Source organism: Janthinobacterium sp. UMAB-56 (assembly GCF_900095265.1).
In the GTDB taxonomy this organism is placed as follows: Bacteria; Pseudomonadota; Gammaproteobacteria; order Burkholderiales; family Burkholderiaceae_D; genus Janthinobacterium.
This window is the reverse complement of the sequence record NZ_LT607662.1, coordinates 39,910-155,252: the sequence shown is the minus strand read 5'-3', so window position 1 is coordinate 155,252 and position 115,343 is coordinate 39,910. Positions and strand designations below refer to the sequence as shown.

Here is a 115,343-nt window from a genome sequence, read left to right as displayed (position 1 = left end):
GCAGATTACCTAAAAGAAACATGCACACATAATCACGCATACCTCGCGTTCGCGATGCGGCGATTTCAGCGGGCGCCTTCCGCTTCCCCTGTCGGTAGCAGGAAAGCGCCCTTGCTGATGGCCTGCCTTAGAATGTCAGCTGCAAGCCCACATCGATCGACCGGCCCTCGGCCGGCAAGGCTTGCAGCGCGCCGCCATTGGCCTTCAAGCCAGACAAATACACGCCACCGAGCGGGTCCGCATAGGCGCGGTTGAACAGGTTGCTCACGCCCGCATGCAGGCTGGCCATCTTGCTCAGGGCCACGCTGCTGCGCAGGTTGACGAGGGCATAGCCTGCCGTCTCGGGTTCGAAGCGGCGGGCGTCGACCTTGTCCTTGCGGGTCACGATCTTCGTTTCGATGCGGCTGCTCCAGGCGCCCAGCTTGTGCTCGACGGCCAGCAAGGCGTTGAACGGCATCATGCGGTACAGGTCGCCGCCATCGCTGCGTTTGCCCCGCGTATAAGCGGCATTGCCCATCGCCATGAAGCGGCCCCAGCGCGCGCTGCGCACCAAAGGCAACTGCCACGCCAGATTGGCGCCGTACAGCCTGGCGTCGTGGTTGGCGAAACGCAGCAAGTTGCCATTCGCGCCCATTTTCATGTACGGGTGGAAAGACGCCAGCACATCGACATCGATGTAATTGTCGACCTTGCTGTAATAGGGATTGACGCGCAGGAACCAGCCTTCTTCGCCGCCGCCATGCCAGTCGGCCGTCAACGCCGCCGTGTAAGCCGTCTCGGGCTTGAGGTCGATATCGCCCACATAGCCGTTGCCATCGCCAAACCAGTTGGTCATGGTCATGGCCATCGAGCCGCGGCCCCAGGAGTAACGCTCGTAAAGATTCGGCGAGCGCACCTTGCGCGCCAGCGCATATGCATAGCTGCTGGCAGCGTCCGGCGTGAAAGTGGCTTGCGCTGTGGCATCGATATTCGTGTCGCGCTGGCTGCGGCTGCGCGCATTGAAGGCCCTGGCAGCCATCAGGTCAGGCATGTTCATCATGTTGCTGCCATACGATTGCACGGCGCCCGTCTCCATGCGCACGGATTCGCCGCGCAGGCCCAGCACGCTCGTCCAGCGCGCATCCTGGCCATGGCGCGTTTCGAGTTCGCCAAACAGCACGGTGCGCTCGCGCTTGCCATCGTTGATGTTCAGATAGCTGCGCGGCCCCATCATCATGGAACCGGGCACGGCCGGCCAGTAATCGTCGAGGCGGAAACCGTGCCACTCCTGGCCCAGGCGCAACTCGCCCGCCCCTGTCGGCAGACTGGCCATCAGCGCGTAGCCCGTATTGCGTCCATGCGTAAGCATCGGCATCGTACCCGTGCGCTCGGGCGAGAAAAAGCCCATTTCATGGTCCGTCTGCTGCCAGTAGGCACGCGCGTCAAGCACGCCCCAGGCAAATGTGCCCTGGTAGGCCAGGTTGGCAAACTGGCCATGGTTATCCGTCATGTCCATGTACTGGTTGGGAAAACCCTGGTACGGGATGTGCTGCACGCCGGCGCGCAGGGTCAGTTGCTGACCATCGCGCCTGGCCGCCAGCACGATGGCCTGGTTGATGCTTTCAAACAGGCTGCCCAGCACCTTGCTGCCGTGACCATCGTCATAGCTGTGGCCGCGCGTATAGGCGCCGCTGTAGCCGATGCTCAAGCTGTCGCTGGCGGCCGAGGCATGCACGCTGGTCGCCACGCTATTGTTGACGCTGCGGCCCGACACGGCAAAGCTGCCTTGCGTCAGCAGCGGTGTGCCGGCTTGGGCGAACACGGGCGCGTTCGATTCCACCTCGATGCTGCCGGCTATGCTGTCGCCGCCCGCGCTGACGGGCGTCACGCCCGCGATCAGGCCGATGCGCTGCACTTGTTGCGGATCGATATAGGACAGCGGCGCATTCATGTGATTGGCACAGGCCGACGTCAGTTCCATGCCATCGATGCGAATCTTGATGCGGTCATCGGCAAAGCCATTGACCACCGGCAAGCCGGACACGCCGCCGCCTGTCGCCACGCTGTAGCCGGGCGTGCTGCTGAGCATCAACGCCGTGTCGGCGGCAGGCCGGTAGCCGTCCTTGACGCCCATGACGATGACTTTCATCTCGGGCAGTACGGTGGTGTCCGCTTCACTGCGGGATTGCGCCACGGCGGGCATGGCGATGGCAAGGGAAATCAATAACGGTACATGTTTCATGGTGCTGCTTTCAGATTCTGTAGAGGTAAGACGAACAGGCGCAAGCGCACGATACGCTCGGCGCAAGGCAGTTCAGGGAAAGGGACAGATCAGAAAGCGGCGGGTGGCCCACGGGGCTGGACGGGCGTCCAGGCGAACAGCGGCGTGGCGGACTGGTAGAACAGTTCGGGCAACAAGCCCGTGATCAGTTCGCCGGAAGCGAGCACGAGGGAGGTGGGCGGAATCGATAAAGTGTCGGCATGCATGCTGCAGCAAGGGCAATCTCCCATGCGCATGCCCGATTTTTCAGGCGCGGAAGGTTCTTGCGCGTCGTCGCGGGCGCGCATGGCTTGCATGCCCCCGGCCACCGAACAGATTTCCAGACTGGGCACGGCCATGCCGCTGGCGACCGTCAGCGCGCGCGACAGCGTAGGGGCGAGCGTGGCCAGGAAGATGGCGATACACGCGATCCACAGGACGATGCTGGCCTTGCCTTTGCTGATAAACATGGCAACATTGTATCAGAGCAAGCCCCCTGCGCACAGGGCGCAGGTCAAACCTGACTGACAACGCCTAACAAAACCGTAGCGAGCGGACGGAAGAGGTGGCTGAGAAGCGCAACCGTGCTTGAGCACGGTGAGCATCGCAGGCCGCCTATACCGACGCGCAGTAGGTTTTGATAGGCGTTCTTACAAATCCATCTTCATCGACAGCTTAATGGCACGCGGCGCACCGGACGCCAAACGCGTGCCGGCGCCGGCCCAGTAGCGCTTGTCGGCCGCGTTTTCCACATTCAGTTGCCACACGACGGCCTTGTCCAGCACGCGGCTTGCATAGCGGGCGCCCGCACTGAACAGGCTGACGCCACCGAGGAAGGCCTGGTTCAAGTCGTTGACGGGACGGGCGCTGTAGTAATACGCGCCGCCGTTGACGGACAGGCCCGGCACGGCGTCCAACGCATAGACCAAAAAGGCGCTAGCCGTGCGTTTCGATGCATTTTCCGGCGCCTTGCCGTTGTAATCGGCATTGATGTGGGCAAACTTGGGGTCGAGAAACTGGGCCGACGTCTGCCACGACAACTGGCGCGTCAGCTTGCCCTGGGTCGACAGTTCCAGGCCACGGTAGCGTTGTTCGCCATCCGAGGTAAACACATTGCTGCTGTTGGTGTAATAGCCAGGGCGCGTGATTTCGAACAATGCGGCGGAGACCAAGGTGCCGCCCGGCGTCAGCCAGCGCGCACCCAATTCTTGCTGTTTGCTCACGCCAGGCGCCATCTTGACGCCCTGGTTGGCCGTGCCCGTCGGCCCCGTTTCACCCTCTTCCAGCCCGCGCGCCGTGGACGCGTAGATCGACAGTTCGGGCGTGGCCTTGTAAATCAATGAGGCCATCGGCGTCGTCTTGCTGACGTCGTAGTGGCTGGCGCCCTGGTCGCTCTGGTAACTGCTGCGGCGCACGCCAATGACGCTTTGCCAATGCGGGCCGAAGACCATGCGGTCGAGCGCATACACGCCCGTATCACGCGTGTCGAGCGCGGCCGTCGTGGGCGCAGTGGGCTTGGGACCGAACACGACATTCGTCACGGGCACGGGCTGGTACAGATTTTGCGAAGCAATCGTGTAATTGCTTTGGTAAATAGGGTCTTGCGACTTGTCCGTGCGCGTAGCGCCCAGGGTCAGTTCATGCGCGATGACACCAGTCTTGAAACTGCCGGCAAGTTCCGCGCGCAGCAAGTCGGACGCCGTCACGCTGTGCTGGATATTGCCCGTGATGCGGCCCGCGCCCGTGGCCAGCGCCGCCGCGTTGTTCAGGCGGAAGATCGCCAGGCGGCGGTCGCGCGCTGTTTCCGAGTGACCCGCTTCCACCGTCAGTGCCCAGCCCTCCGCGATGGCGTAGTCGGCGCGCACCTGCGCGTTTTTCGTTTGCGTCTCGAAATGCGACCAATCGGGACCGATCAACTGGCGCGGATCGACGGCGCGCGGCAAACTGATCACGCCTTTCACGGCCGTGGGCAAGGCCACGCCCGCCTGCTCCGTCACTTTGCGGCGCTCGTATTCCAGGTCCGCTTTCAGCAGCAGCTTGTTCGTCACTCTCCAGTCCAGCGCCGTGGAAATGAAACGGCGCTTGCCGTTGCCGGCCTTGTCGAGGTAAGAACCCAGGGTGCCGCCAGCGGCATTGAGACGCACGCCGAACTCTTGCTGCGCGCCAAAACGCCGGCCCACGTCCACAGTCGCCACGGCACTGCCACGGTCATCGAGACTCAAGCCCATGCTGGTGACAGGTCGACTGCCGGCCCGCTTGCTTACGAAGTTGACCACGCCGGCCGGCGACGTGAAGCCATAGTAGAGGGCCGACGCGCCCTTCAGCACTTCCACCCTCTCCTTGTTTTCCATGGGCACTTGTGAGAAGTTCATGATGGGCAAGGAGCCGTTGAGGCGGTAATTCGTGCGGTTTTCCACGGCAATGCCGCGTATCACCAACTGATCCCACGTCTCGCCGCCGTTTTGCTGGCGCGTCACGCCCGCCGTATTGCGCACGGCATCGTACAGGCCGGACACGGCTTGCTGCTCCAGCAATTCGCGCGTGATCACGTTGACGGTCGATGGTACATCCATCATGTTGGCGCCACGAAAACTGCCCGCCTCCGTGGTGAGCGGCACCAAGCCTTGCGCGCGCGCGCCGGTCACCTGCACGGCCTGCATGACTTTCACATCGCCAGCCGTCAAATCGTCCTGGCCGCTGGCGCCATCGGCTGCACTGGCCGCATGGGAAGTGAAGGCCAGCGACAAGGCGGCGGCCACTGGAAGTAGTTGCAAGGAAGGAAAAACAGCGCGCATAAAGACAGGACCTTCAACAGAAAAAAGTAATGAAAGGAAACTTCAAGTTACGCGGCATCATATCCGTAACGATAATCATTCGCAATGAATAAGTGACAATTGGAGATAATTGCGAAAAATAGGCAAGTTTCACAAGATAAACAGCTGTCCACAGCACCTGTTATCACATGAACACGTTTGGATTTTGCAGACCAGGCCGCAAAGAGGCATACTGACAGTCACGGCGCACAAGTGTGCCGCCTAACAAGATACTAAAAGGTCAGTTCGTGAACACAATCGACAACAAAAGCGTGCAGACGAAATCATTTCGCTGGAAACGCTGGCAGCGCTGGGCCGTCGGCACAGGCTGCGCCCTGGCCGCCTACAGCGCGGCCGGCTTCTGGCTGGTGCCCTACGTTATTAAAAACCAGCTACCCAAATTTGCCGAGAAAGAACTCGCGCGCCAGGCCAGCATCGCTGACGTGCGCTTCAACCCGTTTACCCTGCGCCTGGAAGCGGAGCAGATCGTTTTCAAGGAAGCGGCCAGCGCGGATGGCAAGAGCGGCGCGAGTGCGCCCCTGCTGTCCATCGGCGCCCTGGCCGTGCAACTGGAATGGAAATCCATCGTGCGCCGCGCCTGGAGCCTGGCGGAAATCCGCATCACGGCGCCGCAAGCGCAGCTGACCATCACGCCGGACGGCAAGTTCAACCTGGCCGAAGTGCTGGCCACCTGGCAAAGCCGCCACCCGGAGAAGAGCGAAGGCGGCATGCCGCGCCTCGTCATTGCCCACTTTGCGCTGGAACAAGGCAAAGTGGACTGGCACGACCAGAAGGCGGGCTATGCGGACAACTTCACGCCGATCAACTTTACGCTCGATCAGATCTCCACCCTGCCCGATGCCAACGGCAGCTACAGCCTGAGCGCCGACGCGGCGCGCGGCGGCAAGCTGCACTGGCGCGGCACGGCCTCGCTCAACCCGATTCGCGGCGAAGGCGAACTGATACTGAACGACGCGTCCCTGCCCGGCCTTGCCGCATATTTGAAAGCCTACACGCGCGCCACTGTCAGCAGCGGCAAGCTGTCGGCGCGCCTGCCCTACGCCTTTTCCTATGCCGACGGCAAGCTCGAAGCGAGCGTCAAAGGCGCCGGCCTGGCCTTGCGCGACCTGGCGCTGGTGCGAGACGAGGTAAAGGGCAAGGGAGAACCGTTTGCCTCGCTCGCCACCCTGGGCATCGCCGGCGTCAACGCCGACCTGGCGCGCCAGAGCGTCACGGTCGACAAGGTCAACCTGTATGGCGGCAAGGTGGCCGTGCGGCGCGACAGCAAAGGCGAAATCGACGTGGCGAACCTGATGCTGCCTGGCAAACCGGCGCCAGCCGACGCGCCAGCAGCAGCGGCAGCGGCAGCCAAGCCTGGCAAGTGGAAAGTGGACCTGAAGCAAGTGGCCTTGGCCAATGTGGACGTCTACGCCATCGATGAAACCGTCTCGCCTGCCCTGCAGCTGAGCGCCAGACAGCTGCAGCTGAACTTGCAACTGGCCTTGCAGCAAGCGCCAGCGGGCATGGCTACCGTCATCGACGGCGCGAATGCCAGCCTGGCCGATCTGGCCATGCAACGGGGCGCGCAAACACCGTTCAAGCTGGCCCAGTTGGGTTTTACCGATGGCAAGATCGACCTGGCGGCCCATACCGTGCACCTGGGCGCCGTGACGGCCAGCGGCGCGCAGATCGACCTGGCGCGCAACCGCCAGGGGGAGTTTGAGATTGCGCAAAAGCTGCCCGTGTTCGCCGCCGGCAAGGCCGACGCGACGGCGGATGCCCCGTCCGCGCCATGGTCTGCCACGGTAGACCAGGTGGAACTGAGCAAGTTCGCCGCCCGCGTCGACGATGCGGACACGGGCATCAAGGGTACGCTGCAGGATGCCCACCTCTCCCTGCGCAAGGTCAGCAATGATATGCAACAGGCGCTGCCGTTCGAGCTGGGCGTGGGCTTGCGCGAAGGTGGCTTGCTCACGGCCAAGGGCAAGTTCGTGCCGGGCACGGGCGCCGTCGATGCGCAACTGAATTTGAAACAGCTGACCCTGGCGCCCGTGCAAGCCTTGCTGGCGCAGCATGTGAAACTGAAACTGGCAAGCGGCTCGCTCTCCGGCAGCGGCCGCCTGACGACGGGCGGCGGCGCGCCGAAAGCACCGAAAGTACGCTATGAAGGCGGCGTGGATATCGCCGGCCTGGTGCTCAATGAAACGGATGGCAAGCGTTTTGCCTCGTGGAAAAGCGTGCGCGCCGACAAGCTGACCGCCAGCGTGGGCCCCGATTTTGTCGATATCCCCGAACTGCGCGTGGTCGAACCGAACGCCCAGCTGATCATCGAAAACGACCGCAGCCTGAACGCGCAGCGCCTGCTGGTCAAGGCGCCGGAGCCAGCTGTCGCACCAGCGACCACGGCGACGCCAACAGCAGCCGACGCCGCCTTCCCCGTGCGCGTGCGCCGCGTGCGCCTGCAAAACGCCAAGCTGGACTTTGCCGACCTCAGCTTGCGGCCCCAGTTCGCCGCCAAGATTTATGAACTCAATGGCGTCATCACGGGCCTGTCGACGCAGCGCGATGCGCGCAGCCAGATCGAACTCGACGGCCGTATCGACGAATTCGGCCTGGCCCGCGTGCGTGGCAAGCTGAACCCGTTTTCCCCGACCGACAACACGGACTTGAACGTCGTCTTCAAGAACGTCGACATGGTGTCCGCCTCGCCGTACACGATGAAGTTCGCCGGCTACAAGGTGGCCGAAGGCAAGATTTCGCTGGACTTGCAATACAAGGTGCGCAACCGCCAGCTCGACGGCACCAACCAGATCGTGCTCGACAAGCTGACCCTGGGCGAGCGCATCGACAGCCCGGACGCCCTGAAACTGCCGTTGGAACTGGCGCTGGCCATCCTCAAGGATAGCGATGGGCGCATCGACCTCGGCCTGCCCGTGTCGGGCGACATGAACGACCCGCAATTCAGCTATGGCGCCCTGATCTGGAAAGCCGTGGGCAATGTATTGACGAAGATCGTCACGGCGCCCTTCCGCGCGCTGGGCAATTTGCTGGGCATCAGCGCCGACAAGCTCGAATCCATCGACTTCGATGCGGGCAGCGCCGTGCTGCTGCCGCCCGAGCGGGAAAAGCTCAAGCAAGTGGCGCAAATTCTCGCCAAGCGCGAACAGCTGACGCTGGCCGTGCCGGGCCAGTACAGCGACACGGATGCGGCCGCCCTGCGCGCCCAGGCCGTGCGCCGCGCCGTCGCCGCCAAGGCCGGCATCAAGCTGGAAGCAGGCGAAGAACCCGGGCCGTTGAACCTGGGCGAACGCAAGATACGGGGCGCCCTGCGCGACCTGTATGGCGAGCGCTTCGGCAAGGCCGAGCTGGACAAGCAGAAGAAGGCGGCGGAGGCGGCCGTCCCAGCCACAGCGGCGGGTGCAGCGGCATCGACCGGCGCCTCGGCTACGGCGGCGGCAAAAATCCCCGTCTGGCAACGCCTGGGCAAGCTGATCGAAGGCGAACCGCAAGTGGCCGACACGGGCACGTTCTACAACGGCTTGCGCCAGCAACTGGAAGCCAGACAGCCCCTGCCTGCCGACGCCTTGAGCAAGCTGGGCGCCCAGCGCAGCGCAGCGATCCTGGCCGCCCTGCAGCAGGACGGCACGCCGGCAGCCAGGGTCAGCGCGGGCGCGCCGGAAAAAACGCAGGCCGCTCCGGGCAAGCTGGTGGGCCTGAAGCTGGGATTGGCGGCGCAGTAAACGATCGGCGTTGCCGCAACAAGTTTGCGGCAACGCCATGCAAGCGGCAGCAGCAGTGGCGGCGGATTGCTATGCGGACCGGCAAACCGGACGCGCGCAAATGGCTACCGAGTCGAGAAATACCGCAAGAAAGCTCAGTACGGCACTGAGCGCTCCACTCAATCTACCCATGGTGCCTTTCAGGTTTCCGAATACCACCATGTGCAATTCCATGCGGCACCACCCATGCTCTATTTCGCTTTCCCCGCCTCCTTCACCGCCTCATCCGGCAAGGCAAACGCCACCAGGCTATCGCCCATCTTCGTGCCCAGGGAACCGTGGCCGCCGGCCATGACGACCACATATTGCTTGCCCGTCTTGTCGGAGACATAGCTCATCGGCGTGGCCTGGCCGCCGGCCGGCAAGCGGGCTTTCCATACGGTCTTGCCGTTGCGCACGTCGTAGCCGCGGATGTAGTAGTCGAGCGTGCTGCTGAGGAAAGCCACGCCACCGCCCGTGGTGCTCATGCCGCCCAGGCTGGGCACGCCCAGCGGCAAGGCGATGGGCACGGGAGCGCTGTCGCGCGTGGTGCCGTTCTTGTGCATCCATACTTTTTTCATGGTGCGCAAGTCGACGGCGGCGATGTAGCCCCAGGGCGGCGCCTGGCATGGGAAGCCCAGCGGCGACAGGAAGGGATTGATTTCCACGGCAAACGGCACGCCCGTCTGCGGCTGCAAGCCCATTTCCGTGCCCGTGCCGCCCTTCGCGTCGGCTTGCGCGCGCGGCACCAGGCGTTCCAGAAAGCCCATGTAGTCGGGGTTGAGCAGCAGCAACTGACGCACCGGATCGACGGCCGCGCCGCCCCACTCGAAGATGCCCAGCGGACCCGGCGAGATGATGGCGCCCTTGATCTTGCCTTCCGCCACCGTTTGCGGCGTGAACGGCCCCTCATAACGGTGCTGGCGGAAGATGATGCGGCACGCCAGTTGGTCGAACGGCGTCGTGCCCCACATATCCGTTTCGCTGATGTTTTTCTCGGGCAGGAAAGTGAGGGCGGAAAACGGTTGCGTGGGCGATAAACGGTCGCCGGGTGCGGCGTTGGCGGTCGGCACGGCTTTTTCCGGCGCCGGCACCACCAGGCTGCCATCGCGGCGGTCGATCACATAGATATCGCCGCGCTTGGTGGTTGCCACCACGGACGGCACCTTGCCCTTGGGCGTGTCGATGTCGACCAGGGTCGGCTGGCCGCCGATATCCATGTCCCAGATATCGTGGTGCACGGTCTGGTAAGCCCAGCGCAGCTTGCCGCTGGCCAGGTCCAGTGCGACGATGGCGCTATTATATTTCTCGCCATGGGGATTACGGTTACCGCCCCACGTGTCAGGCGTTTCATTGCCCATCGGGATGTACACCATGCCCAGCTTTTCATCCACGCTGGAGACGCCCCAGGAATTGGGCGAATTATTGGTATAGGTCTTGCCATCGGCAATCGGCGCCGTGTCATCCGGGTTCGAGGCATCCCAGTTCCACATCAGCTTGCCGGTGACGGGATCGTAACCGCGGATCACGCCTGACGGCTCTTCCGTGGAAAAATTGTCCGTCACGCTGGCGGCCATCACCACCACGTTCTGCGCCACGGCCGGCGGCGACGTCGGCATCAAAAAGCCCCGCTTTTTCATGCCCATGCCGTGATACAGGCCGATCACGCCATTGTCGCCAAAGCTTTTGCACGCTTCGCCCGTGTCGGCATTCACGGCGATCAGGGTGGCGTCCATGGTGGGCGCAAAAATGCGGCGCGGACACTCCATGCCGGCCGCCTGCGGCGCCGGGTCGCCCTTGGCGCGGCCCGCGTTGACGTCCCAGTAGGCCACGCCGCGGCAGATCATGTGCTGGTAGCTGGAGGCGTCGCGGTTGATCTTCGGATCGTGGCGCCACAGCTCCTTGCCCGTGTCCGGGTCCAGCGCAATGACGATATTGTGCGGCGTGCACAGATACAGCATGCCATTCACTTTCAGGGGCGTGACTTCGTTGGCGATCTCGCCCGGGTCGTTCGGCCCCTTGAAGTCGCCCGTGTTGTACACCCACGCCTGCTTCAGCTGCGCAGCGTTGGCGGGCGTGATCTGCGCGGCAGGCGCGTAGCGGTCGCCATAGCCGGAGCGACCATATGCGGCCCAGTCGTTGGGCGCCACGCCGGGTGCAAAGTCGCCTTGCGGCACGGCAGCCATGTTCTCGGCCGGCACGTCGCCGTGCAAAGTATAGTAATCCTGGAACAGCGAGTACACGCCCACGACGGCCGTCAGCACCACGGCGGCGGCCAGGGCGCTCTTGCCAGCGTCGCGCGGTTTTGTCCCGGCCATCAATGGCGGATCGAGCCGCCGGTCGACGAACGGCAGCAGCAGCCAGACGGCGGCGGCGAACCAGATATCGAGGCGCGGCAGCAATTGCCACCAGTCGAACTTCACTTCGATGACGGACCAGATCAAGGTGGCGAACAGCAGCAGCGCGAGAAACAGCTGGGCGCGGCGCCGCTCCCTCCATACCAGCGCGCCGGTAAGCAGCATGCCGATGCCGGCCACGACGTAATACCAGGAACCGCCAAGGCTGATGAGCCAGGCGCCGCCGCCGGCAAGCGCCAGGCCCAGCAAGATGAAGATGACGGCAGTGATGACAAGCAAGGGTCCAGGCCGGGCAGAGGCAGTCATGATGCTCCTTCACAAGAGTCAGTCGGCGGCACGCGCCTGCGCACCGTATTTGATGGTGATCAAGGAGTCCCATTTTTTCACTAATTGGCCTGACGTGGCACACGCCAGAACGCGATATCTGCGCGGTGTTGCTTTTCATCACACCCCATCCCCCGCTCAGCTCGCCCTTCAGCGCGCCACGTCAAAAAACAAAATAAAACAAATAAATCACAAATTTCTCGAATAAATCAAATATATGGCGTAAAATAAAAATCATAAACTCTGAAAAACAATTTCCCCGATTTTCAACCTTCATCTAGACCGGCACCCATCATGACTATCGCCCAACGCCTGTACACCCTGATCCTTTCCGTCGTCCTGGGGCTGGCCGCCCTCACGGGCTTTGGCATCTACCAGATGGACCGCGTGTACACGGCAGCCAGCTATTCCACCTTCAACACCATTCCCAGCCTGCTGATCTTGAACCAGGCTTTCGTGCCGTTCGCGCAGATGCGCACGGCCGTCTGGCAGCACATGGGCAACAAGGATGCGGCCGTGCGCGACAAGCTGGAAGCGGGCATCAGGGAAGCGCGCGCGGCTGTCGGCAAGGCGCTCGACCAGTATGAAAAAGAAGCGATCACCGATGACCAGGACCGCGCGCTGCTGGCCGCCGACCGTGCCGTGCTGCTGCGCTACGATGGCGTGCGCGACAAGGTGCTGGCGCTGTCGAAGGCGGGCGAACTCGACACGGCACGCGACTTGCTGATGGCGAGCCAGCCACTCATCAAGGAGCTGGTCGACGCCCTCGCCGCCCACCACCGTTACAACGAGACCCTGGGCAACAAGGGCGCGGCCGATGCCGCCGGTGCCGCGGCCAGCGCGCGCTGGATTTCCATCGGCCTGGCCGTGGCCGTGACGGCCCTGGTGGCTGGCATGGGTCTGCTGCTGGCGCGGCGCATCGCCGCTTCGCTGGCCAGCGCCATCGATGTGGCCCGCACCATCGCGGGCGGCGACCTCAGCGTGCAAGCCGAAGCCAGCTCGAATGACGAGGTGGGCCAACTGATGACCGCCCTGGCCGAGATGAGCGAGAGCCTGGTGCGCATCGTGGCCGAAGTACGCTCCGGCACGGACACCATCAGCACGGCGTCGAGCGAGATCGCGGCGGGCAACCTGGACCTGTCGGCACGCACGGAACAGCAGGCCGGCTCGCTGGAAGAAACCGCCTCGGCCATGGAAGAACTGACGGCCACCGTGCGGCAAAACGCGGACAATGCCCGCCAGGCCCAGCAAATGGCCATCAGCGCCTCGGACAAGGCGCAGCGGGGCGGCCAGGTGATGGGCGACGTGATACGCACCATGCAAGCGATCGACAGCTCGTCCAACAAAATCGCCGACATCATCGGCGTCATCGACGGCATCGCCTTCCAAACCAATATCCTGGCCCTGAATGCGGCCGTGGAAGCGGCGCGCGCCGGGGAACAGGGACGCGGCTTTGCCGTCGTGGCAACCGAAGTGCGCAACCTGGCGCACCGTTCGGCGGCCGCCGCCAAGGAAATCAAGGTACTCATCAGCGACTCCGTGCAACAGGTGGAGCAAGGCGGCAAGCTGGTCCAGCAGGCCGGCGCGACCATGACGGAAGTGGTCGACACGGTGCGCAGCGTCACCGACATCGTCAACGAAATCTCGGCCGCCAGCGTGGAGCAAAGCACGGGCATCGAGGAAATCAACCGCGCCATCACGCAAATGGATGAAGTCACGCAGCAGAATGCGGCCCTGGTCGAAGAAGCGGCGGCGGCATCGCAATCGCTGCAAGAGCAGGCAGGCAATCTGGCCGGCGTGGTGGCCACCTTCAAGCTGGCGCAAGGCCCAGCTGGTGCGGCACCGCGCGCGCCTGCTGCCTCGCGGCCCACGCAGCCCAAGACCACGCTCAAGCTGGTCGCCACGCGCCCCGCTGCCCAGGCCAGCAGCAAGGCGCCGGCCGCCGCCGATGCCGGCGACTGGGAAGTATTTTAGGCCTGCCATCACGCAGCATCACTCGCATAGTCCGCACTGGAGCACTGCCATGAACGCCTTCCTCGCCATCCACCCCTTGCTACGCTGCGAAGATCTCTCGCTGATGCGCCCGGCGCTGGCACTGGCAGGCTTGCTCTTGCTGCTGGCCGCCCTGCTCTGGCGCCGCACCCGCTGGCGCCAGGCCGGCCGCGCCCCGGCTGCAGATGGCACGCCGTCCGATCTGCATCTGCTGCTGAAAATGCGCAAGGCGGCCCCGCCAGCCAAGGCAGCGCAGACGGCACCGCCCCAGCAAGCGCCCAAGGCGCCCGATACGCTGCCCTTCGAGCTGGCCCGCCTGGACGCCATGTTCGGCTACGACCGGCGCCTGCAGGGCGAGATCCTGGCCCTGTTCGTGTCCGAAACACGCGACCGCCTCGCCGGCATCGCCCATGCGCTGCGCTGCGAGCGGGCCGCTCCTGCGCGCGTGCTGGCGCAAGAGATCCTCGACGGCAGCCAGGCCATGGGCCTGCTTCCCTTGCAGAAGCTGGCGCGCCAGGCCGTGCTTGCGGGCTTTGCCAACGATATCGGCGCGCTGCGCCGCCTGCATGCGGAACTGCTGTTCGCGCTCGATGCGCTGTCGCAAGCCGTCACGGCGCTACAAACGGGCGCGGCGCTGGCCGATGAGCGCAGCGGCGTAGGCAGCCAGCCATGAGCGCGCACATCGACCTGGCGCGCTTGCTCGACGGCGCCAGCCTGCCGTCGCCCGCCGGCCGGAGCGACTGGCTGGCAAGCCGGTGCCAGCAGCAGGTGCCGCTCGATAAATTGGCAGAACAACTAGGCTGCGATCCGGCCCTGACCGGCAAGGTCATCGGTCTGGCGAATGCCGCCGTGCCACCAGGCGAGCGCAGGCATGCGGCAGTCAATGCGGCGATGCTGGCGGCCATCGGCTTGCCCGCATTGCAACAGGCATTCGCCACCCCGGCCCTGCCAGCGACCTCGTGTGCACACTTCGACGTGCAGCGCTACTGGTCGCATGCGCTGGCCATGGCGTGCGCTGCCCGCGTGGCAGGCGATGCGCTGCAGCTGAGGCCAGCCGATGAGCTATACACTTGCGGCTTGCTGGCCAACTGCGGCCAACTGGCCCTGGCCACCTTGCATCCGCTGGAATATGGACAACTGCTGGGGCAGTACGGCCAAGCCGCCAGGGCACGGCTGCTGTGCGCGGAGTCGCAACGCTTCGGCCACCACCGGCTGGCGCTGTCGGCCGTCCTCATGCGGGACTGGGGCATGCCGGACATCCTGTGCGACGCCGTGCGCTGCCATGCCGCGCCTCCCGGCATCGGGCGTGCCGGACGCATGACGGAACTGGCCTGGCTGCTGAAGTTGGCCAGCTGCTTCGCCAAGCTGATACTGTGCAATGGCGCAGGGCCGCGCGGGCCGGCCCTGGCCGCCGCGCGGGTGCTGGGCCTGGACGCGGAACACATGGAAACCCTGCTACGCCACAGCAACGCCGAATGGAGCGAATGGCGCGAGATACTGGAGCCGCCAGCCCGTGTCGACGCCTGGCGCACGCGCACGAGAGTCCGGCCCGCCGCTGCCCAGGTTTTTAGTGAATTCATCTAATTCGTTGAAATTGATTTTTTGAGCGCGATTGCGTATCATTCCCGTTAACTTCATCCGCGACCATAAAGCCCATCATGCACACTGCAGACGTTTGCACTACTCAAAAAGCCGCCGAAATCCTCGGCATTTCGGTGACATCGGTGCAGCAACTGGTCGAGGCGGGTGTGATCGAAGCCTGGAAGACCAAGGGCGGCCACCGGCGCATTCCCCTGGCGGCCGTCGAGGCCTACAAGGGCAATCCCGGCCATCCAGGCCAGGACCAGCGCGCGGCACGGGCCAACCGCCCTGCTGCATCGGGCCGTCCGCCCTCCATCCTGGTCATCGAAGACAATCCGATCGAACGCGCGCTGTATGAAAAGCAGATCGGCTCATGGGGCTTGCAGGCGCACTTGCGCTTTTGCGAAAACGGCTACCAGGCGCTGATAGAAATTACCCGCGACCAGCCCGACATCCTGCTGGCCGACATCATCATGGAAGGCATCGACGGCTACGAGGTGATCCGCACCATCCTGGCCGACCCGCTGCTGGCGGACATGCACATCGCCATGCTGTCGAGCCTGACGCCGGAGGAACTGGAAGAGCGCGGCGGCGTGCCGCCCGGGGTGGTGTTCTTTGCCAAGCCCGTCAATTACGACGAGCTGCGCGGCTATCTGCGCGCGTGCTGCGCCGGCCATGCGCGGCGCAACAGCCTGGCCGCCTAGCCCGCCACCCATTTTCCCTTGCCACGGAGCCGCCATGCCAGCTTATCGCCACATCGATCCTGCCGTGCTGTTCCAGGCCACCGGCCACGACCTTGAGCTGTTCCGCGCCCTGTCGCAGACCTACCTCGACACATCGCCAGCCATGTTCGCGCGCGTGCAGCAAGCCGTAAGCAGCGGTGCGGCGCAAGCCATCGTGCATAGCTGCCATACCTTGCGCGGCACCGTGGCCCTGCTGGGCGCCAGGGCCCTGGTAGCGCGCCTGGCGGAACTCGAGCAGCTGGTGCGCCACCAGGGCGTGGCGGCAGCGGGCTGGCTGGCCGAAACGGCAGCGCTGATCGACGCTGTGGAGCAGGAAGTACGCCGCAGCATGCTTGACTACACGGGCGCGCAGGCATGAACGCGCGCCGGGCCGCCCTGCGCCTGCTACACCGCTACCGGCCGCGCAGCACGGCAGCCGTGGTGGGCCTGGTGCTGGTGGGCCTGCTGGCACTGGGCATCGTCGTTTCCGGCGTGCTGCTGCACCGCGAAGCCGTCGATGACTGGCAACAGGACCTGTCCAACCTGTCGCTGCTGCTGGCGGAAAACACGGCGCAGAGCATGACGGCGGCCAGCCTGGTGCTCGACAGCGTCAGCAAGGACATCCAGGCTGCTGCCCCTGCGGACGCGGCCGCGCTGGCCACCGCCGTTGCCACCCCGGCCATGCACCAGAGGCTGCTGCACAAGATCGGCGGCGTGCCGCAAGTGGACGTGGTGTCCATCGTCGGCGCCGATGCGACCGTGCTGGCCTTCAGCCGCGCCTTTCCCGTGCCCCCCATCCGCCTCGACGAGCGCGATTACTTCGAGTATCACCGGCGGCACCCGGATGGCGGCATGCATGTCAGCGCGCCCGTGCAAAACAAGGGCAATGGCGCCTGGACCTTCTATATCAGCCGGCGTATCAGCGGGCCGGACGGCCGCTTCCTGGGCGTGGTACTGGTCGGCCTGTCGTGCGACTTCTTCAGTAAATTCTTCCAGAGCACCAGTATCGGCGAACATACGGCCTTTTCCCTGTACCGCAGCGACTACACGCTGCTGGCCCGCTGGCCGGCCGTGCCCTCCATGATGGGCAAGCGCAACCTCACTGGCAGTACCTACCGCCTGCTGGAACAGGGCAAGAGCGCTGGCGTGCTGCAGGTGGACTTGCCACGCGCGGCCGAACAGGGCCGCACGGTCGCCCGGCTGGCCGCCATACGCCTGGTGCGCGACTACCCGCTGGCCGTCAACGTGACCGTGACGGACGAGGTCTACCTGGCCGGCTGGCGGCGCATGTTGCGCACCATGGGCGGCGCGGCCTTGGTCAGCCTGCTCGTGCTGGCCGGGGCCGTCGCGCTGATCCTTTCCCTGCTGCGGCGCCAGGAGCGCGACGCGGCCATGGCGCTGGCGTTGCAGACGCGCGCGGAAGCGGCGAATGCGGCCAAGTCGCGCTTCCTGGCCATCATGAGCCACGAGATCCGCACGCCGATGGCAGGCATCGCCGGCATGGCCGAACTGCTGCAAGACACCCCGCTCGATGCGACGCAGCAGCAGCATGCACAGCGCATCGGCGATGGCGTGCAACAGCTGATGCGTATCCTGAACGACATCCTCGACCTGTCCAAGGTCGAGGCAGGCCAGATGGGCATCGAGCTGCGCGACTTCGACCCGCGCCTGCTGCTCGACGACGTGCTGGCGCTGCACCGCGCGCCAGCGGACCGGAAAGGCTTGCTGCTGGAGGCCGAGGTCGACCCCGGCGTGCCACGGTACATCTGCTCGGACCGCACGCGCCTCGCGCAAATCCTCGGCAACCTGCTCAGCAATGCGATCAAGTTTGCGCCCTTCGGCAGCGTGACCGTGCGCCTGCACCTGGCACCGGCCACGCCGGACGGCGCCAGCGCCTGCCTCGTCGCCATGGTCAGCGACCAGGGCATCGGCATGAACGCCCAACAGCTGAGCCGCATCTTCGCGCCGTTCTGCCAGGCCGACGACAGCATCAGCGGCGCCTATGGCGGCACGGGACTGGGCCTGGCCATTTGCCAGCAACTGGTGACGCTGCTGGGCGGCGAGATCACCTGCAGCAGCGCGCCCGGCGCCGGCTCCCGCTTCACCGTGCGCCTCCCCTGCCAGGCGGGCCAGGCGCCGGAGCCAGAGATAGCGGCGCCAGTGGCACCCGCATCCCTAACTGCATCCGCGCCGGCGCCGGGCGCACGCATCCTGCTGGTCGAGGATACGGCGCTGAACCGCCAACTGGTGTGTTTGCAACTGGGCGCCAGCGGCTACAGCATCGACACGGCGGAGAACGGCGCGCTGGGCCTTGAAGCCCTGGCCGCGCAACAGTACGACCTGGTCCTGATGGATTGCATGATGCCCGTCATGGACGGCTACCAGGCATGCCAGGCCCTGCGTGCCCGGGAAGCGGCCTGCGGCGGGCCGCGCCTGCCCGTCATCGCCCTCACGGCCGGCGTCACCGAGGACGACCGGCAGCGCTGCGTGGCGGCCGGCATGGACGACTACCTGTCCAAGCCCTTCACGGCGGTACAGCTGCGCGCGATGGTCGAGCGCTGGCTGGCACACAGGGCGGAAATGCGCTAGCCGCCCCGGGCCGTACTGCATACCACACCCCACAAAAAATCATTTTATTCGATAAAATCAATTATATTCACTATAATTGATAAATCAACGCGCCAGTGACGCCGCGCATACGCGCACAAAGGCAAACTGGGCAGACCTTGCGGAGACAGCATGCGGATGGACAGATACTGGAAGGCCATGACTTGGGAGCGTTGGGAGCGTTGGGAGGGTTGGGATACGCGCACCCTGCTGTCGCTCTTCGTGGCCATCCTGCTGGCGGGGCTGTGGAGCATCACCCTGCTGCAACTGCGGCACGCCTACGACGCCGCCATCACCAGCGCCGGGCGCGATGCGCGCAGCATGGCGCGCGTCTTCGACGAGCACGCGATCCGCACGATCGAGGCGGCGGACCAGGCGGCCACCTACCTGCGCAGCCGCTACCAGGCCCTGGGCAGCCGCCTCGACATCGTGGCCGACCTGCAGCAAGGCCTCAATCCCGGCCCACTGTACAACCTGTTCAGCATCATCGACGAACACGGCGACACGGTACTGTCGAGCCGCCCCTTCAAGCCGACCAAGCTGGCCGACCGCGAACACATCCGGGTCCACATGCAGCACGACAGCGGCGAACTGTATATCAGCAAGCCGGTGCTGGGCCGCGTGTCGAAAAAATGGTCGATCCAGCTGACGCGCCGCATCAACCATGACGATGGCAGCTTCAAGGGCGTGGTGGTGGTGTCGATGGACCCGTATTACTTTACGCGCCTGTACGACGAAGTCGACCTGGGCGACAACAGCTCCATCACGCTCGTCGGCAGCGATGGCGTGGTGCGCGCGCGCCGGGTCGGCGCCGTCAATACCATCGGCCAGGATATCGCCGGCAGCACGGTATTTTCCCTGATGCGCGGCGGCACGCGGGGCAGTTTCAGCGAGCGCAGTCCCGTCGATGGCACGCTGCGCTTTTATGCATTCGAAAAACTGGCCGGCTACCCGCTCTACATGCTGGTTGGCCTGAGCCGCGACAGCGTATTGGCTGACTATGTCTCGCGCCGCAACCAGGCCTTGCTGATGGCGGCCATCACGAGCGTGCTGATCGTGCTGGCGTGGGCTGCGCTGGTGCTGCTGATCGGCCGCCTGGTCGCCAGCCGCGCCAGGGCCATCGCCGCCAGCGAAGCCAAATCGCGCTTCCTGTCGAACATGTCGCATGAATTGCGCACGCCCCTGAACGGCATCCTCGGTTTCTCCGAGCTGCTGCTGGAAAAGCTGCGCGAGCCGGAACTGGCCGCCTACGCGCAAACGATACAGGGCAGCGGCCGCCAATTGCTGGCCATGATCGAGGCGGCGATGGAATTGAGCGCGCTCGAGCACGACCGGGTGCGGCTTGAATCGAGCGCCGTGCCACTCCAGCAGTTGCTGGAACTGGCGCTGGCGCCGCACCGGCCGCGCGCGGCCCACAAGGGTTTGCAACTGGCGGCGCACGTTGCGCCCGCCACACCGCGCAGCATCGATTGCGACCGCGTCCGCCTGGTGCGCGTACTCGATATCCTGCTCGACAACGCCATCGGCTACACGGCCACGGGACGGGTCGATGTGCACGTCTGGCACAGCGGCGCCGACCTGCAGATCGAGGTGCGCGATACGGGCATCGGCATCGCGCAGGCGCGGCAGGGCGATATCTTCGACAAATTCACGCAAGCGGACGACTCGCCGAGCCGCCCCCATGACGGCGCCGGCATGGGCCTGGCCATCGCGCGCCAGCTCGTCGCCCTGATGGGCGGCAGCATCGGCGTGAGCTCCGCGCCGGGCTGCGGCGCCATCTTCCGCCTGCACCTGCCGCTGGGCGGCAAATTGACCACACTATCACATGCATAGTTGTGCACAAAAGTTGTTCTCCGTGCCTATCGGGTATAGCATCGCCACATGAGCTATCACACAGATGCAGCAGCGGTGCGCAGAGAATGGATCGAATGGCTGTTTTTTCTCCTCGGGCTGCTCATCGTGGCTGCCGCCCTGGCCTACACACATCTGGCGGAAGCGGAGCGGCATGACGCGGCCGAACGCGAGCGGCTGAGCGTACTGACGGCGCTGCTGGCAAAAAATATCGAAGTCGACCTGGAGGCAACCAACCTGGTGCTCGGCGGCGTGATCCGCGACTATCTCGCCGCTGGCGCCGCGCCCGACGCAGGGCAAGCCCTGCCCCGGCGCCTGGCCGCGCTGGTCGATGCCATGCCGGGCGTACGCACCATACTGGTCATCGATGCGAAAGGCAAGCCGGTCGCCACCAACATCGCGGAACTGGCGGGCCAGGATTTTTCGCGCCGCGCCTATTTCCAGACGGCGCGCGACGCCCCTGACGCGCGCATGCTGTACATCTCGGCGCCTTTCCTGACCTTCAAGCGGGACCTGGTCATCACGGCGGCACGCATGGTACAGGACCAACAGGGCCGCTTTGCCGGCGTCGTGGTGGCCACCTTCGACCCCGAATACTTCACGGCCAAGTTCCGCACCGCCATGTATGCCGCCGATGTCTGGGCCGTGGTCTTGCATGGCGACGGCCGGCAATTCCTGAACTATCCGCCCAGGAGCGCCAATGGTGGCAATGTCGACGTCCCTGGCAGTTTCCTGCGGCGCTTCCGCGACAGCGGCTATCAGGCGGGTGTGCTGAGCGGTGTCGAGATTGCCGGCGCCGGCACGCCGCGCGTCATGGCGATGGCCAGGATCGCCCCCGCCGCACTGCATATGGACCGCGCCCTGATCATCGGCCTGAGCCGCGAGGAAGCGGCCATCGCCGCCCCGCTGCAGCGACAGGCACTGGGCTACATCCTCGCCTTTGCCACGCTGGCCCTGGCCGGGACCAGCCTGCTGTTCTGGCGGCAGCGCCGACGCCGGCAGCAAGCTGCCTGGCAGGTGAAACAGGAAAGGACGCGCCAGGCCATGCAAGCCGTGTCCGACAGCGAAACGCGCTTTCGCACCTTGATCGAAGATGCACCCGTGGCCATCGCCATCCTGCGCCACGGGCGCTTCGTGTATTCCAATCCGCGCTACCGCCACCTGCATGGCTACGCCCCCGAGGACGACCTGAGCGGCCTGCCCTGGCGCGCCATGCTCACGGCCGCCTCGCAAGTTGCGCTGGCAAGTAACGAAGCGCTGATCGAGGCCGATTCTGCCAGCGAACAGATGTTTGAAGCCGTCGGACTGGACAAGCAAGGCAGGCCAGTGCCCACCCTCAAGACCAGCACGCGCGTGATGCTCAAGGATGGACCGGCCACCTTGATCTTTGCCCAGGATATTTCCGCGCAAAAGCAGGCTGAGGCGGCCATGCTGCTGGCGCGCGATGCCGCCGAAGCGGCCAACCGCAGCAAGGCGGAATTCCTCGCCAACATGAGCCATGAAATCCGCTCGCCGCTCAACGCCATCCTCGGCATGGCCTGGCTGCTGGAAAGAGGCAGCCAGGATGAGGAAGGATTGCAGATGACGCGCAAGATCCGCGCCGCCGGGCAGTCGCTGCTGGGCATCATCAACGACGTGCTGGACGTCTCGAAAATCGAGGCGGGCCACATGCGCATCGAGCAGGCGCCGTTCCGCCTGGCCGAGGTGATCGAGAAGATTGCCGCCAGCATGGGCGTTGCCGCGCACGACAAGCCCATCGACGTGCGGATCGGACCGCTACCCGATGGCATCGACCACGTGCTGGGCGACGCGCTGCGGCTGGAACAGGTGCTGGTCAATCTGGGCAGCAATGCCATCAAGTTCACGCCGCAGGGCACAGTCGAGTTGTTGAGCACGCTGGAAAGCCGCGACGGCGACGCTGCGGTGCTGCGCTTTTGCGTGCGCGACACGGGCATCGGCATCGCCCCCGAGGTGCAGGAAACGATCTTTTCCGCCTTCGCCCAGGCCGACAGCTCCACCACGCGCCGCTTCGGCGGCACGGGCCTGGGCCTGACCATCTGCCGCCAACTGGTGCGCCTGATGGGCGGTAGCCTGCACCTGACAAGCGGCCTGGGCCAGGGCAGCGCATTCAGTTTCACGGTGCCGCTGCAACGACTGCCCGCCGGTGCCCTGTCCTCGCCCGACATGCAGGGCCTGCAGGGCCTACGTGTCTTGCTGGCCGATAGCAACGCTGGCACGCGCGAAGCGGTGGGCGCCGTGGCGCGGGGCCTGGGCTGGAGCGTGCATGCCGTGTCCGGCGGCCAGGCTGCACTCGATTATGCGCTGGCCTGCGCCGAGGACGCGCGGCCCGGCGTCGTCCTGCTGGCCGCGCGCATGCCGGAGCTGGACGGCGTAGCCACGGCGCGCGCGCTGCGCGAGTACTTGCCACCGCAGCACTGCCCCGTCGTCATTTTGGCGGCCAGCGACGTGCCAGCCACGCGGCCAGCGCGGCGCCATACTGACCTGGCCGATCCGACCGATGCCATCCTCAACGAACCGGTGACGGCTTCCAGCCTGTACAACGCCACAATGGAGGCGCGCCAGCAGCGCGCCAGGGCCGCCGGCCTGGACGCCAGCTCCGGTTCGCTGCAAGAACGCCAGCTGGCCGGCGTGCGCGTGCTGGTGGTCGACGACAGCGAGATCAACCGCGATGTGGTCAAGCATATCCTGTGCGACCAGGGTGCCCTGCCCTCGTTCGCCTGCGATGGCCAGCAAGCGCTGGACTGGCTGCTGGCCCACCCCGCCGATGTCGACATCGTGCTGATGGATGTGCAGATGCCCGTCATGGATGGATTGGCAGCGACGCGCGCGCTGCGCCAGTTGCCGCAGTTTCAGGATCTGCCCGTGGTGGCGCTGACGGCCGGCGCCTTCCAGACCCAGCGCACGGCGGCACTGGAAGCGGGCGTGAATCATTTCATCAGCAAACCGTTCGACGTGCCGCAGACCATCGCCCTGATCGCGCGCGCGCACCGGCGCCATGCACAAGGCTTGCCGGCCCTGCCACCACCCATGGACGAAGGGACGACGCGCGTGCCGCCGAACGGTGCGGCGCCCGCGATCGACCTGGCGCAAGGGATGGCGCAATGGCTCGATGAAGCGCCCTACCGTCAGCACCTGTCGCGCTTTCGCGACACCTACCGCAACACGGTCGGCGCCATGCGCGCTCTGCTGGCGGCCAATGCCCGCAGCGACGCCGCCGCGCTGGCGCACAAGCTGGCCGGCGTGGCCGGTAGCCTGGCCCTGCCCGCCACCCTGCAGGCGGCCCAGCAAGCCGAACAGCTGCTGCACGCCGGCGACGATGCCGCAGCAGCCCTCGACACACTGGAACAGGCGCTGGCGCACGCCATCGATGCCGTCAGCGCCTTCACGGCACAGACGCCGCCGCCCGGCCAGCCGGCGATGCCGGAAACGCAACATGGCCGGGCATGCCAATGATAAACTTGTCAATATAAAAATTTGGGAGACACTATGATCTGGCTCAGGGATTTGCTGCTGCGTGCCTTCATGCTGGGCATGCTGCTATTCGTCGTGGCCGAATCGCTTTCCTACTGGGCGCCGGACATCAAAAAACTGCTGGCCTGGCGTCCTTTCTGACGCCCGCCTAGCCTTCGCGGCCATCCACCCTGGCGCGCCACAGATACGGCGCATACACGTAGGCATACAGGCCAAAGGCCAGCGACCAGCAGGCACCCGCTGCCAGCAACAGCGGCATGGCCAGCGCGGCGGGGCCGACGGCGGCCAGCAGGCGCGCCAGCGCGCCCAGCTGGATCAGCCAGTACATCGCCGTTTCCGCCCTGCCGCCCTGGAGCGGGCGCCCTGTGTGTCCCAGGGTAGTACGCGTCATCATGCCGATGATCAGACCCGCCATCGAGCCCACCGTCAGCGCGTGAAACGCGGCGCTGGCCGGCAGCAGCCCCAGGCTGGCGGCCGCCAGCAGCGCAAAACCGACGCCTATCCACGCATACGACAGGTGCAAGATCCACAGCAGCGGCACGCGCAAGGTGCGCTGCGGCTGCCAGGCCAGCATATTGGACAGCGAGACGCCGGCAGCGCAGAAAGCCAGCGGCGCCGTCAGCCACGCTGGCGCGCCTGCCAGCCAGGCAATCGCAGCCGCCGCCATGCAGGCCACGGCCACGAGCGCCCGCTCAGGCTTGGCCACGGGCGTACGATTGGGATTGATATCGGGCGCCCCATTGCGCGTAAACATGGGAATCACGCGCGCGCCGATCACCGATTCGATCAGCACGATGAGGAAGATGGCCGCCTGCACTGGCACGAACAGCGACAGCGGCAGTACGCCCAGCACGGCCGCGTGAAACAGGCCATTGGCCAGCGCCAGCAGGGCCAGCAAGCCGACCAGAAACAGGTTGCGCGTATTGCCCGAGCGACGCAGCACCAGGTACAGGGGCCAGGCGGCCAGCGGCAGGAACAGCCACTCGACCAGGGCTGCCAGGAGGCCGACGCCGCACAGCATGGCCACGCGCCCCGCCAGCCACAACGCCACCAGCGCCATCAGTTGCGCGCCGTGCGGCGTGGGCAAGCCCGTCCAGTTGCGCCCCGCCGTGTACAAAAAGCCCACGACGACGGCCAGCGCGAAGCCGAATACCATCTCATGCATATGCCAGCCCAGGCCCACGTGCATGCCATCGGCCAGCAAGCCGGCATAGCTGGCCAGCCACAGGGGAATGCTGATGGCCGCAAACACGGCCGCCAACAGGTAAAACGGGCGGAAACCCAGTTGCCAGACGGCGTGGCGGGCATGCCAGGGCGCGGCGCCGCCTGTCGTGGAGGATGGGGTAGCTTCGCTGAGCGGGGTGATGGCCATGGTGAACTCGTAGTGAAAGATATAGTCGTTAAAGATATATCCAATATACTACTTTAAATGCGCAAAGCTCACCAACGGTAAAAGGAGTAAGCGGCTAGGTCGCAATGACTAGCCGACGGCGCAGTCTATTTGCCCTGGCGGTGCTCGACCGCATACACGGCCGCCTGCACGCGGCTGGTCAGCTTGAGTTTTTTCAGCACGTTCTGCACGTGGATCTTGACGGTGCTTTCGGCCAGGTCCAGGGTGCGCGCGATGCCCTTGTTGCTCTCGCCGCGCGACAGGCAGTCGATGATCTCCTTTTCGCGCGGCGTGAGCTTGTCGAGCTCCGACACCGGTTCCTCGCGCCGCGTGCCCGCCTGCAGCTGCGCCACCAGTTTGCCCGTCATGGCTTCGGCGATGACGACTTCGCCGGCCGCCGCGCGGCGGATGGCGCGCACCAGGTAATCGGCGTCGATGTTCTTGATCAGGTAGCCGCAGGCGCCCGCGCGCAGCGCCGTCGCCAGGTCTTCGGCGTCTTCGGAGACGGTGAGCATGACGATGGCCGTGTCGGGACAGTCGTGCTGCATCAGCTGCAGCGCCTCGACGCCGGACATGCCGGCCATGTTCAGGTCCAGCAGCACCACGTCGGGTTGCAGCTGGATGGCGCGCTTGATGCCTTCCACGCCATCGGCCGCCTCGCCCACGACGGAAAAGTCCGTATTGCGCTGCAACAGTGAACGTATGCCGCTGCGGAACAGCGCGTGATCGTCCACCAGCATGACGGTGATCGGTTGATCGGGAGTCTCCATTTTTTTGTACTTTCAGATAGTGGCTTAGGCAGCGCGGCGCTGCTCGCGCGACAGATGCAGTTCGACGGTCGTGCCGCCACCGGGAGCGGCGTGTACGTCGAACGTGGCATCGATGCGCTGAGCGCGCTCGCGCATGATATGGATGCCGACATGGCTGTCGCCCTTTTCCAGCACGGCGCCAGCGTCGAAGCCGACGCCATCGTCGCTGATCGTCAGCATGAAGTCCTGGTGATCGGCAAGGCGCACCTCGACGTGGCTGGCCTGGGCGTGCTTGCGAATGTTCGACAGCGCCTCTTGCACAATAAATAATAACTGCAATTGCTGCTCGCGGGGAAATGGCGCGCCGTCGACATCGGCCAGCAGCTCGGCGTCGATGCCGGTCTGGCGACGGAATTTGTCGACCGCAGCGCGCAGGGAGCCGATCAGGTCATCTTCCATCAGGCGACTGCGGAAGTTGGCCAGCAATTCGCGCACGTCTTCATAGCTTTCCTTCACGCCCGCATGCAGGGCCGGCACGATGCCCGCCACCTCGTCGAAGCGCGCATTGCGCACGGAGTCGTCGAGCATCTGCACTTGCAGGTTAAGGAAATTGAGGCTTTGCGCGATGCTGTCGTGCAAGCCCTGCGCCACCAGGTTGCGCTCTTCGGAAATGGCCATTTCGCGCTCGCGCGCCGCCAGGCGCAGGTTTTCCAGGGCAATGCCCAGCAGCTGCCCCAGGGTTTCCAGCAAGGCCAGCTCGCGCGCGGAAAACACGCGCGCATGGCGGAAATGCAGGTTGAAGAAGCCCAGGTGCTGTTCGTGCGCGTGGAGCTGGAAGACCGAGACGGTGGCAAAGCCCTCGCGGTGACAGCGCAGCTCATGCGCCTTGTCGATGCGGCGCATGTCGTGCACCTTCGCCACGTTCATCTCGACGGCCGTGCCGCACAGGCACTCGCCCACCTTCAGGCAATGCTCGGATGCCACCAGTTCTTCCGACAGGCCATGGTGCACCACCATGTGCAGGTTGCCGCGCTCGGCGTCGAGCACGCGCACGGTGGAGCCGTCGGCCTCGAAATAATCGACGATGCGCTGCATGAAGCCGCCGCAGATGTCTTCCAGGGGCTGCGGGCGTTGCACGAAGGCCGCGCTTTCGTACAGCAGCGCCAGTTCGCGGTTGCGATATTCAAGGGTGGCCGTCTTGCTGCGCACGCCCTCTTCCAGGTTGCCGTACAGCGCCTGCAGGCGGTCGGCCATCTGGTTGAAGCCACTGGCCAGCTGGCCGAATTCGTCATTGCTGTCGACTGCCAGGCGCACGCTGAAATCGCGCTCCTTCATGCGCTGCATGCCCAGGCGCAGCCGGGTGACAGGTTCGATGATGAGCATGAACATCAGGTAGATCATGCTGACCGTGCCGATGACGGCCATGCCGACCAGTATCAGCTGCGAGGCGCGCAGCCAGAAGGTGCGCTGTTCGCTATCGTGCTCGATCAGGCGCACCAGCTGGTCCACCTGGCCGACAAAAATATCCGCATCATGCCCGAACTGGCGCGCGCGCGCGCTGCCGTCGGCGGCCAGGGCGGTCGGGCGCAAGGCGCTACGCCAGGCGGTGGCAATGCGCTCGAATTCGGACTTGATGGCGCGGCTGGGGGGCAGGAACAAGGGGCGTTGCGGGTCGCCGTGGCCGATCTTGGCCAGGGTCTCGTCGATCAGCAGCACCTGCTGGCGCGCCTGCTCGCCGGCGTCGCTGGCCAGCAGCAGGGTCAGGCGATAGGTCTGCATGCGCAAGCGGCCCGTCTCGTTGATGGCGGCCGCACTGCCTTCGAGCTGCCACGACAAGAACAGGGTGCAGCCGATGGCACTTAAGGCCAGCACCAGCATGAGCAGCAGCGCGCCGACGATCTTGGTCGACAGCTTCTGCCAGGAGGAAAACATCGCCTTCAATTTCATACTACCCCTAATAAATGCCTGTTTGTGGCCCCTATGCAGTCAAGTCAGCGACATCACTCCACCCACAGGCCAAGATCCGGGGTCAGACCCGGCGGATCTGACCCCAGCAGTGACACCTCCACTCAGCCGCCCGTCTGTGCCATGAACCGGATAATTTTATCGGGCTGCGTATTGAAATCATGCTGCTGCGGCTTCAGTTCGATGGCGGCGCGGATCGCCGCTTCGATCTGCGCATCGGTGGCCCCGCCGCGCAGCATGGGACCGAAGGCGAACTTCTCTTCCTGGCCCAGGCACAGGTACAGGGTACCATCGACGGACAGGCGCACGCGGTTGCAACTGGCGCAAAAATGCTGCGACATGGGCGTGATGAAGCCTATGCTCGAGCGCCCATCGGGGGTCGCCATATAGCGCGCCGGCCCGCCACCGAGCTCCATCGCCTGCGGCACCAGGCCAAAGCGGGCCGCCAGGCGCTCGCGCACGGGACCGAGCGGCAGGTAGCGGGCATTGCGGCCCGTGCTGCCCATGGGCATGGCTTCGATCAGGCGCAGGATGAACTGCTGCTCGATGCAAAACCCGGCCATGGCCTCGATCTGGCTGTCATTGATGCCGCGCATGGCCACCATATTGATCTTGATGGGGTCAAAACCGGCCGCCTTGCCCGCCACCAGGCCGTCCAGGATAGGCTGCAAGCTGTCGCGCCCCGTGATCTGCTGCATGCAGGCGCGGTCCAGGGAGTCCAGGCTGACATTGATGCGGTCCACGCCCGCCGCGCGCAAGGCTGCGGCGTGCTTGCCCAATTGGGTGGCATTCGTCGACAGCGACAGATCCTGCAAGCCGGGCAGCGCGGACAGCCGCTGCGCCAGCTCGGGCAGGTCGCGCCGCAACAGCGGCTCGCCGCCCGTCAGGCGCACGCGGCGCGTGCCGAGGCGTACAAAAATTCCCAGCAGGCGCTCGATCTCGTCGAACGTCAGCCAATCCTTCGGCTCTTCGAAGCCGCGAAATCCCTTGGGCATGCAATAACTGCAGCGCAAATCGCAGCGGTCGGTGACGGACAGCCGCACATAATCGATCGAACGGCCAAATCGGTCCTGCAACTTGACGCTACCCATGACACAACTCCTGTTTCATCCTCGATTGTAAGGGCTGGGGCACGATCTGGCTGTGCCCCATAAGGCCTAGCGCACTACGCCTTCCGGCCTACGCATTTCAGCCTACGCATTTCAGTCTACTGAACCAGCGCACTGGCTGTGCCTTCCAGCGCGACGCCGGCGATGTCGGCCCGTCCCACCAGCAAATGCAGATACTGGTGCACGGCGCGCTGCCACGCGGCGCGCGACAGGCGGTCGGCGATCTGCGCCTGCACCGTTTCATACGGCATGGCCTGGCCTTCGACGCGGCGCTGCACCTGCACGATGTGATAGCCGAAGCGCGTTTCCAGCAAATGCCCGGCCAGCGCGCCCGCCTCCAGGCGGAACAGCAGCGCGTCGAACTCCGGCACGCTCTGGCCCGGCGACAGCTGGCCCAGGCTCCCGCCCAGGGCGCCGGACGGGCAGTTCGAATACTGCGCCGCCAGTTCGCCGAAGCGCTCTGGCGCCAGTTTCAAGGCATCGAGCACGGCTTGCGCCGTCGCGCGCAGCAGCTCCAGCGGCGCTTCCGGCGTCACCTGGAACAGGATGTGGCGCGCCTCGACCAGCGCGCCGCTGCGAAACAGCTGCGGGCGCTGCGCATGAAAGGTGCGGCAAGCGGCATCGTCGGCGGGCGGCACGCGCACTTCCTGCGCAAACAGCGCCTCGATGCGATCGTCATCGCTGCCGCCCGGCACGCCGAGGCGTTCGGCTTCGTCCAGTAGCAGCCGGCGCAGCACCAATTCATGCACGGCCTGTTTCAGCGGATTGCCGGCGCTGTCGTGATGCGGCAGTTCCTGCGCGATGTCGGCATCGTCGATATCGATGCCATTGACAGAGATTCCCATGATGTAGCTCCTTTCTTAGCGGCGGCGAACCAGTTGATAGGCACGGCCCAGGTATCCGATGGCGCCAAAGCCGCTCCACACGTGCACCAGGCGGGTGAACGGGAAGATGACGAACAGCGACATGCCCATGAACAGATGCAGCTTGAACACCAGCGGTGCATCGACGATGAAGCTGGCGGCGTCGATGCGGAAGGTGACGATGTGCTGTGCCCAGTGCATCAGCAAGACCATCATGTGGCCATCCATGTGCGAAGCCGAGACAGAAATCGACGACAGGCCCAGCAGCAAGGTCAGCAGTATCCACAGCATCACCAGCTTGTCGCCGGCCGTGGTGACGGCGCGCAACCGGTCATTGGAAAAGCGGCGCACCAGCAGGATCAGCAGGCCAGCCAGGCACAGGCCGCCCATCACGCCGCCGGCCGCCATGGCCACGCCCTGTTTCAGGCTATGCGACACGCCCAGCGTATCCCACACCCAGACGGGGGTGAGCAGGCCGGCCGCATGGCCGAACAGCAGGCCGATGATGCCAAGGTGGAACAGGATATTACCCAGGCGCAGGCTGCCACGGTGCAGCAGCTGGCTGGAATCGGACTTCCACGTATATTGCTCGCGGTCGTAGCGAATCAGGCTACCGAGAAAAAAGATGGCCAGCGCGATGTATGGATAAATGCCATACACAAATTGATGCAGATAATTACTCATGATGTACTCTCCTCATGCGGGCGCAGGCGGCCGTTCAAGCGGCGCGCCGCGGCTGCGGGTGAAAATGCACGGGATGGACGCCGCCGGCGAACTGGCCCTGGCCTTGGCGCAGCAAGGGCTCGACACCGTCCGCGCCGGGACCGAAGGTTTCCAGCGCTTCATCCATGTCGCGAATCGGCGGTTCGGCCAGCATTTCGGCCGCCACGGGACTCAGGCGTTCAAGCACCGAGAAGACGGGCGCATACGCACTGCCGTTGGCCGTCAGCTTGCGGCCGATGTGCGCCAGCACGTGGACGGCGTCGCCCAGCAACGGCGCCGATACCGCTTCATCGAGCTGCGCCAAAAATTCCAGGAACAGGGGCACGAAGTCGGGCAAGTCGTCGCCCACCATTTGCAGGCCGTGGCGCTTGTACTCCTCCATCAGATCGACCATGGCCTGGCCCCGGTCGCGCGATTCGCCGTGGATATGCTCGAACAGGTGCAGCGAGTGCGACGGATTGCGGTCGAAGGTGGCCACGTACTGCTGCTGCAGGTCGATCAGGCTGCTGCTTTCCAGGTGCGCCAGCAAGGGCCGCAGCAAGGGGGTCATCAAGGCGTGCTGCTCCGGCATGGCGGCCAGCGCCGCGTCCAGCTGCGGCAGGTGCGCGATCAGCTCTGGCTCCGGATACAGCAGCAGGCGCGAGAGGATTTGATAGTGATGCATGGCGAGTGTCATATCGGTTCCTTAGGCGCCTGGCGCCGTTTTGCGCGACTTCGGCATCTGCATGAAGATGGCCGAACCGTGTTTTTTCTTGCCGAACAAGGTCGGCTCGCTGCTGCCGTCCGAGCAGCCGTTGCCGAAGCTGAAGCCGCACGAACCCTTCTCGTTGAAGCTGTCCTCGGCCATTTCCTTGTGGCTGCTGGGGATGACGAAGCGGTCTTCGTAATTGGCGATGGCCATGATGTGGTACATGTCCTCCACCTGCGCCTTGCTCAAGCCCACCTGCTTGAGGACCGTGAGGTTTTCCACCTTCTCGACCGTCTTGCTGCGCATATAGGCGCGCATGGCCAGCATGCGGTCCAGCGCCGAGACGATGGGCGGCTGGTCGCCTGCCGTCAGCAGATTGGCCAGGTACTGCACGGGAATGCGCAGGCTTTGCGTGTCGGGCAGCATGCCGTTCACGCCCAGCTTGCCCGATTCGGCCGCCGCCTGGATCGGCGACAGGGGTGGCACGTACCACACCATCGGCAAGGTGCGGTATTCGGGATGCAGCGGAAACGCCACTTTCCATTCGACGGCCATCTTGTAGACGGGCGACTTGACGGCCGCTTCCAGCCACAGGTCCGGGATGCCCTGGCGGCGCGCTTCGGCGATGATGGCCGGGTCGTGCGGATCGAGGAACAGGTCCAGCTGCGCCTGGTACAGGTCCTGCTCTTGCGGCACGGAGGCGGCAGCCTCGATCTTGTCGGCGTCGTACAGCAGCACGCCCAGGTAGCGGATGCGGCCCACGCACGTTTCCGAGCACACGGTAGGCTGGCCAGCTTCGATGCGGGGGAAGCAGAAGGTGCACTTCTCCGCCTTGCCTGACGACCAATTGTAGTAAATCTTCTTGTACGGACAACCGGAGATGCACATGCGCCAGCCGCGGCACTTGTCCTGGTCGATCAGCACGATGCCGTCGTCTTCGCGCTTGTACACGGAGCCGGAAGGGCAGGACGCCACGCACGTCGGGTTGAGACAATGCTCGCACAGGCGCGGCAGATACATCATGAAGGTGTTTTCGAAGGTGCCGTACATCTCCTTCTGCATGTTGTCGAACAGCTTGTCCTTGCTGCGCTGGGCAAATTCACCGCCCAGGTCATCTTCCCAATTCGGACCCCACTCGATTTTTTCCATCTTTTTCCCCGTCAGCACGGAGATCGGACGGGCCGTCGGCGGCGTCTGCGACAACGGCGCGCTTTGCAGGTGCTCGTAGTCGTAGGTGAACGGCTCGTAGTATTCGTCGATGGCGGGCAGGTTCGGGTTGGCGAAGATATTGGCCAGGATTTTCAGGCGGCTGCCCTGGCGTGGCTCGATCTTGCCCGCGTCCGTGCGGCGCCAGCCGCCATTCCACTTGTCCTGGTTTTCCCACTGCTTCGGATAGCCGATGCCCGGCTTGGTTTCGACGTTGTTGAACCATGCGTACTCGACGCCGTCACGGCTGGTCCACACGTTCTTGCACGTGACGGAACAGGTGTGGCAGCCGATGCACTTGTCCAGGTTCAGCACCATGCCGATTTGCGCTCTGATTTTCATACTATGCTCCTTCTTCCTGCAACGGGCCTTCGAGCCAGTCAACCTTGTTCATCTTGCGCACCAATACGAATTCATCGCGGTTGGAGCCCACCGTGCCGTAGTAATTGAAGCCGTAGGCCAGCTGGGCATAGCCGCCTATCATGTGCGTCGGCTTGGGCACGGCGCGCGTCACCGAGTTATGGATGCCGCCCCGCTTGCCCGTCATCTCCGCGCCTGGCACGTTGATGATTTTTTCCTGCGCGTGATACATCATCGTCATGCCGGCCGGGATGCGCTGGCTGACGATGGCGCGCGCCGTCAGGCTGCCATTCACGTTGAAGACCTCGATCCAGTCGTTGTCGACGATGCCGGCCGTCTTCGCGTCAATTTCCGACAGCCACACGTGCGGCCCGCCGCGCGACAGCGTCAACATGCGCAGGTTGTCCGAATACGTGGAGTGGATGCCCCACTTCTGGTGCGATGTCAAAAAGTTCAGCGCCAGTTCCTTGTTGCCATTCGGCTTGGTGCCCAGCAGCGCTTGCGTCGTCTTCGTGTTGATGGCAGGCTTGTACACGCACAGTCCCTCGCCAAAATCGCGCATCCACAAATGATCCTGGTAAAACTGCTGGCGGCCCGTCAAGGTGCGCCATGGGATCAGTTCATGCACATTGGTATAGCCGGCCGTGTAGCTGACTTCTTCGCTTTCCAGGCCCGACCACGTAGGCGAGGAAATGATCTTGCGCGGCTGCGCCTGCACGTCGCGGAAACGGATGCTGTCATGCTCGCGCGGCTTGGCCAGATGCGTATGCTCGCGTCCCGTGATGGAAGACAGCGCGGCCCAGGCCTTGACGGCCACGTGGCCATTCGTTTCCGGCGCCAGCGTGAGTATCATTTCAGCCGCATCGATGGCCGTATCGAGGCGCGGCTGGCCCTGCGACACGCCTTCTTCGAGCACCGTGCGGTTGATGCCGCGCAACACGTCCACTTCATGGCCCGTTTTCCAGGAAATGCCCTTGCCGCCATTGCCGACGCTTTCCAGCAGCGGCCCGATCGAGGTGAACTTCTTGTAGACGTCGCGGTAATTGCGTTCGACCACCGTCATGTTCGGCATGGTCTTGCCGGGAATGGCGTCGCATTCGCCGGCGCGCCAATCCTTGGGATCGAAAGGCTGGCCCAACTCACCAGGGGTATCGTGCATCAGCGGCGTGAGGATGATGTCTTGCTGGGTGCCCAGCAATTCGCCGCCGATTTCCGAGAATTTCTCGGCGATGCCCTTGTAGATTTCCCAGTCCGACTTCGATTGCCACAAGGGCTGCACGGCTTCCGACAAGGGGTGGATGAAGGGATGCATGTCGGAGGTGTTCAGATCGTCTTTTTCATACCAGGTGGCCGTCGGCAGCACCACGTCGCCATACAGACACGTGGTTGACATGCGGAAGTCCAGCACCACCAGCAGATCGAGCTTGCCTTCGGCGGCGGGACGCACTTTCACCTGTTTGGGCGTGATGCAGTCGTCTTCGTCGCTGAGCAAGCCATTCTGCGTGCCCAGCAAATACTTGAGGAAGTATTCGTGGCCCTTGCCCGAACTGCCCAGGATGTTCGAACGCCAGACAAACATATTGCGCGGGAAGTTGGCTGGATTGTCCGGGTCGTCGCACGAAAACTGCAGCTGGCCCGCCTTGATCTGGGCTAGCGCATACGCGGCCGGTGCCTGCCCTGCCGCCTTGGCGGCCTTGGCCACTTCCAGCGGATTGGTTTGCAGCTGCGGCGCCGATGGCAGCCAGCCCATGCGTTCAGCCTTGGCGTTGTAATCGAGCAGCGTCAGCTCGCCCGTGCCGCTGGCCGCCGATGGCGAGGCGATGTCGCCCGTTTCCAGCTTTTCGTGGCGCCACTGGCTGGTGTGCGCATAGAAGAACGAGGTGCCGTTCATCTGGCGCATCGGACGCACCCAGTCCTGGGCGAAGGCCAATGGCGTCCATCCCGTTTGCGGACGCAGTTTTTCCTGGCCCACGTAATGGGCCCAGCCGCCGCCGGACTGGCCGATACAGCCGCACATCATCAGCATGTTGATGATGCCGCGATAGGTCATGTCCATGTGGTACCAGTGATTCAGGCCGGCGCCCACGATGACCATGCTCTTGCCGCGCGTCTGGTCCGCGTTTTGCGCGAACTGGCGCGCCACGGTGATGACGTCGGCGCGTTTCACGCCCGTGTGCTTTTCCTGCCAAGCCGGGGTATAGGGCACGTCGTCGTCATAGCTTTCCGCAACATTGGCGCCACCGAGGCCACGGTCGATACCGTAGTTGGCCAGGGTCAGGTCGAACACGGTGGTAACGAGGCCCGTCGTGCCGTCGGCCAGACGGATGGTTTTCACCGGCACTTTGCGCAGCAGCATGTCGGCCGCATCCTTGCCGCCGAAGTAGGCGAAACCCACTTCCGTGACGGCGTCGCTGTCGTTAATCAGGGACAGCATCGGCACGATAGGCACGCCGCTGCCACCCGCCTTCTGCTCCAGGTTCCACTTGCCCGACTCGCCCCAGCGGAAGCCGATGGTGCCGGCCGGCGCCGTAATCGCACCCGTGGTTTCGTCAATGACCAGGGTTTTCCATTCCGGATTGTTGATCTCGTCGAGGTTGTTGTCCAGGTGCGAAGCGCGCAGGAAGTAATCGGGCACCAGGGTGCCGTTATGCTCCTTGAGCAGCACCAGCATGGGGAAGTCCGTGTACTGGCGCGCATAGTCGCGGAAGTAGGCGCTCTGCCCTTCGGCATGGAATTCCTTCAGGATCACGTGGCCCATGGCCAGCGCCAGCGCCGCGTCCGTGCCCTGTTTCGGCGCCAGCCAGATGTCGCCGAACTTCACCATTTCGCCGTAATCGGGCGAGATGGCCACGGTTTTCGTGCCCTTGTAGCGCACTTCCGTGTAGAAGTGGGCATCCGGCGTGCGCGTCATCGGCACGTTCGAACCCCACACCATCAGATAAGTCGAGTTGTACCAGTCGGCCGATTCCGGCACGTCCGTCTGCTCGCCCCACACTTGCGGACTGGCGGGCGGCAAGTCGCAGTACCAGTCGTAGAAGCTCAGGGCCACGCCACCGATCAGCGACAGGTAACGCGTGCCGGAGGCATAGCTGACCATGGACATGGCGGGAATCGGCGAGAAGCCGACGATGCGGTCCGGGCCGTATTTCTTGATCGTCAGCGCATTCGCAGCGGCGATGATTTCATTCGACTCTTCCCAGGTGGCGCGCACGAAGCCGCCCAGGCCACGGATGGATTTGTACTGCTGCGAGCGCACGGGGTCCTGGCTGATCCAGTCCCAGGCGGTGACGGGGTCCATGGTCTTGCGCGCTTCGCGCCACATTTCCATCAGGCGGCCGCGCACCATCGGATACTTTACGCGCTGGGCCGAATACACATACCAGGAATAGCTGGCGCCGCGCGGGCAGCCGCGCGGCTCGTGGTTGGGCAGGTCGGGACGCGTGCGCGGGTAATCGGTCTGCTGGGTTTCCCAGGTGATCAAGCCATTCTTGACATACACCTTCCAGCTGCACGAGCCGGTGCAATTCACGCCATGCGTGGAACGCACGATCTTGTCGTGCTGCCAGCGCTGGCGGTAGGCATTTTCCCAGGTACGGTCTTCATCGACCACGGTGCCATGGCCGTTGGAAAACGGCTCGGCGGGCTTGCTAAAAAATTTCAGGCGGTCCAGAAAGTGACTCATGCTACCTCCACATTGCGCCGCAGGCAGCGGCGCCAGGTCTTAAAAAACGCTGCAAGCACGATGGCTCAAGCGTCGATACAAACAGTCTATCGATGCGCCCCGCGCGGCGGTATTGGCAAGAAGTCGGTTTCCCGCACCAGGAATGCATAGGCGCGTAGTCACCCGGATAGTCACTCTTGCCTATGGGCGCGGCGAGCGTGCTGCGGTATACCTGTCGCCATCGTTCAACCAGGAGAAAAACCATGCCCATTACCGATTACGCCAGCCTGCTGCGCAGCGCCCGCGATCAGGAGCAGCCGCAACGCCTGCTGTTCACCTTTACCCAGGCGCAGGCCCAGCCAGGCGGCCAGGGCAAGTCCCTCACACCGGTGATGTGCGCCGACAAGCTGCCCGAGGAACTGGGCAGCTTCGAGACATTGATGGAGGAGTCGAAACAGATGCAGACGCACTGGGACGTGGTCTTCGTGGCGGGATTGGCGGGCCAGCACGGCCAGCCACCTGCGGCGCAGGCATGCGAGGCGCCCCTGCGCGCCATGGTGACGGCCATCGAGCAAGGCCGCATCGACAGCCTGCTGGCGTTTGACCGCAGCGGGGATCTGTTACGTTTTAGCTGAATCCGGCCAAGGGCGTTCATGCAGATGACGCGCCCTTTCTATCGGACAGACCAGCGGCAAGAACTGCTGCTGGCGGGCCGAATACGCCATCAGGGCGCCGCTGTCGATGTCGAAATACCAGCCATGTAGTTTTAACACCCCCTGCTCCACCCGCCGCTTGAGCCAGGGGTAGGTCAGCAGGTTGTCCAGCGACTGCAAAATACTGGCCAGTTCGCACGCATGGTGCTGTTCTTCCGACGAACGGTGCGCCAGCTCGCGGCGCACCCTTTGCGCCACCGGTTCGGCGATGCGCATCCACTGTCCCACGAAGTCCGTTTCCTGGCCTTGCGCGCGCGGCTGCGGTTCCAGCAGCGCGCGGATGCCGCCGCAGCGCGCATGTCCGAGCACGATGACCCTGGCCACTTCGAGCTTGCAGACGGCGAACTCGATGGCCGAACTGACGCCGGGCGGCGCATCGGGCGTGCACGGCGGCACCAGGTTGGCGATATTGCGCACGACGAACATGTCGCCCGGGTCGCTGCCCGTCAGCAGCATGGGATCGACGCGCGAATCGCAGCAGCCGATCAGCAAGGTCGTGGGCCGCTGCCCGTCGCGCAGGCTGTCGTACAAGGTCTGCGGCTCACTGAAATACTGCTGCTGAAACAGGCTGAAGCCGTTGACGAATTTTTCCAGTTCTTCCATGACGCCCCCTGGCATTTAGCAAGGCATGGGCGCATTCTTGCGCGCATAGCACCACCAGGTAATCGCGATGCAGCTCACATAGAAGCCGATGAAGCACCACAGGGCTGCATCGGGGCTGCCCGTCAGCGAAATCGAAGTGCCATAGCTTTTCGGGATGAAGAAGGCGCCATAGGCCGCCACGGCCGACGTGAAGCCCAGGACGGCGGCGCCTTCCTTGTTGGCGTCGACGATGGCTTGCTCCTGCGCCGCCTTGCCCTTGCCGGCAGACGCGCGCTGGTGCTCCGTCAGGAAGATCACGGGGATCATGCGGAAGGTCGAGGCATTGCCGATGCCCGTGCCGGCGAACAGCAGCATGAACATCCAGAAGAAGCCACTGAAGCTGCCACCCACTCCCGCATGCGGCATGAAATACAGCACGCCCAGCACGGCGCCTATCATCAGCAGGAAAGACCACAGGGTGACTCTGGCACCGCCCAGTTTGTCGGAAATCACGCCGCCGGCCACGCGCGCCAGCGCCCCGACCAGGGGGCCAAGGAAGGCGTAATCGAGCGGATTGACGTCGGGGAACTGGATCTTGATCAGCAGCGGAAACGCGGCCGAATATCCGATGAAGGAACCAAAGGTGCCCGTGTACAGCCAGCACATGAGCCAGTTGTGCTTGCGCTTGAAGATCACGGCCTGCTCGGAAAACGAAGCCTTGGCCGAGGCCAGGTCATTCATGCCGAACCAGGCCAGCAAGGTACTCAAGGCGATGAATGGCACCCAGATGTAGCCCGCGTTTTGCAGCCACATGTCCTTGCTCACGCCATTCTTGAGCCAGGTGAGCGAATCGCCGCCCCAGGCGCCGAAGACGGCAACGGTGATCACCAGCGGCACGACAAACTGCACCACCGACACGCCCAGGTTGCCCAGGCCCGCATTCATGCCCAGCGCGAAACCCTTGCTCGCCTTCGGATAGAAAAAGCTGATATTGGCCATCGACGAGGCAAAGTTGCCGCCGCCAAAGCCGCACAGCAGCGCCAGAATCAGCATGGTCGGATAGCCCGTGTTCACATCCTGCACGGCCAGGCCGATGCCGATGGCGGGAATCAGGAGCGAGCCTGTGGAAATGGCCGTCCAGCGGCGGCCGCCAAAGATCGGTACCATGAACGAATAAAAGATGCGCAAGGTGGCGCCGGACAGGCCCGGCAAGGCCGTCAGCCAGAACAGCTGGTTGTTACTGTAGGTGAAACCGATGTTGGGCAGGTTGACCACCACCACGCTCCACACCATCCACACGGCGAACGCCAGCAGCAGCGCGGGAATCGAAATCCACAGATTACGCGCGGCCGTGGCCTTGCCGGTGCTTTGCCAGAAGCTCGGGGTTTCCGGCTCCCAGGTATTGATCATGTAGCGGCTCACGGGCTTACTCATAACGTTACTCCTGCAGGTTGATTGGTTGGTGCCGCGCGCAGCGGCTTGAACGAGAAATACATCCAGACGAGGGAAACGCAGACGGTGCCATACAGGAGCATGAAGGCGCTCGAACGCACGCCGGTGACATCCACCAGGGCGCCGAACATCACGGGCAGGATGAAGCCACCCAAGCCGCCGGCCAGGCCCACCACGCCCGAGACGGCGCCGATGTTGTCGGAAAAGTCATCGCCGATGAACTTGAAGACGGACGCCTTGCCCACGGCCATGGCGATGCCGACGATAAACAGCAGCGCCGTGAACCACAGCGGCGACAGGCCGATATGGAAAGCCAGCGGCCCCGTGACGGTTTCCACCACCATCTGCGTTTGTGGATACGACAGCAGGAAGAAGCACACCCAGCACACCCACATCACGGCCCAGGTGACTTTCGCCGCACCGTATTTGTCGGAGATCCAGCCGCCCAGCGCGCGCAGCACGCCGCCCGGCAGCGAGAAGCAGGCGGCCAGTAGCGCCGCGTGCTTCAAATCAAAACCGTATTCGGCCACGTAATACTTCGTCATCCACAAAGCCAGCGCCACATAGCCGCCAAACACCACCGAGTAGTACTGGCAGTAGCGCCACACGCGCGGGTCCTTCAGCACCTTCATCTGCGCCGAAAAACTTTCGCCCGATGGCGCCAGATGCGCTTTGTCCGTGTACGAAAACAGCCAGAAGAGGATGGCCGTGGCCAGCATGGCCACCGCATACACCTTCGGCAGCATTTGCCAACCGAAGGCGGCGACGATGCCCGGCGCGACGAACTTGGTCAACGCGGAACCGGAGTTGCCGGCGCCGAAGATGCCCATCGCCAGGCCGCGGCGCTCCTTTTCATACCAGCGCGCCACATACGGCGTGCCGACGGAAAACGAGCCGCCCGCCAGGCCCACGAACATGCCCAGCACGAGGAAGTGCCAGTAGGCGGTGGCGTAGGAGATCAGATAGATCGGCACCACGCTGGCCAGCATCAGCCAAAAGAAGACGCGGCGTCCGCCGTATTTGTCCGTCCAGATGCCCAGCGGCACGCGCACGAGGGAACCCGTCAGCACGGGCATGGCGGCCAGCAGGCCGAATTGTGTTTCTGTCAAGCCCAGGCTGGTCTTGATGGGGATGCCCAGTACGGCAAACATCATCCAGACTGCAAAGCAGATGGCAAACGCGAAGGTACTGCTAATCAGCACGGACGCCTGCTTGCGCCGCATGCCCGGTTCGACTGCCTTGTTACTACTGTTGTTCTTAGTGCCATCTAGGGTAGCCACGATGTTTCTCCATGAATGCACTGGCCGTCTGGCCAGCCGTCCCGACCAGCTTACGTGGCAGAGGCGAAAGCCACTATCGGCCACAGGGTGATTCTGGAAAGGCAATCTGGATAGCCGCATCGGCAAAAATGACTAGATGGCGGGGTGCGGAGCTAGGCTGGATGGCGGGCGTTTTACAAACGCAGATATTCTTGGCACACTCGGCGCCCTTCGCAAGAAGGAGCTGGCCAGATTCCTGCCTTGGCAACGCCTTATCCCGACGACGTATGGCGCGGTGCGCCAAAGGCGGCTATGCTGTGGCCACCGTCAATCAACGCCCCCGACACACGCATGGATTATCTGAGCCTCAAGCATTTCCACATGGGTTGCGCCGCCGCCAGCGGCTGTCTTTTCCTCTTGCGCGGCGCCTGGATGCTGCGCGCCTCGCCTGCATTGCAGCAGCGCTGGGTGAAAATCCTGCCGCACCTGGTCGACACGGCGCTGCTGGCCAGCGCCATTATCCTGGCCGTGTGGAGCGGCCAGTCGCCGGGCAGCCAGCCGTGGCTGGCCGCCAAGCTGTGCGCGCTGGTGGCTTACATCGCGCTGGGCACCATCGCCCTGAAACGGGGCAAGACGCCAGCCGTGCGCGGCGCCGCCTTCGCGCTCGCCGTGCTGGTATTCGCCTACATCGTCGCCGTGGCGGTCACCAGGCAGGCCTGGCCACTGCCATAGCAAGTAACAGCATCAGAACATGTGGCGCAAAGGTCCTGCCCTTGCCCGTAGGCACTTTTGGCAAGACATGCTGCAAGGCGACCTGGCCGGCGGGAGCATGGCGGGACCGGCGCGTTGCCCTATTTCGAGTGGCGGGACACGGAACTGGCGCGGCGCGCCGTGGAAGACGGCGGCCATGAGCTGATCCAGATCGATGGCAACGGCAGCGATGAAATGGATGCGCTGGTGGTGTAGCGGCGCGATACGACCGACATCATCGATGCTGCGGCCTTGATGGGGGTGACGATAGGCCGGCCGCTCGCTTACTATCGCGGCATCGAAGCGATGGTGGGCAAGCGGCCAAGGTAAAGCTATTACTGCATCGGCAAGGCCGCCACATCGACGCCCGGCGCCTGGCCCGTGGCCGGGCGCGTGAAATTCTGGCCGGTTTTCACGACATCGGCAAAGAAACCGCCGTTACGCAGGTAGAATTTGCCATTTTCCAGGCCACCCGCGTAATCCATGCGCTGCGCGTTGCTGGCCGTGGCGTCGCCAGTGTAGCGCCCTGCCGTCACTTCCGACCAGGTGCCGGATACGTTCCTTGCCCACTGGTTGCCAAACTGGACGCGGCGCTCCGTGTAGCCCAGGGTATCGATGAAGTTCTCGAGGAAGGAATGCACGCCCGTCAAATAGGTGGAAATCGCCGGCCGCTTCCAGGTAGCGATGTAGCGCCACTTGCCAGTCTCGGGCGCAAAGAACCAGGCCGAGTAATCGCTGCCGCCCTTGCCATCGGGCCGTGCGCGCGTGATGAAGCGGTACGTCGTGCCAGCCGCCCAATTGTATGAAAGGTAGGTCTGGCCCCCCGTGCCCTCGCCGCCAAACGCATTGTCGACCACGCCGGCGCCCTTGCTGACCAGGGTGGTCTTCGCGCCATTGTCGGCGTCCCACACGGAAAACAATATCCAGCGCTCGCTGGGCGACTTTACCTGAATGCCCATGTAGCCCTGGCCGAAGCCGTTGGCCATGAAATAGGAGCCGATGGCATCGTGCCCCTTGGGTATCGTCATCTCGTTATAAAAATACTCGGTATTGGCCGGCACCGTGTAGCCCATGTGCACGGACGGCCCGCGCCGCGACCAGTAATAATTGGCGGGGTCGTTGGCGTAGTTGAGCGCGGCGCCGGCCGTCACCTTCAGCGCCGGAACGTCGCCAAACGTGCCCTTCACGCGCGACAGCCCCTGCAAGTCCACCTTCACATAGCCGGCCGCCGCCACGTTCACCGTGCCCACGGCGTAGGTCTTGCGCGCCTTGCCGGCCAGCTTGACGTCGAACGGCGTGCCGTTGATCTTCACGCGGATGGTGCTGTTGCCGCCATCGGCCAGGCTGGCGTCGAGCGCCACCTGGACGGGGCCCGCTTCGGCCACGCGGAAATACGTGCTGGCGATGGCAGCCGGATTGCTCCAGCCGGCCAGGCCTTGTTCGTTGATGATGGCCCCTGTCTCTGCGCTGGTGATGAAGGCATTGCCGGCCAGTTCCACCGTTGCGGGCGTCGCCGGCGCGGCCACGCTGGTGGCCAGCAAGGCGGTATTGCCGCTCCCCGTGGCGGTGGCGCCGCCGCAGGCTGCCAGCAGCATCGGCATGGCGGGAAGGACTGCATAGAGTAATGAACTTCTGTGTTTCATCGATGTCTCCTGGGATAGAAAAAACCCGCTACGGCGGCAAGCGCGGTAGCGGGCGTATGGTGCTTAGTACTTGCCGTCGAGGGCGAAGATCGGCTTGCGCGATTTCCACTGGCCACCCGTGAAATCGGGGAAGTCCAGGGTCTGGAAGTTGGCGGCGATCGATTGCTCGGACAGTGGCGTGATCGCGCTCCATGTCACGGCATCGTAGATATCGATCGGCATCGGTGCATTGGCCTTGAGGGCTTCGACAAAGGCGTGGATGACGAAGAAGTCCATGCCGCCGTGGCCCGCGCCTTCTGCCTGCGCCGCGTACTTGCGCCAAACCGGGTGCTCATACTTGTCCTGGTAAGCCTGGAAGTCATCCCACTGGTGCGGCTTGCTGACGCCTTCGATGTGAATCGAATTGTTCAGGTCCATCCACAGGCCGTCCGTGCCTTGCACGCGAAAGCCCAGCGAATACGGGCGCGGCAGGCTGGTATCGTGCTGCAGGATGATGGTTTCGCCGTTCTCGCAGGCCAGCGTGGTCGTGACCACGTCACCCAGCTTGAATTTCACCTTGGCGTTCGCATGCTGCGCGCCGCCCGGCTGCTTGACGATGTAGTCGTGCAAGCCGCGCGCTTTGGTGGCGAAGGCATTGATGCGCGTAAAACGGTTGCCGCGGTTGATATTCGTGTACATGGCGCAGGGGCCGATGCCGTGGCTCGGATACAGCTCGCCATTGCGTTCGACCGAGTGCTGCGTGCGCCAATGCGCTTCCGACCAGCCTTTTTCGCCGAATTCCACGCCGCCGCCATACGGCTTGGCCGGATTGCCGCTATTGAATTTGACGGCGCGCAAATCATGCTGGTAGCCGCCCTGCAGGTGCAGCAGTTCGCCGAACAGGCCCGCGCGCACCATCTGCAGCGCAGCCATCACGTCGCGGCGGTAGCACACATTTTCCAGCAACATATAGGGCGTACCCGTCTTCAACTGGGTATTCAGGACATCCCAGTGGTCTTGCAGGGTGATGCCGGCCACCACTTCGCAACCGACGGCTATCTTCGCCTGCATGGCGGCGATCGCCATGGGCGCGTGGAATTCCCACGGCGTGGCGATGATCACGCCATCGAGACCGCCCGCGTCCAGCATGCGCTTGTAGGCTTTCTCGTCGCGGTCTTCGCCATACGTGCGCGGACGCGGCTTGCCAGCCTTGGCCACCTGGCCCAGCGCGTGTTTCAGCATGATCGGTTCGATATCGCACAGCGCCACCACTTCCACATCGTCGCGGCGCACCAGTTCCGCCAGCAGTACCTGGCCGCGCATGCCCGTGCCGATCACGCCCAGGCGGACCTTGTCACGGCCGGCTGCCGGCGCAGCAACGGCGCCGCCCGGCAGCAAGGCACTGCCGGCCATGGCGCCACCGGCCAGCGCGGCGCTGGCGGAGAGGAAATTGCGTCGATTGATTTGTGTTGTCATTGGTCTCTACTCGCTTCCATTGGTAATGTTCTTCGCCGGCCCGCCGCACGGTGGGCCGGCTGCAGTTTAATAGGTGTATTCCGCCGTGAAGCGCACCGAACGCGGCGCCGTGCGTCCATCGACCTGCAGGTAATTGCGGGAGATGGCGCCATGGTCTTCACGCGTTTCGGTGTAGCGGGTCACGGTCTGGCTGTTGAACACATTGAAGACGTCCACTTTCAGGCTCAGGCCTTTGACGGCGGCGGGAGTATAGGCCACATTCATGTCCAGCTGTGCTTGCCACGGCAGGCGACCCTGGCTGCCGCGTGGCGCCGGCTTGCCGTTGCAATAGAAGTAGGAATCGCCGTAATCATTCTCGAACTTCAGGTTATCGGGCAGCGCGCCGATGCAGTTGCGCGGCGCGCCCGAGGTCAGCGACAGGTTGGCACCCACCATCACGTCCGGGATGACCTGCATGAAGCCGTAAGCCTTGAAGGCGTGGCGATGATCGCCCGGCAGGTAGCCATAGGCGTTGTACATCAGTTCCTTGTGGTCGTCGCTGACCGTCAGGCCCACGTCGCCGCCGCCGATGCTGTCCGTCTGGCCTTCCATATTGCCCTTCAGCCCAGACAAGGTATAGGTCAGCTTGCCATACCAGCCGTTCGTGTACGGGTGCTCGACGAACATGTTCAAGGCGCGGTAAGTGCGCGATGGCAGCGGGTTACCCCACTCTGCCGCCGAAATGTCCACGCGGCGCAGGCCCTTGCCATCGTCAAAGTCCACCATCAGGCTATTGTCGCGGCCCGGGTTGATGATGGCGCACTGGAAGCCGCTCCAGTTGCCCGTATCGACGCCGTTGCGCGTGGCCCAGGCTTCCAGCGGACGCGCGTCGCAGACGTCATCGTTGGTGTCGTTCAGCTTGCGATACAGGACGCTGGCGCCCACCACCAGCTTCTTGCTCAGGGCGCGTTCGAAGCCCAGCGAGAATTCATCCTGCGACAGCGGCTTCAAACCAACGGCCGTCACTTCGCGCGCGTCGCGGCTCTGGCCATACGCGTTGTTGGCCGAATACGGCTTGCTGATCGCATGCAGGCCCGTCGGCGCGCCAGTGACCGGATCGACACCCGTGTAGGTGAACATTTCGCTGGTGGCCAGGAAAGGGCTGGCCATGTTGCTCGACAGGTTGGACGGCACCGGCAAATGGTAGCGGCCACCGTTGGCGAAGAATTTCAGGGTGCCGTCGCCCAGGTAATCCCAGGTCGCGCCCACGCGCGGGGCAATCATGTTGCGCTGCGAAATGAAGGCCACGCCATCGGTGCTGTAGTTGGTGAACTGCTCGCGGCGCAGGCCCAGGTCCAGCAGCACCCGTTCCGTGACCTGGTAGTGATCCTGGATGTATTGCGCCGATTGCACGCTGGTCGGACGCGACAGGTTGGCGTTCAAGTCCTTGCTGACATAATAGCCCTGCTTGCCATAGCCGTCGCCCTGGTACGGCGTTTCAAAGGCGCCATTGATCGGCAGATTCGGATCCGGGGCCCGATGGTAGCTCCAGCGGTAGCCGCCGGCCAGGCTCAGGCCCACTTTCGATTCCACGTCGATGCGGTCGATGCCGCCACGCAGCGAGTGCTTGCCCAGCTTGTATTCCAGGTCCAGGCGCTTGGCTTTCTGGCGGTCTTCCGACGATGGGTCGACCAGGGTACCCGTCACCGTTTGCGGATTGGAATAGCTCAGGCCAGGCACCTGGGTCGAGGTGTTCGACGACGTTTGCGCCAGCAGGGGATCGTAGCCATTCGGCGTACGGGTGTGTGAAGTGCGCGACTGGCCCATCATGGCCGTCACCGTCAAATTATCGGTCAGGTAACCCGTGTACTTGAAGATGTCGACATTCGCGCCTGGCGCAGCCGACGAACCGCAGCAATTGATGGTGGTCTCGCTGCCGCCGCCAGGCACGTTATTGCGTTTCAGCGTGGCATAATCAAAGCCATAGCTCTGGCTGTCCGTTGTCGTGCGGTCATACAGCTTGGTGTATTCAAAGTGGTGGTCATCCGTCAGATTGTAGTCCAGCTTTGCCATCATGCGGTCAACCTTGCTCTTGCTCTCGCGCCAGCCGTTCGGCAGCACCTTGTCCAGCAAGTCGTCGCGCGCACCGGCGACGGAGCCGCCATCCGTGCGCGTCTGCTCCAGCGCCACGAAGGCAAACAGCTTGTTCTTGATCAGTGGACCGCTGCCGTACAAGCCGACGACCTTGCTGGTGCTGCCATTGTCGCGGTTCCAGTACTTCAAGGTCCCGTCCGTCTTAGGATTGGCGCCCGTGTTCGGGTAGTACCTGTTCTCCGTTGTGCCCTTCAGCGAACGCGGGATGATGGAGACCTTGCCGCCGAATTCGACCTTGTTGCCGCCGCTCTTGGTGGTGATGTTGATCACGCCACCCGTGGAACGGCCGAATTCGGAACCGTAGCCGCCCGACAGCACTTGCAGGTTCGAGATTGCGCCAAACGGCAGTTCCGACGCGCCCACCTGGGTCAGGATATTCGTGATGGGGAAGCCGTTCACGTAGAACGCGTTTTCCGACTGGCCCGAGCCGCCGATCGATGGCGCATTGCCATACACGCTGTTGGTGCCGCGTGCCACGCCCGGCGTCAGCTGCACGATGGAGGCCACGTCGTTACCGACTGGCAGCGCCTTCAATTCCTTGGCCGTAAAGATCACGCCATTGTTCGTATTCGACACGTCGATCGGATTGCGCGTAGCTTTCACCACGACGGTCTGCGCCTGGCTGACGGGTCCACCCGCGCTGGGCGGGCCGAAGTTCGCTTCGGCACCGGCGCCGATCAGGGCCTCGACTTCCTGCGACGCTTCGACCGAACCTGCACGCAGCACGCGCACCGCATAGCGGCCTGGCGGCATGGAGTTCGCCACATAGCGGCCCGCGGTGTTGGGCGTCAAGCTGCGCTGCACGCCCGTCGCCAGGTTTTCCAGCACCACGGTGGCGCCGACCGGCGCGCTCACTTCGCCGAAAATGGTACTCGTGGCGTTCGACTGTGCCCAGGCCTGGCCTGGCACGCCGGCCGCCAGTGCGATCACGATCGCGGCGGCGCGGCTGATGTCGCGCAATTTGAGTCGGGTGGTATGCATGGTGGTCTCTCCGTCTATATCGAGGGTTATACGCGCCCTCCCCGCCCCGGGGCGGAGTCGGGGGGATGCAATTTTATGGTGGTCGTCGACAGGTGCAGGCAGGCAGTTGCACCTGTCTGGAAATCAGTCCGTTTTGGCTGATTTTCGTTTTCTTGGGATTACTTTAAAAAGAAAAATAAGCAGCGTCAACAAAAAGAAAGTTGTAACGCAAATTTATCGCCAAATTGAGAAAATAACTGCAATTTATCTTTCGATTTAATGAGTGTTGCGGCAGATAACTTTCGTTATCGTGGTAAGACAGATACACGCGTACGCAGGAAGATGGTCAGCAGGGCACAATCCCCGCAGTAATTGACGGAGAAAAACGCGAAAGAAGACTGGGTCATCGTCTTTCGCTTACGTTTATCTTTCGTATTATGCATTTCAGAATATTGTCTTTTCTTTTTTACGGCAAGACAGCGGCCCGCCAGCATGCGACCGCACTGGCGGGCCGGGGCAAGGTCACGCCTTAAAAGAACTTGTAGCTGGCCGAGAGGGCGAACTGGCGGCCGAACAGATCCTGGCTATGGTTGTAGCCTTCCCAGCCGTTCGGGTCGTAGTACGGCCGCTTGTTGAACGCGTTTTTCACGTTCAGGCCCACGTCCAGATGCTTGATCGGCTTCCAGCTGAACGCCAGGTTCACCGTGGTGTACGATGGCGCGCCCTTGCACTGGCCGGCCGGCAGCGCGACCGAGGCGGCAGTGCAGTTTTCCGGCGTGTTGTCCTTGTCCCAGGGACCGTAGGCCCAGCGCGTCTTGCCCGAATAATTGACGAAGACACTGCTGACAAAGTTGCGGTAGCTCCAGTCGGCATTCACCGTAGCGCGGTAGCGCGGCGAATCGTAGTAGCCGACGGTATTGCCCTTGATGTCGCTGCCGTCTTCGCCGTCATGGGTGTCGCGCTTGCGGATGGTGGCGGCGATGCCGGTGCTCAGCTTGCCCCAGTCACCGAGCGCAAAGCGCGTACGCGCATCGATGTCCACGCCGTCCATCAGGGTGCGGCCACGGTTCGAATACGAGTTGATCAAGCCACCCAGGTTACCCACCGAGTAGCCCGGCACCCCAGCGGCGCACACGCCCGCGTTGGCCGGATTGGCGCACATGGCCGCCACCGCCGCCATATTGCCCCGGTCCGCGTCCGTCAGGTCGTTGCGGATGGCGCTCGAGGTGCCTGCCAGGGACGGCCCGTACTTGTCCACCAGTTCCGTAAACAGCTCGTTGAAGTCCTGGCGCACGATTTCGTCGCGGCGGTTGATGAACCAGTAATCGATGGAGATGCTCAGGTCCTTGACCGGCTGCAGGACCAGGCCCACGGTCGAAATCTTGGCTTTTTCCGGGCGCAGGTTCTGGTTCGGCGGCGTCAGGCCGCCCACCGTCGTCGAGCAGTTCGAATTGAGCAAACTCTTGCCCAGGTCCGCATCCGTCGCCACCCTGGACTTCATCAAGGCGCGCGCCATGGCGTTCGTTTCGTCGCAGCGCACCGTGTCGCGGATGCCGCCCACCTGCGCAAAGACGCCGCCCGAACCCGATTCAGCCAGGTTGGGCGCGCGGAAGCCTTCCGAATACGTCCCGCGCAGCATCAGGTCGGGCCGCGCGCGCCAGATCACGCCCAGCTTGGGTGCCAGGTTGGCGACGAAATGCGGGTATTTATCCAGGCGCGCGGCCGCATTGACTTCCAGCGTGTCGCTGAGCGGCACCACCACTTCGCCAAACACGGCGGCGATGGTGCGCCTGCCATCGAACCAGGAACCGCCCTGCTGCGTGATCAGGCCGTTGGCCGCGTCCGCGTTGCCGGGCGTCAGAAAGCTCTCGCGCATGATGTTGGTGCCCACGGCGGCGCGCACTTCGCGCTCACCGAGCTTGAACAGGGTGCCTTCCAGCTTGGCGTCCCAGGTCATCAGCTTGGTCCAGGATTCGATGGCGAAGGTCGGGTAGGCGGCACGCAGGAGCGCCGCGTTGGCGTCGCTGATTTCGCCGAACTTGTAGGCGGGATTGTCGGAGATATACGTGCGGCCGCTGACGGGATCTTTCGTGAACGGGCCAAACGCCTGCTTGAAGCCATTGATATTCAGATTGGCCGTCTGGAACAGCGTGGAATGGCTGCCCGCCACGCTGAGCGCCGTTTCAAAATCCCAGCCGCCGCCGATGCTGCCGCGCAGGCCGACGAGCGCGCGGTAATTTTCATCGACATTCTTCTGGCCGAAGTGGCCCGTCGCATCCTGCAGCAGGTAGTTCAAACCGGCCGCGCCGCCCATCTTGGCCAGCATGTCGGCATCGAGCTTGCCTTTCAGGTAAACGTTGTTCGGGCTGAGAAAAGGCGTGGCGAAGGTGTTCAGGGTGTTGCCCGTGTTGCGCGAAAACCAGTTACTCGTGCTGCCGCTATTGAAACTGGACGGGCCATTCTCGCCACGCATCTTGATGTGGGTGTAGGCGCCTTCCGCGAACGCTTCCATGTCGCCGCCCAGTTTCAGCCGGCCGCTCAGATAGGCCGTGGCGCGCTCCGAGGTCGGGCCCGTGTCGAGCTGGTTGGGCAGCGCATTCCACACGCAACGCGTGCCCGACGCCTCGGTGATGCTGTTGTTGCAGCCGGGCGCAGCGCGCTGGGTGCGCGCATTGTTGTTGGCCTTGTCGAAGACAAAGAAGGTCCCCGGGTTCATCACGCCCGGTTCGCTGCCGACGCCCACGCGCATATTGGGAATGAAATTGGGATTGTTCGCATAAAAATACGCGGGACGCTTCTGGTAGGTATCGGCCAGCGCGATGCGGTCGCGCTGGTAGACGTTCACGGAACCGTAGATGTTGTAGCCGTCGCTGGCCAGGTCGCCGAGGCCGTACAGCACGCTGGCCTGGCGCTCGCCATAGGCCTTCACGCTGGGCGAAAACTCGCCATTGGCGCGCGCTTCCAGGCCTTGATACGACTTCTTGGTAATCACATTGATGACCCCTGCCACGGCATCGGAGCCATACACGGCCGACGCGCCGTCCGTCAGGATTTCCATGCGCTCGATGGCGGCGGCAGGGATGGCGTCGATATTGACGAACATGGTCTGGAAACCTGCGGGCGCGCCATAGAACGACAGGCGGCGCCCATTCAGCAGCACCAGCGTGCCCTGCGCGCCAAGGCCGCGCAGGTTTGCTTGCGAACCGCCATCGGAGCCCGTGAACATCGAGCGGAAATCCTGCTGCGCCGGGCGAGCGGCCGGCAGGTTGTCCAGCACTTGCAGCAAGGTGAGCGCACCCATGTTTTCAATCTGCTTGGCATTGATCACCTGGACGGGCGACGCCGTCTCCGCGTTGATGCGCTTCAGGCTGGAGCCCGTCACTTCGACGCGCGCCAGTTTCTCCTCCTCCGCTGCCAGCGCCGTTGACGCCAATCCTACCGCCACCATGGCGGCCATCAGTTTTTTCAAGTGCATTCCCATCTCCCTCTTATAAGTGATTTGTTTTCGTCAGGCTGCAAGAGCCCCTCCCCGGTCCGAAGAGGGGCTCGTTTTTACTGAAATGATGAAGTGAAGTGTGTCTAGCGCGGCTTGACTGTCGCGCCTTCCGTGCCGGTCAGCACGGCGTTGGCCCAGTTACCGCAGACCTGGGCCGGGTGGGCGCCACGCGCGCCCAGGGTGCGCAAACTGAGCTGGCTCAGGCCGCGCACGTCGATTTCGGGTTTGACCACCCCGGGAGCCGTGACCAGACCGCTGTCGTACAGCAGCCGCTCACCGCTCCATACCTGGAATTGCAAGCCACCCGCGCTGCGGCAGCTATCGTCCACGCCCAGGTCGGCGCGCAGCAGATTCCAGTTACCCGCCAGTTGCAAGTCGATGCGGCTGGCAGGTCCCACGCCGAGGCCCTTGCGGAACCACAGCCCGTTCATGCGCATTTCGGCCGCCTTGCCGGCTGGCCGGTCTTTCGCGACAGCCTTCGGCAGCGCCAGGTCCGACAGGTAGCGCTGCACTTCGGCGCCTTCGGCCACGCGATGCTCAAGCACGCGGAATTCGGACAGGGTGACCGGCGCCACGTCGGTCGCCAGTGCCGCGTCAAACGCGCGCGCCACCGGCCCCGCTTGCGCCGCCGTGACCATCGGATCGGTGGACGCCGCGCCATCGCCTTCCGGATTCTGCGTGCTCATGACGCGGAAACGCAGCAAGCGCCCGGCCGTGGCAGGGAAATTGATCGTCTGCATGCCCTCTTGCAATGTCAGGGTGCCGCGCGCAAGCGGCGCGCCCCATTCGCCATTGTTGTCGCCGATGTAGATTTCATAGTCGCGCACCTGACCATGCTTCCAGTGCTGGTCGTTGCGCGGCGCCAGTTCGATGCCGTCCACCAGGCGCCGCTCCGTAAAGCCGATCACCCATTCATGCGGACCGCTTTTCACCGAGGGGCTGCGCACGGTGCGGAACCAGGTCTCGGGCTTGCCATCGAAGGCATTCTCCAGCGGATAGCCGCTTTCCTCTGAAGGACGCGCCACCACCTGCATCGCATCGGCCGGCAAGGCGCGGCCCGGCACGGGAGCAGCCGGGAAGTCGGCGTCCAGTCGCGCCACGGCCAGCGCGCCATCGACCTGCAAGGTCAAGGGCTGGCGGATATCCTGCGCCGCCACTTTCACGTGCAGGGTGCCTCGCCGGTCGGCCGCGTCAAAATACCAGGCTTCAAACGCCTTGTCGTAGGCGGCACGGTCGCCGGATGCCGCGATCAGCCGTTCACCGGCGCGCACGGCGGCCGGTGCCTGGCCTGCCAGCATGCGCAGCGCATAGCTACGGCGCGCTTCCTGGCCCGCGTACTTACCTGCCACGGCGCCGATGTCGACCTGCACCTGGCCGCCCGTTTGGCGCATGCGGATGACTTGCTGGCTGAAGGCGCCGCCCTGGTACTGGCGCGTGTTGCCGTCGTCTTCATACAGGGTGTACTCGGAATCGCCGTGCGGATACACGTCCAGCGTGAGCTGGTCCTTAGGCTTCTGGCCGTCGTACAGCATTTCCGGATACATGGGCAGGATGGCGCCGGCGCGCACGAACACGGGCAGCTTGTCCAGCGTCACTTGCATATCCAGATCGCGGCCCTTGGCGTCGGCCGTGGCCTGGCGGCCATCCCAGTAGTCGTACCACGTGCCCTGCGGCAGGTGGATGCCCTTGCGCCAGCCGCCGCTGACGGCCTGGCTGCGGTAGACGGGCGCCACCAGCACGTCGCGGCCCAGCAGGAATTGATATTTGTAGGCTTCCGTGTAGGCGGCCGGGTCTTGCGGATAATCCCACATCAGGCCGCGCACCAGCGGCGCGCCCGATTGCTCCGCTTCGCGTACCAGCGTGTACATATACGGCGTCAAACGCATCTTCAGCTTCAGGTAGCGGCGGTTGATGTCACGGTACGGCTGCTCGAACCACCACGGATGCTTGCGCTCGGCCGCGGCCCAGCCCGACATGCCCATCAGGACTGGCGTAAAACTTTTCCACTGCAAGTCGCGCAAATAGGTTTCCGGGCTGCCGCCGAAGATGGCATCCACGTCGCCCGATGCATACGCCTGGCCCGACAGGCCCGAGCCGATCAGGGTCGGGATGTGCCAGCGGATGTAGTCCCAGCTGGCGCTTTGGTCGCCCGTCCACGCCACGGCGTAGCGCTGGATGCCGGCCCAGCCCATCACCGTCCACAAAAACGGTCGGCTGTCGGAGTTGTTCAGGATGCCGTCATAGGCCGACTTGTTCGCGTCCATGGCGAACTGGTAGCCCTTGCCCGTCCACGCCACGTCCAGCTTTTGCACGCGGCTGCCCGCCTGGCCCACTTCCCAGGCGATCTTGTCGACGCCGTTTTCCGTCCACAGGCCCGTGCGAAAACCGTAGCCGGCCAGCCCCTTCACCGTTTCCGGTAAATTCGTGTAGCCGCAGCCGTAGCCGTCGTTGGGCAAAATCCAGCCGCCCGGCATATCGTGTTCGCGGTACTTGCGCGCCACGGTTTCCACCACGTCCGGCGTCTTGCCGGTCGGGCCATCGCTCCAGCCCTTCGGCACGGAACCCGGTTTCTTCACATTGTCGCCATCGTTGTAGCAATCGGCGTCGCCGTATTCCAGCGCCCAGCGTGGCAACATGCGCGCGCGGCCCGTCAAGTCCGTGTAGCGGGCGACGACGTCGCGCAAGTCCTTGCCGACAAAGAAATACGCATCGAAGCGCCCTTCTGCATGCTGCAGCGAGATCTGCTCACTATCGCGCAAGTCGTAATTGCCATCGGCCCAGGTATTGCGCAGCACGCCCCAGCCGCGTGAACTCATCAAAAATGGGGCGGGGTTCGGCCGGTCGCCCTCTTCCCAGCCGCCCGAATACGACACGGGCACCTGCTTGCCCTTGAATTCAAAGCGGCCATTCTGCTGGCCGCCGCCAAAGTAATGCTCGCCCGGCAGGCTGGAAAGCACCTGCACGCCCTGCTTGTCGTCGAGCGACAGCGGCTGCACCTCGCGCCACAGGGGCACCGCGTCGCCCTTGCGGAACAGGGTAAAGCGCAAGGGCTTGCGGTCGATGCGCAGGCTCAGGGTTGCGGTGCTGATCAGGATATGGTCGGACTGCTCGCTGATCTCGTACGCCACTTGCGCGGCAGGCTGCCCCACGACGATGGGCGCGGCCTTGTCGCCCGGCCCCGTCAAGCCCGCCTTGCCACCCGCCTGGATGCGCAGCACGTCCGCCTGCGGCAAGCTGATACGCAGCTGCATGCCGGTATCGCTGCGCAGGTCCCAAGCCAGTGCCTGGCCCTTGGCCACGTCGGCCGCATGCACCGCGGAGAGCGTCTGTAAATTGCCGATAGTCGCGGCCTGCAAGCCAGGCGCAGCCAGGGTGGCAAGGGCGGCCAGGACACAGGCGGCAAGGACGCGGCGGGGAAGCGGGAGAGGTTTCATCTGCTGGCTTTCAGAAAATCAAAGTGATGGAAATACTTTAAGAAGAAAAATAAATATCGTCAACCAAAAGAAAGTTAAAGCGGCAATTTATTAATAAAATGCCCAAAAACGGCGCATTAATCTTACGTTTCACCAAAATGTCACAAAACATACTTTCGTTATCGTGGCATTTCAGCGACAAGGGGCAGCGCCACCGGGTTTCATGCGGCACTGCAACACGATTTGAAGCGGATAAAACGACATTATTTCGCAAGCCTTCAAACAATTTACTTTCGTTTTACTTTCGTATTTGACTTTTCGAAATTTAGTATTTATGCTTTCCCCAACAAACACTTTACTGACATTCCATGACTACCCTTCTTCAGCGTGACATACAAACTTGGCGCGACATCGGCGGCCTGCACACGGCCGAGGAAATCGCGCAGCAGCCGGCCATCTGGCGCGCGCTGGCCACTATTTTGCGCAAGGAGCAAGCAGCCCTGGCCGCCTTCCTTGGCGATGCGCTGTCCAATCCCCGCCAGCGCGTCATCCTGACGGGTGCCGGCAGCTCGGCCTACGTCGGCGAAATCGTCGCCGATACCCTGAATGCGGCCTGGCCCGCGCACATCCGCGCCATCGCCACCACGACTTTGCTGACGCACCATGAGCTGTACCTGGAAGTGGACGCGCCCACCCTGCTCGTCTCGTTTGCCCGCAGCGGCGACAGCCCGGAAAGCCTGGCCGCCGTAGAACTGCTGCGCCAGGTCGTGCCCGGCGCGCGCTTCCTCAACATTACCTGCAATGCCGATGGCAAGCTGGCGCGCCAGGGCGCCAGCGACAGCAATACCTATAACTTGCTGATGCCGCAAGGCAGTTGCGATCGCGGCTTCGCCATGACCAGCAGTTTCAGCAGCATGCTGCTGGCGGCCCTGTCTGTACTGGGCAAGGACGTCGACCTGACGCGCCTTGACACCCTGGCGCAACTGGGCGAACAAGCCTTGCGCGACTGGTCGGCGCCCGTGGCGGATCTGGGATCAACAGCCGTGCAGCGCGTGGTCTACCTGGGCAGCGGTCCGCTGGAAGCGCTGGCCAAGGAAGCGGCCCTGAAAATCCTGGAATTGACAGGTGGCCGCGTGATGGCGATGGCGAATACCCCGCTGGGTTTCCGCCACGGTCCGAAATCGGCCGTCACGACGGAGTCGCTGGTGATCCTGCTGCGCAGCAGCAAGCCGCTGGCGCGCCAGTACGAAGATGATTTATTGAAAGAGCTGCAGCGCGACAGCGTGGCGCAGGCCTGCCTGACGGTGGGCATCGGCGGCGACCTGTCTGCCGATGCGCCGGCCTGGCCCGACGCCTGGCTAGCCCCGCTGTGGCTGCTGATGGCGCAGCAATATGCGCTGCACCAGTCCGCGCTGCTGCAACTGCGCCCCGACAATCCATTCGCCGGCGGCATCGTCAACCGTGTCGTGCAGGGCGTCACCATCTATGGCCATGAGCAATTCTAATCACATAGCGGCTTACCACGGCATCGACATCGGCGGCAGCAAGATGGAACTGGTCGCCTTTGCCGACCGCGACGGCGCGCTGACGGAAGTGTACCGCGAACGGGTGGCCACGCCGGGCGACGATTTTGCCGCCTTCGTGCAAGCCATCGTCGATCTGGTGGCGCACGGCGACGCCGCCGTGGGCGCGACGGCGCCTGTCGGCATCGGCCTGCCCGGCGTGATCGACAGCGCCAGCGGCCGCCAACTGAGCTCGAATGTGCCAGCCCTGAACGGCCGGCTGGTGGCGCAAACCCTGCAGCAAGCCTTGCTACGCCCTGTCGCCATCGGCAACGATTGCCAGTGTTTCGCCCTGTCGGAAGCGCAGGGCGGCGCGGCCGACCATGCCGCCAGCATGTTCGGCGCCATACTCGGCACGGGCGCCGGCGGCGGCTACTGCGTGGGCGGCCAGCTGCTGCGCGGCTTTAACGGCGTGGCCGGCGAATGGGGTCACTGGAGCCTGCCCGCCACCCTGCTGGCGCAGCATGGCCTGGCCGACTACCGCTGCCCATGCGGCAAAACGGGCTGCCTGGAGCGCTATGTCTCCGGCCCCGCCATGAGCAAGTTATATGCGCATTTCGGCGGCGAAGGCACAGAGCCGCTGGCCACGCTGGCCATTATTGCGCGCGCCAACATGGGCGACGCCGTGGCCCAGCGCACGGTGACCGTGCACCTCGACGTGCTGGGCCACGCGCTGGCAGGCCTGGTGCTGGCCTACGACCCGCACGTGATCGTGCTCGGTGGCGGCCTGTCCAAGCTGCCGCACCTGTATGACAAGCTGCCGGCTGCAGTGAAGCGCCACCTGTTCCCCGGCGTGCACGTGCCACCCATTTTGCCACCCCGCTTTGGCGACGCCGGCGGCGCGCGCGGCGCGGCCCTTTTGATACGACAACATACAAAGGCGTCAACATGATGAAGCAAGCGGAAAACCCGACTTTTACCTTGTCCCCCATCCAGCAAGTGATCAAGGCGCACCGCCGCGGCGAACGCGTGGGACTGTACGCCGTCTGCTGCAGCCATCCGAGCGTGCTGCGCGCCGCCATGCGGGTGGCCAGCGAATACGACACCGTACTGCTGGTCGAAGCAACCTCGAACCAGGTCGACCAGTTCGGCGGCTACACGGGCATGACGCCGGCCGTTTTCCGCGACACCATGCTGGCACTGGCCCGCGAACAGGGTTTCCCCGCCAGCCGCCTGGTGCTGGGTGGCGACCATCTGGGCCCGAACGCCTGGCAGCACCTCGATGCGGCCACCGCCATGGAACACGCCGAAACCCTGATCGCCGCGTATGCAGCGGCCGGTTTCCACAAGATCCACCTCGATTGCAGCATGCGCTGCGCCGATGATCCTTCGCAACTCGACGATGAAACCGTGGCTGCCCGTTCGGCGCGCCTGTGCATCGTCGCCGAAGCGGCAGCGGCCGCCGCCGGCTTCGCGCCGCCCGTCTACGTGATCGGCACGGAAGTGCCGATTCCCGGTGGCGAAGCGTCGCTGGCGCAAGCCGGCGCCGTCACCAGCCCGCAAGCGGCGCGCCGCACCCTCGACGTGCACCGCCGCGCCTTCCTCGACAAGGAACTGCATGGCGCCTGGCGCCGTGTGATTGCCATGGTGGTGCAGCCGGGCGTCGATTTCGACCAGAACAGCATCCAGCACTACGACGCGCCGGCCGCCGCCGAGCTGTCGGCCTTCGTGGCCGAGCAGCCTGGCCTGGTGTTCGAGGCCCACTCCACCGACTACCAGCGCGAGTCCGCTTTGCACGCCATGGTGCGCGACCATTTCGCCATCCTGAAAGTGGGCCCGGCCGCCACCTTCGCCCTGCGCGAGGCGCTGTACGCCCTGTGCCAGATCGAAGAAGAACTGCTGCCGGCGCACGCCACGTCGCAACTGATGCAGGTGCTCGACGACGTGATGCTGGCCAAGCCGAAGAACTGGATCAAGCATTACCTGGGCACGCCTGACGAACAGCGATTGATGCGCCGCTACGGCTTGAGCGACCGTTGCCGCTATTACTGGGGCGAGCCGGCGGTGGCGGCCGCCGTCGACAAGCTGCTGGCCAATCTGGATAGCGTAGCGTTACCGCTGCCGCTGTTGAGCCAGCATTTGCCGGAACAGTATCTGGCCGTGGTGCAGGGCAGCCTGCAGGCCAAAGCGCCGGCTTTGATCGAGCACAAGATCGGCAGCTTGCTGGGGCAATATGCGCGTGCCTGCAACCGCAATGCGGCGGTGGCTGCCATTGCCGCAGCGGCAATCTGTTAAGCTCGGTATTTTCATTTTTTACTGAGCCCGCCACCATGCGAAATACCAGCCAACGCCGTGAATCCATCCTCCAAATGCTTGCCCAGCAAGGCTCGGTGCAAGTGAGCGACTTGGTGGAAAAGCTCGGCGTGTCCGCGGTCACCATCCGCAGCGACTTGAATGCGCTGGAAGCGCAAGGCATGGCCACGCGCAGCCACGGCGGCGCGACCCTGACGCGCACGCCCCCGCCGGAGCACACGATACGCCAGAAGGATGCCATCAACCACGAGCAGAAGGAGCGCATCGGCGCCTATGCGGCGCGGCTGGTGGAACCGGGCGACAACATCATCATCGATTCGGGTACCACCACCATCTCGCTGGCGCGCCATTTGCGCGACGCAACGGGCGTGACGGTGGCCACGAATGGCCTCAACATCGCGTGGGAACTGGCCGACGCGCCCGGCGTGGACCTGATCCTGACGGGCGGCCTGCTGCGCAAGCAGTCGCTGTCGATCCAGGGCAGCCAGGCCGAAACCTGCTTGCAAGCGTACAGCTTCGACAAGCTGTTTTTGGGCGTGGACGGCTTCGACCTGCAGTTTGGCGTCACCACCCACCACGAAGCGGAAGCAAGCCTGAACCACAAGATGGTGGAACGGGCCAAGAAAATCATCGTCCTCACGGACGCCTCCAAGTTCGGCCGCGTCAGCCTGCACCGCATCGTGCAGCTGGACCGGGTCGATACCGTCATCACCGATGCCAGCATCAGCCAGGAATACCGCGAAGGGCTGCAAAAGCTGGGCATCGAACTTTTTATAGCGGAATAACACATGCTGAGCGGCAGAATCCTTACCCCATCTGGCTGGATCACGGGCACCATCACTTTTGACCAGCGTATCGTCCAGATACAAGAAGACCCTGCCGCCGACAGCGCGCTGACCATTCTGCCCGGCTTCATCGACCTGCACGTGCATGGCGCGGCCGGTGTCGACATCATGGAAGGCGCAAACGCTGGCGCCACCGTGGCGCAGGTGCATGCGCGCCACGGCACCACGGCCCTGCTGGGCACTACCCTGACGGCGAAAGAGCCGTCTATCCTGCGCGCCCTGCAAGGCCTGGCCGGCGTCATCGCCGAGCGCCCGGCCAATGGCGCGCGCATGCTGGGCGTGCACCTGGAAGGACCGTTTTTGAACCTGCACCGCCTGGGCGCGCAGCCGCCCGACGTGGTGCAAGCCAGCCTGGCGCTGGTGCAGCGCTTTCACGCCATCGCCCCCATCAAGGTGCTCACCATGGCGCCGGAAATCCCCGGCCACCTGGAACTGATTCCGCAACTGGCGGCGATGGGCATCCGCGTGCAGATCGGCCACAGCGCCGGCACGTATGACGAAGGCGTGGCGGCGCTGAAGGCCGGCGTCTCCGGTTTTACCCACCTGTATAACGGCATGACGGGCATGACCCATTACGACCCCGGCATGGTGGGCGCAGCGCTGGCGCATGCCGAATACGCGGAAATCATCCCCGACCTGCAGCACGTGGCCAAGGGCGCCCTGCGCGCAGCCCTGCGCGCCATTCCGCGCCTGTATGGCGTGACGGACGCCACCTCGGCCACCGGCATGCCCGACGGCGAATACGGCCTTGGCACGCAGCGCGTCTACAAATGCCTGGGCTGCGTGCGCCTGGCCACGGGTTCGCTGGCCGGCAGCGTGCTGACCATGGATCAGGCGCTGCGCAATTTCGTCGAACTGGGCCTGGACCTGGCCGACGCCTCGAACCGTTTGTCGCTGTACCCGGCCGACTACCTGGGCGAATCCGAACGGGGCCGATTGGCACCGGGCGCCTGGGCCGATATCGTCGTCCTCGATTCAGCACTACAGCCCGTGTCCGTCTTCGTCGAAGGCGCGGCCATCGATCTTTCCACCCGCTAGACCCAGCCCCCAACCTCAACCCCGTCCCGGAGTTTTCATGCACGACACGTCACACAAGGCCCCCGTGTGGGCCATGCGCTACCTGCTATTTATTGCCGGCATGGGGGGATTGCTGTACGGCATAGACATCGGCATCATCGCCGGCGCCCTGCCCTACCTGGAATCGACGGCCTCTGTGGCCTGGAAACTGACGGCCCAGCAACTGAGTTTTATCGTCGCCGCCGTGCTATTGGGCTCAGTCCTCTCGTCCCTGTTCGCCGGCGCCCTGGCCGACCTGCTGGGCCGGCGCTGGGTGATGTTCCTGGCCGGCGCCCTGTTCAGCGCCAGCATCCCGCTGATCGCGCTGGCCGACGGTTACACGCCGCTGCTGCTGGGCCGCCTGCTGCAAGGCGTCAGCGGCGGCCTGATCGGCGTCGTCGTGCCCCTGTACCTGGCCGAATGCCTGCCAGCGCAACAGCGTGGACGCGGTGCGGCCCTGTTCCAGCTGCTGCTGACCATCGGCCTGGTGGCGGCCGCCCTGATCGGCCTGCTGCAGGCGCAGACGGTGGAAACGGCCACGCAGGCGGCGCAAGCCTTGCCGGAAGCGGAGCGCATCGCCGCCATCTTCACGGCCAAGGACCACGCCTGGCGCAGCATCTTCTGGGTCTGCCTGACGCCTGGCCTGGTGTTTAGCGTCGGCGCCCTGCTGCTGGCCGAATCGCCGCGCTGGCTGGCGCAACGCGGCCGCATCGAGCAGGCGCGCCAGGCGCTGCTGCGCACGCGATTGCCCGCCATGGCCGAACTGGAACTGCGCGAAATGCAGGCTACGCCCGAAAACGCCGCCAAGGCGGGCGGCAGGGCCAAGGCGAAAGATCCGCTGCTGAGCCGCCGCTATGTACTGCCCTTCCTGCTGGCCTGTCTGATCCTCGCCTGCACCCAGGCGACAGGCATCAATTCCATCCTTGCCTATGTCGTCAATATCCTCAACCAGGCGGGCCTGTCGGGCGCCTCGGCCAATATGGCCGACGTGCTGCTGAAGGTATTGAATGCCGTGATGACGGTGGTGGCCGTGCTGCTGGTGGACCGCAAGGGCCGCAAATTCCTGCTGATGCTGGGCACGGGCGGCATCGTCGTCTCGCTGCTGGCGGCCGGCTTGCTGTTCCGCGGCGCCGAAGCGCATCTGGCCGACGTGCGGCCCGCCATCGCCGCCCAGATCCAGAACGACGGCCTGGCCGTACACCTCGATGCAGCCACCCTGTCGGCCCTGGGCGCGGCCGCAGACGGCACGCCGCAGCAGCTGACCATCGCCTACGCCTACGGCCCGTTCACGAATGTCAAAAGCCTGCGCAGCGACGATCCCGTGCTGCGCCAGGTGTCCATCGCCCGCGCAGACGCCGTACAAGCCGACAGCGTGATCGGCGTCTTTTTCCGCAAGCTGCACCTGAACCCCTTCGCCGACCCGGCTGCCGGGCGCGAGGCGCCGCTGCGCATCGAGAAGGCCAGCCTCGGCCCCGTGCCCTCGTCCACCCACGGCTGGCTGGTGGCCGTCGCCATCTGCGTGTTTGTCTCCAGCTTTGCCGTGGGACCGGGCGTGTGCGTGTGGCTGGCCCTGTCCGAGCTGATGCCGACGCGCATCCGCTCAAACGGCATGAGCATCGCCCTGCTGGTGAACCAGTTCGTCTCGACGGTGATCGCCGCCATCTTCCTGCCCACCGTGGGCTTGCACGGTTATTCGACGCTGTTCTTCTTCGGCGCCGGCTGCACCGTGCTGTATTTCCTGGCGGCCGCGTTTTTGCTGCCGGAGACGAAGGGCAAGACGCTGGAGGAAATTGAAGCGCATTTTGCCAGGTAGTTAGTTTTAGCAGTCTCCTTTACGGCCCCGGTCCATCCTCCCGGGGCTTTTTTTTGCCTGCAAGACAAGCTTACTGACAGTCGCGCGCAGCAATGTTCGGTTTTCCTTCTGGAATCTCGGCCGCCTGGGCTAGAATCTGGCTGCGTCGTGCTACTCACGAGGCGGCAATGGCGCCATGACAAAAACTACCAGGAGACACAGTGAGCTTATTTAGAACCAAGAATTTGGATGACATGATTGCCCACAGCAAGAAGCCGGGAGGTCTGGCCAAGGTGCTGGGGCCCTTCGACCTTGTCCTGATGGGCATAGGCGCCATTGTCGGCACCGGCATTTTCGTGCTCACCGGCACGGGCGCGCTGACGGCCGGCCCCGCCCTGTCGCTATCGTTTGTCGTGGCCGCCGTCGCCTGCTGCTTCGCCGCACTGTGCTACGCGGAATTCGCCTCCACCGTGCCCGTGGCCGGCTCCATCTACACCTACAGCTATGCCACATTGGGCGAGCTAGCCGCCTGGATGATAGGCTGGGACTTGCTGCTCGAGTACGGCCTGGCCGCAGCCGCCGTCTCCGTCGGCTGGTCCGGCTACTTCCAGTCGCTGCTGTCGGGCTTTGGCATCGCCCTGCCCGTGGCGCTGACGGCCGCACCGGGCGCCCTGCCTGGCGTGACGACCTTCATCAACCTGCCGGCCCTGGTCATCATGCTGCTGCTGACGGCCATGCTGGGCTGGGGCGTGCGCGAATCGGCGCGCCTGAACAACATCATGGTCGCCATCAAGGTGGGCGTGGTGCTGCTGTTCATCATCTTCGGCGCGCGCCACGTGCAGCCGGCCAACTGGCAGCCCTATATGCCCTTCGGCTACCATGGCATGCTGAGCGCCGCCGCCCTCGTCTTCTTCGCCTTCATCGGCTTTGACGCCGTCACCTCGGCCGCCGAGGAAGTCAAGAAACCGTCGCGCGACTTGCCCATCGGCATCATCGGTTCCCTGGCCGTGTGCGCCGTGCTTTATGTGGTGGTCTCGGCCATCATGACGGGCATCGTGCCGTATCAAAAATTCCTCGGCGTCGACCATCCCGTCTCACTGGCCCTGCAATATGCGGGCGAAAACTGGATCGCCGGCTTCGTCGACCTGGGCGCCATCCTGGGCATGACGACCGTCATCCTGGTGATGGCCTTCGGCCAGACGCGCATCATATTCGCCATGTCGCGCGACGGCTTGCTGCCCAAACGCCTGTCGACCGTGCACCCGCGCTTCCACACACCGTTCTTCGCCACCTGGCTGGTGGGCATCGTCTTCGGCCTGATCGCCGCCGTGATCCCGCTCAACATCCTCGCCGAGCTGATCAACATTGGTACTTTGGCCGCCTTCACCATGGTGTCCGTCGCCGTGGTGGTGCTGCGCAAGAAGCGTCCTGATCTGCCGCGCGCCTTCCGCTGCCCTGGCGTGCCGTATGTGCCGGCGCTGGCCGTGATCCTGTGCGTGGGCCTGATGACCTTCCTCAGCTGGGTCACCTGGATGGCCTTTACCATCTGGCTGGTGATCGGCCTGGTCATCTACTTCGGCTACGCGCGCCGGCGTTCGCTGCTGCACCCGCAACAGTAATCCCGTCACTGCGCCCAGCGCAGTAAGATGGCGGTCTCGCAACCCTGCAGGCCGCCATCCATGCTCCCTTCCCCCGACCTCATCGCACAGCTGGACCAAAGCACGGACCAGCTCAAGCGCACACGCCTGCGCCACATGCAGCTGCTGGCCGTCGGCCTGCTGCTGCTCGCCGCGCTGGTGTTTGCCGTGGCCCGCTCGCAGCGGGGCGGCCACCCTGCCTGGGGCTATGTGGAAGCGTTCGCCGAAGCGTCTATGGTGGGGGCGATTGCCGACTGGTTTGCCGTCGTGGCCCTGTTCCGCCACCCGCTCGGCATCCCCCTGTGGCATACGGCCATCATCCCGAACAGCAAGGCGGACATCGGCCGCAGCCTGGGCGCCTTCGTGGAAAACCATTTCATTACCGAACAAGGCATTGCCGAACGCATCGTGCAAGCCGACCCCGCCGCGCGCCTGGGCACCTGGCTGGTGGACGAGGTCCACGCGCAGCAACTGGGCATGGCCAGCGCCGGCGTGGTGAAACAGCTGCCGGCGATGGCCGATCATGACACACTGGGCCGCCTGCTGCGCGAGCAGGCCAGCGGCTACCTGGGCCAACTGAATCTGTCGAACGTGGCAGCCGACTGCATCGACGCGCTGATCGCCGACGGCAAGCCGCAAGAACTGCTGGACTTTATGCTCGACCGCAGCGCCGCCTACCTGGACGACGAGGCACACCACGCCGCCATCGGCGACTTCGTGCTGGGCGCCTTCCAGATCGAGAATGCGCTGGTAAAAAAAGCCGTGAAAGCGTATGAGCCGCGCATGATCGCCTCGCTGCAAAAGTTTGCCATCGCCGTGCGCGTCGATGCGCAGCACCCGCTACGCCAGCGCATCGCCGGCTGGATCGCCGACAGCGCCTTGCACCTGAAGGCCGATCCGCAGTGGCAAGAGACCGTGCGGCGCTACCAGTTGCAGCTGATCGCCAGCGATACGCTGCAAGCCATGCTGGGCGATCTCTGGAACAATATCCGCACGCGCCTGCAGGCCGACCTGCACGCCGACCAGCCCATGCTGGCGCAAGCGATCGCCAGCCTGGCGCGCAACATGGGACAGGTGCTGGGCACGGATGCGACTGCGCGGGAATGGCTGAACAACGCCATCGTCGCCGGCAGCGGGTCGCTGGTGCGCCGCTACCGGGGCGAAGTGGGCGCCTTCATCGCCGGCCGGCTGGACCTGTGGAGCAAGGATGAAATGAGCGAGCGCATCGAACTGGCCATCGGGCGCGACCTGCAATTCATCCGCATCAACGGCACCATCGTGGGCGGCCTGGCCGGTTTGCTCATTTACGCCGTCAGCCAGGCAGTTTAAACGCCATCTACCAGCCGGGCACCAAACCGGTTTCGGCCGCGCACGACACCACGCCGCACACGGTGCTGAACAGCGTCGGCACGCCAGCGCGCCCCGTGGCGATGCCGGTCGCGGCGGGGAGCACAGCAAACAGCAAGGCCAGACAGGCTATCGTCTGCAGGCGCCCCAGGGACGGGGACGGGGCGGCCATGCTGCGCCAGATGCTGGCGCACACCGCAAACGTCAAGCGCGGATGTCGCATGCGCCTGAACGGCAGCTTGTCCCTGCATGCCTCTTCCCTTCCCCTTGCCGACCTGTTCGCATGCATGTCCATCTCCTCTGTCACCGAATACCGGCTAGGCCCGCCGACTTGGGCGCCTGGCACACTGACGTATCAGGCTACCCTTGCATTGTGGTGCATAAATTTACCAAATACAATAAATAAACCCATACAGAAACAATTTTCCCATGTACCAAGCAGCGGCGCGGCCGGGAAATACCGCCTTTGCAGACTAATATTGCGGCGCGGCGCGCTCGCCCTGCCACCGAGGCGTCGGCATGGCTGTATCAAAAATCCAAATAAAATCATTAAAATCAAGAAATTTGTGTAAATCAATTTTATTTGATGTATGATGATTACCAAGGAGAGATACAAATGATGCAAGGACATCTACCTCTTCGCCCGTAGCATTCCGCACCTTTGCAGGGGGAAATTCACATGAACCAAATCCTGGCCTTGCGTCTGCTCGACGCCGCCGATGACGCCGCCGTCATCATCGATGCTGCATCACGCATCCGCTATGCCAATGACGCCATGTATGCGCTCAGTGGCTATGCCCCTGGCAGCCTGTCGGGCGAGCAGATCGAAGCCCTTCTGCCCGCCTCCGTGCGCGAGCAGCATGGCGCGCAGATCGGCGCCTATCTGGCCGGCGAAAAAACGTCCAGGGTACTGGGCCAGAAACGCCATTTCGCCATTCGCCATCACGACGGCTCGATGCTGCCCATCGTGCTCAAGGCCATGGACCTGGGCAAGCTCGATGATGAAAGCTACCTGGGCGCCTTTTTTATCGACCAGCGCCACGAGCGCGCCATCGAACAGCAGAATGCGGCCCGCTGGCAGCAGTTGCAGCGCATCGCCCTGAGCGATCCCCTGACCCACTTGCCCAACCGCCGCGCCTTCGAGATCGACGCCGTGCGTGCGGCAGCGCGGGCCAGGCGCGCGGGCGCTGCGACAACCATCGGCATCGCCGACATCGATTTTTTCAAGACGGTCAACGACCGGCATGGCCACGCCGCCGGCGACGCCGTGCTGCAAGCCATCGCGGCCGTGCTTCAGTCGCAGGCGCGGGCATCCGATGTCGTCGCCCGCGTGGGCGGTGAAGAATTCGGCCTGCTGTTCCCGCATACGGACCTGGCCATGGCGCGCCAGGTGGCTGAACGCATCCGCCTTGCCGTGGCAGCAATGTGCGTCGACTTCGAGCACACGCCACTCACGGCGACGATCAGCATCGGCCTGGCACCGCTGCCCCACAACGGCGACTGGAAGGCTGGCTTCATGCGGGCCGACGCCGCGCTCTACCAGGCAAAAAACAATGGCCGCAACCGTATCGAGCAAGCCTGAATACCCCGTTCGCCCCCCCCCACTTCATCGACCACACATCCACTGACAGGAGCAAGCATATGGAAAGCACTACGACACCTACGGCAGCAACGAGCCAGCCGGCACAGGCAGGCGAGCGGGAATTGCTGGTCTTTGGCCTGGGCAAGGAGGAGTACGCGATCGACATCGGCCTGGTGCAGGAAATCCGCGGCTACGGCGCCGTGACGCGCATCGCCAATGCGCGCGCCTGCCTCAAGGGTTTCATCCACCTGCGCGGCAGCATCGTGCCGCTGCTCGACCTGCGCATCGCGCTGGGCCAGGCCGAACCCGCCTACGACGCCTCGACGGTGGTGATCATCCTCGTCTTTGCGCATGGCGCCACCGGCGTCGTGGTCGACCGTGTGGCCGATGTGGTGCCGCTTGCGCCGGCACAGCTCAAGCCTCCGCCACAGCTGCACGGTTCTGCCATGGCTGGCCATGTGACGGCCATCGGCGCCCTGGACGAGCGGATGCTGATCGTGCTCGACATGGACAGCCTGCTGGCGGGACTGGGCATGCACGCCAACGCCAAATTGGCGGCTTGAGCCAGCCGCACCGCCACCGGCACCCGATCCCCCGGAGACACCATGAGCATCCTGATCGTCGATGACAACGACACCAACCTGAGCCTGCTGGCAAGCCTGGCCCGCAAGGCCAGCGCCATCGAGCCGGTCTGTATGAACGATCCCGTCGACGCCCTGTACTGGTGCGTATCGAACGTGCCGAACCTGGTCTTGCTCGACTACCGGATGCCCAGCATGTCAGGCAATGACTTCCTCGGTATTTTCCGCAAGATGCCGGGCATGGCCGCCATCCCCATCATCATGGTGACCACCGAGAACGACTGCGCCGTGCGCAAGCAGGCCTTTTCGCTGGGCGTGACGGAGTTCCTCACCAAGCCCGTCGATACCATCGAGTTCAGCCTGCGCGTGCGCAACCTGCTGGCCCTGCGCACGGCGCAAACCATGCTGGCCGACCGCGCCAAGCTGCTCGAACACGAAGTGGGTCTGGCCATCGCCAACGTCACGGCCCGCGAGATGGAACTGGTCACGCGCCTGGCGCGGGCGGCCGAATTCCGCGACCCGGAAACGGGCGCTCACATCATGCGCATGGCGCGCTACTCGGCGCTGATCGCCAGGGAGCTGGGTCTCGGGGCGCAATGGCAGGAGCTGCTGCTCAAGGCGGCCCCCATGCACGACGTGGGCAAGCTGGCCACACCCGACCATATCCTGCTCAAGCCGGGGCGGCTGGACCCAGAGGAGATGGTCATCATGCGCCAGCATGCAGAAATCGGCGGCCAGATCCTCGCCGGCAGCGATGCGCCTCTGATCCAGCTGGCCGAGGAAATCGCCCGCAGCCATCACGAGAAATACGATGGCAGCGGCTATCCGCGCGGCCTGGCGGGCCAACAGATACCGCTGTCGGCGCGCATCGTGGCCGTGGCCGACGTCTTCGACGCGCTCAGTTCGGAGCGCCCTTACAAGCCGGCCTGGCCTTTGGCGCAGGCGCGCCTGTACCTGCAACAGAACAAAGGCAGCCATTTCTGCCCGCGCTGCATCGACGCCTTCCTGGGCGCCTGGGACGAGGTGCTCGCCATCCGCGACAGCTTGCCCGATCCCGTCCACCACGATGCACACCCACTGTAAGCGAGGAACCTGCCATGCGCGTGCAACAACTGGTCCTGAAAAACCGTGCCTATATCGATGATGCGCTGGCGCCGCTGGCCGCCATGGAGCCCGACCTGGTACTGGTCTTCGGCGCCTGCACCTACTTTGCCAGCACCGAACTGACGGCGGCGCTGCGGCGCCAATTGCCCGGCGCCGTCATCGCCGGCTGCTCCACGGCCGGCGAAATTGCCGGCAAGCGCGTCTACGACGACAGTTGCGTCATCACCGCCATCCGCTTCGCCCATACGACAGTGGCGATTGCCGACGCCATCATCTGTGACATGGCGGACTCGCACGACACGGGCGAACGCCTGGCGCAGGCACTGCCGCAAGACGGCCTGACGGCAGTGTTCATGCTGGGCACGGGCGTGGCCATCAATGGCAGCGCCCTCATCGCCGGCCTGCAGGCGCACCTGCCGCCGGGCGTGACCATCTCCGGCGGCCTGGCAGCGGACGGCGGGGCCTTTCGCCAGACCTGGACCCTGGGTCCGCGCGGCGCGGCCGACAATACCGTCGTCGCCGTCGGCCTGTACGGCGAGCATATCCGCCTCGGCTACGGCAGCCATGCGGGCTGGGAAGCATTCGGCCCGGCGCGCAAGGTGACGCGCTGCGTCGGCAACGTGCTGTATGGCCTGGACGGTGCGCGCGCGCTGGACATCTACAAGCTGTACCTGGGCGACCATGCGCGCGATCTGCCCGCTTCGGGGCTGCTGTTCCCGTTTGAAATGCTCACGGCCGCGCACGAAAAGAGCCATGTCTTCCGCACCATCATCGCCATCGATGAAGAGCACGGTTCGCTGACCCTGGCCGGCGACATCCTCGCCGATGGCTACCTGAAATTGATGCATTCCAGTACCAACCGGCTGATCGACGGGGCCGAAACGGCCGCGCGCGGCGTCCGGCCACACGCCGATGCGACAGGCGACCAACTGGCGCTGCTGGTCAGCTGCGTCGGGCGCAAGCTGGTCATGGGCGACCGTGTCGAGGAAGAGGTCGAGGCCGTGGCCGAGCTGCTCGACGGCGTGGCCTGCCTCGCCGGCTTTTATTCCAACGGCGAAATCGGCATCACGCAGCCGCATGGCGCCTGCCAGTTGCATAACCAGACGATGACCGTGACTGTGTTGAGCGAAGCATGAACCGCACCCTGGCACGCCAATTGAACCGCGTCTGCAATATCGACTCGGAAAACGCCTGCATCGCCATGCTGGAACAGGCGCAAACAATGTGCGCGCAAGCGGGCACGCCACCCGAACTGGCCGGCTTCCTGGCCGGCCTGCCGGCCCTGCTGCGGCGCATCGACAGCGCCTACGATCAGTCCGATCGCGACCTGGACTTGCGCTCGCGCAGCCTGGAACTGAGTTCGACTGAGCTGAGCATGACCAATGAGCTGTTGCGCACGGAACTGGCCAGCCGCAACCGCGTTTTGCAGTCGCTGCGCCTGGCGGCCATGCGCCTGCTCGACAACGACGATACTGGCCTGCACCTGCCGCAGGAAGGCGATATCGAGGGCCTGTCGCTGCTCCTGGCCGAGCTGGTGGCGCAGCAGGAACTGCGCCGCATCGAACTGCAGAACCAGCGCTTTGCGATGGACCAGCACGCCATTATCAGCATCACCAATACAGCCGGCGTCATCATCTACGTCAACGACAAGTTCTGTGCCATCAGCGGGTTCGCGCGCGAAGAGCTGGTCGGGCAGACGCACCGCCTGATCAATTCAGGCACGCATGCTGACGCCTACTTTGCGCAGATGTGGCAAACCATCACCGCCGGACAGGTGTGGCGCGGCGAAATCTGCAACCATGCCAAGGATGGCCGGCAATACTGGGTCGACGCCACCATCGTGCCCTTTCTCGATGCGGCCGGCAAGCCCTACCAGTACATCGCCATCCGCACGGAAATCAGCGAGAGCAAGCGCATGGCAGAGACCATCGCGAAAAGCGAGCGCGAATACCGCCACGTCGTCAACAGTCTCAATGAAGTGGTCTTCCGCACGGACTTGCACGGCGCCTGGACCTTCCTCAATCCCGCCTGGCACAGCATCACCGGCTTTTCCATCCCTGAAAGCCTGGGCAAGAACGTGCTGCAATTCATCGATGCGCGCGACCGCGACCGCGCCGCCGCCGGCCTGGCCCAGCTGCGATCGGGCCAGGTAGACAGCATGCGCCATGAAGCGCGCTATGTCACCAGCGACGGCAAGGTGCGCTGGATCGACGTGTGCGCGCGCGCCGAACTCGATGGCCATGGCCGGCTGGCCGGGATCACCGGCAGCCTGACCGACATCACCGAGCGGCGCCTGGCGGCGCGCGAGCTGCGCCACAACCTCAACTTCGTCGACGCGCTGATCGAGACCATCCCGATCCCCCTGTACCTGAAGGATGTGCAGGGGCGCTACCTGCGCGCCAACCGCGCCTTCTGCGCGTTCTTCCAACGCTCTCAGGCCGATATACTGGGCATGACGGCGGCCGACATCCTGCCGCAGCAGGAAGCGCAGCTGGTGGCGCGGCAGGACCTGTGCCTGATGCGCGACAAGGGCAAGCAGACCTATGAGGACCGGCTGACCGTCGGCACGCGGCAAGTCGATGTGCTATTTAGCAAGGCAACCCTGCTGGAGTCCGACGGCAGCATGCACGGCCTGGTCGGCACCCTGGTCGACATCTCCAGCCAAAAGGCGGCCGAACGGGCGCTGCTGCAGGCCAAGGAGGTGGCCGAATCGGCCAGCCGCTCGAAGAGCGAATTCCTGGCCAACATGAGCCACGAAATCCGCACGCCGATGAACGGCATCCTGGGCATGACGGACCTGGTACTCGATTCCGAACTCGACACCCACCAGCGCCAGTACCTGGAAGTCGTCAAGGCCTCGGCCGACGCCCTGCTCTCCATCATCAACGACATCCTCGATTTCTCGAAGATCGAGGCGGGCATGCTGACCCTGGAAAGCATCCCCTTCGACCTGCGCCAGTTGATGCAGGAAACCATGCGCAGCCACGCCATGCGGGCGCAGGCCAGCGGCCTGGAACTGGTGCTCGACATCGATCCTGCGCTGCCGCAAACCTTGCTCGGCGATCCAGGCCGGCTGCGCCAGGTGCTGACCAATCTGGCCGGCAATGCCATCAAATTCACGCCGCGCGGCGAGGTCACCGTCAGCGCCCGGCTGCGCGGCAGCGACGGCGGCACGGCCCAGGTGCGACTGTGCGTGCGCGACACCGGCATCGGCATCGCCGCCGACATGCAGGATGCCGTCTTCGACGCCTTCCAGCAGGAAGACGGTTCGACCACGCGCTGCTTCGGCGGCACGGGACTGGGCCTGTCGATCACGCGCCGCCTGGTGACGATGATGAAAGGCAGCATCGGCCTGTCGAGCGAGCTCGGCAAGGGAAGCTGCTTCAGCGTGGACCTGGCCTTGCCCATCGGCGAGCAACAGCCCTTCCTGTCGCCGCCTGGCGCTACACTGGCGGGACGCAGCATCCTGCTGGTCGACGACAACCCCAGCAGCCTGACCATCTTGCGCAAAATCTTCGAGCACAGCGGCGCCACCGTCACCGCCTGCGAGTCGGGCCAGGCGGCACTGGACAACTGCCGCACCAGCCTGCCCGCAGACTGCATCATCATGGACTTCGCCATGCCCGGCATGAATGGCTTCGATACGGCATTGGCCCTGGCCGACCTGCCACACTGGAGCCAGGTACCCATCGTCATGCTGTCCTCCAGCGGCAAGCTGGGTGACGCGGCGCGCTGCCGCGAACTGGGCATCGATGGCTTCCTGCTCAAGCCGGCCAGCCCCGAGGAATTACTGAGCATCACCATGAGCGTTCTGGGCACGTGCCGCGGCATGCACTGCGCCGCGCCCGTCGTGACGCGCCATCGCGTGCGCGAAGGCCTGCCCGGCCTGGACATCCTGCTGGTCGAGGACAACGCCATGAACCGCGAACTGGCCACCGTGCTGCTGTCGAAGGCGGGACACCGGGTCACCCATGCGGCGAACGGCCGCATCGCCCTCGATTGCCAGGCGGCCAGGCATTTCGATCTGATCCTGATGGACCTGCAGATGCCGGAAATGGGCGGCTTCGAAGCCACGGCGCAGATACGCCAGCGCGAGGCGCAGGGCATGCCCAGGAGCGTCATCATCGCCATGACGGCCAGCGCCTTCGCAGGCGACCGCGAACGCTGCATCGCCGCCGGCATGGACGACTACCTGTCCAAACCTTTCCGCACCGCCGCCTTCCAGAGTCTGATCGAGCAGCATGTGTTGCAAATAAGAAAGGAAATAGCGCCACCGGCAACGGAGGGCGCGCCGCGCTTCGACTATGTTGCCGCCCTGGACGACGCCGATCCCGAGGTGATCGGCATCATCGGCGCGTCCTTCCTGGCCGGCTTGCCGGCGCAGCTGGCCGCCATGCGCGCGGCCCTGCAGGCGGACGAACGGCCAACCTTGAGCCTGCACGCACATACCCTGGCCGGCTTGCTGGCCAACTTCCATGCTGGCCCCGCCGTCGCCCTCGCCGAAGCCATCGAGCGCGAAGCGGAAAAAGCCCGGCAGTCTGCATTGCTCGCGCTGCAAGATGCGCTGGAGCAGCAATTGCGGCTGTTTCTGCAGGAGACGGATGCGGCCATCGGCGCGGCAGGCAGCGCGGTCCACGCATCCGGTCAAACTTGATGTACATCATAATTTTTTAAACAAACTCTTGCTATCCTGTAAAAAATTGACAGGAGTACCGGATGAGCAAGACGCAGTCGAAAGGCATCGAGAAAAAAGTGGAACATGAGCGCCTGGGCAGCGCCTGGCAAGGCGTGCCGGCGCCCGACTATCCTGAGAGCGCGCCGGAAGGCGCCACCCTGGATCTGCTGCTGAACGCCTGGCTGGGCAAATTCACGGGCGGCATTTCGCCGGCGGCGCTGGGCAACGCCTATGTCGACTGGCTCAGCCACCTGGCACTGGCGCCATCGAAGCAGCAAACCCTGTTGCAGGAAGCGTGGAAGAAAATCAGCCGCTGGCAGCAATACGCGCTGCAATCGACCCTGCAATCGGCCCAGAGCGGCAACCCCAGCGCGCCGCCATGCATCGCACCGCTGCCGCAGGACCGGCGCTTCGACGACCCGGCCTGGCAGCGCTGGCCGTACAACCTCGTCTACCAGGGCTTCTTGCTGCAGCAGCAGTGGTGGCACCGCGCCACCACGGGCGTGCGCGGCGTCTCGCCGCACCACGAGGATGTCGTCACGTTCACCGTGCGCCAGTGGCTCGACATGCTGGCGCCGTCGAACTTCCCGCTGAGCAATCCCGTGGTGCAGCAAGCGACGCTGGCGAGCGGCGGCGCGAGCCTCGCGCGCGGCATGGCCCACGCAGTCGACGACTGGCAGCGCGCCGCCATCGGGGCAGCCGCGCCCGGCGAAGCGGCGTTCAAGGTGGGCGAGAACCTGGCCGTCACGCCGGGCAAGGTGGTCTACCGCAATGACTTGATCGAATTGCTACAGTACGCCCCCACGACGGCGACCGTGCATGCCACGCCCCTGCTGTTCGTGCCCGCCTGGATCATGAAGTTCTATATTCTCGACCTGTCGCCGCACAATTCGCTGGTGCGCTACCTGGTGGAACAAGGCCACACGGTATTCATGATTTCCTGGAAAAATCCGCTCGAAGAAGACCGCGAGCTGTCGCTGGAAGACTACCGCCAGCTGGGCGTGATGGACGCGCTCGACGCCGTTGCGCGCATCACGGGCGCGCCGCAGGTGCACGCGGCCGGCTACTGTCTGGGCGGTACCCTGCTGGCGATTGCCGCCGCAAGCATGGCGCGCGATGGCGATGCGCGCCTGGCCAGCCTCACCATGCTGGCCTCGCAGGTGGACTTCAAGGAACCGGGCGAACTGTCGCTGTTCATCGACGACAGCCAGGTCAGCTTCCTCGAAGCGGCCATGTGGAACCAGGGTTACCTCGATACGAAGCAGATGGCGGGCGCCTTCCAGCTGCTGCGCTCGAACGACTTGATCTGGTCGCGCCGGCTGCGCCATTACCTGCTGGGCGAAGACGAGCAGCACAGCGACCTGATGGCCTGGAATGCGGACGCCACGCGCATGCCCTGCCGCATGCACTCGGAATACCTGCGCCGTCTGTTCCTGCACAACGACCTGGCTGAAGGCCGCTACCGCACGGCAGGCCGGCACATCGCCCTGCCCGACATCGACGCGCCCATCTTTGCCGTAGGCACGCTGACGGACCACGTGGCGCCATGGCGCTCCGTCTACAAGCTGCAACTGCTGACCGACACGGACGTCGCTTTCCTGCTCACCTCGGGCGGCCACAATGCGGGCGTGGTCTCGCCGCCGGGCCAGCCGCGCCGCAGCTACCAGCTGGCCACGCACCGCCACGATGCCCCCTATATCGACGCGGACAGCTGGCAGCGCGACGTGCCGCACCATGACGGTTCGTGGTGGCCCGCCTGGCAAGCCTGGCTGGCGCAGGGCCCGGGCGCGCAAGTGGCGCCGCCGGCCATGGGCCCCGACCTGGGCGACGCGCCGGGCAGTTACGTGCTACAAACCTGATCACCGACAGCCGACAACCGAGGAAAACCCCATGCCCTACACTACCCTGCTGGTCCACGTAGACAATTCCCGCCACTGCGCCCGGCGCATCCGCCTGGCCGTGCGCCTGGCCGTCGCCGAAGGCGCCCATCTGATCGGTTCGGCCATGAGCGGCATCTCGCGCTATGCGTATGGCGGCGGCGTCAACGCGCTGCAGTTTGCGCCGGCGCAGATGCAGGCGCTGCGCACCCAGGCCAGCGAGGCCTTGCACGACTTCGAGCGCATCGCCCGCGAAGAAGGCCTGGGCACCTACGAAACGCGCTTCGTCGACGACGACGCGCAAGGCGCGCTGCTGCTGCAGGCGCGCTATTGCGACTTGCTGATCCTGGGCCAGACAGACGCGCAGGATACGCCTTCGCGCGTCATCGCCGGCACGGCCGAATACCTGATGCTGCATTGCGGCCGGCCCGTGCTGATGGTGCCGCACGCATCGTCCGCCGTCCCCGAGGGCAGAGCGCAGCATCCGCTGCTGGCCTGGAATGGCAGCGCCGAAGCGCTGCGCGCCATCACCGATGCGCTGCCGCTGCTGCAAGGGGCGCGGCAGGTCAGCCTGGCCGTCGTCAATTCACACGCCCAGGCGGCGGCGCACGGCGAGCAGCCGGGGGCCGACCTGGCCCTGTACCTTGCGCGCCACGGCGTCAACGTCGAGGTGCTGCAGCACGACACGCCGCCGGGCCAGGACGTGGGCGCCGCCCTGCTGGCGATGGCAGCCCAGCGGCACTGCGACCTGGTCGTGATGGGCTGCTACGGCCACATGCGCCTGCGCGAAGCACTGCTGGGCGGCGTCACGCGCACGGTGCTGCAGGAGATGACCTTGCCGGTGCTGGTATCGCACTGACAATGTCACGCTGGCGTGGCGCCAAACAGCGTGCCGATGCCCGAGGCCGCCGCCATCGACAGCGCGCTCCAGAACACCACCCGCAGCACGCCGCGGCCCACGCGCGCGCCGCCGGCCCTGGCGGCCAGGCCACCGAGCAGCGCCAGGAATAGCAGCGCGGAAGCAGCGATGGCTGGCGCCAGCAGGGACATGGGCGCCAGCAGCACCACCAGCAGCGGCAGGGCCGCGCCGACGGCAAAGCTGAGCGCCGAGGCCAGCGCCGCCTGCAGCGGGCGCGCGCGCATGCTCTCGGTGATGCCCAGCTCGTCGCGCGCGTGCGCGCCGATGGCATCGTGCGCCATCAGCGCCGTGGCCACCTGTGCGGCCAGCGCCGGCGCCAGGCCGCGTTCCACATAAATGTGCGTCAGCTCGCGCAGCTCCCCTTTCGGATCGTCACGCAATTCGCCGCCCTCGCGCTCCAGCGCCGCCTGCTCCGTATCGGCCTGTGACTGCACCGAAACATATTCACCGGTGGCCATCGACATGGCGCCCGCCACCAGGCCGGCCACGCCGGCCACCAGAATGCTGTCGTGCGTGGCATGGGCCGCCACCACGCCCAGCACCAGGCTGGCCGTCGAGACGATGCCGTCATTGGCGCCCAGCACGGCGGCGCGCAGCCAGCCCACGTTGTCCATCCGGTGAAACTCGCGGTGTCGCAATGGCATGATCAGCCTCCTTTATGCATGAATCGGCGCGCCGGCCGGCGCGGGAAAGCGTACCGACACCACCAGGCCCGTACCATCCGGTCCCGCCGCCAGCTGGACGCTGGCGCCATGTGTCTCGGCGATACGCCGCACGATCGACAGTCCCAGGCCGCTGCCTGGCTGCTGCGCGCCGGCGGCGCGGAAAAAGCGCTCGAACACGCGTTCGCGCAAGGGCTCGGCGATGCCCGGCCCCGTATCGCTTACGCGCAGCAGCACGCCATCGGCCTCGCTGCGGCAGGCGAGGTTCAGCTTGCCGCCGGCCGGGGTGTAGCGCATGGCATTATCCAGCAGGTTGCGCGCCAGGATCAGGATATGGTCTGGCTGCAGGCGGCACGGGGCCGTGGCCAGGTCCGCCTGCAGCAGCAGATCCTGGCGCTGCGCCTGCGCCAGCCAGGCGGGCAGCTCTTCGGCCAGCACGGTGGCCAGGTCCAGCACGGGCAGCTCGGGCGGCGGCTGCGACTGCGGGTCGAGCCGGGACAAGGTCAGCAACTGCCCCACCAGGCGCGTGGCGCGGTCCACGCTCAGGCCCAGGCCAGTCACGGATTCCTCGCGCTCCGCATCGCTGCGCGCCCGCTGCAGCACCTGCAGATTGGTCTTGATGGCCGCCAGCGGGGTGCGCAATTCATGCGCGGCGTCGGCCGTAAAGCGCTGTTCCTGCTCGCGCGTCTGGCGCACGCGGACGAACAGGCGGTTGATGGCCTGCAGCAGCGGCTGCACTTCCATGGGCGCGTCCTGCATGCTGACGCTGGCAAGGTCGTCGGGCGTGCGCAGCGCCACTTCATCGGCCGAGCGGCGCAGGGCGCCAAACACGCGGTTGATGCTCCACCAGATAGCCAGCGCGGCCAGGGCCGCCATCGGTACGCCGATGGCCAGCAGTTTCAAGGCGAAGCGGCTGCTGATTTCCTGGCGATGGCTGGCCGGTTCAGCCACCTGGATCTGCAACCGCGCGTCGTGATTCCAGCTCGTGTAGACGCGCCACTGGCGACCCTCGTTGGCGCGCCAGCTGTAGCCGACATCGGCCGGCGCGGCGAATGCCTGGTCCGGCGCGCCGGCATTCCTGTACAGCAGGCGCTGCTGCGCATCCCACACCTGGAACAGCAGATACTGGCGATGGTTGCGGTTCTGCTCCACCGGCATCACCAGCGCCGTGCTCGGTCCATGCTCCTGCACCTCGTGCTCGGCCAGGGAAAGCAGCAAATGCCCCGTCTCGGCCAGCGACTGGTCGAACAGTTCCTGGCTTTCGCGCCCCGCTTCCAGGTAGACGATGGCGGCGCTGAAGCCCCATAGCGTGAACGTCAAGCCCAGCAGCACGGCCAACAGCGTGCGCCGCAGCGACCAGGCGCCGGCGGCGCGCGGGGCGGGCGACGTCATGCGCGCGCCTGCGTTTCGGGCGTGTCTGGCCTGTCGATGCTGTAGCCGATGGCATGCACGGTGCGGATCAGCGCCTTGCCCAGCTTGCGCCGCAGATGGTGGATATGCACCTGCAGCGCGTTGCTGTCGACTTCCTCACCCCAGCTGTAGACGCCCTCTTCCAGCTGCACGCGGCTCAGTATGCGCCCGCGCTGCTCGACGAGCATCAGCAGGATGCTGAATTCCTTGCCCGTCAAGGGCACGGCCACGCCCGCCTGATGCACCTGGCGCGCGGCGACATCGATGACGATGTCGCCATGCACGAGTTCTTCGCGCGTGCGCCCGGCTGCGCGGCGGCAGGCGCTGCGCATGCGCGCCGCCAGTTCATCGAGGTCGAAGGGCTTGATGATGAAATCGTCCGCGCCCGCGTCCAGGCCGGCGACCCGGTCGATGATCTGGTCGCGCGCCGTGACGATCAGGATCGCCCCGTCATAGCCGGTGCGGCGCAAGGTCGCCAGCGCCTGCATGCCATCCTCGCCCGGCAAGCCCAGGTCGAGCAACAAACAGCCATAGCGGTGCAGGCGCACGGCCGTGTGCGCGCTTTCGGCCGACTGCACCCAGTCGACCGCATAGCCGGCCTGCTCCAGCCCCATCTGCGTGGCGCGCCCCAGTTGGGGGTCGTCTTCTATCAGCAATATACGCATCGTGGCTTGTCCTGTCCGAATTTGATGCTCGCAGCGTAGGCGCCGGACATTAAGAACTTCTTAACATCTGCTGGCGACCATCCATCCATCTTCCACTTCCGGCCGCCTCCCATGCCCGCTTACTCCCATCTTAACCGCTGCCAGCCTCGCTGGACAATACTGGCCCTGCTCGGCTGGCCGCTGCTGTCGGCTGCCGCGCCGCAGCAACTGCTGCTGAGTTCGCAGCAAATCAGCCGTGCCGGCATCGCCACCGCGCCGGCCGTCGCGACGCTGGCCGCCCAGGACGCGCCTGCCGGCAACGACCAGTACCTGTCCGGCACCGTGGTGGCGCCGCCCGGTGCGGGCGCCGTGTCCAGCGCCGTGCTGGACGGCGTGGTGCAGCAGGTGCACGTGACGCCACTGCAGCAGGTGCGCGCCGGCATGCCGCTGCTGACCCTGTACAGCCAGGGCTGGCTGGAGTGGCAGCGCGCCTACCTGGAAAAGACCAGCGCGGCGCGGCTGGCCCACGCCAGGCTGGCGCGTGACGAAGGGCTGTACGGCGACGGCATCATCGCCCGCGCGCGTCTCGATGAGAGCCGCGATGCGGCGCAACTGGCCACGCTGGCTGCCAGCGAACGCGAACAGGCGCTGCGCAGCGCCGGCCTCGATGGCGTGGCGCTGCGGCGCCTGCGCGAGCAACGCACGCTGTCGCCACTGCTCACGGTGCGCGCCAGCCGGGCCGGCACCGTGCTGACCTTGCCGGTCGAGGCCGGGCAGCACGTCGAGGCGGGCGCGCTGCTGGCACGCATGGCCGCCAGCGCGCCCCTGTGGGTACAGTTGCAGGCGACGCGCGCGCAATTGCCGCTGCTGCGCGTGGGCGACCTGCTGCAGGTGGATGGCTGCGCCAAGCTGCGCGTGACGGCCATCTCGCCCGTCGTCGACGCGGCCACGCAAAGCGCGCAGCTGCGCGCACAGCAAGTGGGCCAGGCGCCGTGCCTGAAAGTGAACGCCTTTGTCGAAGCGCGATTGCTGCGCCAGGCACAAGCGGCGGACGGCGTGGCCGTGCCGGCCGCAGCGCTGGTGCGCGGCACGGGCGAGGCGCGGCAAGACTATGTTTTTGTCGCCAACGCCAGGGGCTTCGTGGCCACGCCCGTGCAAGCCACGCCGGCCGGCGGCGGCATGGTCTGGGTGCGCGGCGCGCTGGCCGCAGGCGATGCCGTGGCCGTGCGCGGCCTGGCCGCCCTCAAGGGCAGCTGGAGCGGCCTGGGACCGGCAGCGGCCACGCCCGCCCAGGGAGGCAAGTGATGCTGGCCCGTCTGATCGCCCTGTCGCTGTCGCAGCGCCTGCTGGTGCTGGTGCTGGCCGCGCTGATGGCAGCGGCCGGCGTACAAGCCTTCCGCGCGCTGCCCATCGACGCTTTTCCCGATGTCTCCGGCACCCAGGTCAAGCTGATCCTGAAGGCGCCCGGCATGACGCCGGAAGAAGTCGAGGCGCGCATCGTCGCCCCCATCGAGCAGGAACTGCTGGGCATACCGCGCCAGGCCGTGCTGCGCTCGCAGTCCAAATACGCGATCGCCGACATCACGCTGGACTTCCAGGAAGGCACGGACGTTTTCTGGGCCCGCCAGCAAGTGAGTGAACGGCTGGCGAACGTGCTGAAAGATTTGCCGGCCTCCGTCAGCGGCGGCCTGGCGCCGATCACCACGCCGCTGGGTGAAATCTTCATGTTCACCATCGAGGGGCCCTTGAGCCTGATGGAAAAACGCACGCTGCTCGAATGGACCATACGCCCCCAGCTGCGCAACATCGCCGGCGTGGCCGACGTCAATTCGCTGGGCGGCATGGTGCGCAGCTTCGAGGTGGTGCCCGACCTGGCCGCCCTGGCCGCGCGCGGCCTGTCGCTGGCACAGCTGCAGCAAGCGCTGGAAGCGAACAACCGCAGCGATGGCGCGGGCCGCCTGGGCAGCGGCGAAGAGGCGCTGCTGATCCGCAGCGACGCTGGCATCCGCACGCTGGCCGACGTGCGCGCCATCGGCATTGCGCGTCGCGGCGACATGGCGGTGAACGTGGGCCAGGTGGCCACGGTGCGCATCGGCCAGCTGACACGCTACGGTGCCGTCACCCAGGACGGGCGCGGCGAAACCGTGCAGGCGCTGGTGCTGGCCATGCGCGGCGCGAATGCGCAGCAAGTGGTGCAGCAGGTGCGCGCGCGCCTCGACGCGCTGGGCCCCAGCCTGCCAAAGGGTACCCGCATCAGCACCTTCTACGACCGCGGCAAGCTGGTGGAGCGGGCCGTGGCCAGCGTCACGGGCGCGCTGGCCGAAGCCACCGTGCTGGTGATCGTGCTTCTCTATGTTTTCCTGGGCAACCTGCGCTCGGCGCTGGTAGTCGCCTGCATCCTGCCGCTGGCGGCGCTGGGCACCTTCCTGCTGATGCAGTCGTATGGCCTGAGCGCCAACCTGATGTCGCTGGGGGGCCTGGCCATCGCCATCGGCATGCTGGTCGACGCGGCCGTCGTGGTGGTGGAAAATATCGAGGCCCATGGCGCCCACGCCCAGCCGGGCGTACCGCGCCTGCACCGCATCTACCGCGCCGTGCGCGAAGTGGCCCTGCCCGTCAGCGCCGGCATGCTGGTGATCATGATCGTCTTCCTGCCCCTGCTGACCCTGCAGGGCCTCGAGGGCAAGCTGTTCGCCCCCGTGGCGCTGACCATCCTCTTCGCGCTGGCCGCCTCGCTGCTGCTGTCGCTGACCGTCATTCCCGTGCTGGCCTCGCTGCTGCTGTCCGAGCGCCACGCGGGGCCGCCGCGCCTGGTGCAAAAGATGGAAGCGGCCTACCTGGCCCTGCTGACCCGCGCCCTGGGCCGCGAACGCCTGGTCGGCGGCGTGGCCGTGGCGGCCCTGCTGCTGGCGGCCGGGGTATTCCTGCACGTGGGCAAATCGTTCATGCCCACGCTGGATGAAGGCGACATCATCATGCAGATCGAGAAACTGCCTTCCGTGAACCTGCAGGAATCGGCGCGCCTGGACCAGGCCATTCAGCGCCGCATCCTGGAACAGGTGCCCGAGGTGCAGCGCATCGTGGCCCGCCTGGGGTCCGATGAGCTGGGACTCGATCCCATGGGCTTGAATGAAACGGACTCCTTCCTCGTGCTCAAGCCGCGCGCACAATGGCGCAGCACGGACAAGGAAGTGCTGGTCGATGCCCTGCGCGCGGCCACGGCGAGCTTTCCAGGCGTCAATATCAGCTTTACCCAGCCCATCGAGATGCGCACCTCGGAAATGCTGTCCGGCGTGCGCGGCGACGTGGCCGTCAAGATCTATGGCCCGGATAGCAAGGCACTGGGCGCGCTGGCGGCGCGCATCGTGGCCCAGTTGCAGACGCTGGCCGGCAGCGAAGATGTGCTGACGACGCAAAACTCGGGCGTGCAATACCTGCAAGTCGATATCGACCGTGCGGCAGCGGCCCGCCTGGGCCTCTCCGTGGAGCAGATCCAGGGCGATCTGCGCACCCTCATCGAAGGCCGCCAGGCGGGCATCGTCATCGAGGGCGGCAAGCGGCTGCCCCTGCTGCTGCGCGGCGGCGATCAGCTGCAGCTGTCGGCCGAGCTGTTTCGCCAGTTGCGCCTGCCCATGAGCGACGCTCCCGCCATCGCCCTGAGCCAGGTGGCCAGCCTGCGCACGGTCGACGGCCCGGTCAAGGTGGAACGGGAAAACGCGGCGCGCCTGGTAGTGGTGCGCGCCAATGTACGTGGCCGCGACCTGGTCGGCTTCGTCGACGAAGCGAAGGCCCTGGTGGCGCAGCAGGTGCCGCTGCCTCCCGGCTACCGCATCGCCTGGGGCGGCCAGTTCGAGAACCAACAGCGCGCGGCAGCCCGCCTGGCACTGGTCGTGCCCGTCGCGCTGGCACTGATCTTCCTGCTGCTGTTCTGTACCTTGCGCAGCATCCGCCAAACCCTGCTGGTTCTGGTCAACATCCCGTTCGCGCTGACGGGCGGCGTGTATGCGCTGGCCCTGACGGGCCAATACCTGTCGGTGCCCGCCTCGGTAGGCTTCATCGCACTGATGGGCATCGCCGTGCTCAATGGCCTGGTGATGATCACCTGTTTCAACGACCTGCATGCGCGCGGCGCGGCCATCGGTGCACTGGTGCTGCAAGGCGCCGTACGGCGTTTTCGTCCCGTCATGATGACGGCCTGCATCACCGGCCTGGGCCTGGTGCCGCTGCTGCTGGCCACGGGGCCCGGCTCGGAAATACAGAAGCCGCTGGCCATCGTCGTCATCGGCGGCCTGCTCAGCGCCACCGTGCTGACCCTGGTGCTGCTGCCCCTGCTGTTCCGCCGTTACGGCGTGGCGCGCCCCGCCGCCCTTACCCCACCTTTGACTGGAGCCATTCATGCAGCACCCTGACCTTTCCCCCTGCGACGCCATGCTGACGCTGGCCATCCCCGTCGCCCTCGAAGAGGACGTGCTCGATTTCCTGCTGCTGCACCCGACCTGGGCGGCCGGGTTTTCCGTGCTTGAGGCGCAAGGCATGGGGCCAGGCGCCGCCTACCCCTCCAGCCTGGAACAAGTACGCGGACGGGGGCGGCGCAAACTGGTCCTGATCGCCGGCATCGACGCCGACTTGCGCCTGCTCGTGCAGGCGCTGGCGGCACAGCTGCCCAAGCCCGACATCGCCTACTGGATCAGCCCCGTGCTGTGCCACGGGAGGCTGGCATGAAGGCGCGCGCCATGGCATTGCTGCTCCTTGCGGCAGGGGCCCAGGCGGCGCCTGCCGCCCCATCGGCCCTGCCGCCCGAGGCCGAGGTGCGGCGCGTGCTGGCCAGCCTGCCCGCACTGCGCCAGGGGGTGCTGAATACGCAACTGGCCGGCGCGGAGCGCGACAAGCTGGCTGCCGGCCCCTATGAATGGACGGTGCGCGCGGGCGCCAGCCGGCGCACGGCCCCCGGCGCGGAACGCTATCGGGAACAGGAAGTGGCGCTGGAGCGGCCCCTGCGCTGGTTCGGCAAGGCCAGCCAAGACCAGGCGCTGGGCGAGCAAGGCCTGGCCGTGGCGCGCGCGCTGCATGCCGATGCCTGGCATGAGGCGGGGCGCGCCCTGCTGCGCGACTGGTTCGACGCGCTGCGCGAGCTGGCCAGCGTAGCGCGGCTGGAAGAACAACTGGCCGTCACGCAGCGCTTGCAGTCGATTGCCGCGCGCCGCGTGCAGGCCGGCGATGGCGCCGCGCTCGACTTGCTGCAAGCCGACACGGAACAGCGCCGCGTGCTGGCCCTGCTGCAACAGGCACGCCAGCGCAGCGAGCAAACGCTCACGCTGCTGGCCATCAGCTACCCCGGCTTGCCGCGTCCGCAGGCCGATGCGCTGCCCGTGCCGCAGGACGGCGGCGAGGAGGTATCGGTCTGGACCGAGCGCATCGAGCACGACAATCACGAACTGCAACTGGCCCAGGCTGAAGCGCAGCTGTACGCCATGCGCGCCAGCCGGCTGGCCAGCGACACCATGCCCGACCCGACGCTGGCACTGCGCACCGCGCGCGAGCGCGACGGCCAGGAACGGGTCTTCGGCGTCAGCCTGTCCTTTCCCCTGCCCGGCGCCGGACGGGCGGCCGACAGGTCGGCGGCAGCCATCAAGGCGTCGATGGCGAGCGAGCGGGTGGCGCAGACGCAGCTGCGCATCGCCCTGGCGGCCAGGCGCGCCGCGAATGACAAGGTGCGCAGCCGCGAGATATGGTCTACATTGCAAGAGGTACAACAACAAACCGCCCGCCAGGCGGACCTGATGCAGCGCGCTTACCAGGCGGGAGAGTGCACACTGGCCGCAGCGCTGGCCGGCAGGCGGCAGGCGCTGGACGCGGCGCTGACGGCACAGACGGCCCAGATCGAGGCGTTGACGGCCCAGGCGCGCCTGCAGCTCGACGCGCACGCCATCTGGTCCATCGACTGATACGGCGCCTACACGATACATCCACGCGACTCACCGAGAAGGAAACACCATGTACACCGAGAAATTAACGACGCAAGGCTGGCGCTATGCAGCCCCTGCCCGCATTCTGCACTGGCTGATGGCCGTGCTGATCCCCGCCATGCTGGCCCTGGGCTGGTACATGATGGAGGTGGAAGACGATCCTGGCAGCGAGGTCTACTTCAATCTGCATAAATCGCTGGGCCTGCTGCTCCTGCTGCTGCTCGCCGCGCGCGCCGCCTGGCGCCTGGGCCACAGGCCGGCAAGCCTGCCGGCGTCCGTGGCGCCGTGGCAAGCACGCCTGTCACGCCTGGGCCACGCCCTGCTGTACGCGGGCATGCTGCTGGTGCCTGCCGCAGGCCTGGCGGGGGCGCTGCTGAGCAAGAGCGGCGTGGCCTTCTTCGGCCTGGCCCTGCCGCGCTGGTTTGCGCCCAACCATGCGCTGGCCGAACAGTGCTTCGGCCTGCATGAACTGGGCGCCTGGACCCTGGCCGGCCTGATCGTGCTGCATGTGCTGGCGGGCCTCAAGCATCTGTTGCTGGACAAGGACGACGTCTTGCAGCGCATGCTGTAGCGCGCAGCGGGCCTGCCGGCTACAGCCAGCCCTCGCGCTTCAGGCGCCGGTGCAGCCAGTAACAGCCGGCGATAATGACAACGATCACGGCAGGATAGCTGCCGCGCCACTTCAGTTCCGGCATGAATTCGAAGTTCATGCCGTACAGGCTGAATACCATGGTGGGCACGGCCAGGATGGCGGCCCAGGCTGCCAAGCGCTTGACCACCTCGTTCTGGCGGATCGAAATCTGCCCCAGCGCCACCTGCATGGCCGAATTGACCAGTTCGCGCATCTGCCCCGCCGTGTGCGTGACCCGTTTGACGTGATCGAGAATGTCGCGGTAGTAGATGCGGTTTTCCTTGGGCACGATATCGCCATGGAAACGGATCAGCTGGGTGCAAATGTCATGCAGGGGATTGACAGCCGCGTCGAGCTTCAGCAGCTCTGTCTTGAGCTGGTAGAAATCCTGCAGCTTGTCTTCGGAGAGACTGGGCTTGAACAGTTGCAGCTCATAATGCTGGAAGCGGGACTGCAAATGGTCGATGCAGGGCTGGTACTGGTCGACGATGAAGTCGATGATGGAATACAACACGTAGCCGGGGCCGCTGGACAGTTTCTCGGGCACGCTTTCCTTGCGCTCACGCAACTTAGCATAGCCGGCCGAGGCGCCGTGGCGCACCGTGATGATGAAGCGGGGGCCGAGAAAGACGTGGGTTTCGCCGTAGACGATGGCGTCGCCGTCCAGGGTGGCCGTGTGCATCACCATGAACAGGGTGTCGCCATACTCTTCCAGCTTGGGGCGCTCGTGCGCCCCCTGCGCATCTTCGACGGCCAGTTCGTGCAAGCCGAAGGCCGATTGCAGCGCCTGCATGGCCGTGACGTCGGGGCTGGCCAGGCCGATCCACACGAAACAATCGGCGTCGCCGAGGAAATCGCCCACCTTGTCGATGTCGAAGTGGGCGATCTTCCTGCCATCGCGATAGGCTTCGCAATTGACGACGGCGGCGTGGGTACTCAGGTCCATGGTGATTTTCAGATAGGGGCGACTATGCCGGGGCGCCAGTATACCGGAGACCATGGCAACCATGCCAACACAGCGATGGCACGCAAAAAGGGGCTTGCGGGCGCCAGCGATAAGGCGGGCACCCTCGCTGGCTGCTGCGCTCGCTGCCCGGAAAATTGTGCTGCACGGACCACGCTGCCGACCTGGCGCAAGCTTGCATCGTCAAGCTGCCGGCCAGGCCCGGAAAGTTCAATGCCAATACTTATTATTACATTGCAGGGCCTGGAGGATGTCGCGCAATTTGGCGATGGTTGCCATACCCGCGCAACACGCCACGCCGCAAGCGGCCACTTTTCTGAAAATAGCGCTGATCCATGCCAGCCCTCCCGATTGACTCCCTTTGCGTGAGGGCCAGGCAATGCATCGCCGCGACCTGCCTGCAACGCTTTTGCCGGCGCCATGCCATCCACCATCCGGCACTGTGCCTGTTCATGGACCAGCGCTGCAAGGTGGCGCAGCTCGGGCGTGACGATTTTGCCGCCTGGGAGCAAGGCATCGCATCCTTGCCGATCACGCGCATGGGCGACCCGTGGCCGGAAGACGTATGCCAGGCCAACCCCAGGCAACTGCTTGCTCCCCTGATGGCGCTGCTGCAGCATGTGCTGGAAACGAGCGCCTGCACCTGGTATGACGACGACGACCTGCCCGCTTCAAGGCGGCAGCTGGACGCCGTCTTGCGCCTCTGCGGGCAGCAGGATGTCGCCGTGCCGGCGTTTGACGGCTATAGGCAACACGATGCGCCGCTGCGTGACAGCTGGGGGCCGCCCCTCAAGGCCGACGAACTCAGCGCGTGGCAGGCCCGGATATCGCCGGTACCTGCGCATCATTGACCAAGTCCGGACCCCGAAAAATAGCAAAATGATTAATTTGACATCGACCTCATTTGACGCGCCCCATCGCATGAAATCATCGCAACACAATCTCCAGGTCGTATAAAGGGATAAGGGACGTTGCAAGCAGGCTAAGGCGTGGAAATGACCGCGTTCAGCGCGCGCCGCAACTCCTTCAGCCGTGGCGGCTTGCCCAGCACGCAGTTGACGTGCTCGGGATAGTCGCTGTCGGCCGCCAGACGCTGGCCCCAGCCCGTGAGCATGATGATGGGCGTATCCGGCGAGCACTGGCGCACCGCGCTGGCCACCTTGCGCCCGTCCACGTGGGGCATGCCCAGGTCCGTGATGACCACCGCAAAGTGTTCGTGCCTGTCGCGCGCGGCCAGGAAGCAGTCGATGCCGGCCTGGCCCCCATCGGCGGACACCACATCGTGGCCATCGATTTGCAGGATGTCGCGCAGGGACTTGAGCACCATCGGGTCGTCGTCCACCACGAGGATGCGCAGGCGCGGCGGCACGGCGTGGGCCGTGTCGGGCGCGACCTCCCCTTCGTCCGCCGCGCAGGCGGGAAAAGCCAGGCGCACCGCCGTGCCCTGCCCCGGCGCCGTGAGGATGTCGATACTGGCGCCATGACGCTCCATCATGCCGTACACCATGGCCAGGCCCAGGCCCGTGCCCCGCTCGCCCTTGGTGGTGAAAAACGGTTCCAGGCAGCGGCGACGCGTATTCTCGTCCATGCCGATGCCCGTATCGCCCACCTCGATCTGCACCTGGCGCGCCGCCTGGCCGGGCACGCCGATGCAGCTGGTGGACACAGTCAGGGTGCCGCCGTCCGGCATGGCGTCGACGGCGTTGAAGACCAGGTTGGTCAGCGCTTCGCGCAGTTCGCCCACGCTGCCGGGCAGCATGGGCAGAGCGTCCGCCAGCTCCGTGCGCAGGGCGATGACGATGCCGCGCTGCTGCGGCATGTCGCTCCAGCGCGCGCGCGTCAGGTCCAGTACCTGCTGCACCACCAGATTGGCATTGATGGGCAACAGCGCCAGTTGCGGTTCGCGCTGGCGATAGAATTCGCGCATGCGCGCCACGGTGGCGGCCACGTCGTCGATGGCGCGTTCGATGACTTCCAGGCAATGCCGGCCCTGCGGGCTGAGACTGGTTTCCGTCTCCAGCAAGGACTCGGTGTAGAGGGCGACGGGAGAAATGGCGTTATTGATATCGTGTGCGATACCGCTGGCCATCTGCCCCAACGCGCGCAGGCGCTCCTGCTGCATCACCGATTGCTGCGTCTGGCGCAAATCGTCATAGGCGCACTGCAGCGCGCCGTAGAGCTGCGCCTGGTTGGCGGCCAGCGCCACATGCTCGCTCAGCTGGCTGAGGAATTCGCATTCGCCGCTGGCAAAGCTGTGCGCGGCGCGGCGCGCCACGATCAGGATGCCGAAGACCGTGTTTTCAGCCAGCAGCGGCGCCATGACGAGGGCGCGCAGCCCTCCTTGCGCCAGCCGCTGCGGAAACGGAAACGCCACTTCGCCAATGTCGGCTTCATACACTAGCTTGCCGCGCACGCAGCTCGACAGGCCATTCTCGTCAATGGGAATGTGCGCGTGTTCGCTCATCATGAACGACTGCGCCAGCGCTTCGCTGCGCACGCCCACGCACGTCACCTGCAGCGCGTGCCGGGACGGCTCGTACAGGCAGATGCAGCTGAAATCGATGGGCAGCTGGTCTTCCAGGCTGCGCACCACTACCTGGAAGATGCTGCGCAAATCCTGTCGCTCGCCGATCGAGCGCGTGATCTGCTGCAGCAGGTTCAGGCGTTCGAGCTGTTCATGCACCTTGCGCTCGGCCAGCTGGCGCTCGGCGATCTGCGTTTCCAGGGCGGCGTTCGTATGCGCCAGCTCGTCGCGCGAGACGGTGGTGCGGCGCAGCTTTTCGGTCATGCCGTCGAAGGCGCGCGCCAGGTCGCCGATTTCATTTTGGGTGTGCACGCCCAGCGCAAAATCGAGCTTGCCGGCGCCGACGATCAAGGTGCCCTGGCGCAGCTTTTCCAGCGGTCCCGTGACGCTGGTCATGGTGAAGTAAATCAGGCCGGCCACCAGGGCGATGATCATGCCGCCAAACACCATGACGGCGACGTTCGCCCGCTGCTGCGCATCGAGCACGCCTTGCCGGCTCAATTCGGACAGCCGCATCGCATCCGAGATCATGCCCTGCACCTTGCCCATGATCTGGCCGGACAGGCGCGACTCCAGTTCGCCCAGCACCTCGCGCCGCAACGGGTCCTGCCCCAGCTCGCGGTGGTTTGCCACAAACTGCTCGAACAGAGCGCCCACACCGGTCAGGTCACCCTGCAATTCACGCAGCAGCGCGCGCTCCTCGGCGGTGCTGAAAGCGGGCGTGGCCAGCAAGCCCGTGGACAGCGATTCGCTGCGCAGCTGCCACTGGGCGCGCGTGCGCGCGCCATGGTGCAGCGCATATTCGATCGACAAGTAGCGCAGCGACGTGGCGGCTTGCAGAATATTGCCTGCGGCCTTGTTCTTCGCCAGTTCGCGCTGCATCGCCATGGTGGTGGAAAACAGCATGACGACGATGATGGCCACGAGCACCACGCAAAACAGTTCTGCCAGCTTGAAGCGCGTTACGATTTTCACGGTGGCTTTCTCAATGAATGACCGTCACGGCCGATGGCGCCACGGCTTCCAGGCCGTCCAGGTAGACGGCATCGAGGAAGTTCGGCATGTCGGCGCGCTCGGCCAGCCGGTTCTTGATGGCCCAGCGCGCCTCGTCTTCCAGCGCCAGCAGCAAGCCCTGGTCGAGCACGACGCCAAACCGATAACCGTGCCAGGCCGCTTGCAGGCGCGCCGCCTCGCTGGCCGACGCCGTGGCAAACAGGGCGCGCGCGGCGTCGGGTTCGTCGCGGCAAAAGCGCGCGCCGGCCAGCAGCGCGCGCAACACCTTGCGCATCGTGGCCGGGTGACTGCGCACATACGCGCCCGTGCCGGCCACGTTGAACAGGCCCGCATACACGTCTTCGCCATAGAAGATGGCAGCATTGCCTGCAATAGCATGCGTCATGCCCGTCAGGAAGGGTTCCCAGCCGGCCGCCGCGTCCACCTCGCCCCGGACCAGCGCACCGGCCAGCTGGTCCGGCGTGTAGTTGCGCAAGCTGACTTCAGCGGGCAGCAGTTTCTGGCGGTTCAAAAAGGCGTCCAGCGTGAAATGGCCGGAGGTGCCCACCGTGACGCCGATGCGCTTGCCTTTCAGGCTGGCGGGCGTGGACACGCCGCTGTCCAGGCGCCCGACGATGCCGTGGTCGCGCTCAGCCTCGAAAATGCTGGCGATGATGACGACGGACTGGTTTTTCAGGTTGGCCAGCACCACGGGGATGTCGGACACGGTGCCCAGATCGGCCCTGCCCTGCAGCACGGCTTCGATCGACGCCTTGCCCGAGGAATACGGTTGCAGCAGCGCGTCGATGCCTTCGTGCGCGAAATAGCCCTGCGCGCGCGCAGCCAGCACGGGGCAGCTGCCCACGTATTGCGCATTCACGGCCAGACGCAGCACTTCCACGGGGCCGGGCGACGGGCCGGAGCGGGCATTCAGGCGCCAGACGGCCACAGCGGCCAGTGCCAGCATCAGTGCGGCCGCCAGCCAGATCGCCCGCCGCACCGGCGCCTCGCCATTCATGCGCTGCATGGCGCGGTGGCCGACTCCAGCGCGCTGTTGATGGCTTCGGAAAACGCCGCCACGTCGATCGGCTTGGTGAGATAGCGGTAAAAGCCCGCCGCCAGCCCTTGGCGGATATCACCCGGCCCGGCCACGGCCGTCAGGGCGATGACGGGGATATGCGCGGTGCGGGGATCGGCGCGCAGCAGCTGCATGACTTGCGTGCCGCTGATGCCGGGCAAGTCGCTGTCCATCAGTATCAGCTGCGGCAGGTGGCGGCGCGCCAGGTCGAGGCCCGTCTGGCCGTCGCCGGCCGAGAGCAAGTCGAGATCGGGGCGAAAATGGATCAGGCTCGCCACCAGGGCCTGATTCAGGGTATTGTCGTCCACATACAGCAGCGTCTTGCGGTCCGGCTGCGCCATCGTTTCTGCGGGCCGGGCAATGGCGGACAGGCGCACACTTTCCTGCGGCGGCTGGCGCGCCGGGCAACTGGCGATATCGAGCCAGAAGGTGCTGCCGTGCCCGGGTTTGCTGGTAACGCCTATCCTGGCCTGCATGGCTTCGGCCAGGCGCTTGCTGACCACCAGCCCCAGGCCCGTACCCTCCTCGTCGCGCGCATCGCGTCCCAGGCGGTTGAAGGGCTGGAACAGCGCTTCGAGCTGCGCGGCGCTCATGCCGCCGCCCGTGTCGCGCACGGACAGGCGCAGCTGCCGCGCGTCGACGGGCTGGCAATCGACGTGGATCTCGCCCTGTTCCCGGTTGTACTTGACGGCGTTCGACAGCAGGTTGAGCAGCACCTGCTTGAGGCGCGTACGGTCGGCCAGCACATGCACGCCGCCCGTTTCGACGAACGTCAAGGTGATGCCGCGTTTGTGTGCCAGCGGTTCCATCATTTGCCAGCATTCGTGGTAGATGTCGGCCAGGTCAACGGCTTCCAAAGTCAGCGACATATTGCCCGATTCGATCCTGGCGATATCGAGGATATCGTTGATCAAAGTCAACAGATGCCGGCCCGCGCCGAAGATGTGCGAAGCAAAGGTTTTCTTTTCCTGCGCTGTCGATGGAATGGAATCGGACATCAGCATCTGCGAAAAGCCGAGGATGGCGTTGAGCGGCGTGCGCAGCTCGTGGCTCATGCTGGACAGGAAATTGGTCTTTTCCTGGTTCGCCCGCTCGGCCACTTCGCGGGCCAGCTGCAAATCCTTGTTCATGGCGTCGAGTTCGGCCGTGTGCTGGCGCAGCAGCAACTCCAGGCGCGCATTGGCGATGCGCAGCTGGCGCGTTTCCAGCGCCCGCGCCAGTATCAGCAGGATGCCCGACACCTTGAACGGCTTGACGACATAGTCGAGCGCGCCCGCCTTCATGGCCTGCACGGCCGAGGCGATCGTGCCTTCGCCCGTCATGATGATGCAGGCCAGGTCCGGATCGATCAGGCGCGCAGCTTCCACCACGGCGATGCCGTTCATGCCCGGCATCATCAGGTCGACCAGCAGCAGGTCGAACGCTTCGACGGCCAGCAGTGACAGCGCCGCCTCGCCTGAGGCCAGCCCCGTCGTGTCATACGCCTGCCCCCGCAAGGTGTCGCACAGCGCGCGCACATGGGCCAGCTCGTCATCGACGATCAATATCCGCGGCGGCATTGATGAGCTATTCATGCATTCTCCTGGCGGCATGACCTTGCGGACCGGGAACTTGCCCCGCAGCATGCGTTCCGAGCATAGCACTTGAAAATTACCAAAAATACACGCTTTGTCACGCGCATGGTGGCGCGAGGGAGCTAGGCGACGTCGGGAAGTCCCCGCAGCAGCTTGTCCAGGGTCAGCGGATAGTGGCGCACCCTCACCCCCGTGGCGTTATAGACGGCATTCGCGATGGCCGCCGCCACGCCGCAGATGCCCAGCTCGCCCACGCCCTTGGCTTTCATGGGCGAGGACATGGGGTCCGTTTCGTCCAGGAAAATGACGTCCTGGTGCGCGATGTCGGCGTGCACGGGCACTTCGTAGCCGGCTAGGTCGTGGTTGACGAAAAAACCGCGGCGCCGGTCGACCACCAGTTCTTCCATCAGGGCAGCGCCCACGCCCATGGTCATGGCGCCGATCACCTGGCTGCGCGCCGCTTTCGGATTCAAGATGCGGCCGGCCGCGCACACGGCCAGCATGCGGCGCACGCGCACTTCGCCCGTGTCGCTGTCCACGCCCACTTCCACGAAATGGGCGCCAAACGTGGATTGCTGGAATTTTTTGTCCAGGTCGCCGTATTCCATATGGTCTTCCGCCACCACATCGCCATGCAAGGCGGCGGCAGCGAGCGGCACGCTGCGCGCGCCTTGGCTCACTTGTCCATCCGAAAAGCGCGCTTGATTTTCGTCAAAGCCCAGCTTGACGGCGATGGCCTGGCGCAAGCGCACGCAAGCCGCGTACACGCCCGCCGTGGAACTGTTGCCGCCCCATTGCCCGCCCGAACCGGACGAAACGGGGAAATCCGAGTCGCCCAGGCGCACGACGACACGGTTCAAAGTCACACCCAGCATTTCCGCCGCCGTCTGGGCGATGATGGTGTAACTGCCCGTGCCGATGTCCGTCATGTCCGTTTCCACCGTGATCATGCCGTCCCCATTCAGGCGCACCCGGGCGGCGGACCGCATGACGAGATTGTTGCGGAAGGCGGCCGCCACGCCCATGCCCACCAGCCACCGGCCGTCGCGCCGCGTGCCGTGCTGCGCCTGCCGCTCCTTCCAGCCGAATTCCACGGCGCCCGTGCGCAGGCAATCGATCAGGCGGCGCCGGGAAAACGGGCGACCGGGTTTTTCCGGGTCCACTTTCGTGTCGTTCAGGATGCGCAAGACGATGGGGTCCATATCCAGCTTTTCCGCCAACTCGTCCATGGCGATTTCCAGCGCCATCAAGCCCGGCGCCTCGCCCGGCGCGCGCATGGAGTTACCTTCCGGCAAATCGAGCACGGCCAGGCGCATGGCCGTCATGCGGTTTGCTCCCGCGTACAACAGCCGCGTCTGCATCACGGCAGTTTCCGGCTGGCCGCCTGTGAGGTCGCCCGACCACGATTCGTGGCCGATGGCCGTGATCTTGCCGTCGCGCGTGGCGCCGATGCGCAGGCGCTGGATGGTGGCGGGCCGGTGCGTGGTGTTGTTGAACATCAAGGGCCGCGTCAAGGCCACCTTCACGGGGCGTTGTGCAGCGCGTGCGCCCAGGGCCGCCAGCAGCGCTTCGGCGCGCACGAACAGCTTGCCGCCGAAACCGCCACCGATATAGGGCGAGACGATGCGCACCTGGTCTTTCGCAATGCCAAGGGTGCGGGCCAGGTCGCCCCTGCTCCAGTCCACCATCTGAGTCGCCGTCCAGAGCGTCAGCTTGCCCCCCTCCCAGGCGGCAATCGAGGCGTGCGGCTCCATCATGGCGTGTGACTGGTCGGGCGTCGTGTAGCTGGCATCCAGGCGCACGGGGGCATGGGCAAAGGCGCCGGCGAAATTGCCCGCCTTACTGTCGGGCTTGCCATCCTTCGGCTTGGTGGCACTGTCCTTGGCCTTGGCCAGGTCGAACGCGCCCTGCTGCTCGACATACTTGACGTCGAGCAACTGCGCGGCCGAGCGGGCTTGCTCGAAAGTGTCGGCCACCACCAGCGCGATGGCCTGGTGATAATGCGCGATTTCAGGGCCGCCCAGCAGATGCGCCGTGTTCATCTTGCCTTTGCCCAATTTTCCTGCAGATTGCGCCGTCACCACGGCCAGCACCCCCGGTGCGCGCCGCGCGGCGCTGGTATCGATGGAGGCGATGCGCCCCTTGGCGATGGCCGCGCCGACGACATGGCCGTAGGCGGCATGCGGCGCGGCGGCGTGCTGTTCATACGCGTATGGCGCCGCGCCCGTGGTTTTCAGGGGACCGTCGATGCGATCCGTGGGGCGGCCCACGACTTTCAGCTGGTCGATGGGGTTGGTGGTGGCAGGTGTCGTGAATTTCATGGACTTAGCCTTTCATTGCTGGAGTTTGCCTCAACACGGATGCCACGGTCCGCTGCGCCAGGATGACCTTGTAGGCATTGTCGGCAGTCGGCTTGGCGCCGGCCAGCAGGCGTTCGTTCACGGCGGCGGTGCCAGCGGGCAGCGCCTGCTCCGCGCCGGCAACCCGCCACGGCTGCGGCGCGACGCCGCCCAGCGCCAGCCTGCCCGTGCCATCGGGCAAGATAATCGCCGCCACGGACACCAGCGCGAACGCGTACGAAGCGCGGTCGCGCACCTTGCGATAAACGTGCGTACCGCCGACGGGCGGGGGCAAGGTCACGCTGGTGATCAGTTCGCCCGGCTGCAGCACCGTTTCGCGCTGCGGCGTGTTGCCCGGCAAGCAGTAAAAGTCGGCAATCGGGATGGTACGCACGGCGCCGTCGGCCCGCACGGTATCGATGCCCGCGTCGAGCACGCGCAGGGCCACGGCCATGTCGCTCGGATGCGTGGCGATGCAGGTATCGCTGCCACCCAAAATCGCCAGCGGCCGGCTGAAACCCGCGATGGCGGAGCAGCCGCTGCCCGGCACGCGCTTGTTGCAAGCCTGGTTCGTGTCATAAAAATACGGACAGCGCGTGCGCTGCAGCAGGTTGCCCGCCGTCGTCGCCTTATTGCGCAATTGCGCGGAAGCGCCCGCCAGCAAGGCACGCGACAATACGCCGTAATCGCGGCGCACGGTGGCGTGGGCCGCCAGCGCCGTATTGCGCACCAGGGCGCCGATGCGCAAGCCGCCGTCCTTGGTTGCTTCCACCTGATCCAGCGCCAGGCCATTGACGTCGATCAAATGCGCGGGGGTTTCGATTTCCAGTTTCATCAGATCGAGCAAATTCGTGCCGCCGGCGATGAACCTGGCGCCGGGCGTGCGCAAGGCTGCGGCCGCCGCCTCGGCCGGCGAGGCGGCCTTCTGGTAGCTGAACACTTTCATGCCACCCTCCCGGCCACCTCGGAAATCGCCTCGATGATGTTGGAATAGGCGCCGCAGCGGCAGAGATTGCCGCTCATGCGTTCGCGCAACTCTTCCGGCGTCGCCTGCGGAGTAGCGTTCAAGTCCGCGCTGACGTGGCTGGGGATGCCCTGGCGGATTTCTGCCAGCGCGGCGACGGCAGAGCAGATTTGCCCCGGGGTACAGTAGCCACATTGATAACCGTCATGCGCGATGAAGGCCGATTGCATCGGGTGCAGCTTGTCGGGCGTGCCCAGTCCCTCGATGGTGGTGATGCGGGCCCCCTCGTGCATCACGGCCAGGGTCAGGCAGGCGTTGATGCGCTGGCCTTCCAGCAAGACGGTGCAGGCGCCGCACTGGCCGTGGTCGCAGCCCTTCTTGGTGCCCGTCAGATGCAGGTGTTCGCGCAAGGCGTCGAGCAAGGTGGTGCGCGTGTCGAGTTCAAGGCTGCGGCGCTGGCCGTTGATATCCAGATTGACCTTCATCAGGACGGGCGGCGCCTGGCTGGCCCGGGCCGCAGCATGGGCCGCTTCAGCTGCCCCGGCCACGCCGGGCACGGCCCCGGCCGTGGCCGACAGCGCGCCGGCGATCAGCAAGCCGCGCCGGCCGGCATTGATGTGATTACACTCTGTCATCTCGCGCTTCCTCCTGGCTGTGGACTGGTTGGGTGGGCGCATGCAGGCCCGAAGTGCCAGTCTGGCGGCAAGAGTGTTACGCGTCCGTACGCGAACGAACGTTCAGCCTCAGGCTGCGGCGGGTCGTGCCGACGCCCCCCTGCGCCGCATAGCCCGTGTGGCGGGCGCAGTGATCGAGCGCCTGGCGCAGGGCCGTATCGACGTTGCGCAGCGACATGTCGTGCCGCTCGGCCACTTCCTGGCGGGAGAGCTCGTCCACGCGCAGCGCTTCGAGCACTTGCCGGTGGCGCCGCGGCAGCAGCTCGACGGCCTGCGCCAGACGCTGCAAATCGGCCTGCAGCTCGGCCAGGCGTTCCGGCCCCGCCGCCGTATCGGCAAGGAAGTCGACCAGGCCAGCCTCGCCATCGCCCTCGTCCGCATACAGCCAGGCGCGGTTGCGGCGCAGGCTGTCCATGGCTGCATTGCAGGCCACGCGAAACACATAGGCGACGGGGCTGTGCGCCAGCGGCGCCCCATCACCCGCCGCCAGCGTGCCCAGGCGCAGCCAGGCGTCGTGCAGGCTGTCGCTGGCCAGCTCGGCGCAACCCAGGTGGCGCGTCAGACGCCGGTGCAAGCCCCGGTAATTGCTTTCCAGCACAGCCTGCATCTGCCTGCCCTGCCCCGGCAACGACGCTGGCGCCATGTCGTTGGCCGCCCGCAGACGGGGCCGGATGGCCGGCCGGTAGCAGGCCATGCCTGCATGCCCCATTGCGCGCAAGGGCAAGGCTACGGCCAGGCGGGCCATCATGGCGACAACCTGCTGCGCTCTTGCGCCGTCAACTGGCGCGTAGCCGATTCCGGCAGCGGGCCCAGGCCCAGCACGCGCACGGCGCTGCGCGGGTTGTAATCGGCCGCCTCGATGCGCGCGCCATCCTGCGGGACAGCTTGCACGCTGTCGGGCGGCGCGTCGCCGCCAAAGCCCAGCACGCGCACCGTAAACACGGAGGGTTGCGCCGAGCGGGTGGCGGCGCGCTCGCGCTGCACCACGTCCTGCGCCGCCGCCGTGGCCTGGGAAGCGGCCGCGCTGGCGTTCGTCATGGCGGCTACATTGACGGCTGCCAGCGTCGGCATGCCCTTGGACTCGCCCTTGACCTGGATATTCGCCGCGTTCATCACTGTCAGCGCGGCCAGGTTGACGTTGCCCGAGACGCGGATGCCCGCCTCGCCCGCGTCGATGGTGCCCAGCGGCGCCAGCAAGTCCACGTCGCCGGCCGGCACTTCGGCAATCGGCGCCAGGGTGGCGATGCCGGCACCCGTACTGGGCACGTCGGACGACAGAGTCACGTTACCCCAGTTGTCATACACGCGCTTGGGCGGCGTGTAGACGATGGTCGACTTCGAACCACGGCCCGCGTTGATGTCGCCTTGCGACGACCAGCCCAGGATATCGCCGCCAAACGTCGTCATGACGCGGCTCTGGCCCAGCAAGATGCTGCCGTGCGAGAACAGGTCGATATTCCCGCCACCCTTGGTGATGACACCGGAGGTCGACGGCGGCGCCTCGCCTTCGATGCCGAACACCTGCTTGCCGCCCGGCGTCAGCAGCGCGATGTCGCCGCCGAAGTTGGTGTGCACGTAGCCGCTGCGGGGAACGATGCGGTCGTTTCTTCCCGAGTCCGGGTTGTAGAGACCAAACGTGCCGCGGTACATGACGATGTCGCCCGCATAGGAAATCGTCTTGCCGCTGGCGCCGGTGGCCGGTGCCAGGCCGGCGATGGCGTTGCGGCTGCGCAAAAAGCTGCCGTAGCGGGCGCTGTCCCGGTCGTTGTACTCGCGTCCGCCCGCCTTCAGTTCGGCGAAATACACCTTGCGGGCAAACACGCGCTGCTGCGGCTCGGGCAACGCCAGGTAAAAGGCCAGCGCTTCGGTGGGCGTGCCCTTGAAGCCGTAGCGCTCGACTAGCCAGGTCGCCAATTCGGTCTCGTACGATTTCACCACCTTTCCAGCCTGGTCAGCCAGCGGCACGCCCGTCTGCGCCACGTTCGCCGGGTCAAGATAGGGTTTGACGAAGCGCAGGTAGTCGAGGCCGGCCGCGCCCACGCCCGCCTGCATGGCGATGCCGGCGCCCGGACGCTTGTCGCCCTGCACAATGGGACCGAGGCTGACGACGCTGCCCTTGTCCTGCATCAGGATATTGCGCCCGGCGCTGATGTCGAGCGTGCCGGGACCGGCCACGTTGAAGGAGCTGGTCAGGATATCGCGCCCGGCCGAGACTACCGACACGTCATACGCATTGTTATGCACAAACAGATTGCTGCTGTTGTTGAATAACAAGTCGCTCTCGCTGCCGCCCACCCCCTCCAGCAACGCCGTGCCGCTGCTGACGATGTCGCGGCCGGCCTTCATCCAGACCGGTTGCGCACCCTCATACCAGGTGATGCCTGCATGCTTGGCGTCGTAGAACTCGACGATGCGACCGACGTTGACGCCGAGCAAATCGCCCTGGACGGCATAGATGCGGGCCGCCTGCGTGCCGCTGTTGCCAGGGCCGACGGCCGAATCTGGACCGAAGGCGAACAGCTGATATATATCTGCCCTCGCCGGCACCCCCGTGCTGGACAGATTGCTGGCCAGGGGACCGGTCGACCACGAATTCGGGGTCAGGGCGAGATAGGCGGGCTTGAACGGCGTCGCCATGCTGCCCGCCGCCGCGCCGGACTGGCCGATGGTAAAACCGCCAGCATAGATGGAGTCACCGGCCAGCCACTGCAGTTGTGCATTGGGCGAAGGCGCCAGCAGCAAGGGTGCCGCATAGCTGTTGGCAGCATTGCTGTTCACGATCGCCTTGCCGTAGTACAGGCTGCCATGCGCGGCGGCAACGCGCACGATGGATGGGTAGATGGTGGCAAAGTCGGTTTCCGTGCCGATCGACGCCGTCAATGGCGTCAGATTGCCGCCGGCGGAGAACAGATCGAGCGCCGTGCGCGGCGTCCACAGGCTGAACCAGCTGTTGCCAATGCCCAGTTCGCCCGATGGCGCAAGCGCCGATGTCGGGTTGACCATCAGTACGCGACCGGGATCGGCCACATCCTGCAGCACCTGGTCGCCCAGGGTCGCCACGCTGAACGTGGCGTCGCCCGGCACCAGCGTCATGCCACCCTGCGGCGTGGCGCGCGTGGCAGTGAAGGCATCGTAGGCGCGTGTTTCTTTCGGCGCGTGATCGGTACTTTGTGTGCCATATTGCAGCTTCAGGCTGCCCAGCTGCGCGGCCGACGTTTCCGCGTGGCCGCGCAAGTCGACCAGGGCGCCATTCATGTGGTCAGCATTCGACGTGCCTGCCGGGTTGATGGCGCCGCCCACGCGCAGGTCCAGATCACCGCCGCCCGTCAACAGCATGCTGCCATCGGCAGTCACGCGGCCCGTACTGCCCACGGCCAGCAGCAAGCCCTGCGAACGGGTATTGATATTGCCGTCATAGCTGCTGCCCTGCGCGAGCGCCAGCGCGCCGGCGTCACCCGCCACGTCGGCGCGCAAATTGCCGCCACCCAGAGTGCCAAAACCCGTAAAGCCCAGGATGTCGTCGGCCAGGGTGCTGCGACCCACATAGGTGCCGAAATTGACCCACCATGCCACCGGCTGTGACAGGCCGCCGATGGCGAGACCACCGCTGCCCTGGCGCCACAGCCAGTGGCCCACGGCCGTACTGTCGTAGCCCGCGTCAGCGGTAACGGGACGCAAATTGGTTGCGGCACTGCGGCCCAACAAAGAACCCGTCAGGTCGCCCGCTACCTTCAGCAGCAGATTGCCACCCTGGTCGGGGTACCAGGCGCGGTAAATGCTATCGGCGCCGCCATCGACCAGGTGTTCATGCTCGCCGTCCGGATTGTTCAATACCTTGCCGTCGGCATTGCGCGCCCGCGCCTGGTTGAACGGGTCGCCTGGCAACGTCGCCGTGGACGACATGCCGGCCGTGTACACGCCATACAGGCTGTCCATGCGCAAGTCGCCGCCGCTGACCAGGTCCAGGTCGCCCGTGCCCGTGCGCAGCACGCTGTAGCGCAAGCTGGACGCCTTGTAGTTGTAGCTGGGGCTGGACGTGCCGCACCAGGTGGGATACTCCTCGCACATGGTAGGCCAGCCCAGCGCCACAGGGTCGAGCATGTCACCCGCCTTGACGCTCGGGTCCGCGAACTCTTCCTCGCCGGTCTTGGTCCACACGTAGGCTACCTTCAGCACGCACATGGTCGGGTCGCCGGCGCAGAGATCCACGATATTGGTACCGAACTGGCTGAGGAATTCGTCGGTGATAATTTCACCGGCCACGATGCCGTCGATGCCCAGATCCGCAGCCTCCTGCGTCCAGTACTGCACGCCCTTCGGCGGCACCAGCACGCCGTACATGCCGTAATGGCTGTCGGCCAGGCGCAGGGTGCCATGCTCGGGATGCGCCTGCACGCTGCGCGTGTCGGCTGCATCGAGGTCGGCGCCGGCCACCAGGCGCATGCCCCACGCTTGCGAGCCTTCGGCCAGCATGGGCGCGATGGCCCACAGCTTGCCTTGGCTGCCCGCCACTTCCGGACGCAGCTCGATCGACTCCACGCCGGCCATCAGCTTGACATCGGTGCCGGACGGGATCAATGAGCCCACGGCCAGCGCCAGGTTGCCGTTGAGCGCGAAGACCGAGCGTTCGCCCGCCACGCCAGGCAGTGGCACGCCCTTGGGCCAGGTCATGGCGCTCACTTTCACCGTTTGCTTGAGCACGCTGCCTGCGTCAAGGCGCATGCCGGCGTCCAGGGTGTGCGCCGTGGCCAGCAGGCTGCCGGCCGCATGGATGATATTGCCGGCGCTGTCGCGCACGGCCGCAGCCAGCACCGTGCCGGCCGGCAAGGTCACGGCCTGGTCCAGTGCCACGGCCACGGGCAGGCGCGTATTGGCGAGCAGATTGAAGCCCTTGAGGGGCAAATCGTAATTGAGCACGGCGCCGCCCGGGAACAGGGTGCCGTCGGCCACGGTCACGCCCTGGCCCGGCACGATGACGTCACTGCCATTGATGTCGCGGCCCGGCAGCAATACCCAGCCTTTGTCGTCCTTGGTGGCGGGCGGCGGCGCGAAGCCGTCGTTGATGCTGCCGTAGATGCTCAAGTCGCCGCCGGCGCGCAGCAGCAGGCTGCCCACCTCGCCCGAACCGCGCACGCCCGTCTGCTGGAAGCGCGGGTTCAGGCTGGCATAGCGCATGTTTGAGAGATCCAGGTCGCCCTGTACCACCAGGTCGCCGTCCGGCGTCTGGCTGACGATATCGACGCCAGGGCGCAAGTGCAGCGCATCGGCATACGCGGCCGTCGTCAAGCCCGCCAGTTTGCCGTTGCGCAAGTTCGTGTTGGCCAGCGCCGCATCGATGAAGGCCGTGCTGTCCGCATGCTTGCTGTCCAGGTACGCCTGGTTGATCACCTGGTACGGGCGGCCGCTGGCCGACAGGTCCGTGGCGTAGGCCGCGTCGTCATAGCGCTGCATGGCGTTGACGGCGATGGATTTCGCGCCGCGTATCGTCAAACCGCCGCCTGCCGCAATGGCGATATCGCCAAAGGTGGCAGCGTCAACGTCCGTGCGGGCGCCGCCGCTGCCCAGGCGCGGCGCGTTCAATTCAACCGTGCCGCGCGCGGCGCCGTCGTATTCTCCCTTGCCCTTGCTGGCCACAGCCGCTGTGCCGTGGCGCACGTCGATCTGCGCGCCGCCGGCCAGAGTTAGCAAGCCCTCGCCCGAATTCAGTTCTACGATGGCGCGGTTCGGGCTGTCGATGATCTTGCCATAGCTATCGACGCGCAAGAGCGTGCCGTGCGCGTCGAGCACGGCGTTATCGGCCAGGGTCAGGCCCTGCTTGCCGGCCAGGCGGATGCTGCCCACGCGCTCGCCGCTGGCATCGATGGTGCCGGCCACGGCCAGGCGGCCGTTGTCGACGGATACCTGCACTTCACCGGCCTTGAGTTCATTGCCTATCGTCAGATCGCCCTGCTTCAGCTGGAAGCTGCGCCCGCCCGTCACGCCGCCTTCGTTCAGACGCGTGTTCAGCGCGGCGAACTGGCTGTCCAGCGTGCCGCCGGTGCCCAGCGTTTGCGCGCGCACGTCCACGCTGCCTTTCTTGTACGGCACCACGGTGCCGCCCGCATCGTAATTGCCGCTGGCGCCGCCCAGGATCTTGCCCTGCAAGTCCACCATGCCGGCCGCGCCATCGAGCGCCACGGCCTTCAGGCTGCCGGCGCGGTTGTTCTCGGCCGACAGGTCGATCACGGCGCCGCTAGCTGCGCGGATATCGCCGGCGCGGCTATCCAGGGTGACGTCGCCGCCCCAGCTGTATTTATCCACGTCGAAGAAGGTGCTCTTGCGGCCCGCCATGTCGATGCGCGCAGCGTCGGCCAGACTGATGTCGTGCTGCGCGCTGATAGTCAGCTTACCGCTAGGCAACACCACCGCCGTGGCCACGCTCACGCTGTCGCCGTTCAAGGCCAGCTGGGCGCCCAGTCCATCGTTGTTCTTGACGGCAGCCGCTGGCGCCGCGCCGGCCGGCGCCACCACCGTCAGCGCGCCGCCCGCCGTATAGCTGTGCGCGGAACCGGCGTCGCCCGTCAACAGCGGCGTGATGATGTTCAAGTTGCCGCCGCCGTACTGGTAACCCTTGCCCGTTTCGTAGGCGCCCTGCGCCTGATAGACGGACAGGCTGCCCTTGTGATTGGCCGTGACCTGGCCCGACGCCTTCAGGTTGACGTTGGCAAAACCCAGCGCCAGGCGGTCGAACGAGGCGACGCCGGCCGGTTGCGTGAACGGGCCGAAACCGAAATCGATGCGTTCCGCTTCCAGGTTCAGGGTGCCGCTACCCGTGCCGGCGCCATGCGCAATGATATTGCCGGCTGGCGACAGCGCGCCGCCCCAGACCAGGTTAGCCGTGCGGATGGTGGCCACCGTGCCGGCATCGCCCTGGCCATACATGGCCGGCGTGGTCAGCACCAGGCGCTCCAGCGTGGATTTGCCCGTGGTCTTGTCGTAGGTATCGAGCACCACGTCGCCATAGAAATTGACGCCGTCTGCCGCACTCAGCATCAGCGCTTGCAGCGCCGGTGCGCCCGTGCTGGTATCGCCGCGCAGCAGGCGATCCAGCACGCCCTGGTTCAGGGCCAGGCCGCTGGACCGCGTGCCGCTGGCCTGCGCCGCCGCCAGCGCTTCGCTGCTGCCCATGTTGATGGCACCCACGGACAGGCTCAGGTTGCGCGTACCGTAGCGGGCCGAGTCGTCCAGCTGGAAACTGCCATTGGTCGACAGCAGCAGGGTGCCTTCCGAGTACAGGCTCGCCGTACTGGTGCCGGCGCACGCGTCGTCGCACACGCCGATGCGGATGCCGCCACGCGCCGAACCACCGACCGGCGCCACATTGAGCAAGCCGTTCGAGGCGGCCAGCACGTGCATGTCCGCGCGGGTCTTGTAGATGAAGCCGTCGTTGGCGTCATACGCGGCCTTGCCCCGTCCCAGAGTGCTGATGCCCGCGCCAGGCGCGATATCGATCACGCCATCGCCCAATTCGTAATTGCCCGGGTCCTGGGCCACCAGGAATACCTCGGGTGCCGACAGGACGGCTCCCGCGCGCAGGTAGATGGCACGCGCCGAGTTGACACTGAAGTTCACGTAATTGCCGCCCTGCCCGTATGCCACCGTCGGTGTGTTGCCCACCACAATGCGGGCCGCACCAATATTGTTCAGGCTCGAGGCGCGCACGCTGACCAGCCCGGCGCCGCTGGTGGCCGGCGCGCCATCGGCGAGAATTTCAATCTCGCCATTGGAGACATTGCTCGATCCCAGCATCACTGTGCCGCCATAGCCGCCTTCGGCTGCGGCGAACTTGCCGGTGCCCTTGAACTGGAATGTGTCCAGGCCGCCATCTTGTGCCAGGGTCAGCTTGAGCGTCTTGGCATCGGACGGCAGCATCGCGCGGGGAATGCCGCGCGTCTGCGCATCGGCCAGGGCGAAGGCGGCATAGCCCGTTTCGTTGTACTGGGAATACGTGCGCAAGACCTTGGCCGGCGTGAGTATCAGCTGGCTGGCCAGCGGCGCGCGGATGTCCGTGCCGGCAATCGACAGGGTACCGGGCGCGGCCCAGGAGCCGTTGCGCAGCTGCTGCGCCAGGGTGCCTGCACTGCCCTGGCCCGCCAGGCCGTTCAGTTCGACGCGGAAGGCGCCCGGCAGCAAGGCATAGGTCGAGGGCATCAGCGTATAGGTGCCGGCGGGCAAGCCCGGCACGCCGCTGCCTATCGTCACCTGCCGGCCCACGGCCGCATCGGCAGCACCCTTTTCGCCACCCACAGGCGCCTGCGGCGTTTGCACGCCCGGCACGATGGCGTACACAGGGTTGGTCGTCAGTCCCGGCAACACGAAACCGCCGTTCGCGCCCACCTGCACCAGCGGATGGGTACGCGCGTCGGTGGAACCGCCGCGGCCGGCGATGAAACCGGCGCCCGTCAGTTCGCCGCCGCCGGACAGGTCGAGCAGCGCGCCCGGCCGCACGTCGACGGCCATGCCGGCCATTTCCACGCCGACGCGCAGGCCGCCCTGCGCACTGAAGCCGCCCACGCCCATAAGGGAGGTCAACTTGCCATCCACGTTCCAGGCCTGGCCATCGACGGTGCCGCCATACGGCATGACCAGGCCGGCACCGCTGACGGAGGTGACGCTACCAGGCAACAGATTGACCGTCAGGCTCTTGTCATTGTTATAGCCGGCCGCGCCGATCGACAGGCGGCCCAGCGGCGCGCGCACCACGCCACCCTGCTCGATATGCGCAGCGCCCAGCTCCAGCGAGCCGAAGGCGGAATACGGCATGGCCGGCACGCCATCGGTCGTGCGAGCAATGTTCAGGCTGCGCGCGGGGTCGTAGCCCATGAAGCCATTGAGCTTGGCATAGCCGGCGCGCACGGCGGCGCCGGCGCCCGTTTCCGGATACAGCTGGGCCGCAGTGAGGGTCATGTCGCCCGGCGTGGACAACACCGTCGTCGCTTGATTGCCATCCCAGCCCAGCGGGGATAACAGGAAACGCAGGTCGCCGCGGCTGAACAGGCGCACGTCGTCGGCGACGATATTGACCAGGCCGCGTACATCGATCAGGTCGCCTTCAAAGCTGATCTGCCTGGCGACTGGTGTTTGCCCCGCCGTGCCTGGCGTGACATAGAAATCGCGTCCGACCGGCTTGACGCTGGCCAGGCGCACATAGGGTGCGGCCACGCTGACACGCGCGTCGGGAGAACTGCCGGGCGCCAGCGCCGGCGCGCCATACAGCTGGAAGCTCTGCTGCATTTTCAGCGACACGTCGCCGCCAAAGGTGACGGCCCCCAATAGGGCCAGGTTGCCGAAGCCGCCTGCGTCCACCTGCTCCACCGACAGGCGGCCATGGCCATACTGCAGTGTTTCCGCCGCATCCTGCGCGCGCACATTGTCGGCCAGGTCGCTGGCAAGCTGGCGCTGCGTGAGTATCATCTGGCGTCCCTGCAGCACCTGGGGCGTGGCCAGCACTTTCAGGTATTCGGGCGTGCCCGTGGCCACGGACAGGGTGCCGCCCGCCGCCCCCGCACCGCCCGCTTTGGCCAGCAGCTGGCCATCGAGGTACAAGCCATTATTCGACGCCAGAGCGATGCTGCCGCCCGCGCTGGCCACGTCGATGGCGTCGCCGTTCACGTCCAGCACGGCGTGCGCGCCGGAAGCGTCGAGCACGGCGCCGTCGCGCACGACGACAAACAGCTTGGCCGCCGAGGTACTGCCCTGCGCATGGTCGATCTCGCCGCCGATGACGATGCTGCCGCCATCGATGACCTTGCCATAACGCCGGCCCTGCGCATCCGTGGCCGTGACGGCGCGCGAGGCGACGTCCAGCACGGCGTTCTCGCCGATCCACAGGGAACGGCCATGGCCGGCTGCTTCCACGGCGTCAGACACATTCGGGGCGACGTCCACGCCGCCCAGGCTGATCTTGCCGCCCCAGGCATTCAAGCGCCCTTCCACCGTCAACTGGCCCACGCTGGACAGCTTGATGGCCTGGCCCGCATCGACACTCAGCACGGCCCCCTTGCCCACCAGCAGTTCGGCGCTGGCCATGTCGGCCGCATCGGACTGGACATCGCCTGCCTGCAGGGCCAGGCTGGCGCCCTTGCGCTGCGTCAAGGTGCCCTTCAATGCATTTTCCGTGTAGTGATCCGGCGTCCACAGAGCCAGGCTCTCGTTGTCCACCACGCGCAGCACGGGCATGCGCACGTCTACCTGCGTGCCGTCCGCTACCGTCAAGGCCTGCTTGCCGAGCAGGCTGTAGCTGGAAAAACCCTGTTCAAAAAAGTCAGCTCCCAGCTGCAAGGTACCTTTCTGTGCGGTATCGGCTGGGCCGACCAATATATTGTTTGCCTGCAGCTCCAGCTTGCCGCCGCCGGCAACGCCATGGCCGCGCACTTGCGCGCCCTCGCCCAGCACCAGGTCGGCCTTAGGCCCATAGCTGGCCACGGTCACGTTGCCGCCCTTGCCACCCTGCTGTTTCGCCTGCGCCAGGATGGCCGCGCCCGATGACACGTCGATCAGGCTGCCATTGCCGATACGCACGTCGCCAACCGCGCGCAACGATACATTGCCACCGTTCAAATATGGCAGGCCGGCGGCGGCCAGCGGGTCGCGCAGCACATTGGCCAGCAAGCCGCTGGTGTCCAGGCTGACGCCATCGGCCAGCAGCAGCTTGCCTGCGGGCGCGCCCGGATCGACGAAGGTGTCGAGCATGCCCAGCGCGCCGATCTGCTGCAGCACGTTGCCGGCCATGATGCTGCCGCCACGGCTGCGCAGGCTGCTATTGATGGTCACGTCCTTGCCGAACAAGGTGAGATTGCCACCGTCGGCCACCTGCAGCGCGCTGTCGACCGTGATCGCGCCTTTCGCGGCGATGCGGATGGCGCCCAGTTGCTGATTGTTTAACAGATTGGTGTCGAGCAGCAGCCTGCCCTGGCGCTCTGCAGCCAGCACGTCAGCCACCTCGAGGCCGGCGGCGATACCGTCCTGCACACGCGTCAGGCGCACTTCGTCCATGACGGCCGACAGCACATGCTGCAGCACGCCCGTGCGCTTGTCATACATGGGCTGATACTGGCCGACGATCAGTTGCCCCCGCTGCGCGGCGGCAAACTGCGACTGCTGGTAGCCGTCGAGCAGGGCTTGCGGCGCCTGCGCCTGGCGCTCGCCCTGGAAGACCTCGCCCGCGATGCCGCCTTCCAGCACGGCCGACCCGGTGGCGATCACCAGCTTGCCCGCGTCGCGGCCCACCGTGTAGCCGTTTTCCAGGCGCTGTTGCGCCGCGATCAGGGGATTGGCATAAAACGCGCTGGCGTCCTTGCCCCAGCGCGCATGTTCTTCCTCGTAACCCTTGTATACGCCCGCATACGGCAAGTCGGCCGGCGCGCTGCCCGCTTCATACAACTTGCCATCGGCGCCTTTCAGCCAGGTCTGGCGCAGCGCGCCCGTCTGCACGTCCAGCGTGCCGCCGGACAGGTTGATGCTGGAGCCAAGCTGCGTGACGACATCCTTGCCGCCGAAGCTCACCGTGCCGCCCTGCGCCATCCATTCACTGACGGAATGGCCCTGCGTGCCCAGGTAGCCGGCCACTTCCAGCAAGCCGCCGGCCGTATACCAGCGGTCGCTGTCGTAGCCGTTCGTGCCCTTCGGGACGAACACCAGCTTGCGGCGGTCGACCCAGATATTGTTGTTGATCAAGGCCTTGCCATCGCGGTTGACGGGCGCGTCGCGCTGCTCGTTGCCCTGCACATTGATCTCGACATTGTTCGCCTCCATGGCCACCTTCACGCCCACGGCGCCGGAAACGTCGAGCTGGGCGCCATCGCGCAGCAGGCTGCGGCTGGCGGCGTTGACGGCGATCTGGCCGCCCGTGGCCAGGGTCAGGGAATCGCCGAGCAATTCCACCGTGCCGGCGCTGCCGATCTCGATACGCGACTGGTCGCGGCGGTCATTCACGGCGACGATGTTTTCCGTGGTCGTCACGGCCGGACCGCGCATGGCGTCGCGCTGGCTGTCGAGCGCCGTCGTCTTGCCATCGTCCTCGACCAGGATGGCCGTGGTGGCGCCCCGTCCCAGGGTGACGGCCGCGTCGCTACCCAGGGCATTGACGTGGATGGTGCCGCGCGTGGCCGTCGTGGTGGTAGCGAGCAGCACGCCATCCTGGCGCACCTCGCGCCCGGCCAGTGTGATGTCGCCTTCGCGCGCCTGGATCAGGCCAGTGTTGACCACCTTGCCCGCCGTGCTGCCGGCCGTGAACTGCGGCGTGACTTCGCTGCCGCGCGTGGTCGACAGCGGGTTGCCATCCGTGCCCACGCCTTTTTTGATGGCAAAGCTGTCGCCGGCCGCCAGCAGGGCCTGGCCCTTGGGCGTGCCGATCTCGCCCCCATTGTGGACTTCCTTACCCAGCAGCATCACATAACCGCCACCCTCCGTGCTGCCCTTGGGCATATTGCTGGCAATGCGCGCGCCCGCCTGCACCTGCACCTTGCCGCCCGCATCGGTCAACGTCGCGGCGCCGGCCGTGCCGGGGCTGTAAATGCCGTTCTTCTGGAACTGCTCGTCGCCGATACGGGCTGCGGCCGCCACCAGGTTGCGCGTATCGACCTGGCTCGTACCATTGAAAACAATGCCGTTGCGGTTGACGAGCAGCACCGTGCCGTCGGCCTTGATCTGGCCCTGGATCTGGCTGGGACGCGCTTGCGGATCGTTGACGCGGTTCAACACGGCCCAGTCTTTTTGTTGCTGGAAGGTCAAGGTCGTGTCCTTGCCCACGTTAAACGTTTCCCAGTTCAGGATAGCCTTGTCCGCCGTCTGCTGCACCACCACGGCCGTCTTGCCCGCCGCCACCGTTTGCACAGGCGCCTGGGCGTTGAGCCAGCCTGCCGTCAAGGTATTGGTGTCGACCTGCAAGCCGCCCTGCGCCAGCCCATTTGGCACACTGGCGCCGCCGGCTGCCGCCTGGCGCGCCTGCGCCTGGGCCGATTGCTGCGCGGCAATGGCGCGCGCGGCCAGGTTCAGGTTGTTGAGCGAGCGCTTCAATTGCTGGTTCGCCTGCTGTTGTTGACCCTCGGGCCGGCTGCCCAGCGGCAGCGGCTGGCCATTCGGCAGGCGGCCCGAGCTGGCCGCCGTATTTTGCGCCGCGCCCTTGGCCGCGAACCAGCCGCCGCTGAACGCCTGCTGCGCGCGCGCCGGCGTGGTGAAGGCGCCCGCCATCAGCATGGTGGTCAGTGCGTAAGCGAGCGGCGTGAGCCGCAAGCGGCTGCCCAGCGTGGAGCTACGCTGCACGCCCATGTCGACGTTCGGGACTGGGCGCTGGGCAGTGTGAAACTTGGTCATGGCAATGGTTTCCTGGCTAGAGAGAAGGGAGCGGAGCCTGGCGTTAGCACAAGCGTCCATGCCTCCATGACGTAGCCCGATGACGGAAGGGATAATGTTTTTTGAAAAATATTTTGAATTCCCTGCCGCTGGCAAACATGGAATCAACCCAGCAGGACGATGCCTCCTGGCAAGCTGGTCATTTCCGCCCCCGTCAAGTCACGTATCATCGCCAGCGCGCCATCCATCTGGCTGATGGAAAAGCGCATGCGCACCAGGCGGCGCCCCAGTTCGGGATTACGCAGCAGCACCCGGCCGGGCCGGTAGCGGTTGATTTCATCGACCACCTGGGACAGCGGCTTGCCGACAAACGACAGCGCACCCGTGCGCCAGGCGCTCGCTTCGCCGGCCGGCGCGGCCGTGGCCGCCTGCACGCCCCGCCCGTCATACACCAATTGCTGCCCCGCATCGAGGGTCAGCTGGCGCTGTTGCCAGAGCACGTCCACGGCGCCCGCCAGGCAGGTGACGCAGACGGCCTCGTCCGTGTGGCGCACATTGAAGCGGGCCGACTGCGCCAGCAAGCGCCCCGCGCCCGCCACCACCGTGACGGGCTGGCGCGCGCCACTGGCAAGGATTTCCGCCTCGCCGCCCAGCAATTCGATGGTTTCCTGCGCTATCACATTGACGCGCGTCTGCGTATTCATCTGCACCGTCATCTGCTGCGACAGGGCCACTTGCCGCTGCTCGCCCGTGCCCGTGCGGTAGTCGGCGCCAAGCTCTTGCAGCGACGGCCAGGCGCCCAGCGGTGGACGCAGGGCCAGCGCGGCCACGCCGGCCGCCAGCGCGCCGCCGAGAAAAGCACGCCGTCCCGGCCTGAGGGGAAACGCCAGCACGTTCGCCCGCTGTGGCGCTGCGGCAGCGGTGCGCGCCAAAGCGGGGGCTAGCGCCTGCCACAGTTGTTGCTGTTCGCGCCAGGCACGCGCATGTTCGGGGCTGCGCGCGCACCAGGCGCGCAAGGCGTCGGCGTCGGCCTGCGTAAAATCGTCGGCACGCAGCCGTACCCACCAGGCAGAGGCTTGCCGGCCGATGGCAGCGTCGCTGTCGGCATGGTCTGGAGGGACGCGAGGATCGCGGTCAGGAGCAGTCATGGGATTCATCAATATTTACGGCGGCCCGACACATCGCTGCGCTGGGCGGCATCGGCGTCGGCCATGCAGGTTTTACAGTGTTGCATGGCCGCTTGCAATTCTTTCTTGACCATCGCCACGGAAATGCCGAAGCGCTCGGCGATCTCCGCATTGAGCATGCCGTCGATGCGCGCCGCCGTCAGGATGGCGCGGCGGCGCGGCGACAGGCCCGCCAAGGCCACGTCGAGCGCCTGCACGTCGAGACGCGCCGAAACGATGCGCGCCGGGTCGCTGATGTCGTCGCCGGCCTCGTCGGCCATGTGCATCAGTTCTTCGCGTTCGCGCTCGGTGACGATGATGCGGTCGCGGCGGTAGGCATCGGTGGCGATATTGGCCGCCATACGCAGCAGGTAGGCATCGGGATTGTGGACGGGCGCGGCGCTGCCAGGCGCCACCATCGCTTCGAGGCGCAGCCAGGTTTCCTGCAGCGCATCGGCCGCATGGTGCTTGCAGCCGACCACGCGTTCGAGGCGCCAGCGCAGCACGGCGTAGCGCGAACTGAGGTGACGCTTGAGCTTGGTGCGCAGGTCGGGCATGCTCATGGCGCGGACCGTGCCGGCGCACCAGCGGCGCAATCGACTTCGCTGCCAGGGCCTTGCGGCAGCAACAGAATGGAGACGGGTTGCGGCATCGACGGCAGCGGCGCCGCGCCCACGCGCATGCCCAGCACCACGCGCGCGATGGCCGTGTCGCGCGCGCGCAAGCCGGTACTGTCGAGCAGGTACACGCGCTCCACCACGCCGGCGCGGTTCAGGTACAACTGCAGCGCCAGCCGGTAGCCACCCGGGCGCGTCTGCGCCGCGCGGCACAGCAGGCCCAGCAGCGCATGCTGCAAGCGGCTGACATACGCCGCATGGTCGCCGCCGCCCTGCGTGGCGCCCGGTATGTCGGCGGCGGCCACGACGGCGGCCGGCGGCGAGTTTGCGGCAGTTGCAGCGCCGGCCGGCGCATACACGATGACGGCTTGCGCGTCGGACAGGCGCGATTGCAGGCCCGTGCCTTCCAGCAAGGCTTGCAGGGCCGCGCCAGCCGCATAGGGACCGCGCACGGCGGCCGACTGGCGCCAAGCGTCGCGCTGGTCCATCAGCACGGCGATGCCCGTGCGGCGGCTGTACAGGTCCAGCGCATCGCCGAGGTTTTGCGCGGCGATATCGAATTGCAGCATGGGGCCGTCGGCGGACTGCGCACGCACGGGTCCCACGGCCGCCAGGAAGCCCAGCAGAACCAGGTATCCCGCCAGCGCGAGCACATGGACGGATGCCTGGCTGCCTGTCATATTGCTATCGTGTCGCTATCGTGTGAGGGTGGAACTGCGTGGAAACGGGGTATTGCCAAGTAACAATGCTTGCGTCAACTGCAATAGCCTACACAGCAAACATGACGGCTTCGTGACATGCTTGCCACCCATAAATTTCGCCATGCGGGACGTCAGGCGCGGCAGTTATTTCGGCTACACTGGCTGTCACTTTCCCTTTCAGACGCCTGATGATCGAAAAGAATCTGCCCGAACTGGTCATGCTGAAGCGCCTCATCGACGAGGGCGGCAGCCACCTGGAAGTGGCCGCACCCTGCAGCATCGCCATGGATGGGCGCGCATTTCCCGTGTACTCCATCGCCCTGGGCAATCCCAGCCCCGACGTGCCCGTGCTGGGTTTTTTTGGCGGCATCCACGGCCTCGAACGCATCGGCACGCAAGTGCTTTTGTCCTTCCTGGAAAGCCTGATCGCGCGCCTGCGCTGGGATGCCACCCTGCACCAGCAGCTCGAAAGCATGCGCCTCGTGTTCATGCCGCTGGTCAACCCGGGCGGCATGTGGCAAGCCACGCGCTGCAATCCGCAGGGCGTGGACCTGATGCGCAATGCGCCGCTGAGCGCGCGCGAAAAGGTGCCGTTCATGCTGGGCGGACAACGTTACAGCGCCCGCCTGCCCTGGTATCGGGGCGCGGCGGACGGGCCGATGGAGCGGGAAAGCCAGGCCGTGTGCGAGCTGGTCGAGCGCGAACTGCTGTCGCGCCAGTTCAGCATGGCACTCGATTGCCATTCCGGCTTCGGCTTGCGCGACCGCATCTGGTTTCCCCATGCACATACCAAGGTGCCGATAGAGCACCTGGCCGAGATCGGCGCGCTGGAAGAGCTGTTCAGCCAGAGCTATCCCAACCACAACTATGTCTTCGAGCCGCAAAGCCGGCAATACCGCACGCACGGCGACCTGTGGGACTATCTGTACCTGAACGGCACCAGCTACAGCGGACGCGTGTTCCTGCCCCTGACCCTGGAAATGGGTTCATGGCTGTGGGTCAAGAAAAACCCGCGCCAGCTGTTCAACCGGGTCAGCATCTTCAACCCCACGGCCGCGCACCGCTTGCAGCGCGTGCTGCGGCGCCACCTGGTGTGGTTCGATTTCCTCATGCGCGCCGCCAGCAGCCACGGCCGCTGGATGCCGGAAGGCTTGCAGCGCAAGGCGCAGCGCCGGCGCGCCCTAGCGCAATGGTACGAGTCATGACGCCGCCCACCTGGATTTTATTACGCGGCCTGATGCGCGAGCAGCGCCATTGGGGCGACTTCCCCGCCAGCCTGGCAAGCGCCCTGCCAGGCGCCAGCATCATCACGCCCGACTTGCCCGGCAATGGCACGCGCCACGCACAAGACAGCGCCACCCGCGTGGCCGCCATGGTGGAAAGCTGCCGCGCAGACTTGCTGGCGCGCGGCATCGCCCCTCCCTACCACTTGCTGGCCCTGTCGCTGGGCGGCATGGTGGCCGTGGAATGGGCCAGCCGCTACCCACAGGAAATCGCCAGCTGCGTACTGATCAATACCAGCATGCGGCCATACAATCCGTTTTATCGGCGCCTGCGCTGGCAAAACTATGGAGCCCTGCTGCGCCAGTTGCTGCTGGGCGATGCACTCAGCCAGGAAGCGCTGATCTTGCGCCTCACCAGCCGCCGGCATGCTGGCGGCAACCCCGCGCTGCTGGCCGACTGGCTCAGTTACCAGCGGCAATACCCGGTCAGCCGCCGCAACGCGCTGCGCCAGTTGCTGTCGGCCGCCCGCTACCGCGCGCCCGCCAGTCGTCCCGCCATGCCCGTGCTGGTGATGGCCGGCGCACAAGATCAACTGGTCGACCACCGCTGCTCGCAGCAACTGGCGCGCGCCTGGCAGGCGGACTGCCTGATCCACCGCGACGCCGGCCACGACTTGCCGCTCGACGAAGGAGCATGGGTGGCGCACTCGGTGGCGCGCTGGCTGGGGGTGGCAGCGGCGGAACATGAGCAGACCGACACGACACAGTCACTATGCCAATAGCCAACCTTACAGACAGACTGACAGCGCTGGTAGAAGTAGGCGTGCACGACCACATTTTTCCGGGCGCGGCCTGGGCCGTGGGCACCCTTGACCACAGCGTAGCGGGCGCTGCCGGGCGGCTCACGCCCGAACCCGCCAGTGCGGCGATGCAGGTCGACACCTTGTTCGATATCGCATCGCTGACCAAGATCATCAGCGTCTGGTCGCTGATTGGCAGGCTGGTGCGCCACAATCGCCTGGGCCTGGACAGCCGGCTGGCCGACGTGCTGCCCGGCACCCACGGTTATGCGCTGGCACCCGTCACCATTTTTCAGCTGCTCACCCATACGGCCGGCTTGCCGCTGCGCGCCCGCCTGCGCGCCAGTTATGGCGTGGTGTACGACGATATCGTGCGCGGCGTGCTGCGCGAGCCGCTCGAAGGCATGCCGGGCCAGGCCGTGGAATACACGGACCGCGCGGCCCTGATCCTCGGCCTGGTCATCGAGCGGCTGCTGGGCATGCCACTGGAGCAGGCCCTTGCAGAATATGTCCTGCGCCCGCTGGGCATGGACGCCACGGGCTATGGTCCGCTGCCAGCGGCGCACGGCAGACAAGTCGCGCCGACCGAATACTGCGAGCAGGCGGGCACCCATCTGTGTGGCGTGACGCATGATTTTTCGACGCGGCTGCTGGGCGGCGTGTGCGGCATCTCGGGGCTGTTTTCAAACGTGCCCGACCTGCAGCGCTTCCTGCGGGCGACGCTGGCGCCATCAGCCACGCAGCACGGCGAGGTGTTCAACGCCGACTGGGTGCGCGCCTCGCTGACGGTGCAGACGGGCGCCCTGACGCCCTCGCGCGGCCTGTTCTGGCACCCGGCCGCAGGCACGCTGCCGGAAGACGACGTCTGGTGCCACCTGGGTTTCACCGGCACGGCCATCTGGCTCAGCCCCCGGCGCGGCCGCTATGCGGTGCTGCTGACCAACAAGCTGTACTACACGCGCGATTCCGCCAGGGTCAACGCGCTGCGGCGCGACTTCATGCGCTGCGCCTTCGGTCTGTGAGTGTTACAAGCGCAAACTCACAACGAGCGCCAGCAGCAGCGCGCCGGCCGCCGACAAAAGTGCGCTGTTGAAACTGTGGGACTGCGCATACAGGCTGCCAGCCAGCACCGGGCCGATGATCTGGCCCACGCCATACACCAGCGTCATGATGGCCATCATGTTGGCCCCTGCCTTGACGGCTGCCCGCTGCGCGGCCGGCATGGCGATGGTCACCGTGCCGACAAACGTGCCGCCGACGAGGATGGCGCTGAGCAAATAGCCAGTGGCCGAGGGCGCCAGCACGGGCAGCGCCACGCCCAACGCCTGCAGCAGCAAATTGAGCCTGAGTGCCTGGCGCGTGCCCAGGCGCTCGTGCAGCCGGTGCCACAGGAAGCACGAAGGCGCCGCGCCCAGGCCGAAGACGGCCCACACGTGGGCGGCGTTCAGGCCGGGCAAGGCCGCGCCCACCAGCACGGGCAAATACGTGGCCGTGACGATGTAACCGAATCCCGCCAGTCCGTAGAGCAGCACCAGCGGCACGGGC

Annotated in this window: 74 protein-coding genes; 36 read left to right on the top strand and 38 right to left on the bottom strand. The window is 65.4% G+C overall.

Annotated elements, in window-relative coordinates:
• Positions 1 to 127: 127 nt before the first annotated feature.
• The 3 genes from K0F85_RS20065 to K0F85_RS20055 all read right to left on the bottom strand — a co-directional run bounded on the left by K0F85_RS20065 (position 128) and on the right by K0F85_RS20055 (position 5,034).
• The gene (locus tag K0F85_RS20065) at positions 128 to 2,221 is read right to left on the bottom strand and encodes a TonB-dependent receptor (RefSeq protein WP_219117700.1); all 2,094 of its coding nucleotides are present in this window, start codon (positions 2,219 to 2,221) and stop codon (positions 128 to 130) included.
• An 89-nt stretch (positions 2,222 to 2,310) separates the two neighbouring features.
• Entirely contained in the window at positions 2,311 to 2,709 is a 399-nt protein-coding gene (locus K0F85_RS20060; protein ID WP_219117699.1) for a DUF2946 domain-containing protein, read from the bottom strand.
• A 180-nt stretch (positions 2,710 to 2,889) separates the two neighbouring features.
• Complete coding sequence (locus tag K0F85_RS20055) at positions 2,890 to 5,034, bottom strand: TonB-dependent siderophore receptor (RefSeq protein WP_219117698.1); 2,145 nt, start codon at positions 5,032 to 5,034, stop codon at positions 2,890 to 2,892.
• Between the two features lie 266 nt (positions 5,035 to 5,300).
• Between K0F85_RS20055 and K0F85_RS20050 the strand changes: the two genes are divergently transcribed.
• Positions 5,301 to 8,792 (top strand): DUF748 domain-containing protein, encoded by a 3,492-nt coding sequence (locus K0F85_RS20050; protein ID WP_257572914.1) that lies wholly within the window; start codon positions 5,301 to 5,303, stop codon positions 8,790 to 8,792.
• A gap of 230 nt (positions 8,793 to 9,022) precedes the next feature.
• On the opposite strand, the gene K0F85_RS20045 is transcribed toward K0F85_RS20050, so the two are convergent.
• Positions 9,023 to 11,473, bottom strand: a complete 2,451-nt coding sequence (locus K0F85_RS20045) for a membrane-bound PQQ-dependent dehydrogenase, glucose/quinate/shikimate family (protein WP_219117696.1) — start codon at positions 11,471 to 11,473, stop codon at positions 9,023 to 9,025.
• Between the two features lie 312 nt (positions 11,474 to 11,785).
• Between K0F85_RS20045 and K0F85_RS20040 the strand changes: the two genes are divergently transcribed.
• The 9 genes from K0F85_RS20040 to K0F85_RS28940 all read left to right on the top strand — a co-directional run bounded on the left by K0F85_RS20040 (position 11,786) and on the right by K0F85_RS28940 (position 23,877).
• Positions 11,786 to 13,465, top strand: coding sequence for a methyl-accepting chemotaxis protein (locus K0F85_RS20040; protein ID WP_219117695.1), 1,680 nt, complete (start codon positions 11,786 to 11,788; stop codon positions 13,463 to 13,465).
• A 49-nt stretch (positions 13,466 to 13,514) separates the two neighbouring features.
• On the top strand, positions 13,515 to 14,156 hold the full coding sequence (locus K0F85_RS20035; protein WP_219117694.1) for a hypothetical protein: 642 nt from the start codon (positions 13,515 to 13,517) through the stop codon (positions 14,154 to 14,156).
• Positions 14,153 to 15,067: an HDOD domain-containing protein gene (locus tag K0F85_RS20030; RefSeq protein WP_219117693.1), complete on the top strand. Its 915-nt coding sequence runs from the start codon at positions 14,153 to 14,155 to the stop codon at positions 15,065 to 15,067. Before K0F85_RS20035 ends, K0F85_RS20030 begins: the two co-directional genes overlap by 4 nt.
• Before the next feature lie 74 nt (positions 15,068 to 15,141).
• Complete coding sequence (locus K0F85_RS20025; RefSeq protein WP_219117692.1) at positions 15,142 to 15,768, top strand: response regulator; 627 nt, start codon at positions 15,142 to 15,144, stop codon at positions 15,766 to 15,768.
• Positions 15,769 to 15,802: 34 nt separating this feature from the next.
• The gene (locus K0F85_RS20020) at positions 15,803 to 16,165 is read left to right on the top strand and encodes an Hpt domain-containing protein (protein ID WP_219117691.1); all 363 of its coding nucleotides are present in this window, start codon (positions 15,803 to 15,805) and stop codon (positions 16,163 to 16,165) included.
• Positions 16,162 to 18,375, top strand: coding sequence for a hybrid sensor histidine kinase/response regulator (locus K0F85_RS20015; RefSeq protein WP_219117690.1), 2,214 nt, complete (start codon positions 16,162 to 16,164; stop codon positions 18,373 to 18,375). The genes K0F85_RS20020 and K0F85_RS20015 overlap by 4 nt, the downstream gene beginning before the upstream one ends.
• A 150-nt stretch (positions 18,376 to 18,525) precedes the next feature.
• A complete protein-coding gene (locus tag K0F85_RS20010) occupies positions 18,526 to 20,226 on the top strand; it encodes an ATP-binding protein (RefSeq protein ID WP_257572912.1) in 1,701 nt (566 codons plus the stop codon).
• 48 nt (positions 20,227 to 20,274) lie between these two features.
• Positions 20,275 to 23,718, top strand: a complete 3,444-nt coding sequence (locus K0F85_RS20005) for a response regulator (RefSeq protein ID WP_219117689.1) — start codon at positions 20,275 to 20,277, stop codon at positions 23,716 to 23,718.
• Between the two features lie 33 nt (positions 23,719 to 23,751).
• A complete protein-coding gene (locus K0F85_RS28940; RefSeq protein ID WP_257572910.1) occupies positions 23,752 to 23,877 on the top strand; it encodes a hypothetical protein in 126 nt (41 codons plus the stop codon).
• Between the two features lie 7 nt (positions 23,878 to 23,884).
• Here the strand turns inward: K0F85_RS28940 and K0F85_RS20000 are convergent, their stop codons facing one another.
• The 9 genes from K0F85_RS20000 to K0F85_RS19960 all read right to left on the bottom strand — a co-directional run bounded on the left by K0F85_RS20000 (position 23,885) and on the right by K0F85_RS19960 (position 36,471).
• Positions 23,885 to 25,108, bottom strand: coding sequence for an NnrS family protein (locus tag K0F85_RS20000; protein WP_219117688.1), 1,224 nt, complete (start codon positions 25,106 to 25,108; stop codon positions 23,885 to 23,887).
• Positions 25,109 to 25,233: 125 nt separating this feature from the next.
• Positions 25,234 to 25,896: a response regulator gene (locus K0F85_RS19995; protein ID WP_219117687.1), complete on the bottom strand. Its 663-nt coding sequence runs from the start codon at positions 25,894 to 25,896 to the stop codon at positions 25,234 to 25,236.
• A 24-nt stretch (positions 25,897 to 25,920) separates the two neighbouring features.
• Positions 25,921 to 27,822, bottom strand: a complete 1,902-nt coding sequence (locus tag K0F85_RS19990; RefSeq protein WP_219117686.1) for a type IV pili methyl-accepting chemotaxis transducer N-terminal domain-containing protein — start codon at positions 27,820 to 27,822, stop codon at positions 25,921 to 25,923.
• A gap of 122 nt (positions 27,823 to 27,944) precedes the next feature.
• A complete protein-coding gene (moaA, locus tag K0F85_RS19985; RefSeq protein WP_219117685.1) occupies positions 27,945 to 28,931 on the bottom strand; it encodes a GTP 3',8-cyclase MoaA in 987 nt (328 codons plus the stop codon).
• A gap of 116 nt (positions 28,932 to 29,047) precedes the next feature.
• Positions 29,048 to 29,794, bottom strand: coding sequence for a peptidylprolyl isomerase (locus K0F85_RS19980; protein WP_219117684.1), 747 nt, complete (start codon positions 29,792 to 29,794; stop codon positions 29,048 to 29,050).
• Positions 29,795 to 29,809: 15 nt separating this feature from the next.
• Positions 29,810 to 30,496: a respiratory nitrate reductase subunit gamma gene (gene narI / locus K0F85_RS19975; protein WP_219117683.1), complete on the bottom strand. Its 687-nt coding sequence runs from the start codon at positions 30,494 to 30,496 to the stop codon at positions 29,810 to 29,812.
• A gap of 34 nt (positions 30,497 to 30,530) precedes the next feature.
• Positions 30,531 to 31,199, bottom strand: coding sequence for a nitrate reductase molybdenum cofactor assembly chaperone (gene narJ, locus K0F85_RS19970; RefSeq protein WP_219117745.1), 669 nt, complete (start codon positions 31,197 to 31,199; stop codon positions 30,531 to 30,533).
• Positions 31,200 to 31,220: 21 nt separating this feature from the next.
• On the bottom strand, positions 31,221 to 32,771 hold the full coding sequence (gene narH, locus K0F85_RS19965) for a nitrate reductase subunit beta (RefSeq protein ID WP_219117682.1): 1,551 nt from the start codon (positions 32,769 to 32,771) through the stop codon (positions 31,221 to 31,223).
• 1 nt (position 32,772) lies between these two features.
• Positions 32,773 to 36,471 carry a nitrate reductase subunit alpha gene (locus K0F85_RS19960; RefSeq protein ID WP_219117681.1) on the bottom strand — a complete coding sequence of 1,233 codons (3,699 nt, stop codon included), beginning with the start codon at positions 36,469 to 36,471 and terminating at the stop codon, positions 32,773 to 32,775.
• Positions 36,472 to 36,713: 242 nt separating this feature from the next.
• Here K0F85_RS19960 and K0F85_RS19955 point away from each other — a divergent pair, with 242 nt between their 5' ends.
• Positions 36,714 to 37,085: a ribonucleotide reductase subunit alpha gene (locus K0F85_RS19955; RefSeq protein ID WP_219117680.1), complete on the top strand. Its 372-nt coding sequence runs from the start codon at positions 36,714 to 36,716 to the stop codon at positions 37,083 to 37,085.
• On the opposite strand, the gene K0F85_RS19950 is transcribed toward K0F85_RS19955, so the two are convergent.
• The 3 genes from K0F85_RS19950 to K0F85_RS19940 are packed head-to-tail and all read right to left on the bottom strand — an operon-like array spanning position 37,071 to position 40,420.
• The gene (locus K0F85_RS19950; RefSeq protein ID WP_219117679.1) at positions 37,071 to 37,766 is read right to left on the bottom strand and encodes a carbonic anhydrase; all 696 of its coding nucleotides are present in this window, start codon (positions 37,764 to 37,766) and stop codon (positions 37,071 to 37,073) included. The genes K0F85_RS19955 and K0F85_RS19950 overlap by 15 nt on opposite strands.
• A gap of 15 nt (positions 37,767 to 37,781) precedes the next feature.
• Positions 37,782 to 39,179: a NarK family nitrate/nitrite MFS transporter gene (locus tag K0F85_RS19945; RefSeq protein ID WP_219117678.1), complete on the bottom strand. Its 1,398-nt coding sequence runs from the start codon at positions 39,177 to 39,179 to the stop codon at positions 37,782 to 37,784.
• Positions 39,176 to 40,420, bottom strand: coding sequence for a nitrate/nitrite transporter (locus K0F85_RS19940; RefSeq protein WP_219117744.1), 1,245 nt, complete (start codon positions 40,418 to 40,420; stop codon positions 39,176 to 39,178). The genes K0F85_RS19945 and K0F85_RS19940 overlap by 4 nt, the downstream gene beginning before the upstream one ends.
• Before the next feature lie 387 nt (positions 40,421 to 40,807).
• Between K0F85_RS19940 and K0F85_RS19935 the strand changes: the two genes are divergently transcribed.
• The gene (locus K0F85_RS19935; protein WP_219117677.1) at positions 40,808 to 41,188 is read left to right on the top strand and encodes a SirB2 family protein; all 381 of its coding nucleotides are present in this window, start codon (positions 40,808 to 40,810) and stop codon (positions 41,186 to 41,188) included.
• Positions 41,189 to 41,541: 353 nt separating this feature from the next.
• Here the strand turns inward: K0F85_RS19935 and K0F85_RS19930 are convergent, their stop codons facing one another.
• From K0F85_RS19930 to K0F85_RS19910, 5 genes are all read right to left on the bottom strand, one after another.
• Entirely contained in the window at positions 41,542 to 42,849 is a 1,308-nt protein-coding gene (locus K0F85_RS19930) for a DUF3472 domain-containing protein (RefSeq protein ID WP_257572908.1), read from the bottom strand.
• Between the two features lie 63 nt (positions 42,850 to 42,912).
• Positions 42,913 to 44,304, bottom strand: coding sequence for a Gfo/Idh/MocA family protein (locus K0F85_RS19925; protein WP_219117676.1), 1,392 nt, complete (start codon positions 44,302 to 44,304; stop codon positions 42,913 to 42,915).
• Between the two features lie 66 nt (positions 44,305 to 44,370).
• Positions 44,371 to 47,418, bottom strand: coding sequence for a TonB-dependent receptor (locus K0F85_RS19920; RefSeq protein WP_219117675.1), 3,048 nt, complete (start codon positions 47,416 to 47,418; stop codon positions 44,371 to 44,373).
• Positions 47,419 to 47,926: 508 nt separating this feature from the next.
• The gene (locus tag K0F85_RS19915) at positions 47,927 to 50,872 is read right to left on the bottom strand and encodes a TonB-dependent siderophore receptor (RefSeq protein ID WP_219117674.1); all 2,946 of its coding nucleotides are present in this window, start codon (positions 50,870 to 50,872) and stop codon (positions 47,927 to 47,929) included.
• A 104-nt stretch (positions 50,873 to 50,976) separates the two neighbouring features.
• Positions 50,977 to 54,327: a TIM-barrel domain-containing protein gene (locus tag K0F85_RS19910; protein WP_257572906.1), complete on the bottom strand. Its 3,351-nt coding sequence runs from the start codon at positions 54,325 to 54,327 to the stop codon at positions 50,977 to 50,979.
• 347 nt (positions 54,328 to 54,674) lie between these two features.
• Between K0F85_RS19910 and K0F85_RS19905 the strand changes: the two genes are divergently transcribed.
• The 8 genes from K0F85_RS19905 (at position 54,675) to K0F85_RS19870 (ending at position 64,780) form a co-directional block, all read left to right on the top strand.
• The gene (locus K0F85_RS19905; RefSeq protein WP_219117673.1) at positions 54,675 to 55,811 is read left to right on the top strand and encodes an SIS domain-containing protein; all 1,137 of its coding nucleotides are present in this window, start codon (positions 54,675 to 54,677) and stop codon (positions 55,809 to 55,811) included.
• Positions 55,798 to 56,760, top strand: coding sequence for an ROK family protein (locus tag K0F85_RS19900; RefSeq protein WP_219117672.1), 963 nt, complete (start codon positions 55,798 to 55,800; stop codon positions 56,758 to 56,760). The genes K0F85_RS19905 and K0F85_RS19900 overlap by 14 nt, the downstream gene beginning before the upstream one ends.
• Positions 56,760 to 58,103: a D-tagatose-bisphosphate aldolase, class II, non-catalytic subunit gene (locus K0F85_RS19895; protein ID WP_219117741.1), complete on the top strand. Its 1,344-nt coding sequence runs from the start codon at positions 56,760 to 56,762 to the stop codon at positions 58,101 to 58,103. The genes K0F85_RS19900 and K0F85_RS19895 overlap by 1 nt, the downstream gene beginning before the upstream one ends.
• 35 nt (positions 58,104 to 58,138) lie before the next feature.
• Positions 58,139 to 58,906, top strand: coding sequence for a DeoR family transcriptional regulator (locus tag K0F85_RS19890; RefSeq protein ID WP_219117671.1), 768 nt, complete (start codon positions 58,139 to 58,141; stop codon positions 58,904 to 58,906).
• Between the two features lie 3 nt (positions 58,907 to 58,909).
• Positions 58,910 to 60,004: an N-acetylglucosamine-6-phosphate deacetylase gene (locus tag K0F85_RS19885; RefSeq protein ID WP_219117670.1), complete on the top strand. Its 1,095-nt coding sequence runs from the start codon at positions 58,910 to 58,912 to the stop codon at positions 60,002 to 60,004.
• A 37-nt stretch (positions 60,005 to 60,041) separates the two neighbouring features.
• A complete protein-coding gene (locus K0F85_RS19880; RefSeq protein ID WP_219117669.1) occupies positions 60,042 to 61,835 on the top strand; it encodes an MFS transporter in 1,794 nt (597 codons plus the stop codon).
• A 200-nt stretch (positions 61,836 to 62,035) separates the two neighbouring features.
• Positions 62,036 to 63,433, top strand: coding sequence for an amino acid permease (locus K0F85_RS19875; RefSeq protein WP_306985416.1), 1,398 nt, complete (start codon positions 62,036 to 62,038; stop codon positions 63,431 to 63,433).
• A 60-nt stretch (positions 63,434 to 63,493) separates the two neighbouring features.
• Positions 63,494 to 64,780 carry a DUF445 domain-containing protein gene (locus K0F85_RS19870; RefSeq protein ID WP_219117668.1) on the top strand — a complete coding sequence of 429 codons (1,287 nt, stop codon included), beginning with the start codon at positions 63,494 to 63,496 and terminating at the stop codon, positions 64,778 to 64,780.
• Positions 64,781 to 64,787: 7 nt separating this feature from the next.
• On the opposite strand, the gene K0F85_RS19865 is transcribed toward K0F85_RS19870, so the two are convergent.
• Positions 64,788 to 64,970 carry a hypothetical protein gene (locus tag K0F85_RS19865; protein ID WP_219117667.1) on the bottom strand — a complete coding sequence of 61 codons (183 nt, stop codon included), beginning with the start codon at positions 64,968 to 64,970 and terminating at the stop codon, positions 64,788 to 64,790.
• 507 nt (positions 64,971 to 65,477) lie between these two features.
• Here K0F85_RS19865 and K0F85_RS19860 point away from each other — a divergent pair.
• The 7 genes from K0F85_RS19860 to K0F85_RS19830 all read left to right on the top strand — a co-directional run bounded on the left by K0F85_RS19860 (position 65,478) and on the right by K0F85_RS19830 (position 75,476).
• The gene (locus tag K0F85_RS19860; RefSeq protein ID WP_219117666.1) at positions 65,478 to 66,380 is read left to right on the top strand and encodes a sensor domain-containing diguanylate cyclase; all 903 of its coding nucleotides are present in this window, start codon (positions 65,478 to 65,480) and stop codon (positions 66,378 to 66,380) included.
• 59 nt (positions 66,381 to 66,439) lie between these two features.
• A complete protein-coding gene (locus K0F85_RS19855; protein ID WP_219117665.1) occupies positions 66,440 to 66,943 on the top strand; it encodes a chemotaxis protein CheW in 504 nt (167 codons plus the stop codon).
• A 42-nt stretch (positions 66,944 to 66,985) separates the two neighbouring features.
• Positions 66,986 to 68,044, top strand: coding sequence for an HD domain-containing phosphohydrolase (locus K0F85_RS19850; protein ID WP_219117664.1), 1,059 nt, complete (start codon positions 66,986 to 66,988; stop codon positions 68,042 to 68,044).
• A 14-nt stretch (positions 68,045 to 68,058) separates the two neighbouring features.
• Complete coding sequence (locus K0F85_RS19845; protein ID WP_219117663.1) at positions 68,059 to 69,201, top strand: FIST signal transduction protein; 1,143 nt, start codon at positions 68,059 to 68,061, stop codon at positions 69,199 to 69,201.
• On the top strand, positions 69,198 to 72,719 hold the full coding sequence (locus K0F85_RS19840; RefSeq protein ID WP_219117662.1) for a response regulator: 3,522 nt from the start codon (positions 69,198 to 69,200) through the stop codon (positions 72,717 to 72,719). Before K0F85_RS19845 ends, K0F85_RS19840 begins: the two co-directional genes overlap by 4 nt.
• 62 nt (positions 72,720 to 72,781) lie before the next feature.
• Positions 72,782 to 74,599, top strand: a complete 1,818-nt coding sequence (locus tag K0F85_RS19835) for an alpha/beta hydrolase (protein ID WP_219117661.1) — start codon at positions 72,782 to 72,784, stop codon at positions 74,597 to 74,599.
• 31 nt (positions 74,600 to 74,630) lie between these two features.
• Positions 74,631 to 75,476, top strand: coding sequence for a universal stress protein (locus tag K0F85_RS19830; protein ID WP_219117660.1), 846 nt, complete (start codon positions 74,631 to 74,633; stop codon positions 75,474 to 75,476).
• Between the two features lie 5 nt (positions 75,477 to 75,481).
• Here the strand turns inward: K0F85_RS19830 and K0F85_RS19825 are convergent, their stop codons facing one another.
• From K0F85_RS19825 to K0F85_RS19815, 3 genes are read right to left on the bottom strand one after another with little or no spacing between them, the layout of a single operon-like run.
• Positions 75,482 to 76,180, bottom strand: coding sequence for a VIT family protein (locus K0F85_RS19825; RefSeq protein WP_219117659.1), 699 nt, complete (start codon positions 76,178 to 76,180; stop codon positions 75,482 to 75,484).
• A 12-nt stretch (positions 76,181 to 76,192) separates the two neighbouring features.
• Positions 76,193 to 77,590 (bottom strand): ATP-binding protein, encoded by a 1,398-nt coding sequence (locus K0F85_RS19820; RefSeq protein WP_219117658.1) that lies wholly within the window; start codon positions 77,588 to 77,590, stop codon positions 76,193 to 76,195.
• Complete coding sequence (locus K0F85_RS19815; RefSeq protein ID WP_219117657.1) at positions 77,587 to 78,273, bottom strand: response regulator; 687 nt, start codon at positions 78,271 to 78,273, stop codon at positions 77,587 to 77,589. Before K0F85_RS19815 ends, K0F85_RS19820 begins: the two co-directional genes overlap by 4 nt.
• Positions 78,274 to 78,384: 111 nt before the next feature.
• Between K0F85_RS19815 and K0F85_RS19810 the strand changes: the two genes are divergently transcribed.
• From K0F85_RS19810 to K0F85_RS19790, 5 genes are read left to right on the top strand one after another with little or no spacing between them, the layout of a single operon-like run.
• Positions 78,385 to 79,557 carry an efflux RND transporter periplasmic adaptor subunit gene (locus K0F85_RS19810; RefSeq protein WP_257572904.1) on the top strand — a complete coding sequence of 391 codons (1,173 nt, stop codon included), beginning with the start codon at positions 78,385 to 78,387 and terminating at the stop codon, positions 79,555 to 79,557.
• On the top strand, positions 79,557 to 82,661 hold the full coding sequence (locus K0F85_RS19805) for an efflux RND transporter permease subunit (RefSeq protein WP_219117656.1): 3,105 nt from the start codon (positions 79,557 to 79,559) through the stop codon (positions 82,659 to 82,661). Before K0F85_RS19810 ends, K0F85_RS19805 begins: the two co-directional genes overlap by 1 nt.
• Positions 82,648 to 82,974, top strand: coding sequence for a DUF3240 family protein (locus K0F85_RS19800; protein WP_219117655.1), 327 nt, complete (start codon positions 82,648 to 82,650; stop codon positions 82,972 to 82,974). Before K0F85_RS19805 ends, K0F85_RS19800 begins: the two co-directional genes overlap by 14 nt.
• Before the next feature lie 11 nt (positions 82,975 to 82,985).
• Positions 82,986 to 84,197, top strand: a complete 1,212-nt coding sequence (locus tag K0F85_RS19795) for a TolC family protein (protein WP_219117654.1) — start codon at positions 82,986 to 82,988, stop codon at positions 84,195 to 84,197.
• A gap of 49 nt (positions 84,198 to 84,246) precedes the next feature.
• Positions 84,247 to 84,789 (top strand): cytochrome b, encoded by a 543-nt coding sequence (locus K0F85_RS19790; protein WP_219117653.1) that lies wholly within the window; start codon positions 84,247 to 84,249, stop codon positions 84,787 to 84,789.
• Positions 84,790 to 84,808: 19 nt separating this feature from the next.
• On the opposite strand, the gene corA is transcribed toward K0F85_RS19790, so the two are convergent.
• A complete protein-coding gene (gene corA, locus K0F85_RS19785) occupies positions 84,809 to 85,795 on the bottom strand; it encodes a magnesium/cobalt transporter CorA (RefSeq protein ID WP_219117652.1) in 987 nt (328 codons plus the stop codon).
• A 383-nt stretch (positions 85,796 to 86,178) separates the two neighbouring features.
• Between corA and K0F85_RS19780 the strand changes: the two genes are divergently transcribed.
• Complete coding sequence (locus tag K0F85_RS19780) at positions 86,179 to 86,664, top strand: hypothetical protein (RefSeq protein ID WP_219117651.1); 486 nt, start codon at positions 86,179 to 86,181, stop codon at positions 86,662 to 86,664.
• Between the two features lie 131 nt (positions 86,665 to 86,795).
• Here K0F85_RS19780 and K0F85_RS19775 read toward each other — a convergent pair whose 3' ends face one another.
• From K0F85_RS19775 to K0F85_RS19725, 11 genes are all read right to left on the bottom strand, one after another.
• The gene (locus K0F85_RS19775; RefSeq protein ID WP_219117650.1) at positions 86,796 to 89,312 is read right to left on the bottom strand and encodes an ATP-binding protein; all 2,517 of its coding nucleotides are present in this window, start codon (positions 89,310 to 89,312) and stop codon (positions 86,796 to 86,798) included.
• A gap of 10 nt (positions 89,313 to 89,322) precedes the next feature.
• Positions 89,323 to 90,357 carry an ABC transporter substrate-binding protein gene (locus K0F85_RS19770; protein ID WP_257572903.1) on the bottom strand — a complete coding sequence of 345 codons (1,035 nt, stop codon included), beginning with the start codon at positions 90,355 to 90,357 and terminating at the stop codon, positions 89,323 to 89,325.
• Entirely contained in the window at positions 90,345 to 91,982 is a 1,638-nt protein-coding gene (locus K0F85_RS19765) for a response regulator (RefSeq protein WP_257572902.1), read from the bottom strand. The genes K0F85_RS19770 and K0F85_RS19765 overlap by 13 nt, the downstream gene beginning before the upstream one ends.
• A 122-nt stretch (positions 91,983 to 92,104) precedes the next feature.
• A complete protein-coding gene (paoC, locus tag K0F85_RS19760; protein ID WP_219117649.1) occupies positions 92,105 to 94,303 on the bottom strand; it encodes an aldehyde oxidoreductase molybdenum-binding subunit PaoC in 2,199 nt (732 codons plus the stop codon).
• A 4-nt stretch (positions 94,304 to 94,307) separates the two neighbouring features.
• The gene (locus tag K0F85_RS19755; RefSeq protein ID WP_219117648.1) at positions 94,308 to 95,267 is read right to left on the bottom strand and encodes a xanthine dehydrogenase family protein subunit M; all 960 of its coding nucleotides are present in this window, start codon (positions 95,265 to 95,267) and stop codon (positions 94,308 to 94,310) included.
• On the bottom strand, positions 95,264 to 95,920 hold the full coding sequence (paoA, locus tag K0F85_RS19750; protein WP_219117647.1) for an aldehyde dehydrogenase iron-sulfur subunit PaoA: 657 nt from the start codon (positions 95,918 to 95,920) through the stop codon (positions 95,264 to 95,266). The genes K0F85_RS19755 and paoA overlap by 4 nt, the downstream gene beginning before the upstream one ends.
• 76 nt (positions 95,921 to 95,996) lie before the next feature.
• Positions 95,997 to 96,707 (bottom strand): sigma-70 family RNA polymerase sigma factor, encoded by a 711-nt coding sequence (locus K0F85_RS19745; protein ID WP_219117646.1) that lies wholly within the window; start codon positions 96,705 to 96,707, stop codon positions 95,997 to 95,999.
• The gene (locus tag K0F85_RS19740; protein ID WP_257572901.1) at positions 96,704 to 109,312 is read right to left on the bottom strand and encodes a filamentous haemagglutinin family protein; all 12,609 of its coding nucleotides are present in this window, start codon (positions 109,310 to 109,312) and stop codon (positions 96,704 to 96,706) included. The genes K0F85_RS19745 and K0F85_RS19740 overlap by 4 nt, the downstream gene beginning before the upstream one ends.
• Before the next feature lie 143 nt (positions 109,313 to 109,455).
• Positions 109,456 to 110,439, bottom strand: a complete 984-nt coding sequence (locus K0F85_RS19735) for a FecR domain-containing protein (RefSeq protein ID WP_219117645.1) — start codon at positions 110,437 to 110,439, stop codon at positions 109,456 to 109,458.
• An 8-nt stretch (positions 110,440 to 110,447) separates the two neighbouring features.
• A complete protein-coding gene (locus K0F85_RS19730) occupies positions 110,448 to 111,020 on the bottom strand; it encodes an RNA polymerase sigma factor (RefSeq protein WP_219117644.1) in 573 nt (190 codons plus the stop codon).
• Complete coding sequence (locus tag K0F85_RS19725; RefSeq protein WP_219117643.1) at positions 111,017 to 111,754, bottom strand: hypothetical protein; 738 nt, start codon at positions 111,752 to 111,754, stop codon at positions 111,017 to 111,019. The genes K0F85_RS19730 and K0F85_RS19725 overlap by 4 nt, the downstream gene beginning before the upstream one ends.
• 209 nt (positions 111,755 to 111,963) lie before the next feature.
• Here K0F85_RS19725 and K0F85_RS19720 point away from each other — a divergent pair, with 209 nt between their 5' ends.
• Genes K0F85_RS19720 through K0F85_RS19710 form a run of 3 tightly spaced genes read left to right on the top strand, consistent with a single transcriptional unit; the run spans position 111,964 to position 114,820 of the window.
• Positions 111,964 to 112,980 carry a M14 family zinc carboxypeptidase gene (locus K0F85_RS19720; protein WP_219117642.1) on the top strand — a complete coding sequence of 339 codons (1,017 nt, stop codon included), beginning with the start codon at positions 111,964 to 111,966 and terminating at the stop codon, positions 112,978 to 112,980.
• Positions 112,977 to 113,780, top strand: coding sequence for an alpha/beta fold hydrolase (locus K0F85_RS19715; RefSeq protein WP_219117641.1), 804 nt, complete (start codon positions 112,977 to 112,979; stop codon positions 113,778 to 113,780). Before K0F85_RS19720 ends, K0F85_RS19715 begins: the two co-directional genes overlap by 4 nt.
• Positions 113,771 to 114,820: a serine hydrolase gene (locus K0F85_RS19710; protein WP_257572900.1), complete on the top strand. Its 1,050-nt coding sequence runs from the start codon at positions 113,771 to 113,773 to the stop codon at positions 114,818 to 114,820. Before K0F85_RS19715 ends, K0F85_RS19710 begins: the two co-directional genes overlap by 10 nt.
• 3 nt (positions 114,821 to 114,823) lie before the next feature.
• Here K0F85_RS19710 and K0F85_RS19705 read toward each other — a convergent pair.
• Positions 114,824 to 115,343 (bottom strand): YbfB/YjiJ family MFS transporter (locus K0F85_RS19705; RefSeq protein WP_219117639.1); only part of this gene is annotated, 520 nt, incomplete at its 5' end.

Bases quoted from the DNA above. Each gene is read 5' to 3' on its own strand.
- K0F85_RS20065 (WP_219117700.1), bottom strand. From the start codon at position 2,221: ATGAAACATGTACCGTTATTGATTTCCCTTGCCATCGCCATGCCCGCC.
- K0F85_RS20060 (WP_219117699.1), bottom strand. From the start codon at position 2,709: ATGTTTATCAGCAAAGGCAAGGCCAGCATCGTCCTGTGGATCGCGTGT.
- K0F85_RS20055 (WP_219117698.1), bottom strand. From the start codon at position 5,034: ATGCGCGCTGTTTTTCCTTCCTTGCAACTACTTCCAGTGGCCGCCGCC.
- K0F85_RS20045 (WP_219117696.1), bottom strand. From the start codon at position 11,473: ATGACTGCCTCTGCCCGGCCTGGACCCTTGCTTGTCATCACTGCCGTC.
- K0F85_RS20040 (WP_219117695.1), top strand. From the start codon at position 11,786: ATGACTATCGCCCAACGCCTGTACACCCTGATCCTTTCCGTCGTCCTG.
- K0F85_RS20035 (WP_219117694.1), top strand. From the start codon at position 13,515: ATGAACGCCTTCCTCGCCATCCACCCCTTGCTACGCTGCGAAGATCTC.
- K0F85_RS20030 (WP_219117693.1), top strand. From the start codon at position 14,153: ATGAGCGCGCACATCGACCTGGCGCGCTTGCTCGACGGCGCCAGCCTG.
- K0F85_RS20025 (WP_219117692.1), top strand. From the start codon at position 15,142: ATGCACACTGCAGACGTTTGCACTACTCAAAAAGCCGCCGAAATCCTC.
- K0F85_RS20020 (WP_219117691.1), top strand. From the start codon at position 15,803: ATGCCAGCTTATCGCCACATCGATCCTGCCGTGCTGTTCCAGGCCACC.
- K0F85_RS20015 (WP_219117690.1), top strand. From the start codon at position 16,162: ATGAACGCGCGCCGGGCCGCCCTGCGCCTGCTACACCGCTACCGGCCG.
- K0F85_RS20010 (WP_257572912.1), top strand. From the start codon at position 18,526: ATGCGGATGGACAGATACTGGAAGGCCATGACTTGGGAGCGTTGGGAG.
- K0F85_RS20005 (WP_219117689.1), top strand. From the start codon at position 20,275: ATGAGCTATCACACAGATGCAGCAGCGGTGCGCAGAGAATGGATCGAA.
- K0F85_RS28940 (WP_257572910.1), top strand. From the start codon at position 23,752: ATGATCTGGCTCAGGGATTTGCTGCTGCGTGCCTTCATGCTGGGCATG.
- K0F85_RS20000 (WP_219117688.1), bottom strand. From the start codon at position 25,108: ATGGCCATCACCCCGCTCAGCGAAGCTACCCCATCCTCCACGACAGGC.
- K0F85_RS19995 (WP_219117687.1), bottom strand. From the start codon at position 25,896: ATGGAGACTCCCGATCAACCGATCACCGTCATGCTGGTGGACGATCAC.
- K0F85_RS19990 (WP_219117686.1), bottom strand. From the start codon at position 27,822: ATGAAATTGAAGGCGATGTTTTCCTCCTGGCAGAAGCTGTCGACCAAG.
- moaA (WP_219117685.1), bottom strand. From the start codon at position 28,931: ATGGGTAGCGTCAAGTTGCAGGACCGATTTGGCCGTTCGATCGATTAT.
- K0F85_RS19980 (WP_219117684.1), bottom strand. From the start codon at position 29,794: ATGGGAATCTCTGTCAATGGCATCGATATCGACGATGCCGACATCGCG.
- narI (WP_219117683.1), bottom strand. From the start codon at position 30,496: ATGAGTAATTATCTGCATCAATTTGTGTATGGCATTTATCCATACATC.
- narJ (WP_219117745.1), bottom strand. From the start codon at position 31,199: ATGCATCACTATCAAATCCTCTCGCGCCTGCTGCTGTATCCGGAGCCA.
- narH (WP_219117682.1), bottom strand. From the start codon at position 32,771: ATGAAAATCAGAGCGCAAATCGGCATGGTGCTGAACCTGGACAAGTGC.
- K0F85_RS19960 (WP_219117681.1), bottom strand. From the start codon at position 36,471: ATGAGTCACTTTCTGGACCGCCTGAAATTTTTTAGCAAGCCCGCCGAG.
- K0F85_RS19955 (WP_219117680.1), top strand. From the start codon at position 36,714: ATGCCCATTACCGATTACGCCAGCCTGCTGCGCAGCGCCCGCGATCAG.
- K0F85_RS19950 (WP_219117679.1), bottom strand. From the start codon at position 37,766: ATGGAAGAACTGGAAAAATTCGTCAACGGCTTCAGCCTGTTTCAGCAG.
- K0F85_RS19945 (WP_219117678.1), bottom strand. From the start codon at position 39,179: ATGAGTAAGCCCGTGAGCCGCTACATGATCAATACCTGGGAGCCGGAA.
- K0F85_RS19940 (WP_219117744.1), bottom strand. From the start codon at position 40,420: ATGCGGCGCAAGCAGGCGTCCGTGCTGATTAGCAGTACCTTCGCGTTT.
- K0F85_RS19935 (WP_219117677.1), top strand. From the start codon at position 40,808: ATGGATTATCTGAGCCTCAAGCATTTCCACATGGGTTGCGCCGCCGCC.
- K0F85_RS19930 (WP_257572908.1), bottom strand. From the start codon at position 42,849: ATGAAACACAGAAGTTCATTACTCTATGCAGTCCTTCCCGCCATGCCG.
- K0F85_RS19925 (WP_219117676.1), bottom strand. From the start codon at position 44,304: ATGACAACACAAATCAATCGACGCAATTTCCTCTCCGCCAGCGCCGCG.
- K0F85_RS19920 (WP_219117675.1), bottom strand. From the start codon at position 47,418: ATGCATACCACCCGACTCAAATTGCGCGACATCAGCCGCGCCGCCGCG.
- K0F85_RS19915 (WP_219117674.1), bottom strand. From the start codon at position 50,872: ATGCACTTGAAAAAACTGATGGCCGCCATGGTGGCGGTAGGATTGGCG.
- K0F85_RS19910 (WP_257572906.1), bottom strand. From the start codon at position 54,327: ATGAAACCTCTCCCGCTTCCCCGCCGCGTCCTTGCCGCCTGTGTCCTG.
- K0F85_RS19905 (WP_219117673.1), top strand. From the start codon at position 54,675: ATGACTACCCTTCTTCAGCGTGACATACAAACTTGGCGCGACATCGGC.
- K0F85_RS19900 (WP_219117672.1), top strand. From the start codon at position 55,798: ATGAGCAATTCTAATCACATAGCGGCTTACCACGGCATCGACATCGGC.
- K0F85_RS19895 (WP_219117741.1), top strand. From the start codon at position 56,760: ATGAAGCAAGCGGAAAACCCGACTTTTACCTTGTCCCCCATCCAGCAA.
- K0F85_RS19890 (WP_219117671.1), top strand. From the start codon at position 58,139: ATGCGAAATACCAGCCAACGCCGTGAATCCATCCTCCAAATGCTTGCC.
- K0F85_RS19885 (WP_219117670.1), top strand. From the start codon at position 58,910: ATGCTGAGCGGCAGAATCCTTACCCCATCTGGCTGGATCACGGGCACC.
- K0F85_RS19880 (WP_219117669.1), top strand. From the start codon at position 60,042: ATGCACGACACGTCACACAAGGCCCCCGTGTGGGCCATGCGCTACCTG.
- K0F85_RS19870 (WP_219117668.1), top strand. From the start codon at position 63,494: ATGCTCCCTTCCCCCGACCTCATCGCACAGCTGGACCAAAGCACGGAC.
- K0F85_RS19865 (WP_219117667.1), bottom strand. From the start codon at position 64,970: ATGGCCGCCCCGTCCCCGTCCCTGGGGCGCCTGCAGACGATAGCCTGT.
- K0F85_RS19860 (WP_219117666.1), top strand. From the start codon at position 65,478: ATGAACCAAATCCTGGCCTTGCGTCTGCTCGACGCCGCCGATGACGCC.
- K0F85_RS19855 (WP_219117665.1), top strand. From the start codon at position 66,440: ATGGAAAGCACTACGACACCTACGGCAGCAACGAGCCAGCCGGCACAG.
- K0F85_RS19850 (WP_219117664.1), top strand. From the start codon at position 66,986: ATGAGCATCCTGATCGTCGATGACAACGACACCAACCTGAGCCTGCTG.
- K0F85_RS19845 (WP_219117663.1), top strand. From the start codon at position 68,059: ATGCGCGTGCAACAACTGGTCCTGAAAAACCGTGCCTATATCGATGAT.
- K0F85_RS19840 (WP_219117662.1), top strand. From the start codon at position 69,198: ATGAACCGCACCCTGGCACGCCAATTGAACCGCGTCTGCAATATCGAC.
- K0F85_RS19835 (WP_219117661.1), top strand. From the start codon at position 72,782: ATGAGCAAGACGCAGTCGAAAGGCATCGAGAAAAAAGTGGAACATGAG.
- K0F85_RS19830 (WP_219117660.1), top strand. From the start codon at position 74,631: ATGCCCTACACTACCCTGCTGGTCCACGTAGACAATTCCCGCCACTGC.
- K0F85_RS19825 (WP_219117659.1), bottom strand. From the start codon at position 76,180: ATGCCATTGCGACACCGCGAGTTTCACCGGATGGACAACGTGGGCTGG.
- K0F85_RS19820 (WP_219117658.1), bottom strand. From the start codon at position 77,590: ATGACGTCGCCCGCCCCGCGCGCCGCCGGCGCCTGGTCGCTGCGGCGC.
- K0F85_RS19815 (WP_219117657.1), bottom strand. From the start codon at position 78,273: ATGCGTATATTGCTGATAGAAGACGACCCCCAACTGGGGCGCGCCACG.
- K0F85_RS19810 (WP_257572904.1), top strand. From the start codon at position 78,385: ATGCCCGCTTACTCCCATCTTAACCGCTGCCAGCCTCGCTGGACAATA.
- K0F85_RS19805 (WP_219117656.1), top strand. From the start codon at position 79,557: ATGCTGGCCCGTCTGATCGCCCTGTCGCTGTCGCAGCGCCTGCTGGTG.
- K0F85_RS19800 (WP_219117655.1), top strand. From the start codon at position 82,648: ATGCAGCACCCTGACCTTTCCCCCTGCGACGCCATGCTGACGCTGGCC.
- K0F85_RS19795 (WP_219117654.1), top strand. From the start codon at position 82,986: ATGGCATTGCTGCTCCTTGCGGCAGGGGCCCAGGCGGCGCCTGCCGCC.
- K0F85_RS19790 (WP_219117653.1), top strand. From the start codon at position 84,247: ATGTACACCGAGAAATTAACGACGCAAGGCTGGCGCTATGCAGCCCCT.
- corA (WP_219117652.1), bottom strand. From the start codon at position 85,795: ATGGACCTGAGTACCCACGCCGCCGTCGTCAATTGCGAAGCCTATCGC.
- K0F85_RS19770 (WP_257572903.1), bottom strand. From the start codon at position 90,357: ATGCAGCGCATGAATGGCGAGGCGCCGGTGCGGCGGGCGATCTGGCTG.
- K0F85_RS19765 (WP_257572902.1), bottom strand. From the start codon at position 91,982: ATGAATAGCTCATCAATGCCGCCGCGGATATTGATCGTCGATGACGAG.
- paoC (WP_219117649.1), bottom strand. From the start codon at position 94,303: ATGAAATTCACGACACCTGCCACCACCAACCCCATCGACCAGCTGAAA.
- K0F85_RS19755 (WP_219117648.1), bottom strand. From the start codon at position 95,267: ATGAAAGTGTTCAGCTACCAGAAGGCCGCCTCGCCGGCCGAGGCGGCG.
- paoA (WP_219117647.1), bottom strand. From the start codon at position 95,920: ATGACAGAGTGTAATCACATCAATGCCGGCCGGCGCGGCTTGCTGATC.
- K0F85_RS19745 (WP_219117646.1), bottom strand. From the start codon at position 96,707: ATGATGGCCCGCCTGGCCGTAGCCTTGCCCTTGCGCGCAATGGGGCAT.
- K0F85_RS19740 (WP_257572901.1), bottom strand. From the start codon at position 109,312: ATGACCAAGTTTCACACTGCCCAGCGCCCAGTCCCGAACGTCGACATG.
- K0F85_RS19735 (WP_219117645.1), bottom strand. From the start codon at position 110,439: ATGACTGCTCCTGACCGCGATCCTCGCGTCCCTCCAGACCATGCCGAC.
- K0F85_RS19730 (WP_219117644.1), bottom strand. From the start codon at position 111,020: ATGAGCATGCCCGACCTGCGCACCAAGCTCAAGCGTCACCTCAGTTCG.
- K0F85_RS19725 (WP_219117643.1), bottom strand. From the start codon at position 111,754: ATGACAGGCAGCCAGGCATCCGTCCATGTGCTCGCGCTGGCGGGATAC.
- K0F85_RS19720 (WP_219117642.1), top strand. From the start codon at position 111,964: ATGATCGAAAAGAATCTGCCCGAACTGGTCATGCTGAAGCGCCTCATC.
- K0F85_RS19715 (WP_219117641.1), top strand. From the start codon at position 112,977: ATGACGCCGCCCACCTGGATTTTATTACGCGGCCTGATGCGCGAGCAG.
- K0F85_RS19710 (WP_257572900.1), top strand. From the start codon at position 113,771: ATGCCAATAGCCAACCTTACAGACAGACTGACAGCGCTGGTAGAAGTA.